Source organism: Listeria sp. LM90SB2 (genome assembly GCF_028867355.1).
Taxonomy (GTDB): Bacteria; Bacillota; Bacilli; order Lactobacillales; family Listeriaceae; genus Listeria; species Listeria monocytogenes_B.
The window spans coordinates 1,497,277-1,612,619 of the sequence record NZ_CP046449.1 but is presented as its reverse complement, the minus strand read 5'-3'; the positions used below and the strand labels follow the sequence as shown (position 1 = coordinate 1,612,619).

At 37.7% G+C, this 115,343-nt stretch carries 107 protein-coding genes, 1 other RNA gene, 1 pseudogene and 4 other annotated features (2 of these 113 only partly in view); of the genes and pseudogenes, 98 read left to right on the top strand and 11 right to left on the bottom strand.

Features of this window, described 5'->3' with window-relative positions:
* From dnaE to dtd, 53 genes and pseudogenes are all read left to right on the top strand, one after another.
* Nucleotides 1–2,432 carry the 3' portion of a DNA polymerase III subunit alpha gene (gene dnaE, locus GL301_RS07985; RefSeq protein WP_003726610.1) on the top strand. The gene continues 895 nt to the left of window position 1, outside the view, so the window shows 2,432 of its 3,327 coding nt (coding positions 896–3,327); the start codon falls outside the window, past its left edge; the stop codon is at nt 2,430–2,432.
* A 217-nt stretch (nt 2,433–2,649) separates the two neighbouring features.
* Nucleotides 2,650–3,534 carry an acetyl-CoA carboxylase, carboxyltransferase subunit beta gene (accD, locus tag GL301_RS07980; RefSeq protein ID WP_003727383.1) on the top strand — a complete coding sequence of 295 codons (885 nt, stop codon included), beginning with the start codon at nt 2,650–2,652 and terminating at the stop codon, nt 3,532–3,534.
* A complete protein-coding gene (locus GL301_RS07975; RefSeq protein WP_003726608.1) occupies nt 3,524–4,480 on the top strand; it encodes an acetyl-CoA carboxylase carboxyltransferase subunit alpha in 957 nt (318 codons plus the stop codon). The genes accD and GL301_RS07975 overlap by 11 nt, the downstream gene beginning before the upstream one ends.
* 284 nt (nt 4,481–4,764) lie before the next feature.
* Nucleotides 4,765–5,724 carry a 6-phosphofructokinase gene (pfkA, locus tag GL301_RS07970; RefSeq protein ID WP_003723299.1) on the top strand — a complete coding sequence of 320 codons (960 nt, stop codon included), beginning with the start codon at nt 4,765–4,767 and terminating at the stop codon, nt 5,722–5,724.
* Between the two features lie 282 nt (nt 5,725–6,006).
* A complete protein-coding gene (pyk, locus tag GL301_RS07965) occupies nt 6,007–7,764 on the top strand; it encodes a pyruvate kinase (RefSeq protein ID WP_003727384.1) in 1,758 nt (585 codons plus the stop codon).
* Between the two features lie 118 nt (nt 7,765–7,882).
* Nucleotides 7,883–8,260, top strand: a complete 378-nt coding sequence (locus GL301_RS07960) for an FxsA family protein (protein WP_003725695.1) — start codon at nt 7,883–7,885, stop codon at nt 8,258–8,260.
* A 156-nt stretch (nt 8,261–8,416) separates the two neighbouring features.
* Nucleotides 8,417–8,878 (top strand): DUF441 domain-containing protein, encoded by a 462-nt coding sequence (locus GL301_RS07955; RefSeq protein WP_003725694.1) that lies wholly within the window; start codon nt 8,417–8,419, stop codon nt 8,876–8,878.
* A 36-nt stretch (nt 8,879–8,914) separates the two neighbouring features.
* Nucleotides 8,915–10,036, top strand: coding sequence for a citrate synthase (citZ, locus tag GL301_RS07950; protein ID WP_003725693.1), 1,122 nt, complete (start codon nt 8,915–8,917; stop codon nt 10,034–10,036).
* Between the two features lie 19 nt (nt 10,037–10,055).
* Nucleotides 10,056–11,318, top strand: coding sequence for an NADP-dependent isocitrate dehydrogenase (icd, locus tag GL301_RS07945; protein ID WP_003725692.1), 1,263 nt, complete (start codon nt 10,056–10,058; stop codon nt 11,316–11,318).
* A gap of 164 nt (nt 11,319–11,482) precedes the next feature.
* Nucleotides 11,483–14,110 (top strand): DNA polymerase I, encoded by a 2,628-nt coding sequence (gene polA, locus GL301_RS07940; protein WP_031290858.1) that lies wholly within the window; start codon nt 11,483–11,485, stop codon nt 14,108–14,110.
* A 23-nt stretch (nt 14,111–14,133) separates the two neighbouring features.
* The gene (gene mutM / locus GL301_RS07935; protein ID WP_003731156.1) at nt 14,134–14,955 is read left to right on the top strand and encodes a DNA-formamidopyrimidine glycosylase; all 822 of its coding nucleotides are present in this window, start codon (nt 14,134–14,136) and stop codon (nt 14,953–14,955) included.
* A gap of 16 nt (nt 14,956–14,971) precedes the next feature.
* Entirely contained in the window at nt 14,972–15,574 is a 603-nt protein-coding gene (gene coaE / locus GL301_RS07930; protein WP_003725689.1) for a dephospho-CoA kinase, read from the top strand.
* 77 nt (nt 15,575–15,651) lie between these two features.
* Nucleotides 15,652–16,116 carry a transcriptional regulator NrdR gene (gene nrdR / locus GL301_RS07925; RefSeq protein ID WP_003723246.1) on the top strand — a complete coding sequence of 155 codons (465 nt, stop codon included), beginning with the start codon at nt 15,652–15,654 and terminating at the stop codon, nt 16,114–16,116.
* Nucleotides 16,117–16,121: 5 nt separating this feature from the next.
* Nucleotides 16,122–17,498: a replication initiation and membrane attachment family protein gene (locus GL301_RS07920; RefSeq protein ID WP_003741050.1), complete on the top strand. Its 1,377-nt coding sequence runs from the start codon at nt 16,122–16,124 to the stop codon at nt 17,496–17,498.
* A gap of 9 nt (nt 17,499–17,507) precedes the next feature.
* Nucleotides 17,508–18,431 carry a primosomal protein DnaI gene (dnaI, locus tag GL301_RS07915; RefSeq protein WP_003725687.1) on the top strand — a complete coding sequence of 308 codons (924 nt, stop codon included), beginning with the start codon at nt 17,508–17,510 and terminating at the stop codon, nt 18,429–18,431.
* A 50-nt stretch (nt 18,432–18,481) separates the two neighbouring features.
* Nucleotides 18,482–18,712 (top strand) — a binding site (T-box leader).
* 68 nt (nt 18,713–18,780) lie between these two features.
* On the top strand, nt 18,781–20,703 hold the full coding sequence (gene thrS, locus GL301_RS07910; protein WP_003725686.1) for a threonine--tRNA ligase: 1,923 nt from the start codon (nt 18,781–18,783) through the stop codon (nt 20,701–20,703).
* 107 nt (nt 20,704–20,810) lie between these two features.
* Nucleotides 20,811–21,395: a ribosome biogenesis GTP-binding protein YihA/YsxC gene (gene yihA / locus GL301_RS07905; RefSeq protein ID WP_003723242.1), complete on the top strand. Its 585-nt coding sequence runs from the start codon at nt 20,811–20,813 to the stop codon at nt 21,393–21,395.
* 127 nt (nt 21,396–21,522) lie between these two features.
* Nucleotides 21,523–22,830: a glutamyl-tRNA reductase gene (hemA, locus tag GL301_RS07900; protein WP_070298267.1), complete on the top strand. Its 1,308-nt coding sequence runs from the start codon at nt 21,523–21,525 to the stop codon at nt 22,828–22,830.
* Between the two features lie 3 nt (nt 22,831–22,833).
* Nucleotides 22,834–23,763: a hydroxymethylbilane synthase gene (hemC, locus tag GL301_RS07895; protein ID WP_003725683.1), complete on the top strand. Its 930-nt coding sequence runs from the start codon at nt 22,834–22,836 to the stop codon at nt 23,761–23,763.
* The gene (locus GL301_RS07890; protein ID WP_003725682.1) at nt 23,760–24,482 is read left to right on the top strand and encodes a uroporphyrinogen-III synthase; all 723 of its coding nucleotides are present in this window, start codon (nt 23,760–23,762) and stop codon (nt 24,480–24,482) included. Before hemC ends, GL301_RS07890 begins: the two co-directional genes overlap by 4 nt.
* Nucleotides 24,479–25,453: a porphobilinogen synthase gene (hemB, locus tag GL301_RS07885; RefSeq protein ID WP_003725681.1), complete on the top strand. Its 975-nt coding sequence runs from the start codon at nt 24,479–24,481 to the stop codon at nt 25,451–25,453. Before GL301_RS07890 ends, hemB begins: the two co-directional genes overlap by 4 nt.
* Before the next feature lie 12 nt (nt 25,454–25,465).
* Nucleotides 25,466–26,755, top strand: coding sequence for a glutamate-1-semialdehyde 2,1-aminomutase (gene hemL / locus GL301_RS07880; RefSeq protein WP_003725680.1), 1,290 nt, complete (start codon nt 25,466–25,468; stop codon nt 26,753–26,755).
* A gap of 47 nt (nt 26,756–26,802) precedes the next feature.
* Nucleotides 26,803–27,030, top strand: a binding site (T-box leader).
* Between the two features lie 48 nt (nt 27,031–27,078).
* The gene (locus GL301_RS07875; protein ID WP_003725679.1) at nt 27,079–29,730 is read left to right on the top strand and encodes a valine--tRNA ligase; all 2,652 of its coding nucleotides are present in this window, start codon (nt 27,079–27,081) and stop codon (nt 29,728–29,730) included.
* A gap of 61 nt (nt 29,731–29,791) precedes the next feature.
* Nucleotides 29,792–31,081 (top strand): bifunctional folylpolyglutamate synthase/dihydrofolate synthase, encoded by a 1,290-nt coding sequence (locus GL301_RS07870; protein ID WP_070298268.1) that lies wholly within the window; start codon nt 29,792–29,794, stop codon nt 31,079–31,081.
* 211 nt (nt 31,082–31,292) lie between these two features.
* Nucleotides 31,293–31,999: pseudogene (locus GL301_RS07865) on the top strand (prepilin peptidase).
* Between the two features lie 11 nt (nt 32,000–32,010).
* A complete protein-coding gene (gene radC / locus GL301_RS07860; RefSeq protein WP_003725676.1) occupies nt 32,011–32,685 on the top strand; it encodes a RadC family protein in 675 nt (224 codons plus the stop codon).
* 451 nt (nt 32,686–33,136) lie between these two features.
* Nucleotides 33,137–34,150 (top strand): rod shape-determining protein, encoded by a 1,014-nt coding sequence (locus GL301_RS07855; protein ID WP_003727393.1) that lies wholly within the window; start codon nt 33,137–33,139, stop codon nt 34,148–34,150.
* Between the two features lie 85 nt (nt 34,151–34,235).
* Nucleotides 34,236–35,123 carry a rod shape-determining protein MreC gene (gene mreC / locus GL301_RS07850; RefSeq protein WP_003725674.1) on the top strand — a complete coding sequence of 296 codons (888 nt, stop codon included), beginning with the start codon at nt 34,236–34,238 and terminating at the stop codon, nt 35,121–35,123.
* Between the two features lie 2 nt (nt 35,124–35,125).
* A complete protein-coding gene (mreD, locus tag GL301_RS07845; protein WP_003723228.1) occupies nt 35,126–35,644 on the top strand; it encodes a rod shape-determining protein MreD in 519 nt (172 codons plus the stop codon).
* Between the two features lie 177 nt (nt 35,645–35,821).
* Nucleotides 35,822–36,499: a septum site-determining protein MinC gene (gene minC / locus GL301_RS07840; RefSeq protein WP_003725673.1), complete on the top strand. Its 678-nt coding sequence runs from the start codon at nt 35,822–35,824 to the stop codon at nt 36,497–36,499.
* 2 nt (nt 36,500–36,501) lie between these two features.
* Nucleotides 36,502–37,302, top strand: coding sequence for a septum site-determining protein MinD (minD, locus tag GL301_RS07835; RefSeq protein WP_003723226.1), 801 nt, complete (start codon nt 36,502–36,504; stop codon nt 37,300–37,302).
* A 52-nt stretch (nt 37,303–37,354) separates the two neighbouring features.
* Entirely contained in the window at nt 37,355–38,716 is a 1,362-nt protein-coding gene (locus GL301_RS07830; RefSeq protein WP_003727394.1) for a ribonuclease E/G, read from the top strand.
* A gap of 65 nt (nt 38,717–38,781) precedes the next feature.
* Nucleotides 38,782–38,860: a sequence feature (ribosomal protein L21 leader region), on the top strand.
* A 12-nt stretch (nt 38,861–38,872) separates the two neighbouring features.
* On the top strand, nt 38,873–39,181 hold the full coding sequence (rplU, locus tag GL301_RS07825) for a 50S ribosomal protein L21 (RefSeq protein ID WP_003726868.1): 309 nt from the start codon (nt 38,873–38,875) through the stop codon (nt 39,179–39,181).
* A gap of 18 nt (nt 39,182–39,199) precedes the next feature.
* The gene (locus GL301_RS07820; RefSeq protein ID WP_003726867.1) at nt 39,200–39,517 is read left to right on the top strand and encodes a ribosomal-processing cysteine protease Prp; all 318 of its coding nucleotides are present in this window, start codon (nt 39,200–39,202) and stop codon (nt 39,515–39,517) included.
* A 13-nt stretch (nt 39,518–39,530) separates the two neighbouring features.
* The gene (rpmA, locus tag GL301_RS07815; RefSeq protein WP_003726866.1) at nt 39,531–39,821 is read left to right on the top strand and encodes a 50S ribosomal protein L27; all 291 of its coding nucleotides are present in this window, start codon (nt 39,531–39,533) and stop codon (nt 39,819–39,821) included.
* A 365-nt stretch (nt 39,822–40,186) separates the two neighbouring features.
* Nucleotides 40,187–41,005, top strand: a complete 819-nt coding sequence (locus GL301_RS07810) for an MIP/aquaporin family protein (protein ID WP_003727395.1) — start codon at nt 40,187–40,189, stop codon at nt 41,003–41,005.
* Nucleotides 41,006–41,079: 74 nt separating this feature from the next.
* Nucleotides 41,080–42,573 (top strand): glycerol kinase GlpK, encoded by a 1,494-nt coding sequence (gene glpK / locus GL301_RS07805; protein ID WP_003726648.1) that lies wholly within the window; start codon nt 41,080–41,082, stop codon nt 42,571–42,573.
* A gap of 158 nt (nt 42,574–42,731) precedes the next feature.
* Entirely contained in the window at nt 42,732–44,021 is a 1,290-nt protein-coding gene (obgE, locus tag GL301_RS07800; protein WP_003724114.1) for a GTPase ObgE, read from the top strand.
* A 66-nt stretch (nt 44,022–44,087) separates the two neighbouring features.
* Entirely contained in the window at nt 44,088–44,936 is an 849-nt protein-coding gene (pheA, locus tag GL301_RS07795; RefSeq protein ID WP_003726647.1) for a prephenate dehydratase, read from the top strand.
* 110 nt (nt 44,937–45,046) lie between these two features.
* Nucleotides 45,047–45,772: a YebC/PmpR family DNA-binding transcriptional regulator gene (locus GL301_RS07790; protein ID WP_003726646.1), complete on the top strand. Its 726-nt coding sequence runs from the start codon at nt 45,047–45,049 to the stop codon at nt 45,770–45,772.
* A gap of 69 nt (nt 45,773–45,841) precedes the next feature.
* The gene (locus GL301_RS07785; RefSeq protein ID WP_003726645.1) at nt 45,842–46,777 is read left to right on the top strand and encodes an L-lactate dehydrogenase; all 936 of its coding nucleotides are present in this window, start codon (nt 45,842–45,844) and stop codon (nt 46,775–46,777) included.
* Between the two features lie 123 nt (nt 46,778–46,900).
* Nucleotides 46,901–47,506 carry a Holliday junction branch migration protein RuvA gene (gene ruvA / locus GL301_RS07780; protein ID WP_003726644.1) on the top strand — a complete coding sequence of 202 codons (606 nt, stop codon included), beginning with the start codon at nt 46,901–46,903 and terminating at the stop codon, nt 47,504–47,506.
* 15 nt (nt 47,507–47,521) lie between these two features.
* A complete protein-coding gene (gene ruvB, locus GL301_RS07775) occupies nt 47,522–48,529 on the top strand; it encodes a Holliday junction branch migration DNA helicase RuvB (RefSeq protein ID WP_003727396.1) in 1,008 nt (335 codons plus the stop codon).
* Between the two features lie 3 nt (nt 48,530–48,532).
* Nucleotides 48,533–49,561, top strand: a complete 1,029-nt coding sequence (queA, locus tag GL301_RS07770; protein ID WP_003731160.1) for a tRNA preQ1(34) S-adenosylmethionine ribosyltransferase-isomerase QueA — start codon at nt 48,533–48,535, stop codon at nt 49,559–49,561.
* A gap of 86 nt (nt 49,562–49,647) precedes the next feature.
* Entirely contained in the window at nt 49,648–50,787 is a 1,140-nt protein-coding gene (gene tgt, locus GL301_RS07765) for a tRNA guanosine(34) transglycosylase Tgt (RefSeq protein WP_003723534.1), read from the top strand.
* A 33-nt stretch (nt 50,788–50,820) separates the two neighbouring features.
* Nucleotides 50,821–51,150, top strand: coding sequence for a preprotein translocase subunit YajC (yajC, locus tag GL301_RS07760; protein ID WP_003723533.1), 330 nt, complete (start codon nt 50,821–50,823; stop codon nt 51,148–51,150).
* A 142-nt stretch (nt 51,151–51,292) separates the two neighbouring features.
* Nucleotides 51,293–51,583, top strand: coding sequence for a post-transcriptional regulator (locus GL301_RS07755; protein WP_003726595.1), 291 nt, complete (start codon nt 51,293–51,295; stop codon nt 51,581–51,583).
* Between the two features lie 100 nt (nt 51,584–51,683).
* Nucleotides 51,684–53,948 carry a protein translocase subunit SecDF gene (gene secDF / locus GL301_RS07750; RefSeq protein ID WP_003734333.1) on the top strand — a complete coding sequence of 755 codons (2,265 nt, stop codon included), beginning with the start codon at nt 51,684–51,686 and terminating at the stop codon, nt 53,946–53,948.
* Between the two features lie 97 nt (nt 53,949–54,045).
* Nucleotides 54,046–54,390, top strand: a complete 345-nt coding sequence (locus GL301_RS07745) for a LapA family protein (RefSeq protein ID WP_003726593.1) — start codon at nt 54,046–54,048, stop codon at nt 54,388–54,390.
* Nucleotides 54,391–54,494: 104 nt separating this feature from the next.
* Entirely contained in the window at nt 54,495–56,846 is a 2,352-nt protein-coding gene (gene recJ, locus GL301_RS07740) for a single-stranded-DNA-specific exonuclease RecJ (RefSeq protein ID WP_070298269.1), read from the top strand.
* Nucleotides 56,836–57,357 (top strand): adenine phosphoribosyltransferase, encoded by a 522-nt coding sequence (locus tag GL301_RS07735; protein WP_003727399.1) that lies wholly within the window; start codon nt 56,836–56,838, stop codon nt 57,355–57,357. Before recJ ends, GL301_RS07735 begins: the two co-directional genes overlap by 11 nt.
* 205 nt (nt 57,358–57,562) lie before the next feature.
* A complete protein-coding gene (locus GL301_RS07730) occupies nt 57,563–59,779 on the top strand; it encodes a RelA/SpoT family protein (protein ID WP_003727400.1) in 2,217 nt (738 codons plus the stop codon).
* 15 nt (nt 59,780–59,794) lie between these two features.
* On the top strand, nt 59,795–60,247 hold the full coding sequence (gene dtd / locus GL301_RS07725) for a D-aminoacyl-tRNA deacylase (RefSeq protein WP_003731162.1): 453 nt from the start codon (nt 59,795–59,797) through the stop codon (nt 60,245–60,247).
* Between the two features lie 37 nt (nt 60,248–60,284).
* On the opposite strand, the gene GL301_RS07720 is transcribed toward dtd, so the two are convergent.
* On the bottom strand, nt 60,285–61,568 hold the full coding sequence (locus GL301_RS07720) for an N-acetylmuramoyl-L-alanine amidase family protein (RefSeq protein WP_003726769.1): 1,284 nt from the start codon (nt 61,566–61,568) through the stop codon (nt 60,285–60,287).
* A gap of 159 nt (nt 61,569–61,727) precedes the next feature.
* Nucleotides 61,728–61,955: a binding site (T-box leader), on the top strand.
* Nucleotides 61,956–62,018: 63 nt separating this feature from the next.
* Between GL301_RS07720 and hisS the strand changes: the two genes are divergently transcribed.
* Both hisS and aspS read left to right on the top strand, forming a co-directional pair.
* Nucleotides 62,019–63,296: a histidine--tRNA ligase gene (gene hisS, locus GL301_RS07715; RefSeq protein WP_003726853.1), complete on the top strand. Its 1,278-nt coding sequence runs from the start codon at nt 62,019–62,021 to the stop codon at nt 63,294–63,296.
* A gap of 1 nt (nt 63,297) precedes the next feature.
* On the top strand, nt 63,298–65,073 hold the full coding sequence (aspS, locus tag GL301_RS07710) for an aspartate--tRNA ligase (RefSeq protein ID WP_010958907.1): 1,776 nt from the start codon (nt 63,298–63,300) through the stop codon (nt 65,071–65,073).
* A gap of 39 nt (nt 65,074–65,112) precedes the next feature.
* Here aspS and GL301_RS07705 read toward each other — a convergent pair whose 3' ends face one another.
* The 4 genes from GL301_RS07705 to cymR all read right to left on the bottom strand — a co-directional run bounded on the left by GL301_RS07705 (nt 65,113) and on the right by cymR (nt 67,894).
* Nucleotides 65,113–65,493, bottom strand: a complete 381-nt coding sequence (locus GL301_RS07705; protein WP_003727404.1) for a hypothetical protein — start codon at nt 65,491–65,493, stop codon at nt 65,113–65,115.
* A gap of 149 nt (nt 65,494–65,642) precedes the next feature.
* On the bottom strand, nt 65,643–66,008 hold the full coding sequence (locus GL301_RS07700; protein WP_003723521.1) for a P-II family nitrogen regulator: 366 nt from the start codon (nt 66,006–66,008) through the stop codon (nt 65,643–65,645).
* A gap of 13 nt (nt 66,009–66,021) precedes the next feature.
* Entirely contained in the window at nt 66,022–67,227 is a 1,206-nt protein-coding gene (locus tag GL301_RS07695) for an ammonium transporter (protein ID WP_003727405.1), read from the bottom strand.
* Nucleotides 67,228–67,471: 244 nt separating this feature from the next.
* Nucleotides 67,472–67,894: a cysteine metabolism transcriptional regulator CymR gene (gene cymR, locus GL301_RS07690; RefSeq protein WP_274758622.1), complete on the bottom strand. Its 423-nt coding sequence runs from the start codon at nt 67,892–67,894 to the stop codon at nt 67,472–67,474.
* Nucleotides 67,895–68,042: 148 nt separating this feature from the next.
* On the opposite strand from cymR, the gene GL301_RS07685 reads away from it, so the two are divergent.
* From GL301_RS07685 to recD2, 7 genes are all read left to right on the top strand, one after another.
* Nucleotides 68,043–69,326 carry a replication-associated recombination protein A gene (locus tag GL301_RS07685; RefSeq protein WP_003726725.1) on the top strand — a complete coding sequence of 428 codons (1,284 nt, stop codon included), beginning with the start codon at nt 68,043–68,045 and terminating at the stop codon, nt 69,324–69,326.
* A 70-nt stretch (nt 69,327–69,396) separates the two neighbouring features.
* A non-coding RNA gene (gene ssrS / locus GL301_RS07680) (6S RNA) lies at nt 69,397–69,592 on the top strand.
* A gap of 114 nt (nt 69,593–69,706) precedes the next feature.
* Entirely contained in the window at nt 69,707–70,855 is a 1,149-nt protein-coding gene (locus GL301_RS07675) for a cysteine desulfurase family protein (RefSeq protein ID WP_003731166.1), read from the top strand.
* Nucleotides 70,856–70,873: 18 nt separating this feature from the next.
* Nucleotides 70,874–71,989: a tRNA 2-thiouridine(34) synthase MnmA gene (mnmA, locus tag GL301_RS07670; RefSeq protein WP_003727410.1), complete on the top strand. Its 1,116-nt coding sequence runs from the start codon at nt 70,874–70,876 to the stop codon at nt 71,987–71,989.
* Between the two features lie 118 nt (nt 71,990–72,107).
* A complete protein-coding gene (locus GL301_RS07665; RefSeq protein WP_003725985.1) occupies nt 72,108–72,848 on the top strand; it encodes an alpha/beta hydrolase in 741 nt (246 codons plus the stop codon).
* 40 nt (nt 72,849–72,888) lie between these two features.
* Nucleotides 72,889–73,527, top strand: a complete 639-nt coding sequence (locus GL301_RS07660; RefSeq protein ID WP_072572675.1) for a tetratricopeptide repeat protein — start codon at nt 72,889–72,891, stop codon at nt 73,525–73,527.
* A gap of 27 nt (nt 73,528–73,554) precedes the next feature.
* Entirely contained in the window at nt 73,555–75,951 is a 2,397-nt protein-coding gene (gene recD2 / locus GL301_RS07655; RefSeq protein WP_003727413.1) for an SF1B family DNA helicase RecD2, read from the top strand.
* Between the two features lie 41 nt (nt 75,952–75,992).
* Here the strand turns inward: recD2 and pieS are convergent, their stop codons facing one another.
* Together pieS and pieR are read right to left on the bottom strand one after the other, a co-directional pair.
* A complete protein-coding gene (pieS, locus tag GL301_RS07650) occupies nt 75,993–77,432 on the bottom strand; it encodes a two component system sensor histidine kinase PieS (RefSeq protein ID WP_003741021.1) in 1,440 nt (479 codons plus the stop codon).
* A complete protein-coding gene (gene pieR / locus GL301_RS07645) occupies nt 77,429–78,115 on the bottom strand; it encodes a two component system response regulator PieR (RefSeq protein ID WP_003725981.1) in 687 nt (228 codons plus the stop codon). Before pieR ends, pieS begins: the two co-directional genes overlap by 4 nt.
* A 166-nt stretch (nt 78,116–78,281) precedes the next feature.
* Here pieR and GL301_RS07640 point away from each other — a divergent pair, with 166 nt between their 5' ends.
* From GL301_RS07640 to GL301_RS07615, 6 genes are all read left to right on the top strand, one after another.
* Nucleotides 78,282–79,781: an ABC transporter permease gene (locus tag GL301_RS07640; RefSeq protein WP_021496005.1), complete on the top strand. Its 1,500-nt coding sequence runs from the start codon at nt 78,282–78,284 to the stop codon at nt 79,779–79,781.
* Between the two features lie 8 nt (nt 79,782–79,789).
* A complete protein-coding gene (locus tag GL301_RS07635) occupies nt 79,790–80,485 on the top strand; it encodes an ABC transporter ATP-binding protein (protein ID WP_003725979.1) in 696 nt (231 codons plus the stop codon).
* A 306-nt stretch (nt 80,486–80,791) separates the two neighbouring features.
* The gene (gene alaS, locus GL301_RS07630) at nt 80,792–83,431 is read left to right on the top strand and encodes an alanine--tRNA ligase (protein ID WP_003725978.1); all 2,640 of its coding nucleotides are present in this window, start codon (nt 80,792–80,794) and stop codon (nt 83,429–83,431) included.
* 91 nt (nt 83,432–83,522) lie between these two features.
* Nucleotides 83,523–83,795 (top strand): IreB family regulatory phosphoprotein ReoM, encoded by a 273-nt coding sequence (gene reoM, locus GL301_RS07625; RefSeq protein ID WP_003719797.1) that lies wholly within the window; start codon nt 83,523–83,525, stop codon nt 83,793–83,795.
* A complete protein-coding gene (gene ruvX / locus GL301_RS07620; RefSeq protein ID WP_003725977.1) occupies nt 83,792–84,208 on the top strand; it encodes a Holliday junction resolvase RuvX in 417 nt (138 codons plus the stop codon). The genes reoM and ruvX overlap by 4 nt, the downstream gene beginning before the upstream one ends.
* A gap of 15 nt (nt 84,209–84,223) precedes the next feature.
* Nucleotides 84,224–84,526, top strand: a complete 303-nt coding sequence (locus tag GL301_RS07615; protein WP_003722010.1) for a DUF1292 domain-containing protein — start codon at nt 84,224–84,226, stop codon at nt 84,524–84,526.
* Between the two features lie 45 nt (nt 84,527–84,571).
* On the opposite strand, the gene GL301_RS07610 is transcribed toward GL301_RS07615, so the two are convergent.
* Nucleotides 84,572–85,198 carry a DedA family protein gene (locus tag GL301_RS07610; protein ID WP_003727417.1) on the bottom strand — a complete coding sequence of 209 codons (627 nt, stop codon included), beginning with the start codon at nt 85,196–85,198 and terminating at the stop codon, nt 84,572–84,574.
* A gap of 202 nt (nt 85,199–85,400) precedes the next feature.
* Between GL301_RS07610 and mltG the strand changes: the two genes are divergently transcribed.
* The 6 genes from mltG to GL301_RS07580 all read left to right on the top strand — a co-directional run bounded on the left by mltG (nt 85,401) and on the right by GL301_RS07580 (nt 89,927).
* Nucleotides 85,401–86,471: an endolytic transglycosylase MltG gene (gene mltG / locus GL301_RS07605; protein ID WP_003725975.1), complete on the top strand. Its 1,071-nt coding sequence runs from the start codon at nt 85,401–85,403 to the stop codon at nt 86,469–86,471.
* A 75-nt stretch (nt 86,472–86,546) separates the two neighbouring features.
* Nucleotides 86,547–87,200, top strand: coding sequence for an O-methyltransferase (locus GL301_RS07600; protein ID WP_003725974.1), 654 nt, complete (start codon nt 86,547–86,549; stop codon nt 87,198–87,200).
* Nucleotides 87,197–87,826, top strand: coding sequence for a uridine kinase (gene udk, locus GL301_RS07595; RefSeq protein ID WP_003725973.1), 630 nt, complete (start codon nt 87,197–87,199; stop codon nt 87,824–87,826). The genes GL301_RS07600 and udk overlap by 4 nt, the downstream gene beginning before the upstream one ends.
* Before the next feature lie 193 nt (nt 87,827–88,019).
* On the top strand, nt 88,020–88,502 hold the full coding sequence (greA, locus tag GL301_RS07590) for a transcription elongation factor GreA (RefSeq protein WP_003722004.1): 483 nt from the start codon (nt 88,020–88,022) through the stop codon (nt 88,500–88,502).
* A gap of 50 nt (nt 88,503–88,552) precedes the next feature.
* Nucleotides 88,553–89,176, top strand: a complete 624-nt coding sequence (locus GL301_RS07585) for a YrrS family protein (protein WP_003734326.1) — start codon at nt 88,553–88,555, stop codon at nt 89,174–89,176.
* 49 nt (nt 89,177–89,225) lie between these two features.
* On the top strand, nt 89,226–89,927 hold the full coding sequence (locus GL301_RS07580) for a 5'-methylthioadenosine/adenosylhomocysteine nucleosidase (RefSeq protein WP_010958905.1): 702 nt from the start codon (nt 89,226–89,228) through the stop codon (nt 89,925–89,927).
* Nucleotides 89,928–89,962: 35 nt separating this feature from the next.
* On the opposite strand, the gene GL301_RS07575 is transcribed toward GL301_RS07580, so the two are convergent.
* The gene (locus tag GL301_RS07575; RefSeq protein ID WP_010958904.1) at nt 89,963–91,771 is read right to left on the bottom strand and encodes a M3 family oligoendopeptidase; all 1,809 of its coding nucleotides are present in this window, start codon (nt 91,769–91,771) and stop codon (nt 89,963–89,965) included.
* Between the two features lie 161 nt (nt 91,772–91,932).
* Here GL301_RS07575 and GL301_RS07570 point away from each other — a divergent pair, with 161 nt between their 5' ends.
* The 12 genes from GL301_RS07570 to holA all read left to right on the top strand — a co-directional run bounded on the left by GL301_RS07570 (nt 91,933) and on the right by holA (nt 101,669).
* Nucleotides 91,933–92,454 carry a YqeG family HAD IIIA-type phosphatase gene (locus GL301_RS07570; RefSeq protein ID WP_003722000.1) on the top strand — a complete coding sequence of 174 codons (522 nt, stop codon included), beginning with the start codon at nt 91,933–91,935 and terminating at the stop codon, nt 92,452–92,454.
* Entirely contained in the window at nt 92,451–93,551 is a 1,101-nt protein-coding gene (gene yqeH, locus GL301_RS07565) for a ribosome biogenesis GTPase YqeH (RefSeq protein ID WP_003730140.1), read from the top strand. Before GL301_RS07570 ends, yqeH begins: the two co-directional genes overlap by 4 nt.
* Nucleotides 93,552–93,570: 19 nt before the next feature.
* A complete protein-coding gene (aroE, locus tag GL301_RS07560; protein ID WP_070298270.1) occupies nt 93,571–94,392 on the top strand; it encodes a shikimate dehydrogenase in 822 nt (273 codons plus the stop codon).
* Nucleotides 94,392–94,682, top strand: a complete 291-nt coding sequence (gene yhbY, locus GL301_RS07555) for a ribosome assembly RNA-binding protein YhbY (RefSeq protein ID WP_003721997.1) — start codon at nt 94,392–94,394, stop codon at nt 94,680–94,682. The genes aroE and yhbY overlap by 1 nt, the downstream gene beginning before the upstream one ends.
* A gap of 17 nt (nt 94,683–94,699) precedes the next feature.
* Complete coding sequence (locus tag GL301_RS07550) at nt 94,700–95,266, top strand: nicotinate-nucleotide adenylyltransferase (protein WP_003734325.1); 567 nt, start codon at nt 94,700–94,702, stop codon at nt 95,264–95,266.
* On the top strand, nt 95,253–95,828 hold the full coding sequence (gene yqeK, locus GL301_RS07545; RefSeq protein ID WP_003726533.1) for a bis(5'-nucleosyl)-tetraphosphatase (symmetrical) YqeK: 576 nt from the start codon (nt 95,253–95,255) through the stop codon (nt 95,826–95,828). Before GL301_RS07550 ends, yqeK begins: the two co-directional genes overlap by 14 nt.
* A 4-nt stretch (nt 95,829–95,832) precedes the next feature.
* Nucleotides 95,833–96,189, top strand: a complete 357-nt coding sequence (rsfS, locus tag GL301_RS07540) for a ribosome silencing factor (protein ID WP_003727422.1) — start codon at nt 95,833–95,835, stop codon at nt 96,187–96,189.
* Between the two features lie 55 nt (nt 96,190–96,244).
* On the top strand, nt 96,245–96,976 hold the full coding sequence (locus GL301_RS07535; RefSeq protein WP_003726531.1) for a class I SAM-dependent DNA methyltransferase: 732 nt from the start codon (nt 96,245–96,247) through the stop codon (nt 96,974–96,976).
* A 102-nt stretch (nt 96,977–97,078) separates the two neighbouring features.
* Nucleotides 97,079–97,681, top strand: coding sequence for a helix-hairpin-helix domain-containing protein (locus GL301_RS07530; protein ID WP_003741014.1), 603 nt, complete (start codon nt 97,079–97,081; stop codon nt 97,679–97,681).
* A 71-nt stretch (nt 97,682–97,752) separates the two neighbouring features.
* Nucleotides 97,753–98,313 (top strand): ComE operon protein 2, encoded by a 561-nt coding sequence (locus tag GL301_RS07525; RefSeq protein ID WP_003727424.1) that lies wholly within the window; start codon nt 97,753–97,755, stop codon nt 98,311–98,313.
* A gap of 34 nt (nt 98,314–98,347) precedes the next feature.
* Nucleotides 98,348–100,570, top strand: coding sequence for a DNA internalization-related competence protein ComEC/Rec2 (locus GL301_RS07520; RefSeq protein WP_075589565.1), 2,223 nt, complete (start codon nt 98,348–98,350; stop codon nt 100,568–100,570).
* Nucleotides 100,571–100,637: 67 nt separating this feature from the next.
* Nucleotides 100,638–101,669: a DNA polymerase III subunit delta gene (holA, locus tag GL301_RS07515; RefSeq protein WP_071346627.1), complete on the top strand. Its 1,032-nt coding sequence runs from the start codon at nt 100,638–100,640 to the stop codon at nt 101,667–101,669.
* Nucleotides 101,670–101,754: 85 nt separating this feature from the next.
* Here holA and rpsT read toward each other — a convergent pair whose 3' ends face one another.
* Entirely contained in the window at nt 101,755–102,009 is a 255-nt protein-coding gene (rpsT, locus tag GL301_RS07510) for a 30S ribosomal protein S20 (protein ID WP_003726526.1), read from the bottom strand.
* A 244-nt stretch (nt 102,010–102,253) separates the two neighbouring features.
* On the opposite strand from rpsT, the gene lepA reads away from it, so the two are divergent.
* Nucleotides 102,254–104,080, top strand: coding sequence for a translation elongation factor 4 (gene lepA / locus GL301_RS07505; RefSeq protein WP_003726525.1), 1,827 nt, complete (start codon nt 102,254–102,256; stop codon nt 104,078–104,080).
* A gap of 45 nt (nt 104,081–104,125) precedes the next feature.
* On the opposite strand, the gene GL301_RS07500 is transcribed toward lepA, so the two are convergent.
* Complete coding sequence (locus GL301_RS07500; RefSeq protein ID WP_117383308.1) at nt 104,126–104,563, bottom strand: MerR family transcriptional regulator; 438 nt, start codon at nt 104,561–104,563, stop codon at nt 104,126–104,128.
* A 112-nt stretch (nt 104,564–104,675) separates the two neighbouring features.
* Between GL301_RS07500 and GL301_RS07495 the strand changes: the two genes are divergently transcribed.
* From GL301_RS07495 to GL301_RS07445, 11 genes are all read left to right on the top strand, one after another.
* Nucleotides 104,676–105,704 carry an SDR family oxidoreductase gene (locus GL301_RS07495; RefSeq protein ID WP_070298273.1) on the top strand — a complete coding sequence of 343 codons (1,029 nt, stop codon included), beginning with the start codon at nt 104,676–104,678 and terminating at the stop codon, nt 105,702–105,704.
* Between the two features lie 88 nt (nt 105,705–105,792).
* A complete protein-coding gene (hemW, locus tag GL301_RS07490) occupies nt 105,793–106,950 on the top strand; it encodes a radical SAM family heme chaperone HemW (protein ID WP_003726027.1) in 1,158 nt (385 codons plus the stop codon).
* A gap of 146 nt (nt 106,951–107,096) precedes the next feature.
* Complete coding sequence (gene hrcA / locus GL301_RS07485) at nt 107,097–108,134, top strand: heat-inducible transcriptional repressor HrcA (RefSeq protein ID WP_070298274.1); 1,038 nt, start codon at nt 107,097–107,099, stop codon at nt 108,132–108,134.
* 41 nt (nt 108,135–108,175) lie between these two features.
* On the top strand, nt 108,176–108,751 hold the full coding sequence (grpE, locus tag GL301_RS07480; protein WP_003726025.1) for a nucleotide exchange factor GrpE: 576 nt from the start codon (nt 108,176–108,178) through the stop codon (nt 108,749–108,751).
* Nucleotides 108,752–108,784: 33 nt separating this feature from the next.
* On the top strand, nt 108,785–110,626 hold the full coding sequence (gene dnaK, locus GL301_RS07475) for a molecular chaperone DnaK (protein ID WP_003726023.1): 1,842 nt from the start codon (nt 108,785–108,787) through the stop codon (nt 110,624–110,626).
* Between the two features lie 141 nt (nt 110,627–110,767).
* A complete protein-coding gene (dnaJ, locus tag GL301_RS07470; RefSeq protein ID WP_003726022.1) occupies nt 110,768–111,898 on the top strand; it encodes a molecular chaperone DnaJ in 1,131 nt (376 codons plus the stop codon).
* A gap of 71 nt (nt 111,899–111,969) precedes the next feature.
* Nucleotides 111,970–112,914 carry a 50S ribosomal protein L11 methyltransferase gene (gene prmA / locus GL301_RS07465; RefSeq protein WP_003727427.1) on the top strand — a complete coding sequence of 315 codons (945 nt, stop codon included), beginning with the start codon at nt 111,970–111,972 and terminating at the stop codon, nt 112,912–112,914.
* Complete coding sequence (locus tag GL301_RS07460; RefSeq protein WP_003726020.1) at nt 112,915–113,682, top strand: 16S rRNA (uracil(1498)-N(3))-methyltransferase; 768 nt, start codon at nt 112,915–112,917, stop codon at nt 113,680–113,682. It begins immediately after the preceding gene.
* A 197-nt stretch (nt 113,683–113,879) separates the two neighbouring features.
* On the top strand, nt 113,880–114,053 hold the full coding sequence (rpsU, locus tag GL301_RS07455) for a 30S ribosomal protein S21 (protein ID WP_003719762.1): 174 nt from the start codon (nt 113,880–113,882) through the stop codon (nt 114,051–114,053).
* 19 nt (nt 114,054–114,072) lie between these two features.
* A complete protein-coding gene (locus tag GL301_RS07450) occupies nt 114,073–114,519 on the top strand; it encodes a GatB/YqeY domain-containing protein (RefSeq protein ID WP_003741005.1) in 447 nt (148 codons plus the stop codon).
* A 187-nt stretch (nt 114,520–114,706) separates the two neighbouring features.
* Nucleotides 114,707–115,343, top strand: partial view of a PhoH family protein gene (locus GL301_RS07445; RefSeq protein ID WP_003726017.1) — the 5' portion only. 323 nt of this gene lie beyond the right edge of the window; only the first 637 of its 960 coding nucleotides appear in the window; it begins with the start codon at nt 114,707–114,709; its stop codon lies beyond the right edge, outside the window.

The following is a 115,343-nucleotide window of genomic DNA, read 5'->3' as shown; positions in this document are numbered from 1 at the left end:
GTGTGGAATATCAGGAGCGTTTAGAATATGAATTAAAAGTCATTACGGAAATGGGTTTTGCAGATTACTTTCTAATCGTTTGGGATGTTATTCGTTATTCACGCGAGGCGGGAATTTTAACAGGTCCAGGTCGGGGCTCTGCGGCGGGGTCGCTTGTTTCCTATGCACTCAGAATTACGGATGTAGACCCAATTCGTTACAATTTGCTATTTGAACGATTTTTAAACCCAGAACGTATCACGATGCCCGATATTGATTTGGATTTTCCAGATAATCGCCGGGATGAAGTGATTTCGTATGTGGTATCTAAATACGGAGAAGCGCATGTGGCGCAAATCGGCACGTTTGGAACACTAGCGGCAAAAGCGGCGATTCGCGATACTGCGAGGAGTTTTGGGCTAAATTCTGTACTATTATCTGAATGGTCTAAGTTGATTCCAAGTCAGTTAGGTATTACGTTACAAAAAGCACTACAAGAAAGTCCGCGTTTAGAAAACCATATTAAAAGCTCTAAAGAAAATGAAATGATTTGGGAAGTTGCTTGTCAACTGGAAGGCTTGCCACGTCATATTTCAACGCACGCAGCGGGAATAGTTATTAGTGACAAGCCACTCGTAGAACAAGTCGCGCTACAATTAGGTAGCGGAGATGCACGTTTGACCCAGTTTGCTATGGGAGAATTAGAGAAAATCGGCTTACTTAAAATGGACTTTTTAGGACTTAGAAATCTTAGTTTACTTGATCGTGTTTTGAAATCAGTCAATTATACTAGAGAAACTCCGTTAACATTAGCAGATATTTCCTTAGAAGATAAAAAAACATTGAAACTATTCCAAACAGGTGACACGACAGGGGTATTCCAATTTGAATCGGACGGGATTCGACGCGTGCTCCGAAAATTAAAACCAACTTCTTTTGAAGATGTCGTGGCGGTAGATGCGCTTTATCGTCCGGGTCCAATGGAACAAATTGATACATTTATCGCTAGAAAACACGGAAAAGAAAAAATTCAATATCCTCATCCAGATTTAGCGCCTATTTTGGAAGTGACATACGGCGTTATCGTTTATCAAGAGCAAATTATTCAAGTAGCGAACCAAATGGCTGGATTTTCGCTTGGAGAAGCAGATTTATTAAGACGAGCGGTCAGCAAGAAAAAAGCAGATGTCCTAAACGAAGAGCGAATTCACTTTGTGGAAGGTGCTAAGAGTAGAGGTTATTCAGATGCTAGCGCTAACCAAGTGTATGATATGATTGTTCAATTCGCGAATTACGGTTTCAACCGAAGTCACGCAGCAGCATATTCAAAAATCGCTTTTCAATTAGCTTATTTAAAAGCACATTTTCCAGCTGCATTTATGTCGTCGCTTCTTAGCTCTGTTTTTGGCAATGACGACAAAATTTCCCAGTACATTACCGAAGCAAAAAACTACGGAATTAGCATGTTAGCGCCAAGCATCAACCATAGTAATTACTACTTCCAAGTGGAGAATGAATCATCTATCCGCTATAGTTTCCGTGTTATTCGTAAAGTGCCAACGAAATTCATTTTAGAAATTATTAACGAACGAAAAAAAGCACCTTTCCGAGATTTCTTTGATTTTTGTGAAAGAATGCCACATAAAATGCTCTCAGAAACCGTTTTAGAAGCACTTGTATTTTCTGGGTGTTTTGACGAATTTGGCGAGGATCGAGCAACGATTTTGGCAACCATTGATGCAGTGCTACAATATATTTCGCTACTCGGTGAAGATTCGAAAGGAATGAATCTTTTCGCGGAAGATGATGACTTTTTGAAAAAGATGAAACCACGCTACCGGAAAACCGCGCCCATTTCGATTGATGAAAAGCTGGAGAAAGAAAAATTATACACGGGTCAATACGTTTCAGCGCATCCAGTATCGTACTACCAAAATAAATTACAAAATCTTGCTATTACAAGACTTGCAAATCTTTCTTCCGGCAAAAACTATCAAGTAGCTGCTTATGTACATGAAGTCAAATCAATTAGAACAAAAAAGGGCGAAACGATGTGCTTTTTAACAATTAGTGATGATTCAAAAGAACTGAGCGCCGTCATGTTCCCGGAAAGTTATCGTAAATTCGCGAGCTTTGCACAAAAAGGGGAGATTCTCTTTTTGCAAGTCAAAGCAGACACAAGGAACGGAGAGCTACAGTTAATTATCAATAAAGCAGAAGATTTAAAAGAAATAAAAGCCCCCGTACGATTGTTCCTAAAATTAACGGAACCACAGCAAATGGAACAAATTAAGCCAGTTTTAACGCGTTATAAAGGCGACAGTAAGGTCATTGTGCATCAAGCAATAACGAAACAAACTGCTGAGCTGAAAAATATTCAAGTAACGCCATCAAATGAGCTGCAAGAAGCGTTAGAAGAGCTACTCGGTAAAGAGAATGTAGTCATTAAGTAATCTTAGACTTTCTATATTTATAGAAAGTATGTTATAGTTTAACGTGGAAAACAATATTGCGCAGTCTGTCCAGTTGTAATTCGGATAGACTGGCATTTTGTCTTCTTGTGGGAAAATGCGGTTGATTTATGTTTCATGTCTTTATTCATTTTTTATTTTTACAACATTAAAAATCGTTAATAACCACAATAGAAAGCGTAAATGGGGAGGGTTATCCTTGCTAGGAGACTTGTTTACAAAACCAAAAAAGAGAAAATATGCCACAATTCCTTCTGATGGAACGAAAGCAGATGTTCCAGAAGGTATTATGACAAAATGTCCGGAATGTAAAAAAATAATGTATACCAAAGAATTGCAAAAAAATCTTATGGTATGTAATTATTGTGGTTTTCATCATCCAATTGGGGCAAAAGCACGAATCGATATGCTAGTTGATGAAGGCTCTTTTGAAGAAATTGATGCTAGTTTAACGACAGCAAATCCACTTGGTTTTGAAGATTATATGGATCGTATTGAGAAAGATAAGCAAAAATCTGGTTTAAATGAAGCCATTGTTACTGGTCATGCTACAATTGATGGTAATCCGCTTGTTATTGCAGTGATGGATTCTCGTTTTAGAATGGCAAGTATGGGCTCTGTTGTCGGTGAAAAAATCTTTCGTGCCGTGGAAGATGCCGATAAAACAAATAAACCGTTTGTTATTTTCACTGCTTCAGGTGGCGCGCGTATGCAAGAGGGGATGCTTTCGCTTATGCAAATGGCGAAAACCTCTGCTGCATTTAAACGATTTAGCAATCACGGGGGACTGATTATTACGGTAATGACGCACCCAACTACTGGTGGGGTTTCTGCTAGTTTTGCATCCCTTGGAGACTATAACTTTGCAGAACCAGGCGCACTTATTGGCTTTGCTGGACGCCGGGTAATAGAACAAACCGTTCGTGAAGAATTACCAGAAGACTTCCAAACGTCGGAGTTTTTATTAAAGCATGGACAACTAGATGACTGTATTTCACGCCTTGATCTGCAAAATAAATTAAGTTTTATTTTAAGCATTCACGTGAAAACACCTGAAGTAGGAGGTGAAGCGGATGGCGAATGAGATGGAATTTGAGAAACCGATTTTAGAATTAAAAAGTAAGATTGCTGACTTAAAAGAGTACAATGAAACTTCTGATGTGGATTTGACCAATGAAATTGAAAAGCTAGAAAAACGCTTAGCTAAGTTAGAATCAAGCATTTATAGCAATATGACTGCTTGGGATAAATTTCAAGTAGCTCGCCATCCAGAAAGACCTACGACACTTGATTATATTTCACTTTTATTCGAAGACTTCATGGAACTTCACGGGGATCGCGCATTTGGTGACGATGCTGCAATTGTTGGCGGTATCGCAACTTTCCACGGTATCCCAGTGACAGTTATTGGTCACCAACGTGGTAAAGATACAAAAGATAATTTACATCGTAATTTTGGTATGCCTCATCCTGAAGGTTTCCGTAAAGCGCTACGTTTGATGAAACAAGCAGATAAATTTGGCCGACCAATTATTTGCTTCATCGATACGAAAGGTGCTTATCCAGGTCGAGCTGCGGAAGAACGCGGTCAAAGTGAAGCCATTGCTAGAAATCTTTATGAAATGAGCGATATGAAAGTACCAATTATTTCTATTGTAATCGGTGAAGGTGGAAGTGGTGGAGCACTCGCTCTTGGTGTTGGAAATCAAATTTTCATGCTTGAAAATGCAGTTTTCTCTGTTATTTCACCAGAAGGAGCAGCAGCTATTTTATGGAAAGATGCCAGTCAAGCGAAGAAAGCAGCAGAGTCTATGCGGATTACAGCTGGCGATTTATTTGAACTTGGCATTACAGATGGAATTATTCCAGAAGTAAAAGGCGGTGCGCACCGAGATTTAAATGCACAAGCCGAAGAAATTAACAAAACTATCACGAAGTCTTTACATGCACTAATGGCATTTTCTGAAGAACAATTAATAGAACAGCGTTATGAAAAATTCAAGAAAATCGGTGTATACGATACTTTATAAACAATAAAAGAAGCGGCTTTCCTAATTTTAGGAGATCCGCTTCTTTGGTATATGCCAAACGCTAAAAAGAAAGTTTACCCATTCACAAGTATAGACCAATTATGTTTATTTAAGCTATAAAGCCGTTTTTCGTACGAATCGGAATAGACCGATATTTAAAATGGCGATTTGCAAAGCTTCTCGTTTAAAAAAGTGCTCTGTTGAAGCTTTTCATTTGACCTTTTTTCATGTAGAATAAACACATGTGATGAAAAACAATATCATTGTCTGAGGTGGTAAGTAAAATGAAACGAATTGCAATTTTAACAAGTGGAGGAGACGCTCCAGGAATGAATGCAGCCACTCGTGCTGTTGTACGGAAAGCAATCTATGAAGGACTTGAAGTTTACGGTATTAACTATGGCTTTTTAGGGCTAGTCAATGGTGATATTCGTAAACTAGAATTAGGTTCTGTTGGTGATTTACTTCACCGCGGAGGTACATTCCTTTATTCCGCAAGATATCCTGAATTCGCTACAGAAGAAGGACAACTTAAAGGAATTGAACAATTGAAAAAACATCAAATCGATGGCCTTGTGGTTATTGGTGGAGATGGTTCTTATCACGGAGCGGAAGCACTTACAAAACGTGGATTCCCAACTATTGGTATCCCAGGAACTATTGATAATGATATTTCTGGAACTGATTTTACTATTGGTTTTGATACAGCGTTAAACACTGTTCTTGATGCACTTGATAAAATCCGTGATACAGCTACAAGTCATGAACGTACTTTCATTATTGAAGTTATGGGTCGTGACGCTGGTGATATCGCTCTTTGGTCTGGACTTGCTGGTGGTGCTGAAGCTATCATCGTTCCAGAAGAAAGTTTTAATATGGATGATGTCGTGGATCGTTTGAACAAAGGTCGCGAACGTGGTAAAAAACATAGTATTATCGTCGTTGCTGAGGGCGTAATGTCCGGTAATGAATTCGCTAAACAATTAGCTGAATATGGCGATTATCATGCACGTGTAACTGTTCTTGGACACGTTCAACGTGGTGGTAGCCCAACTGCATTTGACCGTGTACTTGCAAGCCGTCTTGGTGCACGTTCAGTAGAATTATTGTTAGAAAACCGCGGAGGATTAGCTGTTGGAATCCGTGAAAATAGAATTGTCGAAAATGACATTAGTGAAATTTTGAAAGAAAAACACACACTTGATCAAAAATTATTTGATCTAGCATCTATTTTGTCGATTTAAAACGGCTGAAGAGCTGGCTGCCATGACAAAGCATGGTAGCCTTTCTTTGTGAAAAATTTTAGTAACGTATTAAAAATAAACTTTGAGGGTAAAGAAATGCAAATCGTTCATTAAGCATGCTGTAACAATCTGGAAAACGTTTTCTTGTTATCGTTACCATGCAGGTTGATTGCAATTTTATTCACAAACTTACTTGTTTTACAAGGTTGTTACTGGTAAAATGTGAAAGATATGTTTATAATAAATACGAATGAATAGCTAAGTTCTAGGAGGAGTAATAACATGAAAAAAACGAAAATTGTTTGTACAATTGGTCCTGCAAGTGAGTCAGTTGACACATTAGTTCAGTTGATCGAAGCAGGAATGAACGTTGCACGTCTTAATTTCTCTCACGGAGATTTTGAAGAGCACGGTGCGCGTATTGTAAATATCCGCGAAGCATCGAAAAAAACTGGTAAACAAGTGGCTATCTTACTTGATACAAAAGGTCCAGAAATCCGTACAAACGACATGGTCGGCGGAAAATTAGAATTCCAAACAGGTGATGTTGTACGTGTTTCTATGACTCCTGTTGAAGGAACAAAAGAAAAATTCTCCGTGACTTACGGCGAACTTTACGATGATGTAGAAATTGGTTCTTCCATTTTACTTGATGACGGCTTAATCGGTCTTGAAGTAATCGAAAAAGACGAAGCTAATCGCGAACTAGTAACAAAAGTACTTAACCCAGGTGTACTTAAAAATAAAAAAGGTGTTAACGTACCAAACGTTTCTATCAACCTACCAGGAATCACAGAAAAAGATGCTGCTGATATCCGCTTTGGTTTAGAACAAGGTATTGATTTTATCGCTGCATCTTTCGTACGTCGTGCTACAGATGTTCTTGAAATCACTAAAATTCTAGAAGAGCACAATGCAACTCACGTACAAATCATTCCTAAAATCGAAAACCAAGAAGGCGTTGATAATATCGACGAAATCTTACAAGTATCTCAAGGCCTAATGGTTGCTCGTGGGGACCTTGGTGTTGAAATTCCAGCTGAAGAAGTTCCGATTGTACAAAAAGAACTTATCAGAAAATGTAATAAACTTGGTAAACCTGTTATTACTGCAACACAAATGCTTGATTCCATGCAACGTAACCCACGTCCAACTCGCGCTGAAGCAAGTGACGTAGCGAATGCGATTTTTGATGGAACAGATGCAATTATGTTGTCCGGTGAAACAGCTGCTGGGGATTATCCAGTAGAAGCAGTTAAAATGATGGCGAAAATCGCTGTTCGTACAGAAGAAGTACTAGTTGCTCAAGATAAATTTGCACTTAAACTTCACGAAAATACGGATATGACAGAAGCTATCGGTCAAGCAGTTGGCCATACTGCGAAAAACCTAAATGTACAAACTATTGTTGCTGCGACTCAAAGTGGTCACACAGCGCGTATGATCTCTAAATACCGTCCTAAATCTCATATCGTTGCTGTAACATTCAACGAGCATGTATACCGCGGTTTAGCACTTTCATGGGGTGTTTATCCTCGCCTAGCTACTCCAGTTAGCAACACAGATGAAATGTTCGACCTTGCAGTGAAAGAATCTCTTGCTTCTGGCGTTGCAAAACAAGGCGACTTAATTATCATCACTGCTGGTGTTCCAGTTACTGAAAGTGGAACAACAAACGTAATGAAAATCCAATTAATTGGTGAAAAAGTTGTTAAAGGCCAAGGTATTGGCAGCAAATCTGTTATCGGTAAAGCAATCGTTGCTAAATCCAATGCAGAAGCACTTGAAAAAGCAGAAGAAGGCGGAATCTTAATCGTTAAAACAACGGATAAAGAAATGCTACCTGCATTCGAGAAAAGTGCAGCAGTTGTTGTGGAAGAAGGCGGCTTGACTAGCCACGCAGCAGTTGTAGGAATCAACCTAGGCATTCCTGTCATCGTTGGCGCTAAAGATGCAACATCTCTTGTAAAAGACGGTGAAATCATTACTGTTGATTCTCGTCAAGGTGTTGTATATAACGGCAAAACAGCAACACATTAATAGTTAACTTTCTAAAAGCGTCCCGCATGCGGGACGCTTTTTTTATGCGCACGCCTGTATTGTTTTTCGATTACGCCAAAATAGGTTATAATAGAGAGTAAGTATTGGAGTTGATTTTATGAGAAAATTTATTCTTTATTGGGCTTTATATGGCTTAATAGAATTGATTATGTACGTTTGGTTATTCCAAGTAATTGGCTTTTGGCCACTTCTTTTTATTCAGGCAGCTTCAAGTGCCTTTGGTGTTTTTATTTTCAAACGGCTTGGTGGCAACCTTTTCCGAAATTTACGAGATGGCCGCACTGTAGCCCCGTATTTGTTGGATAGTCTGTGCTTTTTTATCGCCGGGTTTTTATTAATTATTCCAGGTGTTATAACAACTATACTTGGACTACTCATTTTTATTCCATTTTCCCGCAAACTATTAAAACCAAAATTAACAAAATGGCTTGGAAATCAAAAGAAACATACGCAATATTATTATTTTGATATGTAATTAAAACCTCTATGGGAAAAACTTTCTATAGAGGTTTCATTGAAAAAAGGGCAATTCATTTTCCTTATGGCATTTTAGTATTACTATAAGGTATGTTTATGATATAATAATTGTTATCTCGCTTCCTAGATGCGTGATATTGAAAGGTGACTTAATATGTTTACGGAAAGTATGTTGTTTTTACTTCTTTTTTTACTTCTCGGACTTATAGCAAAAAATAATTCGCTTATCATTGCTGTAGCTGTCGTTATTTTGTTGAAGTTATTTCACGTCGATGGCAAAGCAATGGAAATGATTCAAGCAAAAGGGATAAATTGGGGTGTAACGATTATTACGGTTGCTATCTTAATTCCAATCGCAACTGGTCAAATCGGTTTTAAAGATTTAATTGATTCTTTCAAATCGGCAGCTGGCTGGATTGGCCTTGGTGCAGGAATTGCCGTTTCTATCTTAGCGAAAAAAGGTGTAGGCTATATGGCCGTTGATCCACAAGTGACTGTCTCACTAGTATTCGGGACCATTTTAGCAGTGGTGCTTTTTAGAGGGATTGCTGCTGGACCAGTAATTGCAGCTGGTATTGCGTACATGGCAATGCAGTTAGTTGCATTCATAAAATAAGTACATACGTAAAAAAGGATAAAAGGAGGAAATGAAATGACGTTATCTAAAGGCTTAGAAAATGTATATGTTGCTGAAACTTCCATTAGCTCTATCATTGATGATATGTTAACTTATGTTGGCTATGGTATTGACGATTTAATGGAAAATAACGCTTCTTTTGAAGAAGTGATTTACTTATTATGGCATTTACGTTTGCCGAATAAAGATGAATTTAAAAAATTTAAACGAGAAATCCAAGAAAATATGGCAGTGTCTGAAACAATCATTACGAGCTTAAGAATGCAAAATCACCAAAAATTACATCCGATGAGTGTTTTAAGAACTACAGTTTCTATGCTCGGTGTATTTGATACAGAAGCTGAATTAGACGACGGGGAAGCAGTTTACCGTAAAGGTTTGCGACTTCAAGCAAAAATGCCAACCATTGTTGCCGCTTTTTCCAGAATTCGTCGCGGACTCGATCCAATTCCACCGAGAGAAGATTTAAATATGGCAGCAAATTTCCTATATATGATTACAGGAGAAGAAGCAGATGCATTATCAGTAGAAGCAATGAATAAAGCGCTCGTACTGCACGCTGATCACGAATTTAATGCTTCTACTTTTACAGCGCGAGTTTGTGTGGCAACGCTTTCGGATGTTTATTCCGGCGTAACAGCTGCAATCGGTGCGCTGAAAGGCCCGCTTCATGGTGGTGCCAATGAACGCGTATTTGATATGTTAGAAGAAATTGACCAAGCTGGTGATGTGCGTAATTACATTCAAGAAAAAATTGATACGAAGCAAAAGATTATGGGATTTGGTCACCGTGTTTATCGCGGCGGAGATCCTCGTGCGCAACATTTGCGTGAAATGTCCAGAAAGTTAACTGCTGAAAAAGGCGAAGAGAAATGGTTTGATATTTCGCTGCAAGTAGAAGAATCTGTTTGGGAATTGAAACACTTAAAACCGAATGTCGATTTCTATTCAGCCTCCGTTTATCATGCGCTTGGTATTGACCGCGACTTGTTTACGCTTGTGTTTTCTGTAAGTCGTGTATCTGGTTGGTTAGCACACATTTTCGAGCAATATCGTGATAATCGTCTTATTCGTCCGCGTGCTATTTACGTTGGACCTGAAAATAGAAGTTATTTACCTGTAGAAGAACGAATTTAATCGAGGAGGAACAAACTTTATGAGTCAAAAAATTCAAGTAGAAAACGGTGTGCTCAAAACACCAAACAATCCAGTCATTCCTTTTATTGAAGGGGACGGAACTGGTCCAGACATCTGGGCAGCTGCAAAACGCGTTTTAGATGCCGCAGTAAAAAAAGCTTACAATGGCGAAAAAGAAATTGCTTGGAAAGAAGTACTAGCTGGTGAAAAAGCATTTAAACAAACAGGAGAATGGTTACCACAAGCGACTTTAGATACAATTGATGAATATTTGATTGCTATTAAAGGACCGCTTACTACTCCAATCGGTGGAGGCATTCGTTCGTTAAACGTTGCCCTGCGCCAAGAGTTAGATTTATATGTTTGTTTACGTCCAGTTCGTTATTTCAAAGGCGTTCCTTCACCGGTGAAACGTCCGGAAGACACAGATATGGTCATTTTCCGTGAGAATACAGAAGATATATATGCAGGGATTGAATTTAAAGAAGGCAGCGAAGAATCAAAAAAACTAATCGACTTCTTAAAATCTGAGTTTGGCGTTGACAAAATTCGTTTCCCGGAAACTTCTGGTATTGGTATTAAGCCAATTTCCAAAGAGGGAACAGAGCGTTTAGTGCGTTCGGCGATTGAATATGCAATTAAAGAAGGTCGTAAATCATTAACGCTTGTACACAAAGGGAATATCATGAAGTTCACAGAAGGAGCTTTCAAAAATTGGGGCTATGATTTATGTGAACGCGAATATGGTGATAAAGTATTTACTTGGAATGAGTATGATCGCATTAAAGAAGCTGAAGGAACAGAAGTTGCTGACGCGAAACAAAAAGAAGCGCTTGCTGCTGGGAAAATTTTAGTCAAAGATTCGATTGCGGATATTTTCTTGCAACAAATCTTAACTCGCCCGGCTGAATTTGATGTAGTTGCTACAATGAACTTGAATGGAGATTACATTTCTGATGCACTTGCTGCTCAAGTAGGCGGAATCGGTATTGCTCCAGGAGCAAACATTAACTACTTAACTGGCCATGCAATTTTCGAAGCGACGCATGGTACTGCACCGAAATATGCAGGTCTTGATAAAGTGAATCCTTCATCAGTTATTTTATCTGGGACACTTCTTCTTGAACATATTGGTTGGGGTGAAGCGGCTGCATTAATTAATCAGTCAATGGAAAAAACAATCGCTGCGAAAACCGTAACTTATGATTTTGCTCGATTAATGGATGGTGCGACAGAAGTTAAATGTTCGGAATTTGCAGATGAATTAATAAAAAATTTCTAAAACAATCCATTTTAACTTCTAAAACTAGTCTGTATTTTTATTTTTAACCATAAATATACGTTTTTAAAACAAACCATTTAATCCCATTCGGATAAGTGGTTTGTTTTTATGTTCCTATGGTAAAATAGACACAAGTGAATGACAATATCGAGGAGGATATCCCTGTGAATAAATTAGTATTAATTGATGGAAATAGTATTGCGAATCGCGCCTTTTATGCTTTACCGCTTTTAAATAATGATAAAGGTGTTTACACAAATGCGGTGTATGGTTTCGCAATGATGTTGATGAATGTACTCGAAAAAGAAAAACCTAGCCATGTGCTCGTTGCATTTGATGCTGGAAAAACAACTTTCAGGCATACAACATTTAAAGGTTATAAAGGCGGACGTCAAAAAACCCCAAGTGAGTTATCTGAACAGTTTCCATTCATCCGAGAACTTTTAACGGCGTATGATATCCCGCAATATGAACTTGCCAATTACGAGGCAGATGATATTATCGGAACATTGACGAAAAAAGCAGAAGCAGATGGAATGGAAGTAGCAATCATTACCGGAGACCGGGACTTAACGCAATTAGCTTCTGGAAAAACAACGGTTTATATTACTAAAAAAGGCATAGCCGATATGGAAACCAACACACCAGAAACACTAAAAGAAAAATACAATCTGACTCCTCAACAAATCATTGATATGAAGGGTTTAATGGGTGATTCCTCCGATAATATTCCTGGTATTCCAGGCGTTGGTGAAAAAACTGCCTTAAAACTCTTACATGAATTTGGTGGAACGGTGGAAAGTGTGTTAGAGCATGCCGAGGAAATTTCCGGTAAAAAACTAAAAGAAAAAGTACTGGAAAATAAAGAATTAGCTATTTTAAGTAAAGAGTTAGCTACAATCAATGTGGATTCACCGATTGAATGCACGGTCGAAAGCACGAAATACGACGGCTATCAAACAGAAAAAGTTATCCCTTTATTAAAAGAAATGAATTTTACAACACTTTTGAAAAATATCGAGGGAGATACACCAGAAGAAACGAAAGAACTAAAAGAGTTGTCTTTTGAAATCGTAACAGAATTAAAAGAAAAACATTTTGGTGGGAAAACCGCGCTTTATGTGGAGCTAGAAAACGATAATTACCATACAGCTAATTTCATTGGATTAACAGTACATTCTAGCCAAGGGACGTATTTCTTTACAAAAGAAACAGCCGAAAGTAGTGAGGTATTCCGCAAATGGGTAGAAAGTGATCAAACAAAAGTAGTGTACGATGCGAAGAAAACAATGGTTGCAATGAACCGCATTGGTTTGGCCATTTCTGGTATCACCTTTGATATCATGTTAGCATCTTACTTGCTAAATCCATCTGATTCGATTGATGACTTTACAAGTGTTGCAATACGACATGATTACACAGAAGTAGAAACAGATGAAGCAGTCTACGGAAAAGGTGCTAAACGTAGCACTCCTGAAGAAAGCATTGTTGCGGCACACTTAGCTAGAAAAGCAGTGGCTATTGCTGACTTAGAGAAAAGACTAGTTGATGATTTAGAAGAAAATGAACAACTAGCTTTGATGGAAGACCTTGAGCTACCTCTAACTTTTGTATTAGCAGAAATGGAAATGCAAGGGGTTAGTGTAGATACAGAACGTCTAGAGAATATGAAAGTGGAGCTAGCGGGTAGACTGAAAACATTGGAAGAGTCGATCCATTCTCTAGCCGGCGAAGAATTCAATATTAATTCACCGAAACAACTAGGTGTGATTTTATTTGAAAAGCTTGGTCTCCCAGCTGTCAAGAAAACAAAAACAGGTTATTCAACGGCTGCCGATGTACTGGAAAGTTTATCTGGTAAACACGCGATTATTGATGAAATTTTGTTATATCGTCAACTTGGTAAAATTCAGTCCACTTATATCGAAGGGCTGCTTAAAGTGACAGATAAAGAAACACATAAAGTACACACACGTTTCAACCAAACATTAACGCAAACAGGACGCTTAAGTTCAGTTGATCCGAACTTGCAAAATATCCCTATTCGTTTAGAAGAAGGACGGAAAATTAGACAAGTTTTCGTACCGAGTAAACCAGGTTGGAAAATGTTTTCAGCCGATTATTCTCAAGTAGAGCTGAGAGTCTTAGCACATATTTCGGAAGATGAAAATTTAATTTATGCATTTAAGCACGATTATGATATTCATACGAAAACGGCGATGGACGTGTTTCATGTTGAGCAAGACGAAGTGGATTCATTAATGCGTCGTCAGGCTAAAGCGGTAAACTTTGGTATTGTATATGGAATTAGTGATTATGGGCTTTCGCAAAACCTTGGTATTACGCGTAAAGAAGCAAAAGACTTTATTGATCGTTATTTTGTGAGCTATCCAGCTGTGAAAGAATATATGCAAGATATCGTTCGTTTTGCGAAAGAAAAAGGCTATGTAGAGACCATTTTACATCGTCGTCGGTATATTCCAGAGATTGTCAGTCGTAATTTTAATGTTCGCGGATTTGCAGAAAGAACGGCGATGAACACGCCTATTCAAGGTAGTGCCGCTGATATTATCAAAAAAGCGATGATTCTGATGAGCGAGCGTTTAGTATCTGAAAAATTAGAAGCAAAATTATTACTACAAGTACACGATGAATTAATCTTCGAGGCGCCTGAAGCTGAAATCGCTAAATTAGAAGAAATTGTCCCAGATGTTATGGAAAATGCAGTAGAGCTTTCTGTACCGCTAAAAGTAGATAGCGCATTTGGTGACACTTGGTACGACGCGAAATAAATAGAGAAACGGGGAGTTTATATATGCCAGAAATGCCGGAAGTAGAAAATGTCCGCGCAACTTTACAAGAATTAGTCCCAGGTAAAAAAATAGATCAAGTAATTGTTCGTGTTCCAAAAATGATTGTATCAACACCACCCGATGAGTTTGTGCATATGCTTGTCGGGCAAGAAATAGAGGGTGTACGCCGTCGTGGTAAATTCTTACTTTTTGACTTAACCAACTGTACGATTTTATCGCATTTACGAATGGAAGGTAAATTTCGGTTAATGGATGAAAAGGAAGAGGTTAGCAAGCATACGCATATTATTTTTCATTTTGAAGATCACACGGAATTGCGTTTTTTAGATGTGCGAAAATTTGGCACGATGGAAGTAACAAATAAATACGGTGAGGGTGAAACGCGGTCGATTAAAAAGCTTGGCCCAGAACCGCTGACGCAAGCCTTTACATTAACGGATTTTGCGACTGGTGTAAAAAAAACAAGCCGCGCCATCAAAACGGCTTTACTTGATCAAAAGTTAGTAGCCGGAGTAGGAAATATTTATGCGGATGAAATTTGTTTTGAAGCAAAAGTGCGCCCGGAAAGAGCAGCTAACTCACTTTCAGACAAAGAAATCAAACGTATTTTTGAAGCGACGAAAAGTATTATGACTGAAGCTGTAGCACTTGGTGGCTCCACTGTCAGAACATATGTAAATTCGCAAGGGAAGCTTGGACAATATCAAGATAAATTAAAAGTATACGGCAAAACAGACGAACCGTGTGTTGTTTGTGGAACGCCAATTGAAAAAATTAAATTAAACGGACGCGGGACACATTTTTGCCCGAATTGCCAAAAATAGAAAGCGAGCTGAAATCATGGGGAAAACGATTGGATTAACAGGAAGTGTAGCAACAGGGAAATCAACAGTGAGTAACATGATTCAGCAAGCGGGTATTCCATTAGTAGATGCAGATATTGCTGCTAGAAAAGTAGTGGAGCGTGGCACAGAAGGACTAAAAGAAATCGTTGCTTATTTTGGGGAAGAAATTTTACTTGCAGATGGCACATTAAATCGAGCTAAATTAGGAGAAATTATTTTTAAAGATAAGGAAAAGCGTGAAAAGTTAAATGAAATTACGCATCCACGTGTGAAAGACTATATGTTGGAAGCGCGCGAACGTTTTTTTGAAGCAGGAGAGGAGCTTGTCTTTTTCGATATTCCGCTTTTGTTTGAAAGTCATTTAGAATCGTTGGTGGATAAAATAGTTGTTGTTTGGACCACCCCTGAAACAGAGTTAAAACGCCTGATGGAGCGAAATAATCTAACAAAAGAAGATGCATTAAGAAGAATTGAAAGCCAAATGGGAATCGATGAAAAGGCGAGAAAAGCTGATTTTGTCATCGATAATAATGAATCACTTGAAAAGACACAAAAACAAGTTCTTACATTTATCAAGCGTTTTGTAAAGAACAAATAGCCACCCTTACTTTCACATGGTATAATGAGGCATACAAATAAACAGATAGAGAAAGCTAGAGATAGGAGTGAGTTTTTGTGAGATGTCCTACTTGTCAATATAATGGTACACGTGTTGTAGACTCAAGACCGGCAGATGATGGCAATTCCATCCGAAGACGGCGTGAATGTGAAAAATGCGGATTTCGTTTTACTACTTTTGAAAAGGTAGAAGAGAGTCCTTTAATAGTTGTGAAAAAAGATGGAGCAAGAGAAGAATTCGCTCGTGAAAAAGTGCGACGCGGCTTAATAAGAGCATGTGAAAAACGACCAGTTAGCGCTGAACAAATTGAAGAAATTGTCAATGAGGTAGAACGTGAACTGCGAAATATTGGAGACAGTGAAATCGCGTCTGACTTAATTGGTGAAAAAGTGATGAATAAATTAGCGAATCTCGATGAAGTAGCCTACGTGCGCTTCGCTTCGGTGTATCGCCAATTTAAAGATATTAGTGTGTTTGTCGAAGAGTTAAAAGATTTAATGGAAAAAAATAAAGATAGGTGAGTAAATTGACGGAATTTTGGATGGAGCTTCAAGCGGTAGACAGCTATCAAGTAAAAGCAAGTGGAATCTTGACCGGCGCCGACAGAAAAATTATTACGATGTTATATCAACCGCTAATGGGGGCGGAATGTCTTGCTTTATATCAAACACTGTTCACAGAAGTCGAAGAAAACAGACTTTGGTCAGAAGCGCATTCGCACGTCCAACTTTTAAATATGCTTGATATTAGTTTGAAAGCGTTATTCGAGGCAAGGCTAAAATTAGAAGGCTTAGGTCTTTTAAAGAGTTATGTGAAGACCGAAAACGATCAACGCTTTTATATTTACGAAATCTTGCCACCGTTATCACCAGAAAAGTTTTTTTCGGATGGTCTATTAAATATTTATTTATATAGCAAAATTGGCAATGCGCAGTTTCAACGTTTGCGTCGTTTTTTCGCAGACGAGGCATTTGACACAGCTACATATAGCGAAATCACTCGTTCGTTTCAAGATGTTTTCGAACCGTTTAAAGGTGGTAGTAGTGCAGTTACGACTGAAACTAGTCAAAAGTTACTAGACAAAGTGACGCCAAAAGAAATTGAATTTGATGACGCGAGTTTTGACTTTAATTTGTTTTTGAGCTTGCTTTCACCGGGAATGATTGCTCGCGAAAAGATAACAAAAGAAGTACGCCAAACGATATTAAAACTTCACGGGATTTATCAAGTTTCTGAAAAAGATATGCCGAGTTATTTGTATCGTGCGCTTGATGCAAATGGTGAAATCGACATCGTTTATTTGCGTAAAATCGTTCGTGAAGGCTACACCATCGAACACGGTGCGCCGCCAAAACTGCAAATGAAGCAGGAAACGCCTGTCGATAAAGAACCAGAAGAATCGTTAAATGATGAAGAAGCGCTGCAAGTATATTTAGAGAGCATCACGCCTTTTCAACTTTTGGTAGACATTTCAGACGGGGCAGTTCCCGCTGAAACCGATTTGCGCGTTGTAGAAGAAGTCATGAACCAGCAAAATTTACCAGTTCCTGTGATGAATGTGCTGATTGAGTACGTGTTACTCCGGCTTGACCGGAAGCTTTCTAAAAATTACATGATGACGATTGCTGCTCACTGGAAACGAAAAAATGTAAAAACAGCAAAAGAAGCAATGGATCTAGCGTGGCAAGAGCACGAGAAATACAAACGACTTCAAGAAGAACCAGCCACACCAAAAACGAATAATTACAACCGAAATTATCAAAAAACAACGCGAAAAGAAATTTTGCCGGATTGGTTTGATAAGGAGCAAGTTGCTCCAGCCGAAAATAAAATGACAGATAAAGAAAAACAAACACTCGAAGAACAAGTTCGTGAAATTAAAGAACGACTAAATAAAAGGTAGGTGAAGAAGATGGATAACATCGAAAGAACATTAGGACAGCTTTTTGAAGGCCGCGACTTTGAAAAAGAATACCAAGGTTTAAAACAACAAGTTCTCCATTATCAACCAATTCAAGACTTTTTCAAAGAGCACAAAGAAGAGGTTACCGAGCAATTAGTTAATCAAAATTTGTCTAATTTATATGAATTTATGACGCAACACAAAAAATTCACGGAACAGGAAGAAACTATAATGCCTGGTTATGCACCAAAACTTGTTCTTAATGGGGAATTCATCACTGTCACCTACTATCCGACGAAAGAGAAAATAGAAGAAGATAAACGCCGTGCAGTTGAGCGAAGAATTCGTTCTCTTTATATGCCTAAGCAAGTAGTGGACGCGAACTTAGCGGACTTTTATACCGATGAAGAATCGCGTCAATTAGCGCTTGTGGAAGCATATCAATTTTTAAATAATTATCCTCCGAAAAGTGGGGAACGTGTGAAGGGCTTATTTATTCATGGTAGCTTTGGGACTGGGAAATCCTATTTGTTAGGGGCCCTTGCGAAAGAACTTGCTTTAAAAGGTATTTCAACTACACTTGTTTATTTACCCGAGTTCATGCGCGAAGTGAAACAGTCTATTTCTGACAATACAGTCGGTGAAAAAATTCAATTTGCGAAAGAAACAGAAGTATTGATGCTCGATGATATTGGCGCAGAATCGATGACCGCTTGGACGCGTGATGAAGTGTTGGGTGCGATTTTACAATTCCGGATGCAAGAGGAATTACCAACTTTCTTCTCATCAAATTACAACATGGATCAACTAGAAAATCATTTAATGTTTGCCCAAAATGGTACGGAAGAAAAACTAAAAGCTCGCCGAATCATGGAACGGGTGCGCTATTTGTCGAAAGAGGTTAACTTAGAAGGGAAAAATCGCCGTTTCTAAAAAGTACTTGCAAATATGTTTAATCGGGCTTATAATTTGAAGTAATATAAAACAAAGTGATGAAAAGGACAACCAATTTAACGGAAAATTTTAGAGAGGAAGGGCTAGCTGGGAACCTTCTATTGGAACTTAAATTTGGACCACCTTGGAACTTCTATTAGGAACGTGTTTAACTAGTAATAATAGACGGATCGCTCCGTTATAAGCGACAAGAGTGAAGTAGTTATTTTTAGCTATTTCTGAATCTTGGGTGGAACCACGAGCATAAACTCGTCCCTTGACAACAGGAGGGATGGGTTTTTTATTTTGCCCTCCTAACCACACTAAAAAAAGAAAAGGAGAGATTAGTATGAAAATCACATTTCCAGACGGTGCAGTAAAAGAATTCGAGCCAGGCGTTTCAACAGCAGATATTGCTGCTTCTATCAGCCCAGGGCTAAAAAAGAAAGCACTCGCAGGTAAATTAAACGGGGAGTTACTTGATTTAGTAACACCAATCCACGAAGACGGAGCAATCGAAATCGTAACACCAGACCATGAAGATGCGCTTGGTATTTTGCGTCACAGTACAGCTCATTTAATGGCTCAAGCATTGAAACGCCTTTATCCAGATGTGAAATTTGGTGTTGGCCCAGCGATTGAATCTGGTTTCTATTATGATATTGATACAGAGGCAGTTATTAGCGATGAATCTCTTGTTGAAATTGAAAAAGAAATGCAAAAAATTGTGCGTGAAAATGTTCCAATTGAGCGCGAAGTTGTTTCTCGCGAAGAAGCAATTAAACGTTTCAAAGCAATTGGAGATCAATATAAATTAGAACTTATCGAAGCAATCCCAGAAGATGAAACAGTGACAATTTATACACAAGGTGAATTTTTCGACCTTTGTCGCGGAGTCCATGTTCCTTCTACTGGTAAAATTCAAGTGTTCAAACTACTTAGCGTGGCTGGTGCATACTGGCGTGGCGATAGTAACAACAAAATGCTACAACGCATTTACGGCACAGCTTTCTTCGATAAAAATGGCTTAAAAGAATTTATCCAAATGCAAAAAGAAGCGAAAGAACGTGATCATCGTAAACTAGGTAAAGAACTAGATTTATTTGCAAATAGTATTGAAGTTGGTCAAGGTTTACCACTTTGGTTGCCAAAAGGTGCGACTATCCGACGCGTTATCGAACGATACATTGTGGATAAAGAAGAACGCCTTGGTTACAATCACGTTTACACTCCGATTATGGCTAATGTTGAGCTTTATAAAACAAGCGGCCACTGGGATCATTACCATGAAGACATGTTCCCAACAATGAAAATGGACAACGAAGAACTAGTTTTACGTCCAATGAACTGCCCGCATCACATGATGATTTATAAAAATGATATCCATAGTTACCGTGAACTACCAATCCGTATTGCCGAGCTTGGTATGATGCACCGTTATGAAATGAGTGGGGCGCTTTCAGGACTTCAACGTGTTCGTGGAATGACTTTAAATGATGCACACGTATTTGTTCGCCCTGACCAAATCAAAGATGAGTTCAAACGGGTTGTAGAGCTAATTTTAGAAGTATATAAAGACTTTGATATTAAAGATTACTCCTTCCGCCTAAGCTACCGTGATCCGAAAAATACTGAAAAATATTTTGACGATGATGCTATGTGGGAAAAAGCGCAAGCCATGCTTAAATCCGCCATGGACGAAATGGAAATGGATTACTTTGAAGCAGAAGGTGAAGCTGCATTTTACGGTCCAAAACTAGATGTTCAAGTGAAAACTGCAATAGGAAAAGAAGAAACACTTTCCACTGTACAACTTGACTTCTTACTTCCAGAACGCTTTGACTTAACTTACATTGGCGAAGATGGCGAAAAACATCGTCCAGTTGTCATTCACCGTGGAGTTGTATCGACAATGGAACGTTTTGTCGCATATCTAATCGAAGAATACAAAGGTGCTTTCCCAACTTGGTTAGCTCCAGTACAAATGGAACTTATTCCAGTTAATGCAGATGCACATTTAGATTATGCAAAAGGTGTACAAGATAAATTACAACGCGCTGGACTTCGTGCTGAAGTGGATGATCGTAATGAAAAATTAGGATATAAAATCCGTGAAGCACAAACAAAGAAAATTCCTTATGCCTTAGTATTAGGTGACCAAGAAGTAGAGGCTGGTTCTGTTAACGTTCGTCGTTACGGCTCTAAAGACTCTGAAACAATGGATTTAGATGCATTTATCGCACAAGTTGTTGCTGAAGTAAGCAAATATTAATCACGAAAATACTGTCTCTTAAAGGGGGCAGTATTTTTTCATGGTGCTTTTTTCCTCTTTTTCCGTTATACTAGTAAAAGATAATGAATAGAACAGGATGGAAAATTATGGATGTAAATAATGTAGAACTAATAATAAGCGCTGTTCGACCAGAGCAATATCCCGAGACAGACCTTCCAGAATATGCACTTGCAGGTCGATCAAACGTTGGAAAATCATCTTTTATTAATACGATGATTCGCCGCAAAAGTATGGCAAGAATTTCACAAAAACCAGGAAAAACACAAACACTAAATTTTTATAAAATTGAAGAAGCACTTTTCTTTGTCGATGTACCCGGTTATGGTTTCGCTAAAGTTTCGAAAACAGAACGAGAAAAATGGGGCGTCATGATTGAAACCTATATTACTTCTCGCGAGCAACTTCGTGGTGTTATCCAAATTGTTGATTTACGACATAAGCCAACTGAAGATGACCGAATGATGTATGAATTTCTGAAGTATTACGACATCCCTGTCATCGTCGTAGCAACGAAAGCAGACAAAATCCCACGCAGTAAATGGCAAAAAAATGCTAAAATTGTCCGAGAAACACTTGATTTTGATCCTGATGACAAATTTGTCTTATTTTCCTCTGAAACAAAAATGGGAAAAGACGAAGCATGGCAGTTTATCAAAGAAGGAATGGAATAATAGAAGGAGTTGGAATGAAAAATCCAGCTCTTTTTTCCGTCTAAATACATAAACGGACTATTTGGTGAACACATCGAAAAGTGGTAGAATGTATTAGAGTTCAATTTAATTTTAGGAGGATTATCGAATGTTTATTCTCACCATGGGGCTGAATCATCACACAGCACCAATCGACATCCGCGAAAAATTAGTTTTTAAAGAAAGCGAAGAAGAAATGGCCTTAGTAACATTACAGCAGGAAAAAAGTATCCTCGAAAATGTTATTATTTCAACGTGCAATCGAACAGAAATTATTGCGGTTGTTGACCAAATACATACAGGTAGATATTACTTAAAACGCTTTATGGCTAACTGGTTTCAAATGGATATGGAAAAAATCGAGCCTTATTTGTTTTTCCATGAGGAAACAGATGCTGTCAATCATTTATATAAAGTAACCGCGGGACTTGATTCGTTAGTACTGGGAGAAACGCAAATCCTCGGACAAGTAAAACATGCATTCGAAATCGCCAAACAAACGGCTACAACAGGTACACTTTTAAATAAACTTTTTCGGGAAGTAGTTACTTTCGCAAAAAAAGTACACCACCATACAAAAATTAATGAAAATGCTGTGTCTGTCAGTTATGCCGCTGTAGAGGTTGCAAAAAAATTATATGGTTCATTAGACAATAAGAAAATTGTGCTAGTTGGTGCAGGGGAAATGAGTGAACTCGCTTTGCAAAATCTCGCTGGGAGCGGCATTGCAGATATAACCATCATCAACCGAACTAAATCTAATGCAGAATTATTAGCAAATCAATTTCAAGCAAAAGTGGGCGCATATGAAAATATGAATGAACATTTGATGCTAGCAGACATCGTTCTCGTTTCGACAAGTGCGGCAGAACCTATTATTAAACAAGCTGCTATGCAAGATTTGATGGAACAAAAAGCGAGTTCGATGCTTGTGATTGATATCGGTTTACCGCGAAATGTTGAACATGATTGTTCATACATTCCCAATTTCCATTTATATGACATTGACGATTTGGCAGGGGTCGTTAGCGCGAACTCATTAGAGCGGCAGCGAATCGTTCTGGAACTTGAAAAAACTATTGAGGCAGAAGTTCGTAACTTTTTCGAGTGGGAAAAGCAACTAGGCGTCGTCCCTGTTATTCGTGCTTTGCGTGAAAAAGCGTTAGATATGCAAGAAGTTACTATGACTAGTTTAGAAAATAAACTTCCTGGACTAACAGAACGCGAATACATTCAAATTGGAAAACATATGAAAAGCATTATAAACCAAATGCTGAAACAACCTATCTCAGAATTAAAAGAAATGTCTGTGGAAGAAGATGCAACTACAAGTATTGAACATTTTAAACGTATTTTTGGGTTGAGTGAAACAGATGTTACTGTAATAGAAAAAGAACAAGCCGAAACGAGGAGTTAACGGATGAAACGGAAAATAATTGTTGGTTCTAGACGAAGCAAGTTAGCTTTAACTCAGTCTAATTGGGTGATTAACAAGCTCAAAGAAAATTATCCTGAGTTCGATTTTGAGATAAAAGAAATTGTTACAAAAGGGGACCGTATTTTAGATGTAACACTTAGCAAAGTAGGCGGAAAAGGTCTATTTGTATCCGAAGTGGAGCAGGCTTTAAGTGATGAAGTGATTGATTTTGCGGTACATAGCATGAAAGATGTTCCATCAAGTTTGAAAGAAGGATTAATTATTGGCGCGATTCCAAAACGTGAATCGCCATTAGATTGCTTCGTTTTCAATCGAGTGAATTCTCTAGATGAGTTACCACAAGGCTCGGTCATTGGTACAAGTAGCCTCCGTAGAGCGGCACAACTTCTAAAACATCGACCTGATTTTGTGATTAAACCAATTCGAGGCAATATCGATACACGTCTTCAAAAATTACATGCAGAAAATTTTGATGCAATTATCTTAGCAAAAGCTGGGTTAGCTCGTATGGGTTGGTTAGAAAATACTACGTTAAAACTAGAAGACATCCCACCAGAATTATGTTTGCCAGCTGTTGGACAAGGTGCACTTGCTATCGAGTGTCGCGAAAGTGATCAACAAATCCGCGATATGTTAACTTCTATTCATCACGAAGAAACTGGAATTTGTGTAGAAGCAGAACGTGTTTTCTTGAAAAAATTAAATGGTGGCTGTGAAATTCCGATTGCCGGCTTTGCTACAAGAGCTAATGAAGTCGTTCATTTTAAAGGTTTAGTTGGTAATGCGGATGGTTCCATCATTCTTGCATCCGAACAAGCTGGTGCAAATCCAAGTGAAATTGGAAATAAAGTAGCAGAAGATTTGCTAAGTGAAGGTGCAGATACTATTATCAAAGAACTGAGAAATATATGAGTAAAAAAGTTGTTTTAACAAGAGAAGCGAATAAAAACAAACCATGGCAAACCTATTTTTCGCAAAATGGTTTTGAAGTGACGTCAATCCCGCTGATTAAAACACGACCTATAAAAATGGATTTGAGTCGAGAACAACAACAAACAGACTGGCTTTTTTTAACAAGTGCAAATGCTGTAGAATATTTCTTTACGAACCAACATGAAAGATTCAATTATAAAATAGCTGTCATCGGTGAAAAAACAAAAGAAAAACTGGCAGAATTTGGTCACGAACCAAATTTTGTCCCATCTATCTATCAGTCAGAAGTATTTTTAGAAGAATGGCTAAACGAAAACCCAGAGAAAACAAGTATCTTAATACCACAAAGTAATTTAAGCAGAACAATAATAAAAGATAGATTGATTGAAAAAGGTTACATCGTTGTTTCGTTTGAGCTCTATGAAACAATCTTTCCAGAAAATTCTAAAATACGGTTAATCGAACAACTGAAACTAAATGAAACACAAATAATTGTTTTTGCCAGCCCATCTGCATGGAAAAACTTCTATTCCACTGCGAAGTCATTCCCTGCTCAAAAAGAGAAGTGGCATATTGCATCCATTGGTAGTATTACAACAGAAGCCATTATAGCAGATGGATGGGAAGTAAAATATCAACCAAAAACCTTCACCATGAAGCACCTAGCTGATTTGATAATACAGGAGGAATTAAAATGAAAAATCAATTTGATAGACATCGTCGTCTAAGAAAAACCAAAACAATGCGTGATTTAGTAAGAGAAACAGTTTTACATACAGATGATTTAATCTATCCGATTTTTGTTAAAGATGGCAAAGAACCAAAAACAGAAGTAGCTTCTATGCCTGGGGTTTTTCAATATCCTTTACATGAACTAGAAGAAGAAATGCGCGTAGTTGAGAGCCTTGGTATTAAAGCGGTTATTTTATTTGGTATTCCTGCCGAGAAAGACGCAGTTGGCACGCAAGCTTATCACGACCACGGAATTATTCAAGAAGCTACAAGACTTATAAAAAAAAGTTTTCCTGAAATTCTTGTGGTGGCTGACACATGTTTATGTGAATTTACTGATCATGGACATTGTGGTGTTATTGAAAACGGGGAAATTCTCAATGACGAATCGCTTGAATTATTGAAACAAACAGCTGTCAGTCAAGCCGCTGCAGGAGCGGATATCATTGCTCCATCTAATATGATGGATGGTTTTGTTCAAGTCATTCGCGAAGGGTTAGATGAAGCGGGATTTTATGATATCCCAATTATGTCATATGCAGTTAAATATGCGTCTGCTTTTTATGGACCGTTCCGTGATGCTGCTGGTAGTGCCCCTCAATTTGGTGATAGAAAATCTTATCAAATGGATCCTGCCAATCGTGAAGAAGCTCTTCGCGAAGCAATGTCGGATGAACAAGAAGGTGCAGATTTCCTTATTGTTAAACCATCATTATCATACTTAGATATCATGCGCGATGTTAAGAACAATACCAATTTACCAGTAGTTGCCTACAATGTTAGTGGTGAATATGCAATGGTAAAAGCAGCTGCGCAAAATGGTTGGATAGATGAAGAAAAAATTGTTTTAGAAATGCTAACAAGTATGAAACGAGCGGGTGCAACACTTATCATTACTTATTTTGCAAAAGATGCATCCAAATATTTAAATAAATAGGAGGTAAGAAATTTGCAAAACTATTCGAAATCCGAAAAGGCCTTTAAAGAAGCCAAAAAAGTCTTACCTGGTGGTGTAAATAGCCCTGTTCGAGCATTCAACTCTGTAGATGCCTCGCCAGTTTTTATGGACCACGGAAAAGGCGCTTATATTACAGATGTTGATGGTAACGAATATATTGATTATGTGTTATCTTGGGGCCCTCTAATTTTAGGGCACGCTGATCCAGCTGTTGTTAATGCTATTACAAAAGCAGCTCTGAAAGGTACCAGCTTTGGGACGCCTACTGAGATTGAAACTGAATTAGCAAAATTAGTAATTGAACGTGTGCCATCTATTGAAATTGTTCGTATGGTTTCATCAGGAACGGAAGCAACGATGAGTGCTATTCGTTTGGCTCGCGGTTATACAAAAAGAGAAAAAATCTTGAAATTTGAAGGAAGTTATCACGGACATGGAGATTCTTTATTAATTAAAGCTGGTTCAGGGGTAGCAACACTCGGATTACCGGATTCTCCAGGAGTTACTAAAGGTCTTGCGGCAGATACAATAACAGTCCCATACAATGATATTGAAGGAGCCGAACTGGCCTTCCAAAAATATGGAGAAGAAATAGCAGCAGTCATAGTTGAACCAGTCGCGGGCAATATGGGTGTTGTTCCTCCAATTGATGGATTTTTAGAAGGACTTCGAGAGCTTACTACAAAATTTGGCTCCTTGCTCATTTTTGATGAAGTTATGACCGGATTTAGAGTAGATTACTATTCTGCTCAAGGCTATTATGTGGTAACGCCCGATCTTACTTGTTTAGGAAAAGTGATTGGTGGTGGTTTACCAGTTGGTGCTTATGGTGGAAAGAAAGAAATTATGGAACAGATTGCTCCTGCTGGTTCTATTTATCAAGCGGGAACTTTATCCGGAAATCCATTAGCAATGAATGCTGGCTTTGAAACAGTTCGCCAACTAACGCCGCAACACTATGATGTTTTCCGCACCCTGATTAAGCGAATGGAAGAAGGACTTACAGAGATATCTGCTAGAAGACAAGTCCCGCTCTCGATTAATAAGGCTGGTTCGATGTTCGGCTTTTTCTTCACTGATCAAAAAGTGATTAATTTTGATACAGCAAAAACAAGTAATCTAGAATTTTTCCGAAATTATTACCGTGAAATGTTAGGTCAAGGCATTTTCTTACCACCGTCTCAGTTTGAGGGTGTCTTCATTTCTACGATGCACACCGAGAAAGAAATTGATAAGACCTTGGAAGCATTTGATACGACATGCAAAATACTTCGCGGCTAATTGACGAATCTTGAAACTTTTGTTAAAATTATTTCTAGTATATAGAATCAAATGCAATGAAGAGGAAGAGTAGGACATTTATTTTTTTAAAGAGAGAAAGCGGTTGGTGCAAGCTTTCAAAAATGATGTCTGAAGGTAGCCTTGGAGCAGTATTCCTGAATTTATAGTAAGGAATAACCGGTAGATTTCTCTATCGTTAACACAATGAAGTGCCTGCAATTTTTTTCTGTGGGTAAAAAGGTGGTACCGCGAATAATACTCTTTTCGTCCTTTTATGAGGATGAGAAGAGTTTTTTATTTTGCCTAAAAAAGGAGGAATCATTATGACAATCGAACACAATGAAATAAATATGCCTACAAAATATGAGCCGAGTAACGTAGAAGCAGGTAAATATAAATGGTGGCTAGAAAAAGAATTCTTTAAAGCAGAAGGAAATACGGATAAAAAACCTTACAGTATTGTTATTCCACCACCAAACGTAACAGGTAAACTACATTTAGGCCATGCGTGGGATACAACTTTACAAGATATTATTACTCGAATGAAAAGAATGCAAGGGTTTGACACTTTATATTTACCAGGAATGGATCATGCTGGTATTGCAACGCAAGCTAAAGTAGAAGCGAAATTAAAAGAATCTAATGTTTCTCGTTATGACTTAGGACGAGAAAACTTTGTGGATAAGACTTGGGAATGGAAAGAAGAATACGCTGAGTTTATTCGTGAACAATGGGAGAAGTTAGGCCTTGGTTTAGACTACTCAAGAGAACGATTTACACTAGATGATGGTTTATCGGATGCCGTAAAAAAAGTATTCGTAACATTATATAATAAAGGTCTTATTTATCGCGGCCAATATATAATAAACTGGGACCCAGAAGCGAAAACGGCTTTATCTGATATTGAAGTAATTCATAAAGATATTGAAGGCAGTTTCTATCATTTGAAATATCCATTAACTGATGGCTCTGGTTACCTAGAAGTAGCTACAACACGTCCTGAAACAATACCGGGTGATACAGCTGTTGCGGTTCACCCAAAAGATGAAAGATATCAACACTTAATTGGTAAAACCATCATGCTACCGATTTTGAATAGAGAAATTCCTATTGTTGCTGATGAATATGTGGAAAGAGAGTTTGGCTCTGGTGCAGTTAAAATTACGCCTGCACATGATCCGAATGATTTTGAAGTAGGGAATCGTCATGAGTTGCCAAGAATTATTGTCATGCATGAAGATGGGACAATGAATAAAAATGCTGGTAAATATGATGGTTTGGACCGTTTTGTAGCTAGAAAAGAAATTATTCAAGATTTCAAAGACTTAGGTTTATTTATCAAACAAGAACCTCACTTGCATTCAGTGGGGCATTCAGAGCGAACTGGAGCGGTAGTAGAACCCTATCTTTCACTACAATGGTTTGTGAAAATGGAACCTCTTGCTGCAGAAGCACTGGAACTTCAAAAAACGGAAAACAAAGTGAATTTTGTACCAGCTAGATTTGAAAAAACATATGAAACTTGGATGGATAACATTCACGATTGGTGTATTTCGCGTCAATTATGGTGGGGTCACAGAATCCCGGCTTGGTATCATAAAGAAACAGGTGAAATTTATGTTGGTGAAAGCGAACCTGAAAACCTTTCTGAATGGGAACAAGATGAAGATGTACTAGATACTTGGTTTAGTTCGGCTTTATGGCCATTTTCAACAATGGGCTGGCCAGATACTGAGAATCCAGATTTCCAACATTTCTTCCCAACTAATACTTTAGTAACTGGATACGATATTATTTTCTTTTGGGTATCTAGAATGATTTTCCAATCTGTTGAATTTACTGGTGAGAGACCTTTTAAAGATACATTGATTCATGGTTTAGTGCGTGACTCTGAAGGACGTAAAATGTCTAAGTCGCTTGGTAATGGTGTGGACCCAATTGAAGTTATTGACAAATATGGAGCAGATTCTCTTCGTTATACACTTGCAACAGGTTCATCACCAGGTCAAGATTTGAAATTCAGCTATGAAAAAGTAGAGTCTACTTGGAATTTCATTAATAAGATTTGGAATGCATCCCGTTTTGTGTTAATGAATTTAGATGGGATGAAATATAATGAAATTGATTTGTCTAATGTTACTGAAGTTAGTGATAAATGGATATTGACTAGACTTAATGAAACAATTCAAGCGGTTACCTCCTTAGGTGAAAAATATGAATTTGGTGAAGTGGGACGAACGTTATATAACTTTATCTGGGATGATTTCTGTGATTGGTATATAGAGATTGCGAAAATACCTCTTTACGGAGAAGATGAAGTAGCAAAACAAACAACTAGATCTGTACTTGCGTATACTTTGAATGCGACTATGCGATTACTTCATCCATTCATGCCTTTTGTAACAGAAGAAATTTGGCAAAATTTACCTCACGAAGGGGAATCTATTACAATTGCTGAATGGCCAAAAGTGAATGAACAACAGATTGATACTAAATCTTCTACGGCCATGGCTACTTTAGTTGAAGTGATTCGTGCTGTCCGGAATATTCGATCTGAAGTGAATACGCCTCTTAGTAAGCCAATTGTTCTTGAAATTAAACCGAAAGATACTACGTATAAAGAAATTCTAGAACAAAATATTTCTTATATTGAACGTTTTTGTAACCCTGAACAAGTGACAATTTCCTTCGATGTTGAAGCATCTAAAACGGCGATGACTGCTGTAGTATCTGGAGCAGAGATTTTCATTCCTTTAGAGGCGTTAATTGATTTAAATGTAGAGATTGCTCGACTTGAAAAAGAACTAGAAAAATGGAATAAAGAAGTGGCAAGAGTTCAAGGGAAACTAAACAATGAGCGATTCATTAGCAAAGCTCCTGAGAGTGTAGTTGCAGAAGAGCGTCTAAAAGAAAAAGATTATCTAGATAAAAAAGCCTCTGTTCTTGAAAGAATTGAAACGTTAAAAGAAGTATAAAAAACGAACTGACCTTATCATGAAATCAACTGGTAGGGTCAGTTTTAAGGTGGTTTAAATAATGACATTAAATTCGTATGAAGAAGCATTAGATTGGATTCACGGAACGCTTCGTCTAGGAATAAAGCCTGGACTAGCTCGTATGGAGTATATGATGGAAAAGCTAAATCATCCGGAAAAAGCGAATAAGTGGGTACATATTGCTGGAACAAATGGAAAAGGCTCAACACTTACTTTTGTTAGAAATGCTCTAGAAGAAGCTGGATATAGAACGGGAACCTTCACTTCACCATACATTGAAGTTTTTAATGAACGAATTAGTATTAATGGTGAACCGATTAGCGATGAAATGATCGTTTCATTAGCTAACCGAATTAAACCTATTGCGGAAGAGCTAGAAAAAACTATTTATGGACCACCTTCAGAATTTGAAATTATTACAGCTATGATGTTTTTATGCTTTGCGGAATATGTTTCCATTGATATTGGTATTATCGAAGTAGGACTAGGCGGAAGACTGGACTCTACGAATATTCTAGTGCCACTAATTTCTGTAATTACCACGATTGGGATGGATCATATGGAATTCCTTGGGGATACAATCGAGCAAATTGCTAGTGAAAAAGCTGGCATAATTAAGCCAGGAATACCAGTTGTTTCAGGTGCTATACAAAAAGAAGCTCAAGAAGTTATAGCTAAGATAGCAAAAAAGAATAAATCCAATATTGCTCAATTAAATGAGACTTTTTTCATGCATAATGAAAATGGAAATATAACTTATAAAACTATATATGGAGAAGAAATAAGCAATCTTTCCATTGGGCTGCTTGGTCTTCATCAATTGAATAATGCGGCGGTAGCTATTAAAGTATTACAGTACTTAAATACATTTTCTACCTTTGAAATTGGTTTGGCGGCAATTAAAAAAGGCTTGGAAAAAGCATTTTGGCCAGGAAGAATGGAGAAAATCATTTCAAATCCATTTATTATGCTGGATGGAGCGCATAATCCAGAAGGTATTAAAACATTCGCTCATTCCATCCAAAAGTATTCTGGGCCTAAGAAAATAATCGTGAGTATATTAGCTGATAAAAACTATCAAGAAATGTTAGGAATGTTAAAGTCCATTCCCAATACAGAAATAATACTAACTACTTTTGATTATCCTAGAGCTATGATGGCGGAAGAAGTAATACAAATAGGAAAAAATGAAGGTATTTCTTTGAACCCAGATTGGCAGCAAGTATTAGGTAATCTTTACGAAACGGAGACTAATACGAAAATCTTTATTACAGGATCGCTTTATTTCATTTCAGAAGTGCGGAAATATTTGTTGGCCTCAAAACGTTAATCTTTTGAATAAATCGAGTATACTGTGAGAAATAAAAAAGAACAAATAGCTAAAAAAGGATTTTCAGAAGATAAAATATATAAAAACACCTGTTTTCCACTAATGAAAATAGGTGTTTTTGTTATGCAATAGAAGGTGGAAAAGTGATTTTAGCTATGTGCAAAAAGATTTCGTCTCTGCTATTCTGTTTTTAACAACTAGGAGGTGACAGATGATTTACTTTTTATTAGCTATTTATAGTGCAGTATTTATGTCGTTCATTCAAGTCGCAGGAGAATGTTTTCCAGTGAAAAAATCATTTTTATTCCGTTTTTCGGAGTGTAATTTTTGTCAAAAGACACTTGCTTTCTATCATATCATTCCCGTTTTTTCCTTTCTTTTTTTTAGAGGAAAGTCTAGATGCTGTGAAAGACCTATTCCGATAATCTACTTTTTAATGGAATTAGTAACACCAATCTATATACTTCTTCTGTACATTCAATTTTCTTTTTCATATTCGTTTCTTCTTTACTACATTATTTTTTTTTAGCTTTTTTCTTTATCACAGATATTTTTTATTTGTATGTCCCTAACTCAATATTAATTGTATTTTTCTGTGTACTGGCAATCATTGCCATCTTATATAACCAAACTTTGATGGATTTCATTTTTTCAGGGGTAATCAGCTGTCTTTTTTATCTTCTTTTTTTTATTATTTTTCGAAAAGGAATTGGACTTGGCGATATCAAAATACTTATTATTTTAAGTACTTTTTTAGGTTTTAAAATAGGATATTATATCTTTTTTCTAGCAATTATTATAGGGACAATAATATTATTAACTGCATTGATATTAAATAAAGTGAAGAAAAATAAGCAAGTTCCATTTGTTCCGTATATATATGTTTCCTTTCTGCTGATTAGTATTTTGATAAAATAGGAGCTGTTCTTATGTTGATACATGAAATATCAGAGAATGAAAAACCACGCGAAAAGCTACAGAATTATGGGATAGAAGCACTTTCATCTTCGGAATTGGTTGCTTTAATTATTGAAACAGGGACTAAAAATGAGTCAGTTTTGACGATAGCTAATCGAATCATCATGAAATTCAAAAACGTGGGCGAAATGCAATATGCTTCTATAGAAGAATTTCAGTTAGTTAATGGTATCGGAATAGCAAAAGCTTCTAAAATCATGGCTGCGATTGAACTTGGAAGACGTATCGGCATCGTAACGGAGCAGGAAGAAGTGGTAGTTAGGTGTCCCGAAGATGCGGTAAAACTTGTAATGCCAGAGCTTGCTTTTCTTTTTCAAGAACATTTCCATTGTCTATTTTTAAATACCAAAAACCAAGTAATATATCGGCAAACGATTTTTGTTGGTGGTCTGAATGCTTCCATCGTTCATCCTAGAGAAGTTTTTAGATTAGCGCTCAGGAAATCAGCAGCATCAATCATGTGCTTTCACAACCATCCATCTGGTGATCCGACTCCTTCTAGTGAAGACTTGCTTGTAACAAAAAGGTTAGCTGAAGCTGGTAATATTGTCGGAATTACCTTACTAGATCATATTATCATTGGCAAGAATAAGTATATTAGTTTGAAAGAAAAAGGTTACTTTTAAATCAAGAATACTGTTCACAAAATGTCTACAGACAACGTTTGCTACCTTATGCTAAAGTGAGTACCAATAAAATGTAAAGGTGGCTTATTGTGCAAAATAAATGGAGAGTATATAAAGATAATATTATCGTCTTTTCAATAGTTATCGGTATGTTTGCCATTCCAGTTTTTCTTTGTCTGATTGAATTTTTTAAGTGAAAATTTATCCTTTCAAAAGTATATTCTTAGTAAATTTAGTAACGCTCAAAAAATGTTTTTAAAGAAAAGTTAAAATTTTTTCCTTCTCATGAAAAATTAATGTCTCATAGTCTTACTTATGTTATAATAAGATGGTTGTTTATGTGTCTAAACAGAAACATTGACACAAAGGGATAAGGTAACATTAATTTAATGGACGAATAAGGAAACTTAATGTATCCTGTAGAATATTACGAAGGAAAAGGAGAATACAGATGTTTGGATTTGGTAATAAAGATATTGGAATTGATTTAGGAACAGCGAACACACTTGTCTATATGAAGGGAAAAGGTATTGTCCTTCGTGAACCTTCCGTTGTAGCAATGAAAAAAGACACTCAAGAAATAGTTGCAGTTGGTAGCGATGCAAAAAATATGATTGGTAGAACACCAGGAAATATCGTTGCAATTCGTCCAATGAAAGATGGTGTTATTGCTGATTATGATACAACTGCAGCAATGATGAAGTATTACATACAAAAAGCTGGTAAAAGTGTTAATGCAAGTAAACCACGCGTAATGATATGTGTACCTTCTGGAATTACAGGTGTAGAAAAACGTGCTGTTATTGATGCGACTCGTCAAGCAGGAGCTAAAGATGCATTTACAATTGAAGAGCCATTTGCTGCGGCTATTGGTGCTGGGCTTCCAGTTGGCGAGCCTACAGGTAGCATGGTTGTAGATATTGGTGGAGGAACTACAGAAGTTGCTGTTATTTCTCTAGGTGGTATTGTAACCAGTCGCTCTGTAAGAACTGCTGGTGATGATTTAGATGAAGTTATCATTAATTACATTCGTAAAAAATATAATCTATTAATTGGTGATCGTACTGCCGAAGCAATCAAAATGGAAATTGGCTCAGCTAGTCCAAATGGTTTGGACTTATCTCCATTTAGCATTCGAGGACGTGATTTAGTAACTGGACTTCCTAAAACTATTGAAATTACTCCAGAAGAAATTAGCGAAGCACTTGCTGATACAGTAGCAGCGATTATTGATGCTGTAAAAGGAACACTTGAAAATACGCCACCAGAATTGTCAGCTGATATTATGGATAAAGGTATTGTACTTACAGGTGGGGGAGCTCTTTTACGTAATTTAGATACAGTTATTTCCGAAGAAACAAAAATGCCTGTTATTATTGCAGATGAACCACTTGATTGTGTTGCAATTGGAACAGGGAAAGCTTTGGAAAATATGGATATGTATAAACGCAAAAAAATGAACTAAATGGACACGCTCATTTATGTCATATAACAAGATGAATTAGCTTCAAAAAAATGGAAAAAGAGTACTAACGAGATGAGGTGTCGTTATGCCACAATTTTTTCTCAATAAACGTTTGATTATCTTGTTAATATCTATTATTGTTCTCGTCGCGCTAGTTGGTTTTTCTTTACGTGATCGTGAGAATGCTTCGTGGCCAGAACAATTTGTGAAAGATGTTGTTGGATTTGGCGAAAATATAGTAGCTAAGCCTACTTCATTTATCTCAGGTGCAGTTGATGGAGTGGTTGATTTAAAAAACACTTATACTGAAAACCAACATCTAAAAGAACGTTTAGAAGAATTGGCACAACTTGAAAGTGAAGTTGCAGACTTAAAAAAAGAAAATAAAGATTTAAAAGAAAGTCTTGATATTACGGATAGTATTCGTGACTACGATCCACTTAATGCTTCTGTTATTTCTAGAAATCCTACTAATTGGAATGATCAAGTAGAAATCGACAAAGGTTCAAGTGATGGAGTAAAACCGGATATGGCAGTTACAACACCAAGTGGTCTTATTGGTAAAGTAACAACGACAGGCGCTAAATCAGCCACGGTTGAATTATTAACTTCGTCGGATGTTAAAAACCGTGTTTCTGCTAAAGTGCAGGGCAAGGAAAATGCATTCGGGATTATCAATGGTTATGACAGTGATACTAAGTTATTAGAATTAAAACAATTACCGTATGACATGAAATTTAAAAAAGGACAGAAAGTTGTTACTTCTGGACTCGGTGGAAAATTCCCAGCTGGTATCTTTATCGGTACAATTGAAAAAGTAGAAACTGATAAAATGGGATTATCTCAAACCGCGTTTATTAAGCCAGGTGCTGACATGTATGATCTAAATCATGTTACTGTGTTGAAGCGTTCAGCGGAAGCAGGGACAACGGATGACGATACAACTAGTTCAGACACGACTGGAGGACAATAATCATGAACGTTAAGAAAAACATTGCACTTCCTGCAATCATGGTTGGAACCTTTATTCTTGAGGGTGTTTTTAGTCTTCAGTTTGCGAATGGTCTGTTTAATGATAGACATCTTTTTATTCCACATTTTTTACTTATTATGTTGACGATTATGACTTGTTTTTATAAACGAAATACGACTTTAGCATATGCTTTTATTCTAGGCTTGCTGTTTGATATTTATTATACTGGCGTGATGGGCATTTATTTTGCTATCTTCCCGTTTACAGTGTATATCACAGATAAATTTATGAAAGTGTTGCAAAATAATATACTTTTGGTTGGGTTAATTGCGATATTTAATATTATTCTTACAGAAAGTTTAGTATATGCGTTTTATTATTTGATTGGTACGACAACCATGTCTATCCCAGTTTTTATTGATCAGCGTTTATGGACAACCATTTTGATTAATTTAGCATTCTTTTTAGTTGTCTTTTTCCCATTCCGATTGTTTCTTGATCGTTTGGTTAAATCAGAATAACTATCGTAATTTTAACAGTTTGAAGTCGCTATTACTTGAAAAAGTATGACTGTGGAGAATATCCACAGTTTGCGATTTCAAGCTGTTTTTTCAAAAAAAGTATTTTTTTATTATCATTTAATTTGAGTTAGTGTATACTAAAGGCTAGAGTATAAATGTTGCGGGGTGAAATGGTATATGAAGAAGAATGTTCAAATTAAAGGCACAAAAGATGGCATTAGTATTTTTCTTAGTGATAAAGCGAGTATATCTGAATTGCAACAAGAACTAACTCAATTGCTTGCAGATCAGAAACAAAACCCATACTCTGGTGAAAAATTAGAGGTGCAAGTTCAAATTGGTAACCGTCTGTTTTCAGAGGAAGAAGAACGTGAAATATCAACTATTATTCATGAGAATAGCCAAATGAAAATTAGTGCATTTTATAGTAATGTGATGTCTAAAGACGAGGCCAAAAAATGGAAAGAAAATGATCAAATTTTTTCTATGGCAACGATTATTCGTTCTGGACAAGTTGTTCAGGTTCCAGGGGATTTTTTGCTGATTGGCGATGTTAATCCTGGGGGACAAATCCGTTCAAATGGCAATGTATTTGTTCTAGGGAATATTAAAGGAATTATTCATGCTGGCTTTGAAGGCAACGGAAATGCTATTGTAGCAGGAAAATTTCTTTATCCCTCACAAGTTAGAATTGCCGATAAGGTATACGGATTTGATAGTGAGGATTATAAAGAGGTCACTGAAACAGATTTGTTTTCTGCATTTGTAAATGATGCAGGTGAGATAGTAATTGATGGAATACATAAGATAAGAAAAATTAGACCTGAAATTTCTAATTTTCAAGGAGGGCGTTAAACATGGGAGAAGCTATAGTCATTACTTCTGGGAAAGGTGGAGTAGGAAAAACTACTTCAACTGCTAACTTGGGAACGGCACTTGCTCTTCAAGGTAAGAAAGTGTGCTTGATTGATATGGATATCGGCCTTCGCAATTTAGATGTTGTTTTAGGTCTTGAAAATCGAATTATTTATGATTTAGTAGATGTGGTAGAAGGTCGCTGTAAAATTCATCAAGCAATGATTAAAGATAAACGTTTTGATGATTTACTTTTCTTGCTTCCAGCGGCGCAAACTACTGATAAAAATGCTGTTTCGGGTGAACAAATGGTGGATTTAATTAATCAACTCCGCCCAGACTATGATTTTATTTTAATTGATTGTCCTGCAGGAATTGAAACTGGCTATAAAAATGCCGTTGCTGGTGCAGACAAAGCAATTGTAGTTACAACGCCAGAAATATCAGCAGTTCGTGATGCAGATAGAATTATCGGTTTACTGGAAAAAGAAGATATTGAGCCACCAAAATTAATTATTAACCGTATTCGTACACAAATGATGATGAATGGTGATGTAATGGATATTGATGAAATTACCACACATTTATCAATTGAATTACTTGGTATTATCATTGATGATGATGAAGTTATTCGCTCTTCGAACAGTGGGGATCCTGTCGCTATGTTACCAAATAACCGTGCTTCACAAGGTTATCGTAATATTGCTCGACGTATTCTTGGAGAATCTATCCCTTTAATGTCGATTGAAACAAAAAAAGCGGGATTTTTCGCTCGCTTAAAGCAACTTTTTAGCGGGAAATAAAAAATTAGACCCTTTATCTTTAAGATGAAGGGTCTTTATAAAAGGTGATTGTATGAAAAAGCTAGTAGTAAGTGCGGCTCCTATAGAAAAACGAATAGCAGCAATGGAAGATGATTTGTTAATAGATATTGAAATTGTACGACCTTCTGAAAAAGTTCAAGTTGGTGATATTTATTATGGATTTATTCAAAAAATCGATCGAAAAGTGGAAGCAGCTTTTGTTGATTTAGGTAATAATAACAAAGGTTTCATCCATTTAAAAGATATTCCGGAAAGCTATGATAAAACGCAAGGTGCTAAAATTCCAGTTCAAATTGTGCGGGAAGGCAGCGCGACGAAACTTCCGTTATTAACTGGTATACTGGAATTTTCTGGTGACTTGCTTATTTATTTGTATGGAAAAGAATATATTTCTATTTCTAAAAGAATAGGAGACAAAATCAGATTAAAGAAAATAACGGAAACCATGGTGGAAGAAAATGAAGCGGTAATTATTCGATCTAATGCAGAATTTGCGACGAAAGAGCAATTGCAACAAGCCTTGGTTCAAGCGAGAGATAAACATCAAACATTATTAAAAGAAGCTAGCAAGCGGAAAAAACCTGGCTTACTATTATCAGTGGCTTCGGGAATTTTAAATAGTACGAAACAGTTCATTCAACGATACGCACCATCAGAAGTAATTACGGATGATTTTGAGTTTGCTAAAATGCTAGAAATGCTATGGCCGGATAAGCAAATCATCATAAAGAAAAGCGCTGATTTATTTGCGGACCTAGGTATCAAAGCTCAAATAGATAGGCTCGCACGACCAGTGGTTCATTTAAGTAATGGTTCTTCTTTATTTATTGAAAAAACAGAAGCGATGTGGGTTGTTGATGTAAACTCAGGTAAATTTAAAGGTACCACAGCAAAAGAAAAAACAGTAGAATCAGTAAATCTCAAAGCAGTTCCTGAAATCCTTCGACAAATTAGGTTACGTAATATGAGTGGGATGATATTAGTGGATTTTATTGGAGGAATGTCAGAATTGGGCTACACAGCGCTTTATGAAGCGTTAGAGATCAAAACTCGCGAAGAATATATTACAACACAAGTTGCTGCTTTATCGCAGTCAGGGCTATTACAACTGACGAGACGCAAAAAACAGCAATCCTTTTTAGAAACGACAACGATGCCTTGTCCAGTTTGTTATGCGACGGGCCATGTGGCTTCCAAAGAGACGCTTGCTTTCGAATTAGAACGAGAGCTTTCAGGGATTATGCAAAATGAGCCAAGCAATATCCAAATTATTACGACAGAAGATGTTTTAGATACTTTTTTAGATTTGAATACGCTAAGTAATGCGCCAATTGATTGGGAAGTGGCGGATGAAAGAGTCCCGTTTTATCAAATTGGCCGGGTGGAAAACTAAAATCAACAATTGGTTGACATAGGCTGCTTGCTTATGCTATCATTTTACTGTTATGTTTGTAGCGCACCAAGCTACAACCGCACAGAGCTGGGTCAAGTATTTACTTCGTGTAAATCCCCTGTGATGGCGAGTCTTAGTATATGAGGAGGTGCAAGTATGTACGCAATTATTGAAACAGGTGGGAAACAAATCAAAGTAGAAGCAGGCCAAGAGATCTATGTTGAGAAATTAGCAGGTGAAGTTGGTGATGTTGTTACTTTTGACAAAGTTCTATTCGTAGGTGGAGATTCCGCTAAAGTTGGCGTTCCATTCGTGGAAGGCGCAACTGTAACAGCTAAAGTTGAAAAACAAGGCCGTGCGAAGAAATTGACAGTTTATAAATATAAACCGAAAAAGAACTACCACAAAAAACAAGGTCATCGTCAACCTTACACAAAATTAACTATTGATGCTATCAATGCTTAATTTGAAAGGACGAAAACAATGATTCAAGTCGATGTTATGCGAGAAGACAACCAAATAATTTCTTTTACAATGAGTGGACACGCCGATTTTGCCGAACATGGCAGTGATTTGGTATGTGCAGGAGCATCCTCTATTGCTTTTGGAATGGTGAATGCTATTTCGGAAGTACGTGATTTTGAGCCTGTAATAGAAGAGTCGGAGGGTTACCTTTACTATTCTGTGCCTGCTGATTATGTTGGAGATGACGTGGTGCAAATCTTGCTTACAGGGATGGAAAATCAACTAAGGTCATTAGCGTACAGCTATCCTGATCATATAAAAATTAACTCCAAATAGGAGGTGGAATTTCATGTTAAAATTTGATATTCAACATTTTGCGCACAAAAAGGGTGGCGGTTCGACTTCTAACGGACGTGACTCTGAATCAAAACGTTTAGGTGCAAAACGTGCGGACGGACAATTTGTTACTGGTGGATCTATCCTTTACCGTCAACGTGGTACTAAAATCTATCCAGGAACTAACGTAGGACGTGGCGGCGATGATACTTTATTCGCTAAAACTGACGGCGTTGTACGTTTCGAACGTATGGGACGCGACAAGAAAAAAGTTAGCGTTTATCCTGAAGTACAAGAAGCTTAAATACAAATTCAAAACCGTCACTTGTGGCGGTTTTTTTGTGTTTTCATCTTTGTGAATTAATTTCTTTTAAAAAGGGTTATAACTCTCGTGAATTGGGGTAAATGTAAAGAGGCAGATGAAGAGACATTGTGAAAAATAGGACAAGTCGTTTGATTGACAGCGTTTTCTTGATATGATTAAATAGACTCAAGTTAATTAAAATGTCAGGAGAAGAGATGACAATCGAAACGATGCAAGGGTACTAGTGTGCCTACGTTTTGATTGTCATTCTTTTTTTGAAGTTAATTGATAATCGGAATGTAAGGGGACTAGTAAGTGTTAAAATTCCGGTGATACAAATAAGCAAGAAGAAGGAGTTGGAAAAGATGATTGACACAAGTTTAGCAACACAATTTCTAGGTGAAGTTATTGGTACGGCTATCCTAATTATTTTAGGTGCTGGTGTCGTAGCAGGTGTTTCACTGAAAAGATCTAAAGCGGAGAATGGCGGCTGGGTCGTTATTACTTTAGCTTGGGGGCTAGGTGTTACAATGGGTGTATATGTTTCAGGATATATGAGTATGGCCCATCTTAACCCTGCTGTAACTATTGGTATGGCGCTTGCAGGTGCTTTCCCGTGGAATTACGTATTGCCATATATTCTTGCTCAGTTTATCGGAGCATTTATTGGGGCAACGCTAATATGGTTACATTACTATCCTCACTGGAAACAAACAGAAGACAAACCAACAAAACTAGGTGTTTTTGCAACGGCGCCAGCTATTCGCCATTTTACATCTAACTTTTTTGGTGAAGCATTAGGTACTTTTATTTTAGTATTTGGATTACTATCACTAGGTGCAAATTCTTTTTCAGATGGATTAAATCCACTTGTTGTCGGCGCATTAATCGTAGCTATCGGGATGTCTCTTGGTGGAACTACTGGTTATGCCATCAACCCAGCTCGTGACCTTGGACCGAGAATTGCGCATTTTGTTTGGCCGATTTCTGGCAAAGGTGGATCTGATTGGGGTTACTCATGGGTTCCAGTTATTGGACCAATCATGGGCGGTGCATTAGGTGCTTTAGGGTATAATGCCATTATTAACGGAGAACTAGGAATGTGGTTCTGGGTGTTCGCAGTATTATTTGTTTTAATTCTTATTTTAACGATGCAACTCGATAAGAAAAAAGATTTAGCATAAGCTAGAATAATAACTAGCTCCAAGCGAAGGTCTTCGGGCTTTCGTTGTACTTAAAACTAGAGGAGGAATTTTACATGGAAAAGAAATATATTTTAGCACTGGATCAAGGAACAACGAGTTCAAGAGCGATGATTATTGACGAAGAAGGAGAAGTAATTGGCGTTGCACAAGAAGAATTTGATCAAATTTTTCCTAAACCAGGTTGGGTTGAACATAATGCCAATGAAATCTGGGCTTCGATTTTAGCTGTTATTGCAGGCGTATTACTCAAAACAAATATTTCTTCTAAAGAAATTGCTGGGATTGGTATTACAAACCAACGTGAAACTACTGTTATTTGGGATAAAGAAAGCGGAAATCCAATTTATAATGCGATTGTTTGGCAATCTCGTCAAACAGAAGATATTTGTAAACAATTACGTAAAGACGGCTATGAAGATACCATTCGTTCTAAAACTGGTCTTTTGATTGATCCGTATTTTGCGGGTACAAAAGCTCGCTGGATTCTCGACCATGTAGATGGTGCGCAAGAACGTGCTGAAAAAGGAGAACTTCTTTTCGGAACAATCGATACTTGGTTAGTTTGGAAATTAACTGGTGGTCGTGCTCATATTACAGATTATTCCAATGCTTCTCGGACACTTCTTTATAATATTTACGATTTAGAGTGGGATGATGAACTTCTAAAAATGCTTAATATCCCAAAAGCAATGTTACCTGAAGTTCGTCCTTCCTCTGAAGTGTATGCGGACACAGTGCCTTATCACTTCTTTGGTGAAGAAGTGCCGGTTGCAGGTATTGCTGGTGACCAACAAGCCGCTTTATTCGGACAAGGTTGTTTTGAAAAAGGGATGGCGAAAAATACTTATGGAACTGGTTGTTTCTTACTAATGAACACTGGGGAAAAAGCAGTCCGTTCTGAAAACGGCTTATTAACAACACTAGCTTGGGGAATTGATGGAAAAGTAGAATATGCACTTGAAGGTAGTATATTCGTTGCTGGTTCGGCTATTCAGTGGTTACGTGACGGGTTACGAATGGTTCGTCAATCAAGCGATTCTGAAAACTATGCGAGCCGGATTGAATCTAGTGATGGTGTATATGTTGTACCAGCATTCGTTGGTTTAGGCGCACCTTACTGGGATTCCGATGTTCGTGGTGCTGTTTTTGGATTAACTCGTGGTACCGAAAAAGAACAATTTATCCGTGCGACATTGGAATCTCTTGCTTATCAAACAAGAGACGTGCTTTATGCAATGGAACAAGATTCTGGTATTAGCTTAAAAACGTTACGTGTGGATGGCGGGGCTTCTGCTAATAACTTCTTAATGCAATTCCAATCCGATATTCTAGGCGTTCCGGTAGAACGTCCAGAAAACAAAGAAACAACCGTTCTAGGTGCGGCATTCTTAGCTGGACTTGCGGTAGGCGTTTGGAAAGACAAAAACGAAATTAAAAAACATTGGAAACTAGACAAACGTTTTGAAGTAGAAATGAAAGATGAACAAAGAGAAGATTTATATGAAGGTTGGCATAAAGCTGTCAAAGCTGCACAAGCCTTTAAATAAAATTTTAAGATGCGCCAAATGTGTAAAAGCATTTGGCGCTTTTTTGTTATGTAAAACAAATAAATATTTGGAAATAGAAATAAATATAGTGACAGATGTATAGTTTATTCGTTATAATGAAAGATAAGACTTTTAAGGAACGGGAGAATATAAAAATTATGTTTGTAGATCAGGTTAAGATATATGTAAAAGCTGGTAATGGTGGGGACGGTATGGTAGCATTCCGTCGCGAAAAATTTGTACCAAACGGTGGTCCTGCTGGCGGTGACGGTGGTAAAGGAGCAGACGTTGTATTTGTAGTAGATGAAGGTCTGCGTACATTGGTTGATTTCCGCTTTAAACGAATCTTTAAAGCAGAGCACGGCGAACATGGCATGAGTAAAAGTATGCATGGACGCGGCGCAGAAGATTTAGTTGTCAAAGTACCACAAGGAACCATTGTAAAAGATATTGATACGGGTGAGATTATTGCTGATTTAGTCGCACATGGTCAACGCGCAGTTATTGCAAAAGCTGGACGTGGCGGACGTGGTAACAAACGCTTTGCAACACCAGCAAATCCGGCTCCAGAACTTTCTGAAAACGGAGAACCTGGACAAGAACGAAATGTGCAATTAGAACTTAAAGTGTTAGCAGATGTTGGTTTAGTTGGTTTCCCAAGTGTCGGTAAATCAACCCTATTATCTGTTGTTTCTGCTGCGAGACCAAAAATCGCTGCGTATCACTTTACGACGATTGTTCCAAACTTAGGAATGGTTGACGCAGGAGATGGTCGTAGCTTTGTTATGGCCGATTTACCGGGTCTAATTGAAGGCGCTAGTCAAGGTGTTGGTTTAGGGCATCAATTCTTACGTCATATCGAAAGAACACGTGTTATCGTGCATGTCATTGATATGTCGGGCTCAGAAGGACGCGTTCCATACGAAGACTATATGGCTATCAATAATGAACTTGAACAGTACAACTTGCGCCTAATGGAACGTCCACAAATTATTGTAGCTAATAAAATGGATATGCCAGATGCAGAAGAAAATTTAAACGAATTTAAAACAAAAATTGCTGAAGATATTCCGGTATTCCCAATTTCTGCGGTAACAAAAACGGGACTTCGCGAATTACTTCTTGCTATTGCGGATAAATTAGAAACAACTCCAGAATTTCCACTTAATGAAATTTTGGAACAAGAAGACGAAGATACAGTTCTTTACAAATATGTTGCTGAAGAACCTGACTTCGAGATCTCTAGAGAGCCAGACGGTACTTTTGTACTAAGTGGTGCAAAAATTGAACGCTTATTCACGATGACAAACTTCGAGCGCGATGCATCTATTAGTCGTTTTGCTCGTCAGCTTCGTGCAATGGGTGTTGATGAGGCGCTTAGAAAACGTGGTGCTAAAGACGGCGATATCGTTCGCCTGCTTGATTATGAATTTGAATTTATGGATTAAATAAAGTGCTGCGCCAATTAGTTGGCGCACGCTTTTTTCCTAGCTACGATAAAAGGAGAGTTGAAAATGAAAATTGCTTATTTAGGCCCAGCAGCATCTTTTACACACGCGGCAGCAGCAAAGGCTTTTCCAAAAGAAGAGATGATAGCTAAGAGTACGATTCCAGATTGTATTATGGCAATTGAAAAGGAAGACGTGGATGTGGCTGTTGTTCCAATTGAAAATACGATTGAAGGAAGCGTAAATATCACGCTGGACTACTTATTTCATTTTTCAAGTGTCCCTGTAGTAGCGGAGATTGTTCTCCCGATTGCGCAACATTTAATGGTTCATCCAGCACACGTATCCGCTTGGAAATCAGTGCAAAAAGTAATGTCCCACCCACAAGCACTTGCCCAGTGTCATACATTTCTTCAAGCAGAATTATATGGAGTAGAGCGTGAAGTTACACCTTCTACAGCCTATGCTGCAAAATGGGTTAGTAATAATCCGACAGAACTTGTCGCAGCTATTGCACCACGCATGGCGGCGAATGAGTACGGGCTTGAAATCGTCAAAGAAAATGCGCAAGACTTGGAATTAAATCAAACAAGATTTTTTGTTTTAAGTCGTAAACCTGTTTCAATTTTATTACCAAAAGAAGAAGAAAAAACGTCTATTTCTGTTATTTTGCCTAACAATATGCCAGGTGCGTTACATAAAGTCTTATCTACGTTTGCTTGGCGGGATATTGATTTAAGTAAAATCGAATCAAGACCGCTTAAAACCTCATTAGGCGAGTACTTTTTCTTGATTGATGTACTTTCAGAAGGGAAAGAAACGCTCGTAACTAATGCGCTTGATGAAATAACACTTTTAGGTGGAACGGCAAATAAACTTGGAACTTATCACGTTCACCGCTTACAAACGACTTAAATAAAGAGTTATCGCAATTTTTTGCGGTAACTTTTTTATTGCGATTCCTCCCTTTTTACGTTAGAATTTGTAGGAGAAAAGCTTTACTAAATCTAAAAGGAGTGAAATATATGTCAGGACATTCAAAATGGAATAATATTCAAGGTAGAAAAAATGCACAAGATTCTAAGCGTTCCAAAGTATTCCAAAAATTAGCGAGAGAAATTTTTGTTGCAGCGAAAAAAGGTCCTGATCCGAATTTAAACCCGTCACTCCGATTAGTTATGGATAAAGCAAAAGCGGTCAACATGCCGAACGATAATATTAAGCGAGCTATTGATAAAGCTGCTGGTAATACGAGTGGCGAAAATTATGATGAAGTAACCTATGAAGGATATGCGCCGGGAGGAATTGCGGTTCTTGTCCATGCGCTTACAGATAATAAAAATCGTACGAGCACCAATGTTCGTGTAGCTTTTAATAAAAACGGTGGAAGTCTTGGTGAAACCGGTAGTGTGAGCTATATGTTTGATCGTAAAGGTTATCTTGTTATTTTACGCGAAGGTTTAGATGTGGACGAAGAGGAATTCATGCTGGAGGCTATTGAAGCAGGGGCAGATGATGTGGAAGTAAGCGAAGATGTATTTGAAATTTTTACTGATCCGGCTACTTTTCCGGAAGTGAAAGAGGCTTTGCAAGAAGCCGGGTACACTTTTGCTACTGCTGAATTATCCATGTTTCCAACGGTTTATAATGAAGTTGCAGAAAATAATCAAACACAATTTGATAAAATGTTAGAAGCACTTGAAGATGATGATGACGTGCAAGAAGTTTATACGAACGCAGAGATAAATTAAGTCAACACACCCCTTTTTCGGACAATTTGAATAGGGGTGTTTTATATGAATCACTAGGAGGAAGAAAATATGAAACCGCGTAAAGTAATGATAATTGGAGCTGGAAATGTAGGAACAGCTGCAGCACACGCATTTGTTAATCAAAAATTTGTGGAAGAGTTAATTCTTGTAGATTTAAATAAAGAACGTGTAGAAGGGAATCGGAAAGACTTGGCTGATGCAGCTGCATTTATGCCCGGTAAAATGGATATTACTGTTCGTGATGCGAGCGATTGTGCAGATGTAGATATCGCTGTAATCACTGTAACTGCTGGTCCTTTAAAAGAAGGACAAACTCGTTTAGACGAACTGAGAAGTACTTCAAGAATCGTTTCAAGCATTGTGCCCGAGATGATGAAAGGCGGGTTTAATGGTATTTTCTTAATCGCGACGAATCCGTGTGATATCATCACATACCAAGTGTGGAAATTGTCCGGTTTACCAAGAGAACGAGTACTCGGAACGGGGGTATGGCTTGATACAACAAGGTTACGCCGTTTACTCGCAGAAAAACTAGATATTGCTGCTCAAAGTATCGATGCTTTTATCCTTGGTGAGCACGGAGATTCTCAATTCCCCGTGTGGTCCCATTCATCTATTTATGGTAAACCAGTGAATGAATATAGTGTGGAAAAACTAGGCGAGGCACTAGATTTGAAACAAATAGGTGAAACTGCTCGGGATACTGGTTTTGAAATCTACCACCAAAAAGGCTGCACAGAATACGGCATAGGTGGTACGATTGTCGAGATTTGTCGCCATATATTTAGTGGGAGCCAGCGTGCTTTAACGGTGTCTTGTGTGCTCGATGGCGAATACGGAGAAAGTGGTCTAGCTATCGGAGTTCCAGCCGTTTTAAGTCAAAATGGTGTAAAAGAAATCATCTCTTTAAAATTAGATGAGAAAGAAAAAGAAGCATTTGCGAATTCTGTGGCGGTTATTAAAAAAAGTATTCAATCTATTTAAGGTGTCAATAATATTATTATGTAAACTAAATAAGCGTTTCTTTTATAAACAAAAACTAGTACAGACGTTCCGTTTTATGCTATCATATAATGTATGACGTGAAATGAAGAGAGGACGAATAAATTGTACGATTACATAAAAGGAACCGTTACGACGATTACACCCGAATATATTGTTGTCGAGGCAGGACAAATCGGCTATCAAATAATTACAGGAAACCCGTTTTCCTTTCAACGATTAGAAGGTACAGAAGCACAAGTCTTTTTGTATCAACATGTGCGGGAGGATAATATTTCTCTATTCGGTTTTCAAACAACAGAAGAACGTTATTTATTCAAAAAATTATTGAGTGTTTCGGGCATTGGACCAAAAAGCGCGCTAGCTATTATTGCTTCAGGCGATGTCGTTCCACTGATTTCTGCTATTGAATCCGAAGACGATGTTTATTTAACCAAATTTCCAAGCGTTGGTAAAAAAACAGCACGCCAAATCATTCTTGATTTGAAAGGCAAACTAGCTGATGTTGTCGCGAGCGAAATTGTTTATGTTGCTCCAGAAAACGATATGGTTGCTGGACTTTCTCCGCAATTAGAAGAAGCTGTATTAGCTTTAGAAGCGCTCGGTTATAGCACGCGAGAACTAAAAAAAGTAATACCAAAATTGTCAAAAGAAGAAGACCTAACAAGCGACGCATATATCAAGCTAGCACTACAATTAATGACAAAATAGAGAGGAGCTTGTGGCATGGATGAACGAATTATTTCAAGTGAAACGGTAGACGCAGAAGAAGTATCTTTTGAAACTAGTTTGCGGCCACAGAACCTTTCACAATATATTGGGCAAGACAAAGTAAAGAATAATTTAACAGTTTTTATAGAAGCTGCCACACTCCGGAATGAAGCCTTGGATCACGTGCTTTTATACGGACCTCCAGGGCTTGGTAAAACAACGCTTGCAATGGTTATTGCAGCTGAAATGGGGAGTCAAATTAAAACAACGAGTGGACCAGCAATTGAACGACCAGGTGACTTGGCGACAATTTTAACAAGCCTTGAGCCAGGGGATGTTTTATTTATTGATGAAATCCATCGTTTATCGAGAGCGATTGAAGAAATTTTATATCCGGCAATGGAAGATTATTGTTTGGATATTGTGATTGGAACAGGTCCAACTGCGCGCTCTGTTCGTCTAGACTTACCACCATTTACATTGATTGGAGCTACCACACGAGCGGGACTTTTATCGGCACCACTCAGAGATCGTTTTGGCGTAATTGACCACTTGGAATTTTATACAGAAGAGCAGTTAACAGAAATTGTACTCAGAACTTCGAATATATTAGATACAAAGATTGATGATCTTGGTGCACGTGAAATAGCTAGACGTTCAAGAGGAACCCCACGGATTGCCAATCGTTTATTAAAACGGGTACGTGATTTCGCGCAAGTTCGAGGAAACGGAACGGTAACAGAAAAGCTAGCGAAAGAAGCACTTACTTTGCTTCAAGTAGATCCAAGAGGATTAGATACCATTGACCAAAAATTGCTCCACACAATTATCCAATCATTTAGAGGCGGTCCAGTTGGACTGGATACAATCGCTGCAAGTATTGGAGAAGAACGAGAAACCATTGAAGATATGCAAGAACCATATTTACTACAAATCGGTTTTCTACAAAGGACGCCGCGCGGAAGAATCGCAACTGAAACGGCGTATAACCATTTAGGAATAAGTTATGAAAAAGAGGTATAAAGCATGAAAGTAGAAGATTTCGATTTTGATTTACCAGAAGAATTAATCGCACAAACCCCACTATTAGACCGGACTTCAAGCCGGCTAATGGTGCTTGATAAAAAGTCAGGTGACATAAAAGACCAACATTTCACTGATATTATCAGCTATTTAAACGAAGGGGATGCACTAGTATTAAATGACACACGTGTTCTCCCAGCAAGGCTGCATGGTATTAAAGATGAAACTGGCGCGCACATTGAAGTGCTCCTTTTGAAACAAAAAGAAGGCAATGCATGGGAAACTTTAGTAAAACCTGCCAAAAGAATTCGAAAAGGTGCTACCATTACTTTTGGTGATGGTGCTTTAAAAGCGATTTGCTTGGAAGAGCTCGAGCATGGTGGTCGGATTTTAGAATTTTCTTATGAAGGCATTTTTTATGAAGTTTTAGAACAACTTGGCGAGATGCCACTTCCACCATACATTAAAGAACAACTTGCTGATCAGGATCGTTATCAAACCGTCTATGCGAAAGAGAATGGTTCAGCAGCAGCGCCGACAGCGGGCCTTCATTTTACAGAAGATTTACTGGCGAAAATTAGCGCAAAAGGTGTAGAAATCATTTTCGTGACGCTTCATGTAGGGCTCGGAACATTCCGCCCAGTGGACGTAGAAGATACTACCAATCATAAAATGCATTCTGAATTTTATCGTTTAACAGAAGAATCTGCTGAGCGAATTAATAAAATCAAAGCACAAGGCGGAAAAGTTGTTGCAGTTGGAACGACTTCTATCCGAACATTAGAAACAATTGCGAGTCGTCATGACGGCAAACTAGTGGCTGAATCAGGTTGGACAGAGATCTTCATTTCCCCAGGGTATACTTTTCAGGCAGTAGATGCACTAATAACGAATTTCCATTTACCAAAATCAACATTAATTATGCTCGTGTCTGCTTTATCGGACCGCACGAAAATTTTAGCAGCCTATAATCATGCTGTAGAAGAACAATATCGCTTCTTTAGTTTTGGCGATGCCATGTTTATTCATTAAATTGCGAAAAAATTAATAGAAAAGCTTGTTTTCATTGGTAATTTTCGTTATGCTAGTGAATAGAGTAAATAAGAAAGAGGTAACACATGTCTGCCATTCGTTATGAACTAATTAAAACAGATAAACAAACAGGTGCTCGTCTTGGTAAAATCCATACACCGCACGGCACATTTGATACACCTATGTTTATGCCAGTTGGCACGCTTGCGACGGTAAAAACAATGTCACCCGAAGAATTAAAAGCCATGGGTGCAGGTATTATTTTAAGCAATACGTATCATTTATGGTTGCGTCCTGGAGAAGAACTTATCCGAGAAGCGGGCGGACTACATAAATTTATGAACTGGGATCAACCAATCTTAACGGATTCAGGTGGTTTTCAGGTGTTTAGTTTGAGTAAAATGCGTGATATCAAAGAAGAAGGCGTTCATTTCCGTAACCATTTAAACGGAGACAAACTTTTCCTATCACCAGAAAAAGCGATTCAAATTCAAAATGCGCTTGGATCTGACATCATGATGAGTTTTGACGAATGTCCACCATATCCAGCGTCGCATGAATATATGAAGAAATCAGTAGAAAGAACATCTCGCTGGGCTGAACGTGGCTTAAAAGCGCACGTTAGACCAGAAGACCAAGGTTTGTTCGGTATCGTCCAAGGTGGAGCTTACGAAGATTTACGTGCGCAAAGTGCGAAAGATCTGGTATCTCTAGATTTCCCTGGATACTCAATTGGTGGATTGTCTGTTGGTGAACCAAAAGACGTGATGAATCGCGTTTTGGAACACACGACACCACTACTACCAGCTAATAAACCACGTTATCTAATGGGAGTAGGTTCGCCTGACTCATTGATTGATGGCGTAATTCGAGGAGTGGACATGTTTGATTGTGTTCTTCCCACACGTATTGCACGAAATGGTACTTGTATGACATCTAGTGGTCGCTTAGTTATTAAAAATGCTAAGTTTACCCATGATTTCCGTCCAATTGATGAAAATTGTGACTGTTATACTTGTAAAAATTACTCACGTGCATACATTCGACACTTGATTCGTTGTGAGGAAACATTTGGAATTCGACTTACAACTTATCATAATCTTCATTTTCTGTTAAACTTAATGAAGCAAGTTCGTGGCGCTATTATGGAAGATCGTCTTGCTGATTTTAGGGAAGAATTTTTTGAGCAATATGGATTCAATCGTCCTGATGCAAAAAATTTCTAAATATATATAAAGTATCGAAAGGAGTTGGAAAATATGGGCGGTATTGTAACATTTATACCAATTATCTTGATGATCGTTTTGTTTTACTTCTTATTAATCAGACCTCAACAAAAACGTCAAAAAGAAGTACAAAATATGCAAAGTAGTTTAGCAAAAGGTGATAAAATTATTACTATTGGTGGACTTCACGGTATTGTTGAAGCAATTGAAGATGGCACAGTCATTTTGAAATGCGGAAACAGCAAATTAACTTTTGACCGTAACGCAATCAGAACTGTACTTGAAAAAGGTAATGCAGTTTCTAATCCAGTTGTAGCAGAAACAACTTCTGATGACACTGAAGTTGTAGAAGACAACAAATAATACTTGAAATAAAAATGCCATTTCCCTTTAAACGGTGAAATGGCATTTTTTAACCATAAAAATAGAGCTTATACTTCCCATTTAAGCTTTTTTTAGATAAAATGGGAATATGCTTATTGTTTAAGAAAGGGGACGACTTGATATGGATACATTTTCGGAATGGTATGAAGATTTAGCGCCAGCGATTTCAATAAAAGTGGAAGATTTTCATATTTTAGGTTACCGAGAAATCAAGGCAAGCCACATTTGGGCATTTTTAACAGAAGAAAAGTGGAAGAATGAACCAACCCCTGCTTTGCATGAACGTATAAATGATGTTATGCAAATGAATATTGGACAATTAATGCAATTTATTATGACAACAGCTGAACAAGAATCTAATAACCATGTTTCTCAAGCAGATAGTATGCTTCAACCAAATGTGGAAGATTAACAGCCTGTTAGCAAATGCTTGGGTTTCATACATAAAATAGAAGTATTTGTTGTTAGACTGGGATTTGTTATGGTTTAGATGAGGGAGGAACGAAACAGAAATGGTAAAAAAGAGTAAGATAGTTATTTTCTTTCTAGTAGTTGCAATTATCTTTGGTGCTGTATTTGGTACCGCAAAAATGGTTATGCAAAACATCAACCTAGGCTTGGATCTTCAAGGGGGATTCGAAGTTCTATATGAAGTTTCACCAGCTGATGGCAAAGGAACTGTATCCAAACAAACATTGACAGATACGGTAACTTCACTCGACAAGCGTATCAATTCATTAGGTGTAGCTGAACCAAGTATTCAAATCGAAGGGGATAACCGTATTCGTGTTCAACTTGCTGGGGTAACTGACCAGGAAGAAGCACGAAAAATGCTATCAACCACAGCCCAATTATCATTTAGAGATGCAAATGACAAGATGATGATGAATGGTAGTGACTTAGTTGCGGGCGGTGCCAAACAAGCTTTCGATTCAAGCAACAACCCAATCGTTACGCTAAAACTAAAAAGTGCAGATAAATTTGCTAGTGTAACAAAAACAATACTAGCGGAAGCGCCTGACAATCAATTAGTTATTTGGTTAGATTGGAAAGAAGGACAAAAATACAAAACAGAACGCGAGAAGAAAGACCCAGCTTACTTATCAGCACCAAACGTTAGTAGCGTGCTTGATACAGATAAAGTAGAAATTTCCGGAAGTTTCACAACGGAAGAAGCAAAAGATTTAGCTGATTTGCTAAACTCTGGTGCACTCCCTGTTAAAATGAAAGAAGTTTACTCGACATCTGTTGGTGCTCAATTTGGGCAAGATGCGTTACAAGAAACAATTTTAGCTGGTATTATTGGGGTCATTGCTATCTTTATTTTCATGATGGCAGTTTACCGTTTACCAGGCGTTATTGCTTGTATCACTTTAGTTGCATACACTTATTTAGTACTATTAATACTGAGTCTGCTTAACGCAACACTTACTTTACCAGGGATTGCAGGTTTGATTCTGGGGATAGGTATGGCTGTTGACGCGAACGTAATAACCTACGAGCGGATAAAAGAAGAAATCAAAGTCGGTAGGTCGACGAAAGCGGCTTTTGAGGTCGGCGGTAAAGAAGCATTCCGTGCGATTTTAGATGGTAACTTGACGACACTTATCGTAGCTGCGGTTCTCTTCTACTTTGGAACAAGCTCCATCAAAGGTTTTGCTACGGTTCTAATCATTAGTATTTTAGTCAGCTTCTTGACAGCCGTTTGGGGATCAAGATTCTTATTAGGCTTATTAGTGAAAAGTAATTGGCTTAACAATAAACCAGGATTCTTTGCAGTTAAACGAAAAGATATTCATAATTTACATGAGGGAATTAATAGCTTTAGCTTAAAAACACACTTTGATCGCTTTGATTTTGTAAAACATCATCGTCTGTTCTTATCTATTTTTGCTGCAATTGTTATTGTCGGTATTGTTATTCTCTCCATATTTAGGCTAAATCTAGGTATTGACTTTGCCAGTGGGACACGAGCGGAAGTAACAGCTAATCAAACGCTGACAGAAACGCAAATTAAGAAAGATTTAGATGCGATTGATATGCCATCGGATGATATTGTTTTCCAAGGATCAGGGTCTAAAACAGCCGTTGTTTCTTATAAAGGGACATTATCACAAAATGATGTAGCTAAATTTAAAAACTATTTTGAGGACAAGTATAAGCACGAACCAAGCATTAGTACCGTTTCACCAACTGTCGGTAAAGAACTTGCCAAAAATGGCTTCTGGGCACTCGGTGTGGCGTCTGTGCTGATTGTACTTTATATTGCAGTCCGGTTTGAATTTTATATGGGTATTGCGGCGATTCTGTCCTTACTATTCGACGCATTTATCATCTTCATATTCTTCAGTGTAACAAGGCTGGAGGTTGACTTAACCTTCATTGCCGCGGTGCTGACGGTTATCGGTTATTCCATTAATGACACGATAGTCACCGCCGACCGGATACGGGATATTAGTATGAAGATGCAACGTTTCAAAACGAAAGAAGAAATTGCGAATGCGGTTAATAAAGCATTACGCCAAACATTCACTCGTTCAATTAATACCATTTTAACGGTTATTTTCACCGTACTTGCACTTGTACTATTTGGTAGTGAGTCTATTCTGAACTTCTCCATCGCCTTACTTGTTGGACTTGTTTCGAGTGTATTCTCCTCCATCTTTATGGCAATGCAATTGTGGTACGTATTCAAAGCACGACAACTACGAAAAAAAGGCCCAATTAGCACAGTTAAAAAGAAAAAACCACGTAATAACGGGCAACCTGTCGTATAAAAACGAACGGCCGAATTTCATAAAAAGAGATTCGGTCGTTTTTAATAGCCTAGAAACGGGTAAATAATAAGATAATTGTGCAAGGAGGAGAAAAAACATGAAAGAAAATAAAGTACAGTGGCAAGTAATTGCGGGGATTATTTTAGCACTCATTATTGCTATTTTTGCAGTTATTAATGTAGATCCAGTAGAAGTAAACTTTTTATTTGCGCAAGCGGAGTGGCCATTAATTTTAATTATTTTAGGCTCTGTTCTTTGTGGTTGTTTAATTATCTTTTTCTTAAATATCGCGAAATCGCGTGGAATGAAGAAACAAGTAAAACAATTAACATCCGAAAAAGCAGAATTAGAACGCCAACTAGCAGCTGCTAAAGCAATGAAAACTCATTCATCTAAAGTAGAAACACGTGATACAGAAAATGTGGTAGACACAACAAAATAAAAAATGGGACGCTGACAAAATATGTTGGCGTTTTTTGTTAGAAGATTCCTCTTGGTTTTTCTAGTGATTTTCGATATAATAGGAAGGTTGAGAGGTGGGGTAATGTGATTCATTCAAAATACTTATGGAATATCGAGGAAGCGGCGGAAGACAAAGCAAGCCAATTAGCAGAACAGCTAAAAATTTCGCTTCCACTTGCAAAACTACTTTGGAAAAGAAAAATTACAACGCAAGGACAATTCGATAAATTTTTCCACCCAGAAAAATATGAAAGCTATGACCCATTTTTATTTGCTGAAATGGATCTTGCGGTTGCTAGAATTAAGCGAGCGATAGAACTAAATGAGCAGATTTTAGTTTACGGAGATTATGATGCAGATGGAGTTACTAGTATTGCCGTTTTAATGAAAACACTGCGGCATTTAGGAGCAAATGCTGAATTTTATATTCCTAATCGTTTTACGGAAGGTTATGGTCCAAATATCACTGCTTTTGATATGGCTAAAAACCAAGGAACGGATTTAATTATTACGGTTGATAATGGTATTGCGGCGCTTGAAGTAATGACGCATGCCAAAGAGATTGGTTTAGATGTTATTGTGACGGATCACCATGAACCACGGGAAGTTATGCCGGAAGCTGTTGCAGTAATTCATCCGAAGCATCCTAAGTCAGCTTATCCTTTTGATGAATTAGCGGGTGTGGGTGTTGCTTATAAGTTATCGCATGCATTACTTGGAGAAGAACCGAAAGAATTGCTTGATTTAGTTGCAGTTGGAACGGTGGCAGATTTAGTTTCTTTAACAGATGAAAATCGCTTACTTGTCCAACTTGGATTGCGCCAATTGCGCGAATCCGCGAACCTTGGACTTTCAGTGTTAGCTAAAAAAGCTAGTTTGAAGTTAGAAGAGGCTACGGAAGAAACTATTGGCTTTGGTTTAGCTCCACGACTGAATGCTGTTGGTCGTTTAGGCCCAGCAGATCCAGCGGCGGATTTACTTTTAACAGAGGATCCAGAAGAAGCACTTTTCTTAGCAGAAGAAATTGATGATGCGAATAAAGAACGTAAACAAATAGTTGTTGATACAACGAAGCTCGCGATGGAGGCAATTGAGGCAAAAGAAACATTAGGAAATGTGCTCGTTGTTTACGGAGAGGGTTGGAATACAGGGATTTTAGGGATAGTTGCTTCTAAATTAGTTGGAACATATTCTCGTCCGGCGATTGTACTAGGAATTGATCCAGTTACTGGAATTGCCAAAGGATCTGGTCGAAGCGTCGATGCATTTCATTTGTATCAAGCGCTTGATAAACATCGTGATTTAATGACTGCATTTGGTGGGCATCCAATGGCTGCGGGTCTTACATTGCCCGCTGAAAATCTAACAGAATTAGAAGCTAAATTACAAGAAGAAGCGAGTTTTCTTTCTGAAGAAGATTTCCGCCCAGCCTTGAAAATAGAAGAGAAAATAAATATTGCGGATGTTTCCGTAGCATTTATTGCTCAACTTGAAAAATTAGCTCCTTTTGGAATGGATAACCCTAAACCAATTTTCTTGTTAGAAAATATGCATTTAAAAGGAACGAAAAGAATTGGGGCAGATAAAACCCATTTAAAAACAATGCTTGCTACAGAGGAAAATGATGCCACTTTAGATTCTATCGGATTTGGTGTAGGCGATTTGGTAGAAAAAATTTCTCCAAATGCAGCCGTGGACGTGGTTGGGGAATTATCCATCAATGAATGGAATAATGTGAAAAAACCACAACTACGCATGATGGACATTCACATCTCGCATTGGCAACTTTTCGATGTACGTAATAAATCTGAGTGGGCTAGGATTCTCCAAGAACAAACAGAATCAAGAGTTTTTGTTTGTTTTGAAGAAAGAACGATTGGCACGCTTGGAGAAAAAAACTATATTTTAGTGGATGAAAAAGCTGATTTTACGGCGGATTTCCAGACAGAAGAACTTGTTTTTGCGGATATGCCAACGAAGACTGAATTAGTGGAAACGATTGTTCGTGAAACGAAACCAGAGCGTATTTTTGTCCATTTTGATGCAGCAGAGGGGAATCAAATTCCAGCAATTCCAGACCGGTTAGCCTTTGCTGAGCTATATAGTCTCATCAAAAAATTCCAACCATTTTCAATTGAAAAGTACACACCACGGCTAATGCAAAAGTTTGGCTGGAATAAAGAGCAAATAGATTTCATGTCAAAGGTGTTTTTTGATTTAGAATTTGCTAAAATGGAAAGTGGTCAGATTATTATTAATGAAGTTGTTGAAAAACGTAATCTGGACGAATCACTTGTTTATCAACAAAAGGTAGAAGAAATAACTACAAGAAAAAAACTGTTGTACTCTAACTATACGGAACTTCATAGTTGGATGGAATCAATGATGGAAACATCAATTTACCCGAATGCGGAGGAACTAGAAAATGGAAATTAAAGATTTACAAGATTATGTAGCGATTGTGAACGATTGGCCCAAAAAAGGGATTGTATTTAAAGACATCACACCCCTTATGAATGACGGAGAAGCATATCGTTTTGCTACAGATAAAATTGTGGAATACGCAAAAGAATTAAAAATTGATATTATTGTTGGACCAGAAGCACGTGGCTTTATTATCGGCTGCCCAGTTGCTTATGCGTTAGGAATTGGTTTTGCGCCTGTTCGTAAACCAGGAAAACTTCCTCGTGAAACAATCGAAATGGAATACGATTTAGAATATGGTACGAATAAATTATCTATGCATAGTGATGCGATTAAACCGGGGCAACGCGTTTTAATTACAGATGATTTACTTGCAACTGGTGGAACAATCGAAGCAACTATCAAACTTGTAGAAGAATTAGGCGGTATTGTTGCTGGTTGTGCTTTCTTAATCGAACTAAAAGAGCTAGAAGGACATAAAAAATTAAATGGTTACGACCGTTTAATCCTTATGCAATTATAAAAATCAAACTACTCCTATTATTTTAGGGGTAGTTTTTTGATTAAAAAGCTGAAAACTGCCAGAAAATGTGAAAAATCAAGGAAAAGTGCTTTCTAAACAAAGACGGCTCATGCTATAATATTAAACAAGAATATTTTTTAGAACACTCAGTTTTTGGGTGTTTTTAAGTTGTATATATGACATGGAGATAAGAGGGTGAATGTAAATGGCGAAAGAACAAAATCTGACAGCTGAGCAGGTCATCGATATGGCTTCTCATTATATGAATCAGGAACATCTAGCGCTCGTAAAAAAAGCGTATGAATTTGCGCGCGATTCTCATAAAGAGCAATTTCGTAAATCAGGTGAGCCGTATATTATTCATCCAATTCAAGTTGCCGGCATTTTAGTCGAATTAAAAATGGATCCATCGACCGTTGCATCTGGATTTTTACATGATGTCGTGGAAGATACGCCAGTCACACTAGCGGATTTAGAAGAAGTTTTTGGCAGTGAAGTTGCCATGCTAGTAGACGGAGTAACGAAACTTGGTAAAATTAAATATAAATCACACGAAGAACAACAAGCTGAAAATCATCGGAAAATGTTCATTGCGATGGCGCAGGATATTCGCGTTATTTTAATCAAACTGGCGGACCGTTTGCATAATATGCGGACATTAAAACATTTGCCCGTGGAAAAACAACGTAGAATTGCGAACGAAACATTAGAAATTTTTGCGCCACTTGCACATCGCTTGGGTATTTCGCGAGTGAAATGGGAGCTGGAAGATACAGCGCTGCGTTATTTAAATCCACAACAATATTATCGCATCGTCCACTTAATGAAACAAAAGCGGGATGCAAGAGAGCGTTATTTGCATGATGTGATTGACGGTGTGAATGAAAATCTAGATGAACTCAATATTCAAGCGGATATTTCTGGAAGACCAAAACATATTTATTCGATTTACCGGAAAATGAGCGAACAAAATAAACAATTTAACGAAATTTATGATTTGTTGGCTGTTCGAATTGTCGTTAGTAGTATCAAGGATTGCTATGCTGTTCTTGGTATTATTCATACGCGCTGGAAACCGATGCCAGGTCGCTTTAAAGATTATATTGCGATGCCGAAGTCGAATATGTATCAATCGATTCACACGACGGTTATAGGGCCTCAAGGCGAACCGCTTGAAGTTCAAATCAGAACGCACGAAATGCACCAAATCGCTGAATACGGGGTTGCGGCACACTGGGCCTATAAAGAAGGCAAAGTGGTTAATTCCAAAACTTCATTCGATAATAAATTAACATGGTTCCGAGAAATTTTAGAATATCAAAATGAATCGGATAATGCGGAAGAGTTTATGGAAAGCTTGAAACTCGACTTATTTTCGGATGTTGTTTACGTATTTACTCCAAAAGGCGATGTGTACGAGTTACCAAATGGCTCTGTACCACTCGATTTTGCTTACCGTGTCCATACCGAAATCGGAAACAAAACAATCGGGGCTAAAATTAACGGAAAAATTGTGACACTCGACTATAAATTAAAAACGGGCGATATTATTGATATTTTAACGTCCAAACATTCTTACGGCCCAAGTCGCGACTGGCTTAAATTAGTTCAAACTTCGCAAGCGCGAAATAAAATTAAACAATTTTTCAAACGACAAGCAAAAGAAGAGAATGTCGAAAAAGGTCGCGATTTAGTTGAGAAAGAAATTAGACAACTTGGATTCGAATCGAAAAAAATTATGACGCCAGAAAATCTTCGTAAATTAGCTGATAAACTAAATTTTTCGCATGAAGATGATTTGTTTGCAGCTGTTGGTTATAATGGCATTACAGCTTTACAAGTAGCTAACCGCTTAACAGAAAAACTTCGAAAAGAACGTGAATTAGAAGCAGAAACAGAGAAGTTATTGACGCAATCAGAAAATAAACCTTCGAATTCAGATGCTAACAATGAGAAACTGAAGATTAAGCATAATGCAGGAGTAGTTGTTCAAGGAGTAGGTAATCTATTGATTCGACTATCCAGATGTTGTAATCCAGTGCCTGGTGATGCTATCGTTGGTTATATTACAAAAGGTCGAGGCATTTCTATACATCGTCAAGATTGCCCAAATGTTCAAGCTATTGAACCAGAGCGGCTGATCGAAGTGGACTGGGAAGATGCTGATTCACAAGCGAAAAATGACTATAATGTAGACATCGAAATTTATGGCTATAATCGTAACGGTTTGCTAAATGATATTCTACAAGTGATTAACAGTCTAACTTCCAATATTAACGGCGTCAATGCTAAGGTTGATAACAACAAGATGGCAACATTAGTGGTCACGCTACAGATTCATAATATTAATCATTTACAACGTGTAGTGGATAAAATAAAACAAATTCCAGATGTTTATACAGTGAGAAGATTAATGAACTAAAGGAGTGGAGAAGCGATGCGTGTACTACTGCAACGGTGTTATGAAGCTTCCGTGAGTGTGGAGGAGGAAGTCATTAGCGAAATAGCTGGAGGTCTTTGTTTATTAGTTGGATTCACCCATAAAGATACCCCAGAAACCGTGGACTATATGGCAAAAAAAATCGTTGGATTACGAATTTTTGAAGATGAATCCGAGAAGATGAATATTTCTTTAGCAGAACGAGGCGGCGCGATTCTTAGCGTTTCCCAGTTCACTTTATACGCTGATGTAAGTAGAGGAAAACGTCCAAGCTTTACAAAATCCGCCCCAGCAGAAAAAGCAGAAACACTGTATGACTTATTTAATCAAAAACTTACAGAAGCGGGTTTTATTGTTGAAACTGGAGTATTTGGCGCAATGATGGATGTGAAAATTGTCAATCACGGTCCAGTAACAATAATGCTCGATTCAGATGAAATGCGTAAATAAAAAAACAATCATTCAGTCTCCTGAATGATTGTTTTTTTTAATTAGAGAAGTAATTAGATAGGCCATCTGTTACTGATTCAGCGATTTGGCTTCTGTATGATGCTGAGTTGATATTACTTTCATCTTTTGCAGAACTTAGATAACCAAGTTCTAGAAGGACTGCTGGTTGAGAATTTTCTCTGACTACATAATAATCGCCGACTCTTGCACCACGATTAGTAGTAGGGAGGTCTTTCCCGAGCGTAGTATTAATACTTTCAGCAAGCGATTTATCACTATTATCATAATAATAAGTTGTTTGCCCGCTTACCCCTTTGCTCGCGTCTTCTAAGCTATCAAAGTGAATACTAATAAACACATCTGCATTATTTTCGGCAGCTATATTTGTTCTTCCTTTTAGAGAGACATATTTATCACTGTTTCTCGTTAGGATTACTTTAGCGCCTCTAGCTTCTAATTTTTGTTTTAATTGTTTTGCTGTCTTCAAAGTCATTTCTTTTTCAATTGTGCCATTTGACCCTTTAGCGCCCGGATCGTTGCCACCGTGTCCGGGGTCAATAACGATGGTTGCTTCGGATAATTTGGTTGTTTTGCTTCGAGGGCTGGATGTTTGACCTTTGTCAGAAACATCGACTACCCAGTTAGCTACATAACCTTCTTCGCCGCTTGTCGTACGTATCTTATACCAGTCACCTTGTACTCCTTGAATAGCGAACCCTTGACCAGAATTTGCTTTTTCGATGACGGCGCCATCACGACTTGGCTTATTTCTAATATTAGTGGAGTCATCGCGAATGGTTACTGTTTGTAGCTCACTTTCATCTACTTTTGTAACAGATTCACGAATCGTTAAGTAATCGGAGCTAACCCATGCGCTTGTACCGTTATATTGGATTTGCGCCCAGCCGTTTTGTTGGCTAGTAACTGTTACTTGATCACCATTATTTAGCAATCCAAGTGCTTTACTTGAGGTACTTGGTTTTTCACGTACATTCAAACCGCCGTCAGAAGAAACGATAGCGACGCTGTTACTTGCTGCGCTGACATCAGTGTTTTCTACTAACCAGCTTGCAACCCAACCGCTATTTCCGTTATCTAACTGAACTTTGTACCATTGATTTTCTTCACCGACTACCCGGAGTACTTCATTTTTTCTGGCTTGGCTCGTTACATCATATGCTAAACCAGGACCGCTGCGGACATTCAAGACTTCTGCTTTGACGACTACGGAATTCGCGTTCGCCATTGCTATGGTTGTAAAAATACCTGCTGCAATCAATAAAATGGAGACAACGGTGATAAAAATGAATTTATTCTTCATTTAAAGCTAACACCACCCATATACTCATAAACTTTTATCTGACAGTAAAATGTTACCATAAAATGCGCTTTCATGGAACTAGAAAGTGGTTTTTTATAAAAAAACTGGCAAAATGTTGACTTTTCAGTGTGTTTTTAGTAATCTTAGAATAATTCATATTTAAAACTAGCGACAGAGAAAAGTAAGGAAATCCATGCTATACAGAGAATTTATCCCATTTGGCTGAAAGGATAAAGATAGTCACATTTTCTGAAAAGACACTCTCGAGGTTTCTTGTTGAAAACAGTAAGCAAGAACGTATTCAGGCGTTAACTGACTTAAGTGAGGACTCATTAGTAGTTCTAATTAGGGTGGTACCACGGGTGTAAACAAACTCTCGTCCCTTGTTTTTTATAACAAGTGACGGGGGTTTTTCTTTATATTTTGAAGTGAAAAAGGAGGCTTATGGTGATGGATTTGCAATTACCGAGAGGGACACGAGATATTTTGCCAGAAGAGGTTAGTAAATGGCATTTTTTAGAGACAGAGTTTAAAAAAGTGTGTGAGAACTATCAATATGAAGAAATTAGAACACCTGTTTTTGAACATACAGAATTATTTGAACGCGGGGTTGGTGATTCCACCGATATCGTATCAAAAGAAATGTACACTTTCCAAGATAAGGGTGGCAGAAGTTTAACGCTGAGACCAGAGGGGACCGCTTCTGTTGTTCGTGCTTTTGTTGAGCATAAATTATACGGCGAAGTAAGCCAACCAATCAAAATGTATTATAATGAGCCAATGTTTCGTTATGAACGACCACAAGGCGGAAGACAACGCCAGTTTACTCAAATGGGCATTGAGGCGCTTGGAAGTGATGATCCTTCTATTGATGTAGAAGTAATTTCACTAGCAATGGAGTTTTTCCGAAAAATTGGTCTAATAAATATTAAATTGGTCATTAATAGTCTTGGTGATAAAGAAAGTCGTCTAAAACACCGGGAAGCCCTGGTTGCGCATTTTGAACCACATATTGATGAATTTTGTGCGGAATGCCAAGTGCGGTTACACAAAAATCCACTGCGTATTTTAGACTGTAAAAAAGATCATGACAATCCACTAATTCAATCGGCACCATCTATTCTGGACTTTTTAAATGAAGAATCTGTTGCCTATTTTGAAAATGTAAAAAAATACTTAAATGCGCTAGAGATTCCGTTTGAAATTGATTCAACGATGGTTCGTGGTTTAGATTATTATAACCATACGACATTTGAAATTATGAGCGTAGAAGAAGGATTTGGCGCGAAAACAACGCTTTGTGGTGGCGGAAGATATCACGGTTTAGTGAGAGAGTTTGGTGGCCCAGATACACCAGGAATGGGCTTTGGTATTGGTGTGGAACGTATTTTACTGGCGCTAGAAAAAGCGGACATCAAAATACCTGCGAAAAAACCGTTAGAGGTTTATGTGATTACAGCGCAACCGGAAGCAGAACTAAAAGCCGTAACACTCGTAAATAAATTAAGACAAAACGGCATTAGTGCAGAAAAAGATTACTTAAAACGTAAATTCAAAGCACAACTAAAAGACGCCAATAGAAAAAATGCCGTATATACCATTATTCTTGGTGAAGAAGAATTACAAACAGGCAATTATCAATTGAAAAATATGGAAACAGGCGAGCAAGAAGCTGTGTCTGAAACAACTATACTAGAAAAATTAATAAACACCAAGGGGGAGAATTAAAATGGAAAAACGTACAAGTTACTGCGGTGAATTAAACGAAGCGCATATTGGTCAAAGTGTTGTCCTTCATGGGTGGGTGCAAAAAAGACGCGACTTAGGTGGTTTAATTTTTATTGATTTACGTGATCGCGAAGGAATTGTCCAAGTTGTTTTCAATCCTGAATTTTCGAAAGAAGCGCTTGAAATCGCTGATAGTGTTCGAAATGAATTTGTTGTTACTATTAAAGGGACAGTCCATGCTCGTGGTGAAAAAGCTATCAATGATAAATTAGCGACTGGTAAAGTAGAAGTTTTAGCAGAAGAAATTACCATTTTAAATACGTCTAAAACACCACCATTTTATATTGAAGATGGCGTGAATGTTTCGGATGAATTGCGTTTGAAATACCGTTATTTAGACTTACGACGCCCGGAAATGAACAACATTTTCAAAATGCGTCACACGGTAACGAGAACGTTCCGCAATAAGCTGGATGCACTCGGATTCTTTGATATTGAAACACCTTATTTAACGAAAAGTACGCCAGAAGGTGCACGCGATTATCTTGTACCAAGTCGTGTTTACCCTGGTAACTTCTATGCATTGCCACAATCTCCGCAAATTTTAAAACAGTTACTAATGACTGCTGGGTTTGATAAATATTACCAAATCGTACGTTGCTTCCGCGATGAGGATTTGCGCGGTGACCGTCAACCTGAATTTACACAAATCGATTTAGAGACTAGCTTTTTAACGAAAGAAGAAATCCAAGCGATTACGGAAGATATGTTAGTAGATGTAGTGAAAGAAGCGAAAAATATTACTATCGACAAACCGTTTCCTCGTATGACATATAAAGAAGCAATGGATCGTTTTGGCAGTGATAAACCAGATATTCGTTTTGGTTTAGAATTAGTAAATGTATCCGATGTCGTAAAAGATGTTGATTTTAAAGTTTTCCAATCCGCAATCGAAAATGGTGGAGAAGTGAAAGCAATCAATGCAAAAGCAGCCGCAGCTAATTTTTCACGCAAAGATTTAGATGCACTAGGTGTTTTTGTTGCTAACTACGGGGCAAAAGGTCTTGCTTGGTTAAAAGTAGAGGCTGGTGAACTGAAAGGCCCGATTGCTAAATTCTTCCCTGAAGAAAAAGCAACAGAACTAAAAGCATCTCTACAAGCAGAAGATGGCGATTTATTACTATTTGCAGCTGATAAAGCAGATATCGTTGCAGCATCACTGGGGGCGCTTCGTAATAAACTTGGTAAAGAGTTAAACTTAATCAATGAAGAAGAACTTGCTTTCTTATGGGTGACTGATTGGCCGTTATTTGAATATGATGAAGAAGCAGGGCGCTATGTATCTGCGCATCATCCATTCACTTTACCAAAAGAAGAAGATATTCCACTTCTTGAAACGGACTCTTCTAAAGTAATGGCAGAAGCTTATGATATCGTATTAAATGGATATGAAATCGGCGGAGGTTCATTACGGATTTATAAAAAAGAAGTGCAAGAATCGATGTTCCGTGCACTTGGCTTTACGGATGAATCAGCGAAAGAACAATTTGGCTTCCTAATGGATGCGTTAGAATATGGTACACCGCCTCATGGTGGTATCGCGCTTGGATTAGATCGTATCGTTATGATCTTAGCTGGCCGAAATAACTTGCGTGACACAATAGCATTCCCTAAAACAGGTAGTGCAGTGGATCCGCTAACAAATGCACCAGGTGAAGTGAGTGAAGCACAGCTAGCAGAGTTGAAACTCGAGACAGTGAAAAAAGAAACAAACTAAAAAAAGAAGGTGAGCGCAAATGCTCACCTTCTTTTCGTTTTAAAAATCATCACTTAATTCTTGAATGTTTTCAACGTGTACTTTATTAACTAATAACCCTCGATTGGAATCATTGGACCAGAATGGGCCGTCCAATTCTTTCGCTTCACTGGAGCTGATTTTATTTTTATTATAAAAAGTGGCTTCCACATTGTAGCGATTCCCTTTTTTTACTGCATCCCAACTCTCTTCAGAAAGTGGTAGTGTAATTGATTTGTTTCCAGCGCCATCAATTTTGCCAGTGATGGTATTGTTTTTTGATTTTTGGTCCACCACGAAATTAAAGGTAACGTCTACTTTTGACGAAGCGTGTTGATAAAGATAATAACCGCCAAAAAGCAGGATAGCTACTAGAACGGTGAAAATGGGGATTTTACGCATAGGGAATTTCGCGCCTCCTTATCTGTTCTAAACGTTCTTCCTTTTTCATTATAAGTGTAAAAGCTAAGAAGCGGAAGGGGTAAACGCCATTTCTCATTGATTTTTTAGAATAGAGGCCCCATTTTTAATTAATTCACCATTTTAACTATTCATTTTGATGGTTTATCTTGTAATGCGTCGATTCCGGTTTCGCCAGTGCTGATTTTAACGACTTCTGCAAGTGGGTAAATAAATACTTTTCCGTCGCCGGGTTCGCCAGTACGTAGCGTTTCTTTAACGACACGAAGTACATCCTCAACCGGGACAGTGGAAACAACGATTTCAATTTTCATTCGTTCATGAATATTGCTTTCTTTTTTTGTGCCACGATAAAGTTCGATAAATCCTTTTTCTAACCCAGTACCGAGTGCTTTTGTGACAGTTAGGCCGCTTACGCCGATTTTCGCAAGTTCTTTTTGAAACAAGTGAAAGCGGTTTGGGCGAGTAATGATTTCGATTTTTGTTAATCCAGACATATTGTTGCCTCCTTTATTCTTGATATGCTTTTTCGCCGTGCAGCGTCAAATCAAGTCCTTTATATTCTTGTTCTTCGTTTACACGGATTGGTAAAAATAGTTTGATAATTACGACGATTATTGCTGTCGCTATAGCCACATATGCTACCGTTGAACCAATGGCGATTAATTGTTTTACTACGAGAGAAGCATTGCCGTAGAATAATCCGTCTGCTCCAGCTTCATTTACTTTTGTTGTGGCGAAAAGGCCGGTTGCGATACCACCCCAAATACCTCCGATTCCATGAAGTCCGAATGCATCAAGTGCATCATCATATTTTACTTTTCCTTTCAACCAGAACACAGCCCAGAAGCATAGTGCTCCGCCGAGGAAACCAATGATAAGTGAACTTGGAACGGTAACAAATCCAGCGGCAGGGGTAATGGATACTAAACCAGCAATTGCTCCGGAAATGGTTCCAAGCATAGTTGGCTTTTTATTCGTCAACCATTCAACCAAACCCCAACCGATAATACCTGCAGCAGCAGCTGTATTCGTATTAACAAAAGCTATCATAGCCACATTATCAATTGTAAGGGCGCTACCAACATTAAAACCATACCAACCAAACCAAACTAGAATACCACCAATAAGCGCTAAAGGTAAATTATGAGGTGAAGCAGAATCGGCTTCTTTTCTACGTCCAATCATAATTGCAAGAACTAACCCTGTTACACCTGAACTAATATGAACAACATTCCCACCGGCGAAATCAAGTGCACCGAGATTACGTAACCAACCACCGTCACCCCAAACCCAGTGAGCAACAGGGGAATAAACAAGTAACGACCATAAGATAATGAAAATCAAATAAGCGGAGAAATTCATTCTTTCTGCAAATGCCCCAGAAATGATAGCTACAGTCAAAATTGCGAAAGTCATTTGAAACATCATGAATAGAATATGTGGAATAGCATCTGAGTAAGTATCGTTTGCTGCGAAGCCAACATTATGGAGGAAGGTCCAGTCAAAACTTCCTATAAAGCCGTTTCCAGGGGCGAAAGCTAATGAATACCCAACTATCACCCAAAGGATAGATATAATTGCCATTGAACTAAAACTATACATGGCCGTACTCAACACATTTTTGCGTCGAACCATCCCACCGTAAAATAATGCAATACCTGGTGTCATTAACCAAACCAATAAAGTACAAAAGAACATAAATACTGATTCCATACTCAACTCTCCTTTTTGTTAGATAAACTAACATGTAATATATTATTTATGCGTTTATAATACACTATATTTTAATAAAGGCAAGAATATTTTATCAATTCAATAAATTTGGTTAGATTATCTAACATAAAACGGTTTCAATTGTTTGCTTTTGATGTTTATTTCGGAATAATCAGATAATAATAGACTGTATTTTCCGTTTCGATGGCAGATAAAAAGCCTATTCGAAAATAGGCTTTTTTCATTAAATATAAAACATGTAACCATCCGATAGTTCAGCATCCGTAGAATGTTTTAATAAGTCAGCAAGTGTTGTTTGATCTAACACGTCACGGACAGCATTGCGCATTCGTGTCCATAATTCACGCTGAGCAGCTTCTTCATCTTCCATACTTTCGACAAGTACAATCGGGCCTTCCAGTGTGCGGATGATGTCACCTGCAGTAATTTTTTCAGGATCGCCGTTCAAAACGTAGCCACCATGAGCCCCGCGGATACTTTTAACAATTCCTGCATTATGAAGGGGACCGATTAACTGCTCTAAATAATGTTCCGATAAATTTTTATCTTGGGCGATACTACGAAGAGAAATTGGGCCATCACCAATTCTTTTTGCGAGTTCAAGTGTTATTGTTAGGCCATAGCGACCTTTTGTTGTAATCTTCATTTTTATTTAACCTCCAGTAATTTCAAAACCGCTTATACCGCATCTATTATATCGGAATTACAGAAAGAAGGCAAAGGAAACAAGTGGGTGAACGCACAGATGTTCTTATGTTATAATAGTAAACAAGCAAATAAGAAGGAGCGGTTATATGGCAATTCAACCTTTAGCTTACCGGATGCGCCCGAAAGCACTAGATGAAATCGTGGGACAAACGCATTTAGTCGGTAAAGATAAAATTATTTATCGGATGGTCAAAGCAAAACAATTATCTTCTATGATATTATACGGGCCGCCCGGAATTGGAAAAACCTCGATTGCAAGTGCGATTGCTGGAAGTACAAAATATGCATTCCGTACATTAAATGCAGTTACCAATAATAAAAAAGATATGGAAGTTGTAGCAGCCGAGGCGAAAATGAGCGGCACGGTTATTCTTCTTTTAGATGAAGTACATCGGTTGGATAAAGCGAAACAAGATTTTTTATTACCATTACTTGAAAGTGGCGCGATTATCTTAATAGGTGCAACGACAAGTAATCCTTATATCGCGATTAATCCGGCTATTCGAAGCCGAACGCAAATTTTCGAGTTAAAACCTCTAACGGTAGAAGATATTATGATAACAATGGACCGGGCGCTTTCAGATAAAGAACGCGGGCTTGGGAATTATGATGTAGAAATAGATGAGGTTGCGAAAAAACATTTTGCAACGGCGAGTAACGGCGATGTGCGAAGTGCGCTGAATGCCTTAGAGTTAGCTGTCATTTCTTCTGAACCAAATGAGGATGGTGTGATTCATATTACGCTCGATGTGGCAGAGGAGTGTTTACAAAAGAAAAGTTTAGCCCATGACAAAGACGGCGATGCCCATTATGATGTATTAAGTGCTTTTCAAAAATCGGTTCGTGGTAGCGATGTGAATGCGGCACTCCATTATATGGGACGTTTAATTGAGGCGGGAGATTTAGTCAGTATTAGCCGGAGAATGCTCGTTATGGCATATGAGGATATTGGTCTTGCGAGTCCACAGGCCGGGGCGCATACACTCGCAGCCATTCAAACCGCAGAAAAAGTCGGGTTTCCTGAAGCGAGAATTCCGCTCGCCAATGCTGTCATCGAGCTTTGCCTTTCGCCTAAATCCAATTCTGCTATTATGGCGATTGATGCGGCACTAGCAGATATTCGCCAAGGAAAAAGTGGAGAAGTGCCAGATCATTTGCGAGATGGACATTATTCTGGTGCAGAAAAACTTGGACGAGCGATTGATTATAAATATCCACATAATTATGATAACGCTTGGGTGGATCAACAATATTTACCAGATCGTCTTAAAAACAAATTGTATTATGCGCCGAAATTCACTTCTAAATTTGAGCAGACAATTGCTGGTGTGTATCAAAAAATTAACGAAAATAAAGCAAAAAAAGAATAAAAAAAGTGCCAAATGAAAAGTCGCTAACATTGAAATTTCGTCTTTTCTATGGTATTCTAAATGAAGAAAAGAAACCCTAATGTATTCGATATAGTTCCTAATATTTTTGAACCGAACAATTTTTTATACCTAGGGAGCTTGGAGTTCCGGCGCGGCGCACATGCCTTCACACGAGGAAGTGCAAACCGTTAGACAGAGCACCCACCTGCTTTAATTGATAGCGGGTTCAAAGGAAGGGAATCCTAAACGGTACGATTGGGGTTTCTTTTTTGCGTGTAAATAGGAGTTATTCCTCTTTACTTTACAGGAGTATTGCTGTTACAATAAGAAACGATTAACGGCGAACAGGAATTCGTCTACAAAAAAGGACGCGATAAAAAATGGAAAATAGAATTTACTTAGACCATGCTGCGACAAGTCCAATTCATCCAGAAGTTATCCAAACAATGCTTGGCGCAATTACAAATACGTACGGCAATCCTTCCAGTATCCATTACGCTGGACGAGAGGCAAGAAAAGCTTTGGATGAAGCTCGTCATACAATTGCAGATAGTATCCATGCTATAGAAAAAGAAATAATTTTTACAAGTGGTGGAACAGAAGGCGATAACTTGGCGATTATTGGAGCAGCTTTAGCACAGCAAGAAAGTGGTAAACATATTATTACTTCTCAAATTGAGCATCACGCTGTCTTAAAAACATGTGAATACCTTGAAACGCAAGGATTTGAAGTTACCTATTTGCCAGTAGATGAGCATGGAATAGTATCTATAGAGAGTTTACAAGAGGCCTTGCGTCCAGATACAATTCTAGTTTCTATTATGTATGGAAATAATGAGATAGGCACGATTCAACCGATTGCGGAGATTGGTGCAGTGTTGCGCAATCATCAAGCAATTTTTCATACAGATGCAGTACAAGCTTATGGGCTATTAAATATAAATGTAACGGAGCTAGGGGTTGATTTATTAACTACTTCTTCTCATAAAATAAATGGACCACGTGGCGTAGGTTTTTTATACGTCAAAAATGGCACACGGCTTATCTACCAAATGCACGGCGGAGAACAAGAACGAAAACGTCGCGCTGGAACGGAGAATCTAGCGGGAATCTGTGGTTTTAGTGCTGCTTCTTCTATCATGATGAATGAACGAGAGCTAAAAAATGAGGAATATATTTCCTTCAAAAAACGAATGGCAGAAATTTGGCGTTCGGCAGATCTTGATTTTGAAGTGAATGGATTAGAAGCCAATACCTTGCCACATGTATTTAGTGTGCGTTTTCCAGGAGTTTCGATTGAACAATTATTAATGAATTTAGATATGGACGGAATTGCAGTTTCTAGTGGCTCGGCTTGTACGGCGGGAACAGTAGATCCATCGCATGTATTAGTAGCTCTTTTTGGTGAAAATCACCCAGCGATTCAAGAGACCGTTCGGATTAGTTTTGGACTAGGAAACCATTTAGAAGAAGTGGAAATGGCGGCTACGAAAATTAGTGAAGTAGTAACGCGTTTAATGAAAATATAAGAAGGTGAGGAGCGAACTTTGAGTACAAATAATAGTGACATTCGTGTAGTTGTCGGCATGTCAGGCGGAGTAGATTCATCAGTCACTGCTCATATATTAAAAGAACAAGGTTATGATGTTATTGGCATCTTTATGAAAAATTGGGATGATACGGACGAATTTGGCGTTTGTACAGCAACGGAGGATTATGATGATGTGATTCGCGTAGCCAATCAAATCGGTATTCCTTATTATGCGGTCAATTTTGAAAAAGAGTATTGGGATAAAGTGTTTACGTATTTTTTAGATGAATACAAGCTCGGTCGCACGCCAAACCCAGACGTTATGTGTAATAAAGAAATTAAATTTAAGGCATTTTTAGAACATGCGGAAAGTCTTGGTGCGGACTATGTGGCAACTGGTCACTACGCACAAGTGAAAAAAGTCGGCGATGAAATTGAATTACTTCGAGGTGTCGATAATAATAAAGATCAAACGTACTTTTTAAACCAACTTTCACAAGATCAACTGAAAAAAGTGATGTTTCCCCTTGGTGGCATGGAAAAAACAGAAGTGCGCGAAATTGCGAAAAAAGCCGGACTTGCTACTGCAAACAAAAAAGATAGCACTGGGATTTGTTTCATTGGCGAAAGAAACTTTAAGCAATTTTTAAGTGAATATCTTCCGGCGCAACCTGGTGAAATGAGAACACTGAACGGTGAAGTGTTAGGGAAACATGACGGCTTGATGTATTACACGATCGGTCAACGCCATGGTTTAGGTATTGGTGGAGACGGTGAACCTTGGTTTGTTGTTGGTAAAGACTTAAAAGAAAATGTATTGTTTGTGGAACAAGGTTTCCATCATGAAACACTATATTCAGATTCGTTAATTGCGACAGATATTTCTTTCACAACGAATGCAGAAAAACCGAAAACAATCGAATGTACTGCCAAATTCCGCTATCGTCAAACTGATACGAAAGTAACCGTGCACTTGCGCGAAGATGGGACAGCAGAAGTAGTTTTCGCTGATCCAGTTCGAGCAATCACACCAGGTCAAGCGGTTGTATTTTACGACGGGGACATTTGCCTTGGCGGTGGAACAATCGATACGGTTTGGAAAAACGGCGCGAAGTTAGATTATGTAGGCTAAAACTGGAACCGGAGAATCTTGTTTTCTACGAGACTCCGGTTTTTTTCTTGTTTAAATGCGTTTTTTTAAACAGATTTTATGGTAAAATATTATACGAAACAGGGAAAAGAGGTCCTTTATGAAAAAGATAGCGATTTTTGGGAGTGCGATTGTTTTATTTTGTCTTCTTATTTGGGGATATTTTTATTTCAACTCAGAACCGTCTACAACTGCAGAAAATGCTGCAAATTCAACTAAAGCAGTGGATGTGCTTGAAGAAAATGACATCCTTGTTTTTACTCCGCGTAAATTGGATGCCGATATGAGTGTTATTTTATATCCAGGTGCTTTTGTTGATGCGTTAAGTTATGCACCTCTTGCAAACAAACTAGCTTCGAGCGGTTACAAAACGTACATCGTTGAAATGCCCCTTAATTTAGCTGTATTTGGTAAAAATCGAGCTGCTGATATTATTGATGAGGCTCCGGATGAAAAATTTGTCATTGGTGGACACTCGCTTGGTGGCGTGATGTCTTCTAGATTTGCACATGATAACGAAAGCGAAATAGAAGGCGCGTTTTTCTTAGCTAGTTACCCAGATAAGAAAGGTTCCTTAAAAAATGCTTCTTTTCCAGCGCTTTCTGTCACAGCGACTAAGGATGAAGTGTTAAACCAAGATTCTTATAATAAAAATAAAAAATACTTACCTAAAGATACTACCTTTGTCTCTATTAAAGGTGGAAATCATGCGCAGTTCGGTTCATATGGCGAACAACATGGGGACGGAAAAGCAACGATTAGTGGACCAGAACAAACTGATCAAGTAGCGAATGCGCTCATTACGTGGCTTAATACATCTGTAAAAAATCAGGAAAGATAAGAGGGATAACATGGATAAAAATCAATTAGGTATTAAACAAATGCAAGAAGGAAATTTAGAAGAAGCAGTCAAGTTATTTACAGAAGTAATTGAAGAACATCCAAGTGATCCAGTTGGTTATATTAATTTTGGAAATGTTTTACTTTCAATGGATGATTTTGAACGTGCGGAATTATTTTTCAAAAGAGCACTAGAGCTAGATGACACAGTTCCAGCTGCTTACTATAGCTTAGGAAATTTATATTATGAATTAGAGCGTTATCAAGAAGCGGCAGATAGCTTCCAAAATGCCACAAAACAAGGAATGGAAAATGGTGATTTATTTTTCATGTTAGGAATGAGTTTTGTTCAAATGGAGGAGCTAACACTTGCGATGCCATATTTACTTAGAAGTGTCGAATTAAACCCAGAAGACGGCGAAGCGTTATTCCAATATGGGATTGTGCTTGCTCGCAGTGGTTTTTATGAAGATGCGATTAATATGTTAGAACGCGTTTTACTTGTTAAGCCTGAAGATCCAGATGCACTTTACAATATTGGTGCAGCTTATCTGGCGTGGCAAGGAGATATCGTTCTTGCTAAAAACTATTTTGAACGAGCGATTGCTACAGGTGCTTCACATGAATTGGCTGAAAACGCCTTAAATGCAATTCAAGATTTAGAGAACGAAGTAGAGTAAAACGAATTAGAAAGGAGGCGGCTTAGGATGGCTGAACAAGAATCACTCGCTCTATTTAACGATACACCAGAAGAACTTTTCATGAAGGGCACGATGTTGTCCACCATTTTTTACAATGCCGAAAACCTCTTTTCTGTTGTACGAATATTGGTCAAAGAAACCAATGCGGATTGGGACGAAAAAGATATTATCGTAACCGGTTTTTTCCCAGCGCTTCACGAGCAAGAAGTATACACTTTCTACGGGAAAATGCAGGAACATGCTAAATTTGGTCAACAGTTTAAAGCAGACCGGTTTCGTAAGGAAATGCCACAATCACGAGCGGGCTTAATTAATTATCTATCCGGTGAACTTTTTAAAGGCATTGGTAAAGTCACTGCTGAAAATATTGTGGATACGATTGGCGACGATGCTATCACAAAAATTTTATCCGATCCGAGCTTGCTAAATACAGTACCTAAGTTGCCATCTGGCGCGGCAGAAAGTTTGCTTGCTTCCCTTAGAGAAAATCAAGGGTTGGAGCATGTGATGGTCGGATTAAACGAATATGGCTTTGGTCCGCAATTATCCATGAAAATTTTCCAGGCCTATAAACAAAATGCGATTGAAGTGTTAGAGAATAATCCTTATAAATTGATTGAGGATATAAAAGGGATTGGTTTTCAGCGTGCCGATGAGCTTGGACGGAAACTCGGTCTTGGCGGGAATCATCCAGAACGGCTTCGTGCTGGGATTTTATTTATGTTAGATTCGGTTTGTATGCAACAAGGTCATGTATATATGGAGCAAGAGGTTCTGCTCGGAGAAGTAACTTATTTACTGGAAGAAAGCGAAGGCATTCGTATTGACCAAAATATTTTAGTAGCTCAAGTAGAAAAATTAGCTGAGGAACAAAAGATTATTACGGAAAATACACGTGTTTACATGCCATCACTCTATTATTCAGAGAGCGGCTTTGCATATCACGTGAAGCGAATGCTTAAACAAACAGAATACCAAGAACAATTTCCGCAATCCGAATTTCTGCTAGCTCTAGGAGAATTAGAAGAACGGATTGGCGTTCACTACGGAGATTCGCAGCGACAGGCTTTAGAACAAGCTTTAATGTCTCCGATGCTCGTACTTACTGGTGGTCCCGGGACAGGGAAAACAACAGTCATTAAAGGGATAGTGGAGCTTTATGCGGAACTAAATGGTGTGAGCCTTGATCCCCATGCTTACAAAGATGGAGCGACTTTCCCCGTTCTTCTTGCTGCTCCAACTGGCCGTGCCGCTAAACGGATGTCTGAGTCAACAGGGCTTCCTGCGATGACCATTCACCGTTTACTTGGAATGAATGGTCAAGAACAAATGGATGATGATGCAGAAAGACTGATTGATGGACGACTGTTGATAGTGGATGAGATGTCAATGGTAGATATTTGGCTTGCTAATCAATTATTCCGTGCTTTACCAGCGCACATGCAAGTGGTACTTGTTGGCGACCAAGATCAGTTGCCTTCAGTCGGACCAGGTCAAGTACTCAAAGATATTCTGCAATCTGAACAAATTCCAACTGTAGCTCTTTCAGATATTTACCGCCAAAAGGATGGTTCTTCCATTATCGAAATGGCGCATTATATAAAAGAAGGCATGTTGCCAGCTGATTTCACCAAAAATAGCGCCGATCGCTCCTTTTTTCATTGCACGGTAAATCAAATTGGTGATGTAGTCGAACAAGTGGTAAAAAATGCAAAAAACAAAGGATTTCGAGCAAAAGACATCCAAGTTTTAGCACCAATGTATCGTGGTCCTGCAGGCATTGATATTTTAAATAAAAAACTACAAGAAATTTTCAATCCAAATGATACAGGGCGTCGTAAAGAAGTTCAATTTGGTGACATAAAGTATCGCGTGCATGACAAAGTACTGCAATTGATTAATCAACCAGAGAAAAATGTGTTTAACGGTGATATTGGTGAAATTGTGTCTATTATATACGCCAAAGAAAATACCGAAAAACAAGATCTGATTGTCGTTCAATTTGACCAAACAGAGGTTTCTTACTATAGGCAAGAATTTAATCAATTGACCCATGCTTATTGTTGTTCGATCCATAAAGCGCAGGGAAGTGAATTTCCGATTGTGATTATGCCGATTGTCCGCAGTTACTACCGGATGTTACGGCGCGATTTATTATACACCGGAGTAACGCGAAGTAAACAATTTCTCATTCTTTGCGGGGAAGAAGAAGCTTTTCGAATGGGGATAGAACGAATTGATGAAAATAAACGTAATACAACACTCTCTGAACGTTTAATGAGCGAAGATGTTTTATTAGAACAAATGACAAATAAACGAATTCTCACAGCTGAAAATATTACGGAAATTGATCCGATGATTGGAATGGAAGGGATTACTCCAGAACAATTTATGGCAGGATAAAAAAGAACCACTCTCTAAAAAAATAGAAAGTGGTTCTTTTTTTATTGTTCGTTATCTTGGAAAAAAGGAAGGCGAATAGTAAATGAAGTACCTTTATTTGGTTCACTAGTCACTGTAATTGATCCATCGTGATATTCAATTAACTGCTTCACAATGGATAAGCCAATACCAGATTCGCCAAAAGCGGTATTTGTTCGAGACATATCTGCTTTATAAAACCTTTCCCAAATTTGTTCTAATTCCTCTGTATTCATACCAATCCCAGTATCTGTTATCGTTAAAACAGATTCTTTATAATCTTGTGTGCCAGTTAGAGTAATCTGACCATTTTCAGTAAATTGGACACTATTTTTGACGATATTGATAAATACTTGTGTTAAACGATCGTAATCTGCGTAAATCGCCATGTCTTTATCGATAGAAACAGTAATAGTGTTACCTTTTTCGCTTGATACATAATCAAGTTGTTCTTTGATTAACTCAAGGAATTCCTTACCATTAAAACGTGTTTTTTGAAGTTTAATTTTGTTACTGCGGATTTTTTCATAATCTAAATTTTCATTGACTAGTTTCGTTAAACGTCTAGCTTCTGTATCAATGAGTGCTATGCAACGATCTGTTTCACTTTTTGGAATAATATCATTTACTAAACCTTCCGTGAGGCCACTAATCGTTGTGAGCGGGGTACGCATTTCATGAGAAACATCAGCAATAAACTGGCGTCTCCGCTTCTCTTGTCGTTCTATTTCTTCTTGAGATGTTTCAAGGGTTTGTGTCATTTTATTGAAATCAATGGCAAGTGCACCAATTTCATCAAAATTATTTTCCTTCAATCGAGCTTTGTAATTGCCTTGAATAACGTCTTTTGTCGCTGCTCGTAGTTTGTTGATTCGATTTACTTGTAGTTTGGACAAGATTGCGCTAAGAATAAGTGCTACCGTTATAGAAAGTAAAATAGTGTAGAACATATAGCGGTTAATCGTACCAATTACTTGCTCCGTACCGCTAATAGGTGAATTGAGCACGATAGAACCGACAAATTTGTCGCCATTCATTATTGGGACGTACACAATTGTCATTTCTTTATTAAAGCGATTATCTATTTTCTTACTAACTGTTTCGCCACTTTCAAGTTTTTTCTTATCATCCGAAGAAATAGAGAAATCCTTTGGTAACGGCTGATTCATCTGTGTTGGATAAATGGTTTCATCGTTGGCGTTTTTGATTGTATAATGAATTTTTTTCACATCTAAAATTCGCTGATACGTATTCAAAACTTGCATCGTTGCATCTTGTGGCGAATAGCGAATATCCCTAGAAATCGTTTGCCCATAACTTGTTAAGTCATCTACTTGGCTTTGGTAAAAATAATCTTTTAAGGAGTGAGAGACAAGCACCCCAATCATGATACAAGCAATAAGCAAAATGATAAATTGTGTGAAAAATAATTGGTAAGCATATTTAAATTTCATTCGCTTCATTCCGTTTCATCAAATTTGTAGCCAACACCCCAGACGGTGTGCAAAAATGGCTTTGTTTCGGTGGCGATTTTTTGGCGTAAACGTTTGATGTGAACGTCCACTGTGCGCTCATCTCCATAGAACTGATAACCCCAAACTTGTTCCAGCAATTGTTCTCTTGAAAACACTTGTCGTGGATGTTGCATCAAAAAATAGAGTAAATCGAATTCTTTTGGCGTAAGTGCGTCAAGTAGCTCACCTTGATAAAAAATTTCTCGTGTCCGTTTACTAATTTTGAAATAAGTTGTTTCTAGGATATCTTCATTATTTTCTGTAGAAGTGGCACTATTTTTGCGGCGTGTAACAGCTTTAATTCGCGCCATTAAAGTAAGTGGGCTAAATGGTTTAGTTACATAATCATCCGCACCCATTTCAAGGCCAAGCACTTGATCGGATTCTGATTCTTTAGCCGTTAAAATAATAATTGGTACATCGCTTACTTCACGAATTTTACGGCAAATGGTCATACCGTCCATATTAGGAAGCATTAGGTCAATAATTGCAATATCATATTCATCTTTAAAAAACGCTTCATAACCCTGCTTGCCGTCATGAACAAACGTAGCATCAATTTCTTCTTTCATAAAGAACATTTCTATCATTTCACAAACACTTACATTATCTTCTATCATAAGTAATTTCATAATTTGTATTCACTCCTCTTACATTAAAACTAGCCTAATTAGACCCAATAATCAAGCCAAATTATTTTTTTCGCGAAAGTTTAAAATATGCATCATAGTTTGTTCATACTTTCTTCATAACTCCCCAGTAATCTTAGTGGAGTAGAAACCGAATGGAGGAAATCACATGAATTTTTTTAAGAGAGCATGGCTCAGCATGAAAGCGAGAAAAGGAAGATCTGTTTTACAACTAATTATATTCACAGTCGTCTGTGTACTTATTTTATCAGGTTTTACTATTCAATCGGCTGCAGATAAAGCGAGTGAGTTGGCGCGAGAACAGCTTGGTGGTACAGTGACGCTAACTGTTGATCGAGAAAAACAAATGCAGAGAATGCGAGACGAGGCTTCAAGCAGTGATAGTAGCTCAACTGAATCCAAGCCGCAATTTCAAAGTAGTCCGATAGACGTTAGTGATGCTAATGATTTGGCAAAGTTAAAACATGTAGCAAGTTACAATTATTATTCCAGTACACAAGCTTTAGCATCCGGATTTGATCCAATCGAGTCTTCCGGTGATACATCATCTTCGAGTGATGAATCATCCACTACAACCGAAACACAAGGACCAGGAGGCGGCCAAGGTGGACCGCAAATGGTAGATGCCGATTTAAGCATTAGCGGCTTACTTGATTCTGCAACTAGCACTGATTTTGAAGCAGGAACTAGTGAGTTAACAAGTGGTGTGGCAATTACTTCCGCTGATAAAGATAAAAATGTAGCTATGGTAGAAGAAAATTTAGCAGAAGAAAATGATTGGAAAGTTGGCGATTCTTTTACTGTCACATCCAGTGATGGCAATACCAAAGTAACATTAAAGATTGTGGGTATTTATAAAACAACAGATTCTGGAAGTGATATGGCACAAAACTTCTCTTTCCTAAATCCTTATAATAAAGTATATGTTCCTTATACAGTAGCTAATACAATTAAGGGTTCCGATTATAAAAATACAGTAGACTCAGCTGTTTATACGATGGATGATGCGGCTAATATTTCTGCTTTTGAAAAAGAAGCAAAAAAAGTTGATAGCATTGATTGGGATACATTTAAATTAGATGCCAATGATACGCTTTATCAACAAATGATTGGCCCGATTAATAGTGTCGCATCTTTCTCTAAAAATGTTGTCTACATTGTCAGCATTGCAGGCGCGCTCATCTTAGGTCTACTTGTTATGATGCAAGTGCGCGACCGCAAATATGAAATGGGTGTACTTTTGGCAATTGGTGAAAAACGTGGCAAATTGATTGCGCAATTCTTTGTGGAAATTTTAATTGTAGCTCTGGTTTCCTTTGGCCTAGCCGCTGCAAGTAGTCACTATGTAGCACAATTAGCGGGAAATCAATTATTGGCGCAACAAAATTCATCTACTACTGAAACAACAAGTTCGACAGAAAACCGTGGTCCAGGTGGTGGACAAGGAGGTCCAGGTGGATTCGGTGAGAGCGTGAGCAACTTGACGAAAAACACCGAACAAATCAAAGAATTAGACATTCAAGTAACATTAGAAGATATGCTGAAAATGGGCGGAATTGGTATCGGAATTGCCTTTATCTCAGTCCTTTTACCAGCTGCACTCGTTCTTCGTATGAATCCAAAAACAATTCTAACTAAACAGGAGTAGGTGACGATATGACCAAAGTATTAACGTTTGAAAATATTTCTTATTGGTATAAAACGAAAGAAGAATCCATTTTAAGTGACATCAATTATGATTTTGAAGCGGGTGTTTTTTATACAGTAGTCGGCAGTTCTGGCTCAGGAAAAACAACTTTCTTATCTCTTGCAGGAGGTCTTGATACGCAAAAAGAAGGAGATATTTTCTATAAAGGTAGCTCACTCAAAAGTATTGGCTTACAACAGTTTAGAAATAAATATGTATCGATTGTGTTCCAAAGTTATAATCTGTTGACCTATATGACCGCACTACAAAATGTCACAACTGCAATGGAAATTACCCATGTCAATCAACCAGATAAAAAAGCCTTTGCTCTAAGTATGCTGGAAAAAGTAGGTATCACAGAAGACATGGCACGCCAAAAAGTATTGACGTTAAGCGGTGGCCAACAACAACGGGTTTCGATAGCGCGGGCTCTCTGCTGTGAAACGGAATTAATTGTAGCGGATGAACCAACCGGAAATTTGGATGAACGTACTAGTAAAGAAGTAGTTACTTTATTCCAAGATTTAGCGCATAAAGAAGGTAAATGCGTTATTATGGTGACGCATGATCCCGAGATTGCAAAAGTGTCCGATGTGAAACTAACGCTTAAAAACGGAAGCTTTGTTGAAAAGAAACAATCAACGAATAGTCTAATAAACAGTTGACATTTAGCCATCCGTTCTTTATAATTTAGTTTATTGTTGAATAGAAATTGATACATGATAGGAATATGATTTTGGTTTCCACGTGATTAGAGAGTTTTCCCATGGCTGGAAGGAAAACCACGCTTGCACCAAAATTGCTCTCCCATTAGATGATCCGTCTTATCCACGTTAACAGATAACGGAAGAGGTAATGATACAAGTCTATATCATTGCAAACAGGGTGGTACCGCGATTTTACTGAAATCGTCCCTGTGAGCAATCATATAGGCTTTTTTTGTTGTTAAAACCAAAAGGAGGAAATAAAAAATGAAACAATTATCAAGCGCTGAAGTAAGACAGTTATTTTTAGATTTCTTTAAAGAAAAAGGGCATACTATCGAACCTAGTGCACCACTTGTGCCAAATAATGATCCGACAATTCTTTGGATTAACAGTGGTGTAGCAACCATGAAAAAATACTTTGATGGTTCCGTTATTCCGGATAATCCAAGAATGGCGAACGCTCAAAAATCAATCCGTACAAATGACATTGAAAACGTTGGTAAAACAGCGCGTCATCATACATTCTTTGAAATGCTAGGAAACTTTTCTATCGGTGATTATTTTAAAGAAGGGGCGATTGTTTTTGCTTGGGAATTCCTAACGAGCCCTAAATGGATTGGTTTTGATCCAGATAAATTGTATGTGACTGTGTATCCAGAAGATGAAGAAGCGAAAACGTTATGGCGCGAAAAAATTGGTTTAAGTGATGATCATATCGTCGAAATTGAAGATAATTTCTGGGATATCGGTATTGGACCAAGTGGCCCAGACAGCGAAATTTTCTATGACCGTGGACCTGCTTTCGGTGACGATGCAAGTGATCCAGAATTATATCCAGGCGGAGAAAATGAGCGTTATTTAGAAATTTGGAACTTAGTATTTTCTCAGTTCAACCACAATCCAGATGGAACTTACACTCCGCTACCAAAACAAAACATTGATACAGGGATGGGACTTGAACGAATGGTTTCCATCATCCAAGACGCACCAACTAACTTTGAAACAGATTTATTCATGCCTATTATTCGTGAAGTTGAACAAATCGCTGGCGTGAAATATGGCCATTCTCAAGAAAATGATGTGGCATTTAAAGTGATTGCTGACCATATTCGTACTGTAGCATTTGCAATCGGTGACGGCGCTTTACCATCCAACGAAGGACGCGGATATATTTTACGTCGTTTACTTCGCCGTGCTGTTCGTTATGCAAAAGTCCTAACAATCAACGAACCATTCATGTACAAATTAGTACCAGTAGTTGGGAAAATCATGAATAGTTTCTATCCGGAAGTAGAAAACCAAACAGACTTTATCCAAAAAGTCATTCGTACAGAAGAAGAACGTTTCCACGAAACATTAAACGAAGGTCTAGCAATTTTGGAAACAATCCTAAAAACTGCGAAAGAAACAAATGAACAAATTATTAAAGGCGCAGACATTTTTAAATTATATGATACATTCGGTTTCCCTGTAGAATTAACAGAAGAATATGCAGAAGACCATGGCTTAAAAGTGGATCACGCTGGCTTCGAAGCAGAAATGAAAGAACAACGGGACCGTGCTCGCTCGGCTCGTGCTGATGTAAAATCGATGCAAGTGCAAGGCGAACTACTTGCTAATTTAACTGAAAAAAGTGCATTTGTTGGCTATAATTCAACAGAGCACGTTTCAGAAATCTTGTATTTAATCCAAGATGACACGCTTGTGGAGGAAGTTGCAGCTGGAAGTGAAGCACAAGTCATCTTCAAAGAAACACCATTTTATGCAGAAAGCGGCGGACAAGTTGCTGACAAAGGAACCATCGAGAGCGAAACTGGTCTTGCTTATGTAGAAGATGTACAAAAAGCGCCAAACAAACAAAATTTACACCGTATTTCTGTCAAAGAAGGCGTATTAAAAACAGGCGACACAGTGAAACTTGCTGTTGATAAAGTAAAACGTCGCGAAACAATCAAAAATCATACAGCGACACACCTTTTACACCGCGCACTCAAAGACACATTAGGCGAGCATGTTAACCAAGCTGGATCTCTTGTTTCACCGGATCGTTTACGTTTTGACTTCTCTCATTTTGGTCAAATTACAGAAGAAGAATTAACGAAAATGGAAGAAATCGTGAATGAAAAAATCTGGGAACAAATCAATGTTGTGATTGAAGAAATGCCAATAGCAGAAGCAAAAGAACTTGGCGCTATGGCACTATTTGGCGAAAAATACGGCGATATCGTACGAGTTGTACAAGTAGGCAAATACAGCATTGAACTATGTGGCGGTGTCCATGTGCGTAATACAGCTGATATTGGTCTATTCAAAATCGTATCCGAAACAGGTATCGGAGCGGGAACTAGACGTATCGAAGCTGTTACTGGCAAAGAAGCCTATCGCTTTGTAACAGAACAAGAAAACACATTAAAACAGGCAGCGAGTCTACTAAAAACAACAACCAAAGAAACACCGCAAAAAGTAGAACAATTACAAGCTGACTTACGTGAAGTGAAACGCGAGAATGAATCACTATTAAGTAAATTAGCGAGTGCAGCAAGCGCGGATATTTTTGAATCACCAGAAGAAATCGGCGGCGTAAAAGTGATTGCAAAACAAGTAAATGCAAAAGATATGAACCAATTACGTCAATTCGTGGATAACTGGAAAGATAAAAAAATTGGAGGCATTCTTGTTTTAGGCGCTGTTCAAGGCGATAAAGTAAACTTAATCTCCGCAGTCTCTGAAGAAGCAATCAAAGCAGGTTACCATGCAGGTAAATTATTAAAAGAAGTGGCAACACGTTGCGGCGGTAATGGTGGTGGACGTCCTGATATGGCACAAGCTGGCGGTAAAAATCCAGCAGAACTAGGAACAGCCCTTGATTACGTTTCTACTTGGGTAAAAGAACAACAAGCATAAATTTCATCAAAGTGCCTCATTTTTCTTTGTTATTTCCGTTCACATAGTGTAAAATGAAAGGAGATACATGAAGGAATGAGGTGCTTCGATTATGGATTCAAAAGATCAAACAATGTTTTACAACTTCGGCGATGATTCAATTGAAGAAGATGTAAAAAAATTAATGAAACAAGTCTACGTTGCTCTTGAAGAAAAAGGCTATAATCCCGTAAATCAAATCGTTGGCTATTTACTTTCAGGCGATCCAGCTTATATTCCTCGTCACAAGGATGCTAGAAGTATGATACGTCGTTTAGAACGAGATGAAATTATCGAGGAACTTGTCAAAGCGTATCTGAAAAATAACGAAATTGGTGAGAAATGAGAATAATGGGTTTAGATGTCGGCTCGAAAACAGTCGGCGTAGCGATAAGTGATCCACTTGGTTGGACCGCACAAGGTGTGGAAACCATTCAGATTGACGAGAATAGAAAGCAATTCGGCTATGACCGCGTAAAAGAGCTCGTGCTTGAATACGAAGTGGAAAAAGTCGTAGTTGGACTTCCTAAGAATATGAATAACACTATTGGACCTCGTGCTGAAAGTTCCAAAATATATGCTGAAGTACTTGAGTCAAGAATTGGACTCCCTGTTGTACTTTGGGATGAACGTTTGACCACTTCTGCCGCTGAAAGAACTTTGATTGAAGCAGACGTTTCGCGTAAAAAACGAAAAGAAGTGATTGATAAGTTAGCTGCAGTAATGATTTTACAGTCCTATCTGGACACTACTAATTAATTTGAGGTGAATTTAATGGCAGAAGAACATAACCATAATCATGAAGAAGAAAATATTATTTGGATCACAAACGAAGAAGGAAAAGAAGAAGCTTACGAAATTCTTTTTGATTTTGATTCCGAAGACTTTGACAAATCTTATGTTTTATATTTCCCAGCTGGCAAAGGGGAAGACGAAGAAATCGAAATCCTTGCATCTAGCTATATCCAAGATGAAGAAGGCAAACAAGGTCAACTTAAACCAGTTGAAACAGATGAAGAATGGGATATGATTGAAGAAATCCTTGCAACATTCTTAGCTGACGAAGACGAAGAATAAAAATTAAAAAAGCATGTCCTGACAAAAACTGTCAAGACATGCTTTTTATTTTGCATTTCTAGCGCGTTTATTCCATACTTTGTAAGCAAGGTAGACAACGATGGCAATAACCAAAGCTAACATTAAATAGCTAATTGGTCGCGTATATTTTTCCACAACGCTCCAATTGGAACCTAATGAATAACCAAGCCATGTCAGAAAAATATTCCACGGAATGCAGCCTAAAATCGTATATATAACAAATTTCCAGACATTCATTTTGGCAATTCCAGCCGGTAAAGAGATAAATGTTCGGATGACTGGCAAAACTCGGCCGAAAAATACAGCTCTTGCTCCGTAACGACCAAACCATAATTCCGCTTTATCCAAGTGCTTCACATTTAAGAATATATACTTTCCGAATTTCAATACTAAAGCTCTACCACCGAATTTACCGATGTAGTAAGCAATCAGTGAACCGACTAAGTTACCAGCAATACCAGCAAAAACAACGAGCCAGAAGTTAAGTTTCCCAGCTTCCGCCATAAATCCACCGAATAGCATAATAACTTCACTTGGTAGCGGTATACAAACACTTTCAATCAGCATTCCGAGGAAAATACCCCAGTGCCCAAGCGAGTCTACTAACCACATCGTGAAATCTTGCAAACTTTGTATTAATGTATGTAACATCCAAAAGACTCCTTCAATATTTAATTAATTGGCAGAAGCAAGTCTTTGACTGATTCTGTCTTGTTCGTTAAATCACGCTATTTATTATACCGAAAAAACATAAAAACGTCACTTTTTAAGAAAATTTTCCTTATTGAATAGCATTTTTTTTAGATAATCGGTATAATAGATTAGAATTGTTTTCAATGAAATGAGGTCTAAAATGAAGAATACAAAAGGTAAGAAAATTACAATTATAATTTCTGTTATTATTTTAATTTTAGTGATTGCAACTTTTTCAGGTTATTATTATGTAAAATCGCAACTAGAACCAAAAGATGAAGCAAGTAAAGAGAAAATCACCGTAGAAATCCCAGCAGGCTCTAGTATTTCAGACATTTCTACTATTCTAGAAGATAAAAAAGTAATTAATAATGCTTCTATTTTCTCGTTTTATGTAAAATATAATAATGATACGAATTTAAAAGCAGGGAACTATGAATTCAGTCCATCGATGAACACAGATCAAATCGTCAAAAAAATGCAAGAAGGAAAAACGGTAGCACCTGCTAAACTGGTCATTCCAGAAGGTTACACGTTAGACCAAATTGCTGATAGAATTGTTGCTTATCAACCAAAATTAAAAAAAGCAGATGTACTTAAAACAATGGACGATCCTGAATTTGTTGCTTCCATGATTAAAGCATATCCAGATACAGTAACAAACGACGTATTAAACAAATCTATTAAACATCCATTAGAAGGTTATTTATATCCAGCTACTTACACCTTCAAAGGAACGGATGTATCTGCAGAACAAATTATTACAGAGATGGTCAAGGCAACGGATGTGAACATTGCTAAGTACCGCGATGAACTAACGAAACAAAAAATGTCTGTACACAAATTCTTAACGATGTCTTCCATTATCGAAAAAGAAGCAACTGAAAACGTAGATCGCAAAATGATTGCCAGCGTATTTTATAATCGTTTAGCAAAAGATATGCGATTGCAGACAGACCCAACTGTTCTTTATGCGCTTGGTGAACACAAAAGTAAAACGACTTACAAAGATTTAGAAGTCGATTCACCATACAACACATACAAAAACAATGGACTACCACCAGGTCCAATTTCAAATAGTGGAGACTCTTCGATGGAAGCAGCACTTTATCCAGAAAAAAGTGATTACCTATACTTCTTAGCAAATACAAAAACTGGTAAAGTATACTTCTCTAAAACTTTAGAAGAGCACAATAAACTAAAAGAAGAGCATATTACGAAAAATAATTAAAACAACCACTTGTCAGAAGCATGTTTAGCATGTTTTTGGCAGGTGCTTTGTTTGTTAAGATAGGGGATCCTAGCAGTGAATGATATTATTCATGATTATTTATTAAAAAACATTCCTAAGAGCAGTCCTTTTTTTGAAGAATTAGAGGCGTATGCGAAGGAAAATGAAGTACCGATTATGGAACCAGATTCTTTGTACTGCTTATTACAGATTTTAGATATCCAAAAACCAAAGCGCATATTGGAGCTTGGGACGGCCATTGGGTACTCCGCTTTAAAAATGGCAGATAAACTTCCTGATGCAGAGATTATCACGGTTGAGCGCGACGAAGAACGATATGAGCAAGCAATACATAATATTCAGCGCTACGGGGCTAATGACAGAGTGAAAGTTTTATTAACAGATGCTATTGAAGGAGCTGAAGAAATTTTGGCTCACGGTCCATTTGACGCAATATTTATTGATGCAGCCAAAGCGCAATATGAGAAATTTTTCCATATTTATACCGATTCTTTAGCTGAAAATGGCGTTATTTATAGTGATAATGTTCTTTTTAAAGGGTTAGCGCTAGATATGACACCAGAAAAACAACGCAAATTACGTGTTGCTAGGAAAATGCGCCATTTTAACGATTTTTTAGTGACGCATCCTGATTTTGAAACAACGACCATTCCACTAGGGGACGGCCTATCTATTTCCAAAAGAAAGAAAACTGGAGGCGTATCATGACAAAAAAACCAATCGTAGTCGGCGTAACTGGCGGTTCAGGTTCTGGTAAAACTAGTGTAACGAAAGCCATTTGTGATCATTTTAGCGGACACTCGATTTTGATGATTGCTCAAGATGTCTATTATCACGATCAAGCCAATATTAGTTTTGAAGATAGATTAAAAGTAAATTATGATCATCCACTAGCTTTTGATACGGACTTACTCATTTCACATATTGCCGCACTGCGTCGCTATGAAACCATAGAAAAGCCGATTTATGATTATGCCAAATATACGCGAAAAAAAGAAGTAGAAATCCAAGAACCTAGAGAGGTTATTATTTTAGAAGGAATTTTAATTTTAGAAGATAAACGCCTTAGGGATTTGATGGATATTAAAGTATATGTGGATACCGATGATGATATTCGTTTTATTCGCAGACTTTTACGCGATATGAAAGAACGTGGTCGGACAATGGATTCTGTTATCGAGCAATATCTTTCTGTTGTTAAACCAATGCACAATGAATTTATAGAACCAACGAAAAAATTTGCCGATATTATTATTCCAGAAGGCGGAGAGAATCACGTTGCAATCGACTTAATGACAACAAAAATTGAATCCATTTTGCAAAAACATGTATAAACAACAGGTATCACTTGTCAAATAGAGAAATTTAAGGTAAAATTTTTCTAGTAAAAAGAGTGGCAATTGCTTGCTATTTCTAGCGTGGCGTGTTAATCTTTCTGACGAGTAGTAATATTTTTGATGAAGGTGCGGAGCGATATCTCCGTGCTTTTCTATACAATAATGAACAAACAAAAAGGAGCGAAATCGATTGGCGACAGAAAAAGTATTTCCAATGACCCTAGATGGGAAAGCAAAATTAGAAAATGAATTACAAGAATTAAAGACGGTAAAACGTAAAGAAGTAGTAGAACGGATCAAAATTGCCCGTAGTTTTGGTGACTTATCAGAGAACTCCGAGTATGATTCCGCAAAAGACGAACAAGCTTTTGTTGAAGGTCGTATCACTACTATTGAAAATATGATTCGTAACGCACAAATCATTGATGCTGCTGAAGCACATAATGGTTTAGTAACACTTGGAAATACAGTTACTTTCATTGAACTACCAGACGGTGAAGAAGAAACTTACACAATCGTAGGTAGCGCTGAAGCAGACCCGTTTGAAGGTAAAATTTCCAATGATTCTCCAATTGCCAAAGGTTTACTTGGTCATAAAGAAGGGGAAGAAGTAACTATCCAAACACCAGCTGGTGACATGAGCGTTAAAATCGAAAAAATCACTGCATCTTAATATTATCGGATGTTTTTATACAGCGGTTACTTATAAGGTGGTGAATGCAAATGGCAGACAAACGACAATCAAATAACCGTCGAATTAAACAAAACTTGGTGGAAGGATCTCGCTCCCAGCAAAATACAAAACGAAAAAAGACTAATTTAGTTTTAAACGTTTTAATTATCGTGGTAAGCTTACTTATCATTGGTAGTTTGTATTTTGTGCTGTTTAAAACAGAGAGTGATCCTACGCAACAAGATAACAAAACGGCATCTTCCACTGCAAAAAAAGAAGATGCCGCTAAATCATCCGAAAAGAAAAAAGATTCTTCAGATGATAAAACAACTGAAACAACCGAAAGCGATGATCCCAATGTAGCGAAAGTTATTACCAAAGATTGGAAACCTATTGGTACCGAACAAACTGGTGATCATGTGAATTCGTACAGTTCCACAAGTATAGATTGGCAAGAAAAACGTAAAGCTTTTTCTGCAGCAACTGATATCCCAATCTCAAATACGTCGCTTTGGTTTGTAGAGCAAGGAGCTGATCCTGCGACACAAGCAATTGGTACACTCTCTACTAAAGAAAACCCAGACAAAGCATATCGTGTTTATATTACCTGGGTTGACGGTGAAGGATGGCAACCAACCAAAGTGGAAGAGCTTAAAACAAATGACAAAAGATAAAAGCACAGAAGTTAGCTGTTAACGACTGTGCTTTTTTGGAGGTTACATAATGACAATTGGTATTATTGGAGCAATGGAAGAAGAAGTAGAACTTTTAAAAAATAGCATGCCAAGCGTAGAAGAAATTGTTATTGGCGGAGCTAAATTTTACGTTGGCGAAATTGCTGGCAAAGAAGTAGTGCTTTTGGAGTCAGGTATTGGTAAAGTAAATGCCGCACTTGGAACAACACTTATGGCGGACCGGTTTAAACCAGAAGTAATTATTAACACTGGTTCTGCTGGTGGTATGGCGGAAGGATTAGCCGTTGGTGATGTTATTATTTCTGACCGATTAGCTTATGGCGACGTAGATGTAACGGAATTTGGTTATACTTACGGTCAAGTCCCAAGAATGCCAGCTTTTTATCAAGGAGACGCTGTACTTCTTAAAAAAGCGGAAACCATTTACCGTGAATATTTTGCTGCAAGCGAAAACAAAGCAGTCTATGGACTTGTTGTTACGAATGATTCATTTATTATGCGTCCAGATCAGCACGAAACAATTCGCACTTTTTTCCCAGATGTAAAAGCAGTTGAGATGGAAGCTGCGGCAATCGCACAAGTTGCTTATCAATTTGATATTCCTTTCTTAATTATTCGCGCTATTTCAGATTTAGCGAATCAAGAAGCGACTATTTCATTTGATGAATTCATTCACTTAGCAGCGAGACAATCCGCAACATGTATCATCGAATTACTAAAAACAATTTAAAAAATGCCTGGAGTTTTTAAGCTCCAGGCATTTTTTTATTTGATATATTCTTCTGTTAAAGTAAGGAAATCTTCTACATCTTTGGCAGCAAGAGCAACAGCTTCTTCCCAGAAGTCAGCTTTACGTAAGTCAACGCCCAGATGTTTTTCTGCTAGCTGTTCTGTTGTCATCGAACCAGTGTCTTGTAGTAGTGCAATGTATTTATCTTCGTAACTAGCACCTTCTGCTTGAGCTTTATGGTAAATGCCAAGCGAGAACAAATAACCGAAAGTGTACGGGAAGTTATAAAACGGTACATCAGCAATGTAGAAATGTAGTTTAGAAGCCCAGAATTGTGGATGATATTCATCCAAGGCGTCCAAGTATGCTTCTCGTTGCGCTTCTTCCATTAGAGCGTTAAGTCGATCAACCGAAACGACACCTTGTTTACGTGCTTCATAGAAGTTACATTCAAAAATAAAGCGAGCATGAATATTCATAAAGAAGGCGATACTACGACCGATTTTATCTTCCAACAACGTGATTTTTTCTTCTTTTGTTTTTGCATCTTTCACAGAAGCATCTGCAATAATCATTTCTGCAAAAGTTGAAGCGGTTTCTGCCACGTTCATCGAATAATCAGTATTTTCAAAGGGTTCATCGCGAATCACGTGTGAATGGAATGCGTGCCCAAGTTCGTGAGCAAGAGTAGCGACTGTTCCTGGAGCGCCATCATATGTCATGAAAATGCGACTTTCTTTTTCGACAGGGAAGTCGGTACAAAAACCACCAGGACGTTTATTATCACGGTCTTCCGCTTCAATCCAACCTTTTTCAAACGCTGATTGCGCAAAGTTTGCCATTTTCGGGCTGAATTTGTTAAATTGCTCAATAATAAATTCAGCGCCTTCTTGATACGAATATTTCTTAGGTTCGCTTGAAAAGACAAGAGGAGCTTCTACATCATAAAAACTTAATTTTTCAAGGCCAAGTAATTTCGCTTTTCTATCTAAGAATCGAACAAAAGTAGGCTTGTTCGTTTGGATGACATTCCACATAGATTTTAACGTTTGCTCATCTAAACGATTAATTGCAAGAGGTTCATCTAGAATATTATCCCATTTACGAATTTCATATGTAGCTAAACGGAATCCTGATAAATGATTTAACGTATCGCTAAATAAACGAGCTTCACTTTGCCATACACGTGTATATTCTTTAAAAACTGCTTGGCGAACCGCGCGATCAGGGTGATTTAATAAGTTTAGCGCTTGGCCAGCAGAAACATCTTTTTCTTCTCCGTTAATGGTAACATGCATGCGGAGTTTACCGACAATGGTATCATAATGATCAGACCAGCCGCGATAACCATCGACAGCTAAAGAATTAATAGCTGCTTCTTGTTCTTTACTCCCTTTTTTACGGCGGTTCGTACGCGCTTCACTTAAAATAAAGCTAATTTGCGATAAACCATTTTGTTCCATTAATTCGTCCCAAACACGGTCAGAAACTTGTGCAAATTTGTCATGCCATTCATCTTCGGCCGTAGCTAGAGTTGCAACGTATTGATAAATTAACGCCGAAAGCTCATTTGCACGCGAGTCATTGATATCAGCGGAAGCAAGACATTCTAAAAATGATCCAGCTGTGAGTAAAATTTTAGATATATCTGCATTTTGATTAACGAGAAGTAAAAATTCAGCAGAGGCTTCCACATTTTCAGGAACATCCCACTCCGAAACATTTACAACAAAGCTGTCTAAATCAGCTTTTACCTCTTGAAGCGTTTGTTGTAATTCTTCAGAGCCGCTGCCGCCAGCATATATATTTTCTAAATCCCATGTTAATGCATAATCTTTTGACATTTGTTTACCTCCTTAAAAATAACGTTTCCTTTCATATTATAGCATTTTTCTAAGGTTTTTTTGTAAAATAAGCAGAAAGATGGTAAAATTTATAGATTATTAGTCTAATTGAATGTATGATAGAATAGACTGTACTAAATAAAAGAATGAGGTGCCAATACGTGTTAAAGCAATTCTCACCAGATAAAATGTTGAATACTCCATTTGGAATTACAGCAGCACAACTTCGCAAAATGGGAAAGACTACTATTTTGACTGATCTTGATAATACGCTGCTTGCATGGGATCAACTAGACGCAACGGATGAAGTTATCAACTGGTTTACTATATTGAAAGAAGAAGGAATCAAAGTAATGATTTTTTCTAACAATAACGAAGAACGAGTTGCTCGTGTGGCAAAAGCAATCGATGTTCCTTATTTAGCCCGGGCAAAAAAACCCTTAGGCGCTAATTTCCGCTGGGCATTAAAAGAAATGGATGCAACACCAGAAGAAACTGTGATGATTGGCGATCAAATTATGACAGATATATTCGGTGGAAACCGTCAAAAATTAACAACTATTTTTGTTCGCCCTGTAAAACAAACAGATGGTATGGCGACAAAATTAAATCGAATGATGGAAAGCGTTATTTTAAAACGATTAGCAAAGAAAAACCAAATTAAGTGGGAGGAATCACTTTGACAGAAGAAATTAGATGTATTGGTTGTGGCGCGGTTATTCAAACAGAAGACCCTGATAAAATCGGCTATGCTCCAAAATCATCCCTGAACAATGAGCAAGTTATTTGTAAAAGATGTTTTCGTCTAAAACATTACAATGAAATTCAAGATGTTGCCCTAACAGACGATGATTTTTTACGTATTTTAAATCAAATTAGTTCGAAACAAGCTTTAATTGTTTATGTAGTAGATATTTTTGATTTCGATGGTAGTTGGTTACCTGGACTTCCTCGTTTTGCAGGAAGTAATCCGGTATTACTTGTCGGGAACAAAGAAGATGTATTACCAAAATCATTAAAACGTGATAAGTTGACACGTTGGATGAGAACTCGTGCCAAAGAGCAAGGCTTGGCGGCGACAGATGTCGTATTAGTTAGCGCTGAGAAAGGCCACGGTTTTGATACTCTTTTAGAGAAAATTGAAGAATTGCGAAATGGACAAGATGTCTATGTTGTCGGTTGTACAAACGTTGGTAAATCAACGCTAATCAATCGTATTATTAAACAAGCATCCGGGGAAAACAATGTCATTACAACCTCTCAATTCCCAGGAACAACGCTTGATAAAATCGAAATCCCATTAGCAGATGGCAATGTACTTGTTGACACACCAGGAATTATTAACCATCACCAAATGGCACATTTCATTGATACAACAACGTTAAAAGCTATTACACCTAAAAAAGAAGTAAAACCAGCTGTCTTCCAATTAAACGAAGAACAAACCCTATTTTTAGGGGCGCTTGCTCGCTTAGATTATGTTTCAGGTGGTCGCAAATCATTAGTAGTCTATGTATCTAATAATTTACCAATTCACCGGACAAAATTAGAAAAAGCGGATGCGTTATACGAAAAACAAGCAGGAATAGTGCTTCAACCGCCTACAGAAGAAGGGATGGAGACACTTCCTAAGCTAGTTCCGTATTCTTTTACAATAAAAGAAAAAGCGGATATTGTCTTTTCCGGACTCGGTTGGGTGACAATTCCAGAAGGCGGCGCGAAAGTTACTGCGTGGGTTCCTGAAGGCGTGAGCGCAACTATCCGGACATCACTCGTTTAAAACGAAGGAGGCCTATCATTTGGAAAAATATGTTGTTATCGGAAATCCTATTCGTCACTCGTTATCACCAGCTATGCAAAATCGGATTTTCCAAGAACTTGGAATGAATGCGGAGTATAACTCTGTTTTAATAGAAGAAGACGCTTTTGAAACAGAAATCAAAAAATTAATGGATTCTGGAGTGCGTGGATTTAATATTACAACACCATTTAAAGAGCATATTTTACCATTTTTAGATGAATTAGAGGATCTTGCAGCAGCTTCTGGCGCAGTGAATACTGTGCTAAAAAAAGAGGACAAATGGTACGGATTTAATACAGATGGCAAAGGCTACTTAGAAGGATTAGAAGAAATCCGCTCAATTACAGAAGATGATTCTATTTTAATTACCGGTGCGGGTGGCGCAAGCAAGGCAATTTACCTAGCGCTTTCCACTCACACGGATGCTAAAATAACCGTTACTAATCGTACAACGGAAAAAGCGATAGAAATGACGAAAGATAATGAAAATCATCACGCCGTCACACTAGAAGAAGCAGAAAAACAACTGGCTGATTTTACGGTTATCATTCAAACAACATCTATCGGTTTAGAAGCTTCCAAAAACAAAAGCCCAATTTCGCTGGCTAATGTAAAAAAAGGAACGATTTGTTCTGATATTATTTATAATCCAGCCGAAACAGCCTTTTTGAAAGAAGCAAAGAAAAATGGAGCTATTACCCAAAATGGCTTACCGATGTTTGTTAATCAAGGGGCACTTGCCTTTGAAATATGGACTGGGATAAAACCAGAGCGATCACTGATGAAAGAAGCAGTACTCGAACAATTAGGAGGAAACTAATGTTAACAGCTACACAAAAACGTTTTTTAAGAAAAGAAGCGCATAATATCCAACCCATTTTCCAAGTAGGAAAAGGAAGCGTATCACCAAACTTAATTATCCACGTAAAAGAAGCACTAGAAGCGAGAGAATTAATTAAAATCTCGATTCTACAAAATTGCGAAGAAGATAAACAAACCGTTGCAGAAAAAATTAGTGCTCGTTCAGGCGCGGAAATCGTTCAAGTCATTGGCAGAACGATTATTCTGTACAAAACTTCTGTAAACAAGCAACAAATTAAGTTGCCATAAATCGGGAGGAACCTACGATGAAACATAAAGTCGGCATCTTAGGTGGGACTTTTGATCCGCCGCATTTAGCGCACCTCCGCATGGCAGAAGAGGCTAAGAAGCAACTAGGACTTGAGAAAATTCTTTTTTTACCTAATAAAATTCCGCCTCATAAACATATCAGTGGTATGGCTTCAAATGATGAGCGTGTAGAAATGCTTCAATTAATGATAGAAGGTATAGATTCCTTTGAAATTGATACACGTGAACTCATGCGCGCGGGAAAGTCCTATACGTATGACACAATGCGTGATATGATAAGCGAACAGCCGGATACAGATTTTTATTTCATTATCGGCGGGGACATGGTAGAATATTTGCCAAAGTGGTATCATATAGATGACTTAGTAAAAATGGTGACATTCGTTGGGGTTAATCGCCCCAGTTATCAGACGGAGGTTCCGTATGATATCGTTAAAATCAATATGCCAGAAACGACGATTTCTTCTACGGAAATTAGAAATAATATTGAGAACGCGAGCACCTTTTTACCAGAAAAAGTATGGTCATATATAAAGGAGCATCAACTTTATGGAAAGAAATGAAATGCTAAAAAAAGTAGAAGCAGCTATGCCTAATGCTCGATTTAAACACACTTTAGGCGTAGAAAAAGCAGCTGTAGAACTTGCAGAACATTATCATATGGATGTAGAAAAAGCACGAATAACCGCTTTGCTACATGATTATGCTAAGTACTATGACGATGATAAAGCGAGAAAAATTATCGAGGACGAGGGTTATGATCCGCGTTTACTTTCTTTTCATCGTTCGCTGTGGCACGCTCCTGTTGGCGCCTATCTGGCAGAAAAAGAATTTGGTATTACTGATACAGAAATACTAGAAGCGATTCGTCTGCATACGACAGGAAGCGCGACGATGTCTGATTTCGATAAACTTATCTACTTAGCTGACTATACAGAACAAGGAAGAACATTTCCCGGCGTATATAAAGCACGCAGATTAGCACTTAAATCGCTTAACGAAGCAATGTTATTCGCTTTATCGAATACGATTACGCACTTAGTCAAAAAGCAACAATTGGTTTTTCCAGATACACTGGATGCCTACAATTATTTCGTTAATTTAAATTTGGAAGGAGACTATTAATAATTTGAACAGTTATGATACATTAATGCTGACTGCTAAGGCAGCAGACGATAAAAGAGCAGAGGATATTTTAGCACTAGACATGAAGGGGTTATCAAGCTTTGCGGATTACTTTGTTATCTGTCACGGTAATTCAGACAAACAAGTGCAAGCAATCGCTCGTGAAATTAAAGAAAAAGCGTTAGAAAACCAAGTAGATGTGAAGCGTTTAGAAGGTTTTGATGCGGCAAAGTGGATTTTAATCGACTTAGGTGATGTTATTATCCATGTGTTCCATAAAGAAGAACGTTCTTACTATAACTTAGAAAAACTTTGGGGAGATGCGCCACTCGTGGACGTTTCTGCTGCGTTTATTTCTTAATAAAAAACAGAACAGGCGAGGGGATTCTCGTCTGTTTTTTTAAGGAGAAATTACTATGAGTTACGAATATTTTCCGGGTTTCTATGATAGATTAATGGATTCCGAACTTTATGATGAATGGCTAGAATTCACGGCTCATTTCATTGGAGATACTCCTAAAAAAATACTTGATTTGGCTTGTGGAACAGCTGAATTTGCGCTACGTTTAAGTTTTTCTGGTCATCAAGTTACTGGTGTGGATTTATCAAAAGAAATGGTGGCAGTTGCTAAAGAAAAAGTGGCAGCGGCTGAAATCAATTTGCCGATTATAGAACAAGATATGTCCAAGTTAGCATTAAAGCAAACGTTTGATGTAGTTACATGCTTCTGTGATTCACTTAATTATTTGGAAACAGAACAAGCTCTTGAGGCTACTATTCAAGCTGTATCAGTGCATTTAGAACCAAATGGCTTATTTTTATTTGACGTACATTCCGTCTTTAAAGTAGATCAAGGGTTTAAAGATTATTCATACGGAGATAGCGATGAAGAGATTTCGACGATTTGGAATTCATTTCCTGGCGAACATCCGCATTCTGTCGAACATGAACTTACCTTCTATATTTTAGATGAAGATGACACGTATAATCGCGTGGACGAACTGCATAAAGAACGCACCTATCCAATCGCTACTTATGAAAATATATTAAAAAAATATGGTTTTACGAAAATTGATATTTATGCCGATTTTAGTCATGAAAAACCCAATAATACGAGCGAAAGAATCTTTTTCGCAGCAAGAAAGTAATTTTTCATTATTACTTTCTTTTTTTGTGCGATTTTCACCTTAAACTATCAAAAAGGAATTTGTCCTAGCATGGCGAATAGTATATTAAGGACGGTGATATGGATGATGGACTTAGTAAAAAAACACAAAAATTATATCTTAATAGGGATTGCTATTCTTTGTGCTGGTTTAGTTTATATTTGGATACCAGATAGTAAATCTGATGCTGTAACTGCCAATCAAGCAGTAACGAAAGAAGAAAAACCGAAGAAAGAAGAAACAAAATTATCAAATGAAGTTTATATTGACATTAAAGGAGCAGTAAGGACCCCTGGTGTCTATAAACTGCCAATGGACGCTAGAGTTCAAGATGTGGTGAAAATTGCAGGAGGGCTCACAGCTGAAGCCGATTGCAGTAAATTGAATTTAGCTGAAAAACTAAAAGACGAGATGAGTATCTACGTTTATAAAAAGGGAGAAGAAGGTCCCGCAACACAAGGAGCTAACACAGAAGAAGCAAGTACCGGTTCTGCGAAAATTAACCTTAACAGTGCAACGAAGGACGATTTACAACAAGTCCCAGGGATTGGAGAATCGAAGGCAACAGCGATAATAGAGTACCGAGAAAAAGAAGGCTTATTCCAAACAATAGAAGATTTAAAAAATGTTTCAGGCATCGGCGAAAAAACAGTAGAGAAATTAAAAGAATATTTGGATGTTAATTAATAAAAGTGGTTGACGAACTTCCTTCTAAACACCTATACTAATATTTATCAAATCATAAGGGAGTTTTTAATGTGCAGAGAATCGCATGGGATCAGTTTTTTATGGCGCAAAGTCATCTAATATCATCTAGGAGCACGTGTACACGACTAATGGTCGGTGCGACAATAGTTCGAGATAAACGTATTATTGCGGGCGGATATAATGGGTCCATCGCTGGTGGCGATCATTGTGCAGAACACGGCTGTTATGTTGTAGACGGTCACTGCATTCGAACAATACATGCAGAGATGAACGCGATTTTACAATGTGCTAAATTTGGTGCAACGACAGATAAAGCTGAATTATATGTAACGCATTTCCCTTGTCTTGCTTGTACGAAATCTATTATTCAAGCAGGTATAAAGAAAGTGTATTTCGCTAAAGACTACAAAAACCATCCGTACGCTTTAGAATTATTTAACATTGCTGGCGTCGAATTACAAAAAGTAGAATTTGATGAATCTGTTCTTCAAGTAAACAATTGGAATGGAGAAAAAATGCATACTTTAGTAAAAGAAGCTGCAGTGGAAGTAAATATCGAACCAGAAAAAGCAGAGCAACTTTATCAAAACATCTCAGAGAAATTGAACTAAATAGGGAGGGGACGTTATCGAGCGATATTTAGCTATTATTGTTTTAGCTATTGTTTGTGCGAATTTTACAAGCTCTATCGTTCCCATATGTATTTGTTTGCTAGGTTTAATTGCTTTTATTAAAAAATCCAAAATTATTCTTCTTTTTGTCCTCATTTATTTTCTAACCTATAGTTTTTTGTTTGTAATAGAAAAATTCAATACTTCCTCTTTTACAGCAACTGAATATAATGGGAACTGTCAAATTATAGATAATTTAAAAATCGATGGAGATAGTTTTCAAACTTTTGTACGCTGCGAAAAAGAAAAATTTCAATTGAGTTATAAAATTACAACGGAAGAGGAACAACAAAAACTAAAAAAGCTCCATTACGGACAGTTTATTTCTGTTTCTGCAAATATAGAAACACCTTCCGTCAACCGCAATCAAAATCAATTCAATTACCAAACTTATTTAAAGAACCAAAATGTACACTATATACTTCGAGCAAGTAATCTTGCTATTTCCAGTCAATTCTCACCATCTTTCCTAATGAAACTTCAAAATATACGTTTGAAAATAATTACCCATTTAACCGAAAAAATATCTCCAACCATTTCTCCTTATTGTCTCGCATTAATTAGTGGAGAGAAAAACGGCTTTTCCCCCGAAATGTATGAAGTTTATCAACAAATGGGTGTTGTCCATTTGCTAGCTATCTCTGGACTTCACGTGAATTTATTAATAGGGGCAATATATTTTCTCCTACTAAAATTCGGTATTACAAGGGATAGAGCCATCACTTGTCTACTTGTTTTCTTACCATTTTACGTTATCCTTACAGGAGCAAATCCGCCAGTCATACGAGCTGCTACAATGACAGCATTACTTTTATTGTCAGAAAAATATACTACTAAATGGAGTTCGTTTTCTGCCATTTGTTTGTCCTTTATTCTGTTTTTCCTCTTGCAACCGTATATCATTAGAGAAGTAGGTTTTCAACTATCTTATGCAGTATCGTTTGGAATTATTTTATCGTCAAGACAAATACTAACCAGACAGCAGAACGCATTTACTAAGTCACTTGCTATTTCCTTCATTTCAACCATCATGTCTTCAGCTGTCATGATGTATCATTTTTACTCATTTTCATGGGTAGGGATATTCTTTAATTTAATTTATGTGCCCATTTTTACGATGATTATTTTGCCAGGTTGTCTAACTGTGTTTGTGCTGTCTTTTTTTTCAACAGAAATATTTCATTTTCCTGAAGCAATGCTTACATTCTTTATACAATTGGTAGAAAAATTAACCTACATTTTCGCCAAGATTCCGCATCAGACTATTGTAACAGGGAGGCCAAACACCGTTATATTAGTGCTAACCATTATAACTATCATCATCGTCTTCAGCCAGTGGCAAAAGAAAAAGTTTCCTTTAGGGATATTCATTTGTTTTTGTTTATTATGTTATTTAGCTAGTTTTAATTTTAGTGGAAAAGTTAGTTTTATCGATGTGGGGCAAGGGGATAGCATTTTAATTCAACTACCATACAATCAAGGGAATTATTTAATAGATACTGGAGGCCAACTTCCATTTGAAAAAGAAGCATGGGCTAAGAAAAGAAAACCATTTACAATAGGCGGAAGTACACTTAGCCCAGTGTTAAAATCAAAAGGAATTAATAGCTTAGATAAAGTAATTATTACACATAGCGATGCTGACCACATGGAAGGACTTGATGATTTACAGAAAAACATTACTATTAAAGAGCTTATTTTTGCTAAAGGAGCAGAAAACAAACCCATCATGAAAGAAGCTCTCGCTGCGATGCCAAAAGTGAAACAGACAATTATTTTGGCCGGTGCCAAGTGGCAAATTGGCGAAAACAGTTTCGAATGCTTATATCCCGATAAAGCAGGAGAAGGAGGAAATGATGACTCTATTGTATTAAAGGCAGTATTAGATGGTAAAATATGGCTTTTTACTGGTGATTTAGAGGCGAACGGAGAAAAGGGCATATCAGAACAGCCTATCAAAGCAGATATTTTGAAAGTAGGGCATCATGGTAGCAAGACCTCCAGTTCCAAAGAATTTATTCAAAAAGTGAAGCCGACTTTTGCAGTTATTTCATGCGGGTTAAACAATCGCTTTGGTCATCCACACGCAGAAACTATTAATACGCTAGAAAAGGCAGGAGTAACAATTTTACGAACAGATGTACAAGGGGAAATAACTTATACATTTGGAAAAGGCTTTGAAGCGACTTTGAAATAAAACTTGCTATCTCTTATTTCATGTTTTACCATAGAAAGAGAAATAAGAGTGAAGCGAGGCGAAATGAATGCTGCCAGAATGGAAACAGATACGCTCCAAAAAAATAATGCCGGTGTATTTAATCATTGGTACGGAAGATTATATTATTAACGAAACGAAGCAACTTTTAATAGATAACATTTTGGAAGGCGAAGAAGTAGAATTTAACTACGCTAATTTAGATTTAGAAGAAATGCCAATAGAAGTGGTCATTCAAGAAGCAGAAAGCATGCCTTTTTTCGGTGATAAACGTTTAGTAATGGCCAATAATCCGCTTTTTTTAACAACTGAAAAAAGTAAAAACAAAGTGGAGCATGATACTGCAAAATTAGAGGCTTATCTCAATGAACCAGTGGATTATTCCGTATTATGCTTTGTAGCGCGCGTAGAAAAGTTAGATGAGCGTAAAAAGCTTACTAAGTTACTCAAGAAAACAGCTACTGTTATAGAGGCAAAACGACCTAATGAGAATGAGTTGAAAAAATGGATTGAAGCAAAATTAAGCGAGAACAACATGCAAATGTCACAAGAGGCTATTACTCGACTGGTGGAATTAACTAGTGGTCAGCTAACAACTGCCATGAATGAACTGCAAAAATTAATGCTCTATTGTTTTGATTCAAAAGAAATTACCATTCAGGATGTAGAATCTTTAGTTGTACGTTCACTTGAACAAAATATCTTTTTGTTACTTGATAAGATGATTGCTATGGATATCAGCGGGGCACTTCGGATTTATTACGACTTATTAAAACAAAAAGAAGAGCCTATCAAGATACTGGCATTAATTTCTAGTCAATTCAGGTTGTTAAACCAATTAAAGCTATTAGAACAACAAGGTTATTCGCAACAACAAGCTGCGACTAAACTAAAAGTGCATCCATTCCGCGTTAAGTTAGCATCAAAACAAGCGAAGAATTTCACGGAATTACAATTAAATCAAGCTTTAAAACGATTAGCTGAAATCGACTTGGAAATGAAAACTGGCTTTGGTGATAAAGAACAGAAACTCGAATGGTTCTTATTCGAATTACAAGATAATTGGCAAAAGAGAGTATAAAAAATAGCTTTGTCATTTAAGACAAAGCTATTTTTGCAAACAAAAAACACCACACAAGGTGTGATGTTTTATACCGAACTCGGTATTATTTAGCTAATTTAGCAGCTAAGCGAGATTTGTTGCGAGCAGCATTGTTTTTGTGAATCAATCCTTTGCTCACAGCGCTATCTAATTTTTTCGATGCTTCTACGTAAAGATCTTTCGCGTTGTCCGCGTTGTTTGCAGCTGCTTCGTCAAATTTTTTGATAGCAGTACGCATTGCAGAACGTTGAGATGCATTACGGCTGTTGCGAGTTTCAGCAGTTTTTACACGTTTAATTGCAGATTTAATATTTGGCATTCCATTCACCTCCGTCCAAACTAATGAGGTAGTATTTATTTCATATAACATACCTTTTTAAATTATATCAGAACAAATGCTATTATACCGAAATCACAGCCATATTGCAATAATACTTTCTATTTTATTTTAAATTTATACGTAATTAATAAAGAAGTCATTGAATGTTAAGCGTTCTACTGATATAATCAAGGATAGCTTGCCATCGGATTTATGCGATGAGTTCTAATCAGGAGCTGGGGAAATGAACAAAGAAGAAATGAATGCAAGACAAAAGAAAATTAGAAACTTTTCGATTATCGCGCACATAGATCATGGTAAATCTACACTCGCTGATCGGATTTTAGAACAAACGGGTGCTTTGACGCATCGTGAAATGAAAAATCAGCTACTAGATTCGATGGATTTAGAACGTGAACGCGGGATAACCATAAAATTAAATGCTGTACAATTAAAATATAAAGCAAAAGATGGAGAAACATATATCTTCCATCTGATTGATACGCCTGGGCATGTCGATTTCACCTATGAAGTATCAAGAAGTTTAGCTGCATGTGAGGGAGCAATCCTTGTTGTAGATGCTGCGCAAGGAATTGAAGCACAAACCCTTGCTAATGTTTATTTAGCACTAGACAACGATTTAGAAATTTTACCAGTCATTAACAAAATCGATTTACCAGCGGCCGATCCGGAAAGAGTCCGCGAAGAAATTGAAGATGTAATTGGTTTAGATGCTTCTGACGCTGTACTTGCTTCTGCGAAATCTGGTATTGGTATTGAAGACATTCTAGAACAAATTGTCGAAAAAGTTCCTGAGCCATCTGGTGATGTAAATAAACCACTAAAAGCGCTCATTTTTGACTCTGTTTTTGATGCATATCGTGGTGTTATTGCTAATATCCGTATCATGGATGGTGTTGTAAAAGCAGGCGACCGAATTAAAATGATGTCCAATGGCAAAGAATTCGAAGTAACGGAGGTTGGTGTATTCTCACCAAAGGCAACACCACGTGACGAATTACTTGTTGGTGACGTTGGTTACTTAACAGCAGCTATAAAAAATGTTGGAGATACGCGCGTAGGTGATACAATCACACTTGCGAATAATCCAGCTGAAGAAGCGCTGGATGGTTACCGTAAATTAAATCCAATGGTTTATTGTGGTCTATATCCAATCGACTCCTCTAAATATAATGATCTTCGTGATGCTTTAGAAAAACTAGAATTAAATGACTCTGCTTTGCAATTTGAAGCGGAAACTTCTCAAGCATTAGGTTTTGGTTTCCGTTGTGGTTTCTTAGGATTACTACATATGGAAATTATTCAAGAGCGAATCGAACGTGAATTTAACATTGATTTAATTACCACTGCTCCAAGTGTTATCTATCATGTCAACTTGACAGATGGTTCTAACATTGTGGTTGATAATCCTGCTGAAATGCCAGAACCTGGTGTTATTGAAAGCGTGGAAGAGCCATATGTAAAAGCAACTGTGATGGTTCCAAATGATTATGTTGGTGCAGTGATGGAACTGGCACAAAACAAACGTGGAAACTTCATTACGATGGAGTACTTAGATGATATTCGCGTAAGTATTGTGTACGAAATTCCATTATCCGAAATCGTATATGACTTTTTTGACCAATTAAAATCATCTACAAAAGGTTATGCGTCCTTTGATTATGAATTAATTGGCTATAAAGCTTCTAAACTTGTGAAAATGGATATTCTTTTAAATGCAGAAAAAGTTGATGCACTTAGCTTTATCGTTCACCGTGATTTTGCTTATGAGCGTGGAAAAATCATCGTGGAGAAATTAAAAGAACTTATTCCAAGACAACAATTTGAAGTACCTATTCAAGCAGCAATTGCCACAAAAATTGTTTCTCGTTCTACTATTAAAGCGTTGCGAAAAAACGTACTTGCTAAATGTTACGGTGGGGACGTATCTCGTAAACGAAAACTTTTAGAGAAACAAAAAGAAGGTAAAAAACGAATGAAACAAATCGGTTCAGTTGAAGTCCCGCAAGAAGCATTTATGGCAATCTTGAAAATGGACGAATCCAAATAATAAAAAAGTTGTGCTGTGAACAGAAATGTTCACGGCACAACTTTTTTATATATTATACGGATAAATCAAATCATGCTTTTTCTTTTCCATACTGACATAATTTCTCTCGGCAGTAATGATTTCTACCGCATCAGGAGACGAATACTTCGCTATTTTAACATCGACTTCTTTTAGGTTTTCTGTTAAATCTTCTAAACTTTTTAAAACGGCGGCCCGATGATCCAAGAGCAACTGTTTACGCGCTTCAATAGAAACGGGGCCTTCCATACAATAATCAATATATGTGCGGATTTGCTTTAGTGGCATTCCTGTATTTTTCAAGCAACAAATCGTATGAATTAAATTTAAGTCTGATTCCGTAAACTCACGGTAGCCGGATTGGTTTTTAGAAACAAACGGCAATAAACCTTGCTTATCATAGTAACTCAATGTATAAATCGACAAATTAAATATTTTGGACACTTCTTTAATAGAATAAGTCATTTCTTCCTCCAATAAATAATTTACTTGCCCTACACTATACTCTAGGGTTTAAAGTAAGTATAAAGTTAATAAAGAAAATAAGCAAAATTAACTACTATTGGAGGAATTCACGATGAAAAATAACGTATTAGTAACAGGCGGAACTGGATTTTTAGGAATGCATATTATCTTTCAATTATTGCAACAAGGCTATCAAGTCAAAACAACCGTACGCTCTTTAAAAAGCAAAGAAAAAGTAATAGAAGTACTGCAAAATAATGGAATAACGGATTTTACGCAATTATCCTTAGTCGAACTTGATTTATCCAAAGATGAAGGATGGAAAGAAGCAATGCTCGATTGTAAATATGTGCTAAGTGTCGCATCTCCAGTATTTTTCGGTAAATTTAAAAATGAAGAAGAATTAATACGCCCAGCAATAGAAGGTATTACAAGAATTTTACAGGCCGCAAAAGAGGCAAAAGTAAAACGAGTAGTTATGACTTCGAATTTTGGCGCTATTGGTTTTAGCAACGCAGATAAAAATAGCATTACAACAGAAGCATATTGGACCGATGAACTCGCTAAGGGTTTGTCAGCATATGAAAAATCTAAACTAATTGCAGAAATAGAAGCTTGGAAATTCATGGAAAATGAAACAGAATTGGAATTTGCTACCATCAATCCGGTTGCCATTTTTGGTCCATCACAAAGCAGTCATGTCTCCGGAAGCTTTGACTTATTAAAAAATCTGTTAAATGGTTCTATGAAACGTATCATAAATATTCCGTTAAACGTAGTAGATGCACGAGATGTTGCCGATTTACATATTCGCGCAATGATTACTCCTGAAGCAAACGGAGAACGTTTTATTGCTTCAGCTGACGGAGAAATTAGTATGGCAGATATCGCACATTTGCTTCAACGAGAGCGTCCTGAACTAGTGAGTAAAATGCCGAAAAAAACATTGCCAAATGCCGCTATAAGAGCAGCTGCTATATTTAGTAAACACGCCAAAGAAGGCGAGTTGATGATTAATATGAATCGGCAAATAAGCAATTCAAAAGCGAGAAATCTTTTAGGATGGCAGCCGATTTCGACAAAAGAAGAAGCCGTTCTTGCTGCAGTGGATAGTTTGGCAAAGTATGGTTTATTAGATTAAAAGCGAATCCTGCACCAAAGCACTGGAAAATATGTTAAACTGACTAATGGACAACGAAGCAAATTTTAAGTGCAAGGAATTGATAAAAATGATAAATACGAACCAATCGAGTAAGGAAAGTTCCGCGGTATATATCCATATTCCGTTTTGCGAACATATTTGCTATTACTGCGATTTTAATAAAGTATTCTTAGAAGGACAACCGGTCGACGAATACGTAGATTTACTAATTAAAGAAATGGAATTAACTGCTGCAAAAGGACCTATTGCGCCAGTCGACACTGTATTTGTTGGTGGGGGAACGCCTACAACCCTGAACGAAGCGCAAATTGCGAGACTTTGCACAGCCATCCATAACATTCTACCGCTCAAAAAAGATATCGAATTTTCCTTTGAAGCCAACCCAGGAGATCTTTCGCTATCTAAATTACAAGCCATGCAAGATCATGGCGTTAATCGTATCAGTATGGGAGTTCAAAGCTTCAACAATGAACTTCTCAAAAAAATTGGACGCATTCATACCGTAAAAGATGTTTATCAATCCGTCGAAAATATGCGCAAAATCGGATTTGAAAATGTAAGTATTGATTTAATCTTTAGCTTGCCTGGTCAAACAGAAGCAGATTTCCAAGATACATTAAAACAAGCGCTTGACCTTGATTTACCGCATTACTCCGCCTATTCATTAATCATCGAACCAAAAACGATTTTTTATAACCTTATGCAAAAAGGAAAGCTTTTCTTACCTGGTCAAGATGCCGAGGCAAATATGTACGATTTACTTCTCAACGAAATGGAAAAGCACGGTCGTAAACAATATGAAATTAGTAATTTTGCCAAAGAAGGATTTCAGAGTAAACACAATATCACTTATTGGAGCAATGAACATTACTACGGATTTGGCGCCGGAGCACATGGCTATGTTGGCAATACACGTTATAGTAATTTCGGACCAATCAAAAAATACATGGAACCACTCCAAAAAAATATACTCCCAACATTCCAACAAAAAGAGCTTACATTAAAAGAAAAAATGGAAGAAGAAATGTTTTTAGGGCTTAGAAAAGTGGACGGCGTGGATAAAAAACATTTCAAACAAAAATTCGGCCAAGATTTAGATGCAACATTTGCGAATGCTATTCAAAAAACAACCGCAAAAGGCTGGCTCGAAAATAACGAAGAAAATGTGGCACTTACAAGAAGTGGAAGATTTTTAGGAAATAATGTTTTTCAAGAATTTCTCTAAAACCGCACTATTTGACCTTTTTTGACCAAACAATCCAACTTTAGTCTGAAATCGAGTGTTTTCGGTTGACTAAGGTGGAATTGTTTGGTAAATTTATACTTGTATTTAGCACTTGACGTTATGGAGTGCTAAAAGAGGTGATTGCTATGTTAACAGAAAGACAACTTTTGATTTTTCGTGCCATCATCGATCATTTCACTTGGACTATTCAGCCAGTTGGATCAAAGAATTTGCTGAAAGAAAAAGGTTTGCCTTATAGTTCCGCGACTATCCGTAATGAAATGGGCGTTCTCGAAGAATACGGTTTTATTGAAAAGACGCATTCCTCATCGGGACGAGTTCCATCAGAGAAAGGATATCGCTTCTATGTCGATTATTTACTCCAGCCCAAAAAGCTAGATAAATCCGACAGGCAAATGATTCGTTCCTTCTTTTCAGAGAACTACTACGAAATGGAAGGACTTATCCAAAATTCAGCATTAATGTTATCCGATTTAACCAATTACACGTCCATTTTGCTTGGTCCTGAAGCGACGAAAAATCATTTAAGTGGCTTTAGATTTGTACCAATAAATAATTTTCAAGCAATGCTCATATTAATTACCGATCAAGGGCATGTTGATAACCATTTGGTGACAATACCAGAAGGCACAACGCTCTCCGATATTGAACGTATGGTCAACATTCTAAATGAACGGTTAGTAGGACTTTCGCTTGATGATTTAAAAGTACAAATACCCATGGAAGTAAAGGAATTACTTGGGAAGCATGTTAGAAATTACGAAAGCTTTATGCATGTGTTTTCCGATTCTTTTGCTCAAGCAAGTCAACAAAAAGTGTATTTTGGCGGAAAAACGAATATTTTAAATCAACCGGAATTTCATGACATTAATAAAGTCCGTGAGATGCTTCATTTGATGGAAGAAGAACAAGATGTGTATGAATTGTTTAGGGATATTCCCGATGGTCTTCAAGTGAAAATTGGCCGAGAAAACAATAATAGTCTAATGGAAGATTGTAGTATCATTACAACAACATATAATATTGCTGGCGAACGCGTTGGCGGTATTGTACTCCTAGGACCCACAAGAATGGAATATAGCAGAATGATGGGACTCGTTGATGTGATGAGCCGAGATTTAACCGATGTGTTAACCAAACTTTATCGTGATAACCAAAATTAGGAAGGCTGAAAAAGCACACGTTTTTTCAGGAGGTGGCTAAAGTGTCTGAGAAAAAGAACAAAAAAGAAAGACTAGCTGATGAAATCGAACAAGAAGAATTAAACATTCTAGATGAAACAGAAGAAACTGTTGAAGAAGAGGCTGCGGCTGACACTTTAACAGAAGAACAAGCAAAAATTTTAGAGCTTGAAAACAAACTTGATGAAGTAGAAAATCGCTACCTTCGCATGCAAGCGGACTTCGAAAATGTGAAGAAAAGACATATCGCAGACCGTGATGCCAGTCAGAAATATCGTTCGCAGAGCCTAGCGCAAGATTTACTTCCCGCACTAGACAGTTTTGAAAAAGCACTTGCAACGACTTCTGATCAGGAAGAAGTGAAACAAATTTTAAAAGGAATGGAAATGGTATACAACCAAATCCTTGTTGCTTTTGAAAAAGAAGGTATTGAAGTCATTCCAGCTGTCGGCGAACAATTTGACCCGAACTTCCATCAAGCCGTAATGCAAGATAGTGATGAAAATGCAGGAAGCAATGAAATCACTGCGGAACTTCAAAAAGGTTATAAATTAAAAGACCGGGTTATACGCCCATCTATGGTAAAAGTAAATCAATAAAAAATAATTACTGAATAACAGGAGGAAATAACAATGAGCAAAATTATCGGAATTGACTTAGGAACAACAAACTCTGCAGTAGCAGTATTAGAAGGCGGAGAAGCAAAAATCATCCCTAACCCAGAAGGCGCACGTACAACACCTTCTGTCGTTGGTTTCAAAAATGGCGAACGCCAAGTTGGTGAAGTAGCGAAACGTGCTGCTATTACAAACCCAAATACAATTAGTTCTATTAAACGTCACATGGGTACTAACTATAAAGAAACAATCGAAGGAAAAGATTACTCACCACAAGAAATCAGTGCAATCATTTTACAATATCTAAAAAGCTACGCAGAAGACTATCTTGGTGAAACTGTAGATAAAGCTGTTATTACAGTTCCAGCTTACTTCAACGATGCGCAACGTCAAGCAACAAAAGATGCTGGTAAAATCGCTGGTCTTGAAGTGGAACGTATTATTAACGAACCAACAGCAGCAGCTCTTGCTTACGGTATGGATAAAACAGAAACAGACCAAACAATCCTAGTATTTGACCTTGGTGGTGGTACATTTGACGTATCTATCCTTGAATTAGGTGACGGCGTATTCGAAGTACATTCTACTGCCGGCGACAACGAATTAGGTGGAGATGACTTCGATAAAAAAATCATCGACTATTTAGTAGCAGAATTCAAAAAAGATAATGGTATTGACTTAAGCCAAGATAAAATGGCGCTTCAACGTTTGAAAGATGCTGCTGAAAAAGCGAAAAAAGATCTTTCTGGCGTAACAAGCACACAAATCTCCTTACCATTTATCACAGCTGGAGAAGCTGGTCCACTTCACTTAGAAGTAACCCTTACTCGTGCTAAATTTGATGAATTAACACATGACTTAGTTGAACGTACTATTGCGCCAACTCGTCAAGCATTAAAAGATGCAAACTTGTCTGCAAGCGATATTGACCAAGTAATTCTAGTTGGTGGATCTACTCGTATTCCTGCAGTTCAAGAAACAATCAAAAAAGAATTAGGCAAAGAACCTCATAAAGGTGTAAACCCAGATGAAGTTGTAGCAATGGGTGCTGCAATTCAAGGTGGCGTAATCACTGGTGATGTAAAAGACGTTGTACTACTTGACGTAACTCCATTATCCCTTGGTATTGAAACAATGGGTGGCGTTATGACTACACTTATCGAACGTAATACAACTATCCCAACATCTAAATCACAAACTTTCTCTACAGCAGCTGACAACCAACCAGCCGTAGATATCCATGTACTTCAAGGTGAACGTCCAATGGCAAAAGACAACAAAACATTAGGTCGTTTCCAATTAGCGGATATTCCACCAGCTCCACGCGGAATTCCACAAATCGAAGTATCTTTTGATATCGACAAAAATGGTATCGTAACAGTTCGTGCAAAAGATCTTGGAACTGGTAAAGAACAAAACATCGTTATCAAATCTTCTTCAGGTTTAACAGACGAAGAAATTGAGAAAATGGTTCAAGATGCTGAAGCTAACGCTGAAGAAGATAAAAAGAACAAAGAAAACGCTGAACTTCGCAACAATGCAGACCAATTAGTATTCACTGTAGATAAAACTTTGAAAGAGTTAGAAGGCAAAGTGGAAGAAGAAGAAGTGAAAAAAGCAGAAGCAGCTCGCGATGAACTACAAGAAGCGCTTAAAGGTGAAGATTTTGAAGCTATCAAAGAAAAAACAGAAAGCTTAAACGAAATCGTTCAAAACCTATCTGTTAAATTATACGAACAAGCTGCAGCAGAACAACAAGCAGCTGGCGGTGCAGAAGGTCAAGAGGCTCCTCAAAATGACGACGTAGTAGACGCTGAATTTGAAGAAGTAAATGACGACGACAAAGAAAACAAATAATCTTTTTTAAAGTAAAGATAATGAGTCAAAGTCTACTGTGGCTTTGACTTTTTATCTGAAATAAAGTTTTTACAACATCTCTTTCAAATGTTACAATACGTTAGGACTATAAAAATCTATCATGGACAGGAGTGATGGCGGATGGCAAAACGAGATTACTATGAAGTGCTTGGTGTTTCCAAAAGCGCCTCAGCGGACGAAATAAAAAAAGCTTACCGGAAACTGTCCAAACAGTATCATCCGGACATAAATAAAGAAGCAGGCGCTGATGAAAAATTTAAAGAAATATCAGAGGCATATGAAGCATTAAGTGACCCACAAAAACGTGCGCAATATGATCAATATGGACACGTAGATCCAAACCAAGGCTTCGGCGGCGGTGCTGGTGGCGGATTTAGCGGTGGAGGATTCTCTGGATTTGAAGATATCTTTGACACATTCTTTGGTGGCGGTGGACGTCAACAAGATCCAAATGCCCCAAGACAAGGTAGCGATTTACAATATACTATGCGTCTTAAATTCAAAGAAGCTATTTTTGGTAAAGATGCAGAAATCGAAATTCCTCGCGAGGAAAACTGTGACACATGTCATGGTTCCGGTGCAAAACCAGGGACAACACCTGAAAAATGTAGCCATTGTGGTGGTAAAGGTTCCATTAACGTGGAACAAAATACCCCATTTGGTCGTGTAGTTAACAAGCGGACATGTCAATACTGTAATGGTACTGGTAAAGAAATCAAAGAAAAATGCCCAACTTGTCACGGTAAAGGCCGTGTAACTAAAACGAAAAAAATCAAAGTGAAAGTTCCAGCTGGCGTGAACGACGGGCAACAAATGCGCGTATCTGGTGAAGGAGAAGCCGGCATTAACGGCGGACCTAACGGCGATTTATATGTGGTATTTGTCGTAATTCCAGATGAGTTTTTCGAACGCGAAGCAGATGATATTTACGTAGAAGTCCCAATCACATTCGTACAAGCTACATTAGGTGACGAAATTGATGTTCCAACTGTTCACGGCAAAGTTCGTTTGAAAATTCCAAGTGGTACTCAAACAGGAACAACTTTCCGCTTACGTGGTAAAGGTGTGCCACATCTTCGAGGAAATGGAACTGGCGATCAACATGTAATCGTCAAAGTCATTGTTCCGAAAAAACTAGATGATAAACAAAAAGAAATCTTGCGAGAATTTGCTTCCACTACTGGAGACAAAGTAGACGAACAAACATCCGGATTTTTTGACAAAATGAAACGAGCTTTTAAAGGCGATTGATGAACGTAGAGGTCGATAGTTGTGCGAGAAGCAACCATCGACCTTTTCTACATACAAAAGGAGTGTTAAAAATGGAATGGTCAGAAGTAGAAGTCCATACAACAAACGAAGCTGTAGAACCAGTAGCTAATGTTTTGACAGAATTTGGTGCAGCAGGAGTATCCATTGAAGATGTTGCTGATTTTTTACGTGAACGAGAAGACAAATTTGGAGAAATATATGCACTAAGACGAGAAGATTATCCAGAAGACGGCGTTATTATTAAAGCTTACTTCTTAAAGACAACAGAATTTGTAGAGCAAATTCCAGAAATTGAACAAACATTGAAGAATCTGTCTACTTTTGATATTCCGCTAGGTAATTTCCAATTTGTCGTTAATGATGTGGACGACGAGGAGTGGGCTACCGCATGGAAGAAGTATTATCATCCAGTTCAAATCACTGACAGGATCACGATTGTACCAAGTTGGGAATCATACACCCCATCTGCTAACGAAATAATCATTGAGCTAGATCCAGGAATGGCTTTTGGGACAGGAACACATCCGACAACTCAGCTATGTATCCGCGCACTGAGCGATTATTTACAACCAGGAGATGAAGTGATTGATGTTGGGACTGGTTCTGGCGTCTTAAGTATTGCCAGTGCTAAATTAGGTGCAAAATCTATTTTAGCAACAGACCTTGACGAAATCGCCACTCGTGCAGCAGAAGAAAATATTACTTTAAATAAAACTGAACACATTATTACTGTCAAACAAAATAATCTACTTCAAGATATTAATAAAACAGACGTGGATATTGTTGTTGCGAACATTTTAGCAGAAGTTATTTTGCTTTTCCCTGAGGATGTTTATAAAGCACTCAAACCAGGCGGAATTTTCATTGCTTCCGGGATTATTGAAGACAAAGCGAAAGTAGTCGAAGAAGCACTTAAAAAGGCTGGGCTTGTTATTGAAAAAATGGAGCAACAAGGGGACTGGGTTGCGATTATTTCCAAACGAGGAGTGGAATAAATGCAACGTTATTTTGTAACAAATGAGCTAGAGAATGATAACGAAACACTATCCATTACTGGAGAAAACTTCCATCATATTACTCGTGTTATGCGAATGAAAGAATCCGACCAAGTTTTCATTGTTTTTCCTAGCAAAAAAACATGTATTGCCGCTATTACAGCTATAAACGATGATGAAGTATTTTTAAATTTAGTGAAATGGCTAGAAGAAGATACCGAATTGCCTATAGAAATCACCATCGCAAGTGGTCTACCAAAAGGCGACAAACTAGAACTCATCATTCAAAAAAGTACAGAACTAGGCGCACACAAATTTATCCCTTATAAAGCAGAACGATCTGTGGTGAAATGGGATGACAAGAAAGTCATCAAAAAAATCGAGCGACTTCAAAAAATTGCGCAAGAAGCTGCTGAACAATCGCACCGGACAATCATTCCAGAAGTTCATTATGCTGCTAGTTTCAAAGAGTTAATGTTTGACCATGTTCACTATGACTTTGTTATCGCAGCATATGAAGAGAGCGCCAGAGAAGGTGAGGACAGCGCGCTTGCTAACTTATTCCAAACCATGAAGCCTGGACAGTCTGTTTTATGTGTTTTTGGGCCTGAAGGAGGCATTAGCGAAAAAGAGCTAATGCAACTTCAAGAAGTAAATGCAAAACTCGCAGGACTCGGCCCGAGAATATTAAGAACAGAAACCGCACCACTCTATTGTTTATCCGCTGCTTCTTTCTATTTTGATCTTTATAAAAACAAAAAAGAATAACATTTCAAAGTTTTATGCGAAAGTTAACGATTTCATGTTGACGATGCCCGATGTTTCGTATATAATTTTTAATGAGTGAATGCTTATCTGCATTACTTCAGAATAATTCATAATTTATTTTCCGTTATGTCCTATTCTGGAACTTAAATGAAGGATTTAAGTGAGTGCATGTAAGTGCCGGAGGGAGGGAAAGAGAGATGTCAAAAACAGTAGTTCGTAAAAACGAATCGCTTGAAGATGCTCTTCGTCGCTTTAAACGTACTGTTTCCAAAAGTGGAACTTTGCAAGAATCCAGAAAGCGCGAATTTTATGAAAAACCAAGCGTAAAACGTAAGAAAAAATCCGAAGCAGCAAGAAAACGCAAATTCTAATTAAAAGGCGATGATTTCGTTGACACTGCTTGACAAGTTAAATGAAGATATGAAACAAGCGATGCGCGATAAAGAGAAAGAAAAACTTTCCGTTATTCGTATGTTAAAAGCAGCTTTACAAAACGAAGCAATTCACCAAGGTGTGAAAGATCTTACTCCGGATGATGAAGTAACCGTGATTTCCCGCGAACTCAAACAACGCAGAGATTCTCTAGCAGAGTTTGACAAAGCTGGACGTAACGACCTTTCTGATAAAGTCCGTTCCGAGATTGTCATTGTTGAGGACTACGCGCCAAAACAATTGACTCCTGAAGAGCTTGAGAATATTGTGAAAGCAACTATCGAAGAAGTTGGCGCATCTAGTAAAGCTGATTTCGGCAAAGTAATGTCCGCGATTATGCCTAAAGTAAAAGGTAAAGCTGACGGTGGTGCTGTTAACCAATTCGTAAAAAAATATCTTTCATAAACTAATTCAAACTAGTTTTGAAACATTAAGAAACAGGATTACTTCCTATTTTGTGGAGGAAATCCTGTTTTTTTATGCCGATTTTTACTTGAATTGCGTTGTTGCTATCGCTTCGTTTTTCAAGCAAGGCAATTTCGTGTATAATATAACTAATCAAGGCACTTATAACAGGTGAAGGGGTTAGCCAATGCTAAATGAATTTAATGAAGTAGTCGAATTATCTGATGACACAAATATTCAAGATTTATTCGGCAATAATAATAAGAATATCGAACTTTTAGAAGAGTTACTTCAAGTGAAAATCATTACTCGGGGAGAGTCACTATCTATTACAGGCGAGGAAGAGCCTGTACAGCATACGACTGCCGTTTTAAATGAACTTATTTTGACGGTAAAACGAGGTATTCATATTGATGGTCGAGATATCGCTCAAGCGGTAAAAATGCAAAGAAACGGAACACTTATTTACTTTCATACCTTATTTGAAGAAGAAATTACGAAGAATGCAAAAGGAATGCCAATTAGGCCAAAAACATTCGGACAAAGAACTTATATTCAAATGATTAAAAAACATGACATCGTTTTCGGCGTTGGTCCAGCAGGTACTGGTAAAACCTATCTAGCAGTAGTTATGGCAGTAGATGCATGGAAAAAAGGAAATGTGAGCAAAATCATTTTAACAAGACCTGCCGTTGAAGCTGGCGAAAGTTTAGGTTTTTTGCCTGGAGATCTAAAAGAAAAAGTAGATCCTTATCTACGCCCTGTGTACGACGCGTTATATGACATTTTTGGTACAGAGCATACAACAAGGTTAATGGACCGAG

Excerpts from the sequence above, each read along its gene's own strand:
- GL301_RS07975 (WP_003726608.1), top strand. The coding sequence starts at position 3,524 with ATGGCGAATGAGATGGAATTTGAGAAACCGATTTTAGAATTAAAAAGT.
- pfkA (WP_003723299.1), top strand. The coding sequence starts at position 4,765 with ATGAAACGAATTGCAATTTTAACAAGTGGAGGAGACGCTCCAGGAATG.
- pyk (WP_003727384.1), top strand. The coding sequence starts at position 6,007 with ATGAAAAAAACGAAAATTGTTTGTACAATTGGTCCTGCAAGTGAGTCA.
- GL301_RS07960 (WP_003725695.1), top strand. The coding sequence starts at position 7,883 with ATGAGAAAATTTATTCTTTATTGGGCTTTATATGGCTTAATAGAATTG.
- GL301_RS07955 (WP_003725694.1), top strand. The coding sequence starts at position 8,417 with ATGTTTACGGAAAGTATGTTGTTTTTACTTCTTTTTTTACTTCTCGGA.
- citZ (WP_003725693.1), top strand. The coding sequence starts at position 8,915 with ATGACGTTATCTAAAGGCTTAGAAAATGTATATGTTGCTGAAACTTCC.
- icd (WP_003725692.1), top strand. The coding sequence starts at position 10,056 with ATGAGTCAAAAAATTCAAGTAGAAAACGGTGTGCTCAAAACACCAAAC.
- mutM (WP_003731156.1), top strand. The coding sequence starts at position 14,134 with ATGCCAGAAATGCCGGAAGTAGAAAATGTCCGCGCAACTTTACAAGAA.
- coaE (WP_003725689.1), top strand. The coding sequence starts at position 14,972 with ATGGGGAAAACGATTGGATTAACAGGAAGTGTAGCAACAGGGAAATCA.
- dnaI (WP_003725687.1), top strand. The coding sequence starts at position 17,508 with ATGGATAACATCGAAAGAACATTAGGACAGCTTTTTGAAGGCCGCGAC.
- thrS (WP_003725686.1), top strand. The coding sequence starts at position 18,781 with ATGAAAATCACATTTCCAGACGGTGCAGTAAAAGAATTCGAGCCAGGC.
- yihA (WP_003723242.1), top strand. The coding sequence starts at position 20,811 with ATGGATGTAAATAATGTAGAACTAATAATAAGCGCTGTTCGACCAGAG.
- hemA (WP_070298267.1), top strand. The coding sequence starts at position 21,523 with ATGTTTATTCTCACCATGGGGCTGAATCATCACACAGCACCAATCGAC.
- hemC (WP_003725683.1), top strand. The coding sequence starts at position 22,834 with ATGAAACGGAAAATAATTGTTGGTTCTAGACGAAGCAAGTTAGCTTTA.
- GL301_RS07890 (WP_003725682.1), top strand. The coding sequence starts at position 23,760 with ATGAGTAAAAAAGTTGTTTTAACAAGAGAAGCGAATAAAAACAAACCA.
- hemB (WP_003725681.1), top strand. The coding sequence starts at position 24,479 with ATGAAAAATCAATTTGATAGACATCGTCGTCTAAGAAAAACCAAAACA.
- GL301_RS07875 (WP_003725679.1), top strand. The coding sequence starts at position 27,079 with ATGACAATCGAACACAATGAAATAAATATGCCTACAAAATATGAGCCG.
- GL301_RS07870 (WP_070298268.1), top strand. The coding sequence starts at position 29,792 with ATGACATTAAATTCGTATGAAGAAGCATTAGATTGGATTCACGGAACG.
- radC (WP_003725676.1), top strand. The coding sequence starts at position 32,011 with ATGTTGATACATGAAATATCAGAGAATGAAAAACCACGCGAAAAGCTA.
- GL301_RS07855 (WP_003727393.1), top strand. The coding sequence starts at position 33,137 with ATGTTTGGATTTGGTAATAAAGATATTGGAATTGATTTAGGAACAGCG.
- mreC (WP_003725674.1), top strand. The coding sequence starts at position 34,236 with ATGCCACAATTTTTTCTCAATAAACGTTTGATTATCTTGTTAATATCT.
- mreD (WP_003723228.1), top strand. The coding sequence starts at position 35,126 with ATGAACGTTAAGAAAAACATTGCACTTCCTGCAATCATGGTTGGAACC.
- minC (WP_003725673.1), top strand. The coding sequence starts at position 35,822 with ATGAAGAAGAATGTTCAAATTAAAGGCACAAAAGATGGCATTAGTATT.
- minD (WP_003723226.1), top strand. The coding sequence starts at position 36,502 with ATGGGAGAAGCTATAGTCATTACTTCTGGGAAAGGTGGAGTAGGAAAA.
- GL301_RS07830 (WP_003727394.1), top strand. The coding sequence starts at position 37,355 with ATGAAAAAGCTAGTAGTAAGTGCGGCTCCTATAGAAAAACGAATAGCA.
- rplU (WP_003726868.1), top strand. The coding sequence starts at position 38,873 with ATGTACGCAATTATTGAAACAGGTGGGAAACAAATCAAAGTAGAAGCA.
- GL301_RS07820 (WP_003726867.1), top strand. The coding sequence starts at position 39,200 with ATGATTCAAGTCGATGTTATGCGAGAAGACAACCAAATAATTTCTTTT.
- rpmA (WP_003726866.1), top strand. The coding sequence starts at position 39,531 with ATGTTAAAATTTGATATTCAACATTTTGCGCACAAAAAGGGTGGCGGT.
- GL301_RS07810 (WP_003727395.1), top strand. The coding sequence starts at position 40,187 with ATGATTGACACAAGTTTAGCAACACAATTTCTAGGTGAAGTTATTGGT.
- glpK (WP_003726648.1), top strand. The coding sequence starts at position 41,080 with ATGGAAAAGAAATATATTTTAGCACTGGATCAAGGAACAACGAGTTCA.
- obgE (WP_003724114.1), top strand. The coding sequence starts at position 42,732 with ATGTTTGTAGATCAGGTTAAGATATATGTAAAAGCTGGTAATGGTGGG.
- pheA (WP_003726647.1), top strand. The coding sequence starts at position 44,088 with ATGAAAATTGCTTATTTAGGCCCAGCAGCATCTTTTACACACGCGGCA.
- GL301_RS07790 (WP_003726646.1), top strand. The coding sequence starts at position 45,047 with ATGTCAGGACATTCAAAATGGAATAATATTCAAGGTAGAAAAAATGCA.
- GL301_RS07785 (WP_003726645.1), top strand. The coding sequence starts at position 45,842 with ATGAAACCGCGTAAAGTAATGATAATTGGAGCTGGAAATGTAGGAACA.
- ruvB (WP_003727396.1), top strand. The coding sequence starts at position 47,522 with ATGGATGAACGAATTATTTCAAGTGAAACGGTAGACGCAGAAGAAGTA.
- queA (WP_003731160.1), top strand. The coding sequence starts at position 48,533 with ATGAAAGTAGAAGATTTCGATTTTGATTTACCAGAAGAATTAATCGCA.
- tgt (WP_003723534.1), top strand. The coding sequence starts at position 49,648 with ATGTCTGCCATTCGTTATGAACTAATTAAAACAGATAAACAAACAGGT.
- yajC (WP_003723533.1), top strand. The coding sequence starts at position 50,821 with ATGGGCGGTATTGTAACATTTATACCAATTATCTTGATGATCGTTTTG.
- GL301_RS07755 (WP_003726595.1), top strand. The coding sequence starts at position 51,293 with ATGGATACATTTTCGGAATGGTATGAAGATTTAGCGCCAGCGATTTCA.
- secDF (WP_003734333.1), top strand. The coding sequence starts at position 51,684 with ATGGTAAAAAAGAGTAAGATAGTTATTTTCTTTCTAGTAGTTGCAATT.
- GL301_RS07745 (WP_003726593.1), top strand. The coding sequence starts at position 54,046 with ATGAAAGAAAATAAAGTACAGTGGCAAGTAATTGCGGGGATTATTTTA.
- GL301_RS07735 (WP_003727399.1), top strand. The coding sequence starts at position 56,836 with ATGGAAATTAAAGATTTACAAGATTATGTAGCGATTGTGAACGATTGG.
- GL301_RS07730 (WP_003727400.1), top strand. The coding sequence starts at position 57,563 with ATGGCGAAAGAACAAAATCTGACAGCTGAGCAGGTCATCGATATGGCT.
- dtd (WP_003731162.1), top strand. The coding sequence starts at position 59,795 with ATGCGTGTACTACTGCAACGGTGTTATGAAGCTTCCGTGAGTGTGGAG.
- GL301_RS07720 (WP_003726769.1), bottom strand. The coding sequence starts at position 61,568 with ATGAAGAATAAATTCATTTTTATCACCGTTGTCTCCATTTTATTGATT.
- hisS (WP_003726853.1), top strand. The coding sequence starts at position 62,019 with ATGGATTTGCAATTACCGAGAGGGACACGAGATATTTTGCCAGAAGAG.
- aspS (WP_010958907.1), top strand. The coding sequence starts at position 63,298 with ATGGAAAAACGTACAAGTTACTGCGGTGAATTAAACGAAGCGCATATT.
- GL301_RS07705 (WP_003727404.1), bottom strand. The coding sequence starts at position 65,493 with ATGCGTAAAATCCCCATTTTCACCGTTCTAGTAGCTATCCTGCTTTTT.
- GL301_RS07700 (WP_003723521.1), bottom strand. The coding sequence starts at position 66,008 with ATGTCTGGATTAACAAAAATCGAAATCATTACTCGCCCAAACCGCTTT.
- GL301_RS07695 (WP_003727405.1), bottom strand. The coding sequence starts at position 67,227 with ATGGAATCAGTATTTATGTTCTTTTGTACTTTATTGGTTTGGTTAATG.
- cymR (WP_274758622.1), bottom strand. The coding sequence starts at position 67,894 with ATGAAGATTACAACAAAAGGTCGCTATGGCCTAACAATAACACTTGAA.
- GL301_RS07685 (WP_003726725.1), top strand. The coding sequence starts at position 68,043 with ATGGCAATTCAACCTTTAGCTTACCGGATGCGCCCGAAAGCACTAGAT.
- GL301_RS07675 (WP_003731166.1), top strand. The coding sequence starts at position 69,707 with ATGGAAAATAGAATTTACTTAGACCATGCTGCGACAAGTCCAATTCAT.
- GL301_RS07665 (WP_003725985.1), top strand. The coding sequence starts at position 72,108 with ATGAAAAAGATAGCGATTTTTGGGAGTGCGATTGTTTTATTTTGTCTT.
- GL301_RS07660 (WP_072572675.1), top strand. The coding sequence starts at position 72,889 with ATGCAAGAAGGAAATTTAGAAGAAGCAGTCAAGTTATTTACAGAAGTA.
- recD2 (WP_003727413.1), top strand. The coding sequence starts at position 73,555 with ATGGCTGAACAAGAATCACTCGCTCTATTTAACGATACACCAGAAGAA.
- pieS (WP_003741021.1), bottom strand. The coding sequence starts at position 77,432 with ATGAAGCGAATGAAATTTAAATATGCTTACCAATTATTTTTCACACAA.
- pieR (WP_003725981.1), bottom strand. The coding sequence starts at position 78,115 with ATGAAATTACTTATGATAGAAGATAATGTAAGTGTTTGTGAAATGATA.
- GL301_RS07640 (WP_021496005.1), top strand. The coding sequence starts at position 78,282 with ATGAATTTTTTTAAGAGAGCATGGCTCAGCATGAAAGCGAGAAAAGGA.
- GL301_RS07635 (WP_003725979.1), top strand. The coding sequence starts at position 79,790 with ATGACCAAAGTATTAACGTTTGAAAATATTTCTTATTGGTATAAAACG.
- alaS (WP_003725978.1), top strand. The coding sequence starts at position 80,792 with ATGAAACAATTATCAAGCGCTGAAGTAAGACAGTTATTTTTAGATTTC.
- reoM (WP_003719797.1), top strand. The coding sequence starts at position 83,523 with ATGGATTCAAAAGATCAAACAATGTTTTACAACTTCGGCGATGATTCA.
- ruvX (WP_003725977.1), top strand. The coding sequence starts at position 83,792 with ATGAGAATAATGGGTTTAGATGTCGGCTCGAAAACAGTCGGCGTAGCG.
- GL301_RS07615 (WP_003722010.1), top strand. The coding sequence starts at position 84,224 with ATGGCAGAAGAACATAACCATAATCATGAAGAAGAAAATATTATTTGG.
- GL301_RS07610 (WP_003727417.1), bottom strand. The coding sequence starts at position 85,198 with ATGTTACATACATTAATACAAAGTTTGCAAGATTTCACGATGTGGTTA.
- mltG (WP_003725975.1), top strand. The coding sequence starts at position 85,401 with ATGAAGAATACAAAAGGTAAGAAAATTACAATTATAATTTCTGTTATT.
- udk (WP_003725973.1), top strand. The coding sequence starts at position 87,197 with ATGACAAAAAAACCAATCGTAGTCGGCGTAACTGGCGGTTCAGGTTCT.
- GL301_RS07585 (WP_003734326.1), top strand. The coding sequence starts at position 88,553 with ATGGCAGACAAACGACAATCAAATAACCGTCGAATTAAACAAAACTTG.
- GL301_RS07580 (WP_010958905.1), top strand. The coding sequence starts at position 89,226 with ATGACAATTGGTATTATTGGAGCAATGGAAGAAGAAGTAGAACTTTTA.
- GL301_RS07575 (WP_010958904.1), bottom strand. The coding sequence starts at position 91,771 with ATGTCAAAAGATTATGCATTAACATGGGATTTAGAAAATATATATGCT.
- yhbY (WP_003721997.1), top strand. The coding sequence starts at position 94,392 with ATGTTAACAGCTACACAAAAACGTTTTTTAAGAAAAGAAGCGCATAAT.
- GL301_RS07550 (WP_003734325.1), top strand. The coding sequence starts at position 94,700 with ATGAAACATAAAGTCGGCATCTTAGGTGGGACTTTTGATCCGCCGCAT.
- yqeK (WP_003726533.1), top strand. The coding sequence starts at position 95,253 with ATGGAAAGAAATGAAATGCTAAAAAAAGTAGAAGCAGCTATGCCTAAT.
- GL301_RS07535 (WP_003726531.1), top strand. The coding sequence starts at position 96,245 with ATGAGTTACGAATATTTTCCGGGTTTCTATGATAGATTAATGGATTCC.
- GL301_RS07530 (WP_003741014.1), top strand. The coding sequence starts at position 97,079 with ATGATGGACTTAGTAAAAAAACACAAAAATTATATCTTAATAGGGATT.
- holA (WP_071346627.1), top strand. The coding sequence starts at position 100,638 with ATGCTGCCAGAATGGAAACAGATACGCTCCAAAAAAATAATGCCGGTG.
- rpsT (WP_003726526.1), bottom strand. The coding sequence starts at position 102,009 with ATGCCAAATATTAAATCTGCAATTAAACGTGTAAAAACTGCTGAAACT.
- lepA (WP_003726525.1), top strand. The coding sequence starts at position 102,254 with ATGAACAAAGAAGAAATGAATGCAAGACAAAAGAAAATTAGAAACTTT.
- GL301_RS07500 (WP_117383308.1), bottom strand. The coding sequence starts at position 104,563 with ATGACTTATTCTATTAAAGAAGTGTCCAAAATATTTAATTTGTCGATT.
- GL301_RS07495 (WP_070298273.1), top strand. The coding sequence starts at position 104,676 with ATGAAAAATAACGTATTAGTAACAGGCGGAACTGGATTTTTAGGAATG.
- hemW (WP_003726027.1), top strand. The coding sequence starts at position 105,793 with ATGATAAATACGAACCAATCGAGTAAGGAAAGTTCCGCGGTATATATC.
- hrcA (WP_070298274.1), top strand. The coding sequence starts at position 107,097 with ATGTTAACAGAAAGACAACTTTTGATTTTTCGTGCCATCATCGATCAT.
- dnaK (WP_003726023.1), top strand. The coding sequence starts at position 108,785 with ATGAGCAAAATTATCGGAATTGACTTAGGAACAACAAACTCTGCAGTA.
- dnaJ (WP_003726022.1), top strand. The coding sequence starts at position 110,768 with ATGGCAAAACGAGATTACTATGAAGTGCTTGGTGTTTCCAAAAGCGCC.
- prmA (WP_003727427.1), top strand. The coding sequence starts at position 111,970 with ATGGAATGGTCAGAAGTAGAAGTCCATACAACAAACGAAGCTGTAGAA.
- GL301_RS07460 (WP_003726020.1), top strand. The coding sequence starts at position 112,915 with ATGCAACGTTATTTTGTAACAAATGAGCTAGAGAATGATAACGAAACA.
- rpsU (WP_003719762.1), top strand. The coding sequence starts at position 113,880 with ATGTCAAAAACAGTAGTTCGTAAAAACGAATCGCTTGAAGATGCTCTT.